The organism is Colwellia sp. KS18-150 (assembly GCF_057551365.1).
Genome location: NZ_BAAJMC010000004.1, coordinates 1 through 115343, shown reverse-complemented (window position 1 = coordinate 115343; position 115343 = coordinate 1). Strand labels below are relative to the sequence as shown.

Here is a 115343-nt window from a genome sequence, read left to right as displayed (position 1 = left end):
GAGAAACAAGGCCCGATTCACCATCCCCCATATTGGGTGCTACATAACCACTGCGGTGTAACTTAGGTAAATAGAGGTTAGTAAAAGCAGCAACGGAGCCACCTACTCGGTCAATAGCAAGTCCTGTTAACTGCGCCCTAAGTTGTGCAAACGCTAATAATTGCGTTTTCTCAAAAATTAACCATACCAATCGACAATCTTCTAGATTATAAGCAGCCAGTGCTTGTTTATTGTGATGAAAATTATCGGTGATTTCTTTCACTCTATTATCAACATCATCTACTTTTTTACCTAGACCGAGTAAAGTGTTGGCGACATTATCAAGAGAAAAACTGGGGAAACTGTACGTGGCGGTTTTCAGTAAATCGATACCATCTAGGACGACTCGCCCTGCTATTTCGATGAACTGCTGATCTTCATTATTACTATTTGTGCGCCAACGAGGGGCGCTACCATCACGGCCGATAGTAAATTTAACCTGATGTAAATCCATGCGCTTTTGCAGTAAACGAAAGTCAAAATTAATGACATTCCAGCCAATAAAAATATCAGCATCGATAAGTGATATTTGCTTTATCAACTCAATAAGTAATTGTTTTTCATCTCTAACCCAAATGATATATTCCGAAGCACCAATTTCAGGCTCACCTATCATGATCACATATCTAACTTCTGTGTCATTGTTAGCATAAAGACCAATTGAATAAAGCTCTCCTGACATTGAACATTCAATATCAAGTGATAACATAGTCAGATTGATGTGGTGATCTTTTGTTGATTTTTTACACTTCACCTGCCTTTGATTGATAAAATCAATATCAGCCGTAATAAAGCGCTCCATCAAATATCTATCGTCTGGGCGAATATCATCTTCATAACACTTTATCTGCTGTGCTTTAAGACAATCACGAGCACGATAAAATTGCGATAATGTAGCAAAATAAAAGCCATGTACACTTTGTTGACCGAAGGTTTTTAATGGCAAGGCTTGATGTTTAACGACTGAAATATTATTTTTATCAAGCAAACTACTGGCTTGTACAACCTGCTTTTCTTCAACAAAAAAAACCGCCAGTTCATTATTAATGATCAATTTATGGGCACGCTTAGCGTCTTTTAACCATAAAGTCACCTGTAAGCCGCTACCTTTATCTTTTACATGGCGACTTAACAAGAAACCGCTTTGTATTGTTTGTGGCAATGACTGTGGCATAATTTTTAAAAAGTATGGAAATTATAGAGAGAAAGGTTAAAAACCTGTTATTATATACAGCATCATATCGTATTCGCTTTACAATGGAAACCATCGCTAAATGTTAACTGATAAATTGAAACAAGTGATCCGCCAATCATATAAAGCTATTGGTGAGAACTTAAGCAATTTCAACCCTCGTAAACAGCAAACATTTCTTATTGCTGAAATTTCCAAAACCTTAGCGGGTGAATACAGTAAAGACAGAAAAATCATTACTATAGAAGCAGGAACCGGCACAGGTAAATCATTAGCTTATAGTTTAGGTGCTATTCCACTAGCCTTAGCTAAAGATAGAAAGGTTTGTATTTCCACTGCAACGGTTGCGCTACAAGAGCAGTTAGTTGATAAAGATTTACCTTTTTTAAAAAAACACGCTGGCTTGAAATTCGACTTTGCCTTAGTCAAAGGTCGCCAACGTTATGTTTGTCGTCAAAAACTAACACAAGCGGTGTCTACAGATTCACCTCAAGCCGGATTTACTTTTGCAGAAAAGCCTCAGGCCAGTGATATTCGTACCTTAAATGCCATGCATAAAGCCTTAAATGATGGCTCTTGGCATGGCGATATAGATTCTTGGAAAACCCCTATTCCACATCATATTTGGTCACAAGTACAAAGTGATAAACACAGTTGTTTGAAAACGTTAGCGGATCATCATCACTGTCCATTTCACAAAGCACGTGAAACCATGGAGCAAGCACATGTATTAGTGGTTAACCATAGTTTATTACTGGCCGATCTTGAGCTAGGTGGCGGCAGAATTTTATCTCCACCCGATGAAACCTTTTATATTATTGATGAAGCGCATCATTTGCCTAAAGTCACCCGAGATCACTCCAGTGCTAACATCACCCTGCGCGGCGCCATTGATTGGTTGTCAAAGCTCAGAGAAACCGGTGATAAAATGGCTAAGCTTATTAAGTCGCAACGGGCCATATCGCCAGCACTAAAGCTTAGTGATGATTGCCAAGACTTATTAATAGAAATGCAAAAGGTACTAACCTTTGTTGAAAATAATGCCAATGTCTATTTTTTAGAAAATAAGCAGGCTGACACGAATAACTTCAAAAAAAATGACGAAGAAATATACCGTTTTGAAAATGGCATCATTCCAAAAACACTGAAAAACTGGGCTGAGGATTGCAATGAGCTGAGTAAAAAGTCATTAAGCCATTTAAATAAACTTTACAGTGCCTTAATAGAGTCAGTAAAAGATGGTGAAACACAAATGTATCTTGCCGAGCCGGTATTAAGTGAAGCGGGATTTATGTTACAACGCTTAGAAAACTTAACTGCCCTTTGGTATATGTATGCTAAATCTGATAGTGAAAAAGCTGCACCTATGGCTAGATGGTTACAAAAGCAAGCTCCACATAAAGGCAATGCCCGCCAAGATTATTTATTGTGTGCTTCTCCCATTGAGGTTGGTTTCACTTTAGAGGATAAATTATGGAGTCAGTGTGAAGGTGCAGTATTGTGCTCTGCAACATTACTTGCGCTTAATTCATTTGATCATTTTCGTTTTCAAGCGGGTTTAAAAAATAATGATGGTAGCCAATACCAACAAGTAACATCTCCCTTTGATTATCAAAATAATGCTCAACTTGTCGTGGCAAAAATGAATTACGAGCCGAGTGCTGGGCAATTTACCGATGAATTAATTGAAAAGTTACCTAAATATTTAGATCAAGGTAGTGCTAGCCTAGTGCTATTTTCATCTTATTGGCAAATGGAAAAAGTCGCGCAGGCACTTAGAGATAAACACAAACTAGAGATAGCGGTACAAGGTGAGCATTCGCGTCAACATATTATTGAAGCGCATAAAAAACACTGCGACGATAACAAAACCAGTATTATTTTTGGTACCCAAAGCTTCTCTGAAGGTTTAGATTTAGTGGGTAATTATTTAAACAATTTAATTATTACCAAACTGCCTTTCTCAGTGCCAACCTCCCCTGTTGAGCAAGCTCAAGCTGAGTATGTTAGTGCAAAAGGTGGTAATCCCTTTATGACACTCTCTGTGCCTGATACGTCAAAAAAGTTGGTGCAAGCTTGTGGCAGGTTACTTCGTAATGAGCTGGACGAAGGTGTGATCACCTTAATGGATAAGCGTGTGGTGACTAAACGCTACGGCAAGCAATTACTAGACTCTCTGCCTCCTTTTGCTCGCGTTATTGAATAGCTTACCTGAGCTCGACTTAACCAGCCTGAGTGCTGGTTAGTTATTTATTTTTAAACACTAAATCAGTTTAGTCAGGAACATACTGTGGGGATCTGTTTCATAATCAGCAAACGGTGCGCACTCTTCAAAACCAAAACTAGTGTACAATTGATGTGCTGGCTTAAAGGCAGCCATAGTGCCGGTTTCTAAACTAACCCTCTCTAAAGAAAGGTCTTTGGCTGATGCCAAAATATGCGTTAATAATTTAGCGGCAACTCCTTGTCTTAGAAAGGCGCTTGAAGTTCGCATGGATTTTAACTCGCCATGTTTTTCGTTAAGCAACTTTAGAGCGCCGCAGCCAGCTAACTCACCGCTTATCCAAGCTGACCAAAAGGTAACATTGCTGTTTTTCAGAGCCGATAAATCTAAAGCATGTACACTTTCAGGCGGCGAATGTTGCAACATATCTTCATGATGCTCTTGTAGCAATCGCTCCACCGCTTTACCGTTAAGATCATCAACAATAATATTCATATTTTTCCTAATAATTGAAAAGTTACCGCTTACAAAGCCAAATTATTCAGAAGTAATTTGATAGTGACGTATAACATTACTACTTACCTCACCCCAAACGGAGTTTTTCACTCTTTTTTGATGAACGTCGAAGGCTTGCTGATTAGCAAATTCTTCATACACATAAAATTTATTTTCATTTACCTTGTCTTGGTTAACCTCAAAGATAAGACAACCTGCTTCATTACGTGTTAACTCAATATGAGCCGGCAGTGCTTGATTTACTTTTTCTAGCTCTGCGTCTAAAACAAGTATATGACCTTGTAAAATAATTTTTGACAAATCAATTCCTTAGCTAGCCTTTCAACTAAGACTTTTTACGATCGATACAACCTAAATCTTTCTCAGGCACTATGGCATCGCGTACGATTTGCTTTAATTGAGTGATTTCAGGAAAACCACCGTCTTCTTTGCGTGACCAAATGCGCTTACCATTGGCAATAATCTCAAAGATACCACCTGTACCTGGTTGTAAAGATAATTCACCTACTTCACCATCAAAGGTTGTCAGAATTTCTTGAGCCATCCAAGTTGAACGCATCAGCCAACGACATTGCGCACAATATTTTATTTCAATTTTATTCATTAGCTTTTCCATCTATTTAATCATCAATAGCATAACATATTGCTATCATAGCTTAAGCGAACAAAGGGTTTAATTATGAAAGGAAATATGTCTTTTTTATATTTTTATCCATAGTTTACATTTATTTTTATCGTTGTGGTTTACAATGGTTTATCACTAATTAAATAGATGACTCTTTATGCCCTCTTGTAAGTATCTCCTTTATCCCACAATAGCACTAACGTTATTGATCTCAGCATGCAGTAGCGTTAGTAAATCAGACATGCGAGACTTTTTCCGAACGGAAATTCGTGACGATGACTCAAAAATTTTTACTTTTACAGTCATTGTTTCCATGGATGATAACAAAGGAGCGAAGAAAGGAGGCCAAGAAAACCGTCAAGGTAAACAAGGAAGAGGCTCTGGCGGACGCGGCGGTCAAGGCGGTCAAGGCGGTCAAGGCGGTCAAGGCGGTCAAGGCGGTCAAGGCGGTCAAGGTCAGCAATCAGGAAAAAACACTAACAATGAAGACATGATTGAATTATTTGACGAGTTATTAGCCGAGCGCTTTTATAAAAACAAATATTGCCGTAAGGGTTATATTACGCTTGATAAAAGCTTTAGTGGAACCATGTATACGTTACGTGGCGAGTGCCATGAAAGTGCCACTAGCGAAGATAGAAAAAAGTTTTTATAGCCTTATCATTCTTTAAAGCAAACGATGGAGCTTCTAGCTTGCTTTAAAGAAAACGTTCAACTCAATTTACATTGTTATTCGCTTTATCAAACTGAAGCTCACAAAGCCGTTGATAAAGCGTTGAACTCTTCAACAATGACTGATGATTCCCAGTATCCACAATTCTCCCTTGCTCCATAACAACAATTAAATCCGCATGAATAACCGTCGCTAACCGATGCGCAATAATTAATGTTGTTCTGTTAGTCATTAATTCATCTAATGCAGCCTGTACATGGTATTCACTTTGCGCATCAAGAGCACTCGTTGCCTCATCAAGCAGCAGTATATCTGGATCTTTGAGAATAGCTCGAGCTAACGCAATGCGCTGCTTTTGTCCACCCGATAAACGCACACCTTGCTCACCTAAAAAACTACCATAACCTTCAGGTAACTGTTCAATAAACTCATGTGCGTGTGCTCGTTTTGCTGCATCAATAACTTCTTCATCACTCGCATCTGGCTTACCATAACGTATGTTGTGCCAAACATCTGAGCTAAACAATATAGGATGCTGTGGCACCATGCCCATCAATTGGCGTAAATCCGTTAATTTTAATTGTGTAATATCAACACCATTAAAGCTAATACTGCCATTTTGAGGATCATAAAATCTCTGTAACAACTCGAATAACGTTGTTTTTCCAGCTCCCGAGGGCCCAACTAAAGCAATCACTTTACCCGCAGGTATAGTTAAATTTATTCCCTTAAGCGCCGCACTATCAGGTCGTGATGGATAACAAAAATCAACCTCGTTAAAGGTAACCACAGTTTGAGCAGTATGGGCAACAACTTCTGGAGTAGTTAACTCGGTAATATCACTTTCAACATCAAGTAATTCTAACAGACGAGTTGCAGATCCTGCTGCTCGTTGTAATTCACCATAAACCTCAGCAATGGTTGCCACCGACATAGCCACCATGATGGCGTAAAATACGAAAGCACCTAATTCCCCACCACTCATTTCGCCATTTAAAACATCCATCCCCCCTACCCATAACATGCCACTGATAGCACCAAAGGTAAGAAATATAACAATAGCAATTAAATAAGAACGTTGTTTTACCCTACGTTTAGCAACAGTAAAAGCCTTTTCGACTTCATCAGCAAAGGCACTTTGCTCTTTAGCTTCATGGGTATAACTTTGTACCACTTTAATATTTTGAATAATTTCACCTGCATAAGTGCCAACATCCGCAATAGCATCTTGTGAGCTTGCCGCGAGTTTTCTCACTTTACGGCCGTAAATCATCATAGGAATTAAAATAATTGGCACAGATAAAACAACAAACATGGTTAGTTTTAAGTTCGTGACCAACAACATCACTATACCGCCGATCAACATTAATAAACTGCGTAGCGCCATCGAAAATGAAGAGCCAATAATAGATTGTAATAAAGCGGTATCAGTGGTTAAACGTGACATTAACTCACCACTGCGATTTTCTTCAAAATAACTGGGATGCAAAGTCACCACGCGATTAAATACCGCTTTACGGATATCGGCACTAACACGCTCACCCAACCAAGACATTAAGTAAAAACGGCTAAAAGTTCCAACTGCCAACAAACTAATTAAAGCAATCAAAACTAAAATAGCCGATTGTAATTGCTCTACAGACCCAGCAATAAAGCCGCTGTCGATAACAAACTTTACCCCTTGCCCTAAAGACAAGTTAACTGCAGCAGTTAGTAATAAAGCCAAGAGTGCTAGCGCCAACATAAATTTGTAGGGTTTTATAAAAGCGAATATTGGCAAAAGGCTAGTAAAAGCTTTACTGTTATTTTTTGAAGAGCTATCGACTTTAATAGGATGATTGATGATTTGGCTGTTGTCACTCACAATAGAGTCTCGGGAAAGAGTAATTAAATAAAGGTGGCTATGAAAAGAAATAATTCAAGTGTTTAGCTAAAATTTAAAAGTGAAATAAAGACTATAAATAGCCTACTTATGACTTCAAGGAGCGATAAACAACTGTTATTTTTTCTACTTGAATAAATTATTATATTTTACTTTTTACTACGAGCCATATGTACACGAGCTAAGGCATTACGAGCAATTAAAATATGAAACGGAAGAATAGCTGCAAGGTAAATTTTACCGCCGATATTGTTTGTATGCACCCAAGTAGATAGAAATATTCTCCCTTGGTGAGAAATCACAGACACCCGAAAATTTAAATGCTTATCATTAAAGCCAGCAATCAACTCTCGTTCATTCTCAAGTTCAACAGGGAACAGTCCTACTTTATCTACTGCAGCAGGGCCATCGCTTGAAATACCAAATGGGGACGTTAATAAGTTTCGAAGTCCTACAAGAAACCGTGCCCAACCAGGAAAATCCGTAATAATCTCAGCAGCATCACGTGGTGTCAGGTCAGACTTCACAGAAAAGCTATCTATAAAATCTCTAGGCTTAATTCGTTTGTTCAAAAGGCTATCCGACGGGAGCTCAGTAGAAACGACCTTGTTCATAATACCTATATCCTTATTTGCATTAAAAAAACTAACAGTTTTTAGTCCTGATTAATTAGTTTATAAGTTGCTGATTACACCAATAGTTGATATATAAATCAAGAAACTACCAAATATTAAAGAAACAAATCCTGCAAGCCTAAATGTACTTTTAAACTTATGAGCAGACCAAACTGCAAATTTTCGATGTTTAACTGAACCTGTGATTATAAGGCCAAAACCAACGGCAATAAGTAGATAACCAATGCTTAATATTAATTGAGGATATAAGGTGGTTTGGTTATACATTACGAATACAAGCCCTGCAATTAACCGACTAACGACCTCAAACCAATGAAAATATGCTTTTCTACTGAAGTCTACGATCCCATTTGACCAATAATTTGGGTTAACAATCATGATGATACTCAAACATATCATTAATAATCCAAACGCGGTAATGAAATACACCTAAATCTCCTAAGCAACTAACGCCCCATTCAAGGACTAATAATGGCTTGCTAAAATCGTGTAGCGAAGCAGAGTCGATAAAGCTGTTAGCAACCCCGTTACTGTTATGGCTTGTTATATGCTGCTTAGTCGGAGCTAGACTTCTTATTTGACAAGTTACAAATAACAACACTTAAAAATAGGCCTATCATCGGCGTAAAAACAATTCCAAGCCCAACCGCACCATATATATCTATCTGATATATGTCTAGAAATAGACCTAATGCTGTACCTATAATCAGGCCGAATGATATATAAATTGTATATTTATTTTTAATCATAATGACACCTATCTCTAAATAGGTTAATACCAACTAAGAGTGCTAATTGGAAAGCAACTCAGCTCAAATACAACTCCGTGGCTAGCTTTACTTGGCCACTGCAGTTGCAAGTGATTTTACATACATGTAAGACGCTAAGAAACTTACGATATACCCGCCGAGCATCAATCCAGAGAAAAACAAAATATTTAAGAAAATCGAAAATTTTAAAATATAATTAGTAGTAATGCATGTTGGGCTTACACCATGCTTTGAAATAACTATTACAGTAGCTAAAAGCGATAAAAAAGTACAAAGCCCAGCATAAATTGCTGCAATAACGATAAAAAATTGAAACCCTCCAAAGCAGCCAAATTTGCTATCGCAATTATTTAGTACATAAGTATTAATGGCAGAATAAATCACTGGTGGTATAAGAAGAGCTAAAAATGCAGTAAAGAGCATTAAGAGAATATGTTTCATATAAAGTAACGCATTAAATCCATTTTTAGTAAATATCACGATCCGCTTGGTAAACTGGAGTACCCATAAAAAGTAGACACTGTTTATGCGCCAATGCGCTCATATTCAGCTGGACTGACATAGCCCAACGCTGAATGCCTACGTAAACGGTTATAAAAAACCTCAATGTATTCAAATATACCTGATTTAGCTTCGTCAATCGAGCGGTATTGCTCTGCGTAAATTAGCTCTACTTTCAAGCGACTATAGAAAGATTCCATCACTGCATTATTCCAGTAATTACCGCGACGACCCATACTCACTATTCCAAATTTACTGCGGATTAAGTGTTCGTATTTAACTGCGCGATATTGTATGCCCCTATCAGAATGAATAATTAATCCTGACGCTATATCTCGACGGGCTTCTGCTCTTCGAACGCTGAAATCGTGTCAATCAGATTCAAGCTTCTGGAATTTATAGCATTATTTTGTTATACAACTTTTACGGCATTATTCGTTTAATTTCAGCAAGTGAAATTTGGTAATCGTGGTAATCCAAAGTAATACTCGTGCGTTGCGCTTCTTGTTCAAATACCAAAGATGGAAAGCCTTGATTAGTTAACTGCCTTGCTAAAGCGATTTCGTTATTTAACTGTATTTCCGTGTCATTTGAAGTTAGATCTGCCTTGAACTGTGCTATGTCAATATTTGAGACAGAGCTATCATCCTGCTCCCTTAACTCCTCAACTAACCGAACCAATACATCTGACTTTGAAGGATTTAAAGCACGCAAATAATAAGCTCGTTGAATCGCAGTAAGCATTTCAAATTGAAACCCTTGACGTTGTGCAGCGATAACTGCACGACAAGAAAGGTAAGTTGAGCGATATGGTGTATTAGCTGTCCAAAAATCGAAATTGAACTCTGTACCTAATTTTTGTTGAATATTTCGCCAGTGCCTTTGAATGGTTTTTTGCAGCTCAACCGGCATTGGTATATCCGTATCAGGAGCTAAACCACCGACAACATAACGCACGGCAACCGATGTTGGTAATGCCCGTTGCAAAGCATCCCATACCGGGCGATATCCCCAACACCAGCTACACATAGGATCATGAATGTAATATAAAACTGCAGTCATTGGTGATTTCCATATTAGATGACTTGATAAGGGTTATTTTAACGACTCTATTTCAGCTAACGCTTGAGTAAAATCAGCAAGCTCCATTTCAAGGTATTCTGCATTTTCTTGCCAATCAATACCTACAATCACATTATCCTGATTTAAGTCTTCTAACCAAAACTCAAACCAGTCGGATACTGATATTTGACAAGATTTGTAACTTGCCCATTCTTCAATACAATGTGCTTGAGCTAGTTCTTTCGTTGACCAAAGAGGCATAACTTCTGTACTTTCAAAAGCAACTGAGTCAAGAACTACCCAGTCTTCACTCTCTTTATCTTGTAGCGCCCATATAACCTGAGATGGTTTAACATTGGTTAAAAAGTCACTTAGTGTGTTGTTATCAGACATAATGTAAAAATTCTTTATTTAAATGAATAGTCAGATTATACCTATTAGCAAAGAAAAAAGGGATTATTTCACCTGAAATCTATGCCCATTAAGCATTATAATAGCCACAAGTGTTATTCATCCCCATTGATTTTGAACAAGAGTAAAGCATGCATTTAGAAAAACAACTTAGCAAAGATGACATTCGTAAAAACAAACCGACACGAGAAGAGTATCTAAAAAAACCAAAACTCCCACTTGTGCTGGTATTAGATAATGTGACTAACAGTTATAATATTGGCTCATTTATCCGTCTTGCCGATGCTTTCGCTATCGAAAAAATTATTGTTTGTGGTGAATTAACTATTTCAGATAAAAAAATGCGAAAAGCTTCTAGAAATGAAGCAAAGTGGGTTTGTATTGAATATAGCGACAGTACAACGCTAAGTTTACAAAAACTACTTGCAGACGATTACACTGTTTTTGGCGTCGAACTATGCCATGATTCAGTTGACTATAAAGACGTTATTTATCCCGAAAAATCAGCCTTAGTATTAGGTAATGAACGCAAAGGTGTTAGCGAAGCGGCATTAAAATTAAGTCAGCAACAAATACATATTTCTATGTTCGGCATGGGTAATTCATTAAATGTTTCAACAGCTGGCGCAATTGTTTTAGCGGAATGCGCTAGTCAAATTCGAACAACAAGTACTACAGTGACCTAAATAAGGTAACTGGATATAAATATTCTCATCAAATCAGCAAAGTACCCTAGGCTTCATTAAAGTTACTTTGCTTATCTACTCATATTCTGAATAAGCAACTCCCCACACTAACTAAACATTAATTCACTGTCGAAGAAATACTTTTCTTAGCTAAACACAAAACCCTTGATCTAAATCAATTAATAAATAATTAATATTTCATTAACAATGACAACTAATTATTCCTCTACTATACTGCTGTAACTTAATAAAAATAATGTGCCTGATTATGATTAAAGAAGTTTCTACAAACGAGAGCGCCCCTACCCCTGAACAGCAAAAGAAATATGAACGTAATACTTTTATTTTTCTAGCCGTTTTCTTAGCCCCAATAATATCTGTAGCCATTGTTGGCGCATTAGGATTTTCTATTTGGATCAGCCAAATAATTTTTGGCCCTCCTACTTTATGATATAGAGTTAAGCTAAATTTATGTCAAATGGTATTGATCTGCAAAAACGCAGTTTCCTCAGAGGAAGAATAAAACCAACAAGAGAGATAAGGTTACCTTGGGTGATCAGCGAACAAAGTTTTGTCCAAGGATGTAGCCAGTGCCAAGATTGTATCTCTGTTTGTGAAACAAACATCATTACCCGAGATGGTAATGGTTTTCCTACCGTCGACTTTTCAAAAGGTGAATGTACGTTTTGTCAAAAATGTGTAAATACATGCCAAGAGCCATTATTTATAGACTTAGATAACCATAGTGAAGCATTAGACAAGCCACTACCCTGGCCTATAACCTTAGACATCTCAGATAAATGTTTAGCAAAAAACAATATTTATTGCCAAAGTTGTCGCGATGAATGCGAGCCCGGCGCAATTAAGTTCTCTTACTTTGTTAACGGTGAAACAAGCAATATTCCTCAACCTGAAATTAACCATGCGGACTGTACTCAATGTGGTGCTTGCGTTTCTAGTTGTCCACAAAGTGCCATCAACAGTACTTTCATTAATCAATTTCCAAGTGCTACGGAAAATAAAATAGAGGCTTTAAATGTCGGCTAATCAAGCAGTTAATAACGAATTAGACAAAAAAAACGAATATCACGTTGCCAGCTTTGTTGCTCATGCGGTGGTAGAGAATATTCCTGAAGTAACCAGTGCTATTGAATCTATAGCAGGAGCTGAGGTACATGGCTCTAACCCTGAAGGAAAAATTATCTTTACCGTTGAAAGTAACAGCCATAAAGCAATCGGAATTAAAATAGATCAGCTAAAAGAGCATAAAGGTTTGATCAATATTTTACCTGTATATCATCAATACCAAGATGAATAGAAAATCATAATAAAACTAAAAAACTAATAACTATCACTAACAAAATAGAAAGGTGACAAAATGACCATCAATCGCCGAGAGTTTATCAAAGCAAGTGCTATTTCAGCAGCCGCATCGGTTGCTGGAATAAGTGTGCCTGTAAAGGCATCAAATTTAATTACCAGTAGTGAATTAACGAAACTAAAATGGGATAAAGCCCCATGCCGTTTCTGTGGTACTGGCTGTAGTGTTAATGTTGGCGTAATGGATGGCAAAATTGTTGCTACCCATGGCGATATTAAATCACCTGTGAATAAAGGCCTAAATTGTGTAAAAGGCTATTTCCTTTCAAAAATCATGTATGGCAAAGACAGGTTAACTACGCCATTACTAAGAATGAAAGATGGAAAATACGCTAAAGAAGGTGAGTTTACTCCAGTATCATGGGAACAAGCCTTTGATGTTATGGAAGAAAAAGCCAAAGCGACTTTAAAAGATAAAGGTCCAACAGGCGTTGGTATGTTTGGCTCTGGCCAATGGACAGTACAAGAAGGTTATGCTGCCGTAAAATTAATGAAGGCAGGTTTCCGCTCAAACAATATAGACCCTAATGCTAGACACTGTATGGCTTCAGCGGTTGTTGGCTTTATGCGTACTTTTGGTATTGATGAGCCTATGGGGTGTTATGACGATCTTGAAGCGGCAGACGCATTTGTATTATGGGGTTCGAACATGGCAGAAATGCACCCTATTTTATGGACTCGTTTAACTGACAGAAGATTAAGCGCACCGCATGTTAAAGTAGCGGTACTTTCAACGTTTGAGCACAGAAGCTTTGATTTAGCAGACAATGGCATGGTTTTCACACCACAAACTGATTTAGCTATTTTAAATTACATTGCCAATTACATTATTCAAACCGGACGTGTTAACAAAGACTTTGTAACCAAGCATACTAATTTTAAATTAGGTGAAACGGACATTGGTTATGGCCTACGTCCTGAACACCCGCTTGAGCAAAAAGCTAAGAACAACGGTAAAACAGCAGGCAGCGCAAAAGCGATTTCTTTTGAAGAGTATGCAAAATTTGTCAGCACTTACACTGTAGAGTCGGTTTCTAAGCTGTCTGGTGTGCCTGAGAGTAATCTTAAAGCATTAGCAGAGCTTTATGCCGATCCTAAAACCAAAGTCACTTCATTTTGGACCATGGGCTTTAACCAGCATACCCGTGGAGTTTGGGCAAATAACTTGGTTTATAATATTCATTTATTAACCGGAAAAATTTCAACGCCAGGTAATAGCCCGTTCTCATTAACAGGCCAACCTTCAGCTTGTGGAACAGCGCGTGAAGTAGGTACTTTTTCACATCGTTTACCTGCTGACATGGTTGTTGCTAACCCTAAACACAGAAAAATTGCTGAGAAATACTGGCAACTACCAGATGGAACTATCCCACCTAAACCGGGTTACCATGCTGTACTGCAAAACCGTAAATTAAAAGATGGCGAATTAAACTTTTATTGGGTGCAATGTAATAACAATATGCAAGCAGCTGCCAACATAATGGAAGAAGCTTACCCTGGTTATCGCAACCCGAAAAACTTTGTTGTGGTTTCAGACCCGTACCCAACAGTCACTGCTCAAGCCGCCGATTTAATTTTACCAACCGCAATGTGGGTAGAAAAAGAAGGAGTTTACGGTAACGCCGAGCGACGTACTCAAGCCTGGTATCAAATGGTTGAAGCACCTAAAGGAGCAAAATCAGATTTATGGCAGCTAGTTGAATTTTCAAAACGTTTCAAAGTTGAAGATACATGGCCTGAAGAATTGATTGCTAAGAGTCCACAATATCGTGGGAAAACCTTATTCGACATCCTTTATAAAGAGGGTGATGTTGGTAAATATTCTTTAGATGAGGTACCTGAAGAACGATTGAATCATGAGTCACGTGATTTTGGTTTCTATATTCAAAAAGGTTTATTTGAAGAATACGCCAAGTTTGGTCGTGGCAAAGCACATGATTTAGCTCCTTATGACAGATATCATCAAGAGCGTGGTTTACGTTGGCCTGTGGTTGATGGTAAAGAAACCTTATGGCGCTTTAAGGAGGGCTCTGATCCTTATTGTAAACCGGGTAGTGATTATGATTTTTATGGTAAGCCTGATGGTAAAGCCGTTATATTCGCGCTTCCTTATGAGCCTGCAGCAGAGTCGCCTGATGAAGAATACGACTTATGGCTATCAACCGGTCGTGTTTTAGAGCATTGGCATTCTGGCTCTATGACACAGCGTGTACCTGAGCTATATCAAGCCATGCCTGATGCGCTAGTTTATATGCACCCTGATGATGCTAAAGCGAGAGATCTTCGTCGAGGCGACCTAGTAAAACTCGTTTCAAGACGTGGAGAAGTACAAACTCGTGTTGAAACACGAGGAAGAAATAAACCACCAATTGGCTTGGTTTACATGCCATGGTTTGATGCCAGCCGTTTAGTTAATAAAGTCACTTTAGATGCAACAGATCCATTATCTAAAGAAACTGATTATAAAAAATGTGCGATCAAAATTGTTAAAGTATAGGAGAGCGACATGAAACATATCATCAAAAATATTGTAAGCCAGCGTATTATGATAGCTCTGCCTATTTTGGCAGCTGTTATTTCATTTCAGTCTAGTGCTGATGAAAGTAAAAACGAACTGGCAACTTTACGCGATCAAACAGCGATTGTTGATCAACAAACCCCTAACCGTATACCAAAGGTAATTAATAAAGATATTAAAAAATCTAGAAATTACCCAATGCAGCCGCCTGTAATACCTCACACTATACGTGGTTATGAAGTGAACAAGTACAATAATAAGTGCTTATCATGTCATTCAAGGCAGTTAACTGAAGAGTCACAAGCACCTATGATTAGTGTTACTCACTTCATGGATCGTGACGGCAATTTCTTAGCTGAGGTTTCACCACGTCGTTACTTTTGTGACCAATGTCATGTTACTCAAAAGGATGCTAAACCTTTAGTTGAAAATACTTTCACTGATATGCATGAGTTAATGCTGAAATCATCTAAAACACAAGAAGACTAGGAGGCCATATGAAAAAAACTATCATTACTGGCTGGAAAACCCTGAGAAAGCCCAGTGCTTTTTACAGCCTTGGATTCTTAGTACTCGGTGGCTTTATTGCGGGTATTATTTTCTGGGGTGGTTTTAACACCGCACTGGAAGTAACTAATACCGAAGAGTTTTGTATCTCTTGTCATGAAATGGAAAATAATGTTTATGAAGAATTGAAAACAACAATACATTTCACTAACCGCTCGGGTGTACGTGCAACCTGCCCTGATTGTCATGTTCCACATAAATGGACTGATAAAATAGCGAGAAAAATGCAAGCGTCTAAAGAGGTTTGGGCTAAAATTTTCGGTACTATCAATACCAGAGAAAAATTCCAAGCTCATCGTAGACAACTTGCTGAAAATGAATGGGTTCGCCTTAAAGCTAATGACTCTCTAGAATGTCGTAACTGTCATAACTTTGATTACATGGACTTCACAGAGCAAAGTGAACGTGCGGCAAATCAACACTCTGGCGCGTTAGCAAAAGGTGAAAAAACCTGTATTGATTGCCATAAAGGTATCGCCCACCAATTACCTGACATGAAAGGTGTTGAAGGTTGGTAACATCATAGGTGTTACTGATGATATAAAGCCTAACTACTAAATAGTTAGGCTTTTTTATTTGCCGCTAACAAATATTTTCGAATATCTATTGGCATTTTCTCAATAGCATATCTCAATGTACTACGCGGCATTATGCTGCCATGCTTTTCAATATATTGAACAACATTCGCTTCATGATGGATTGAAGTGACTTTTAACAACCATCCAACGCTCTTTTGCACAAATTCATCTTTATCGTTAAGTAATAATTCGCATTGTCTAAACACAATATCTTCACCTAGGTAGTAAGTCGATTTACCAATATTTCGTTTAATAAACTTAACCAAAACCACATTACTGGCTCTTCGGCACCAAGGGTTTGATGAACAAGCCCAATGCTGAACTTTAGTAATTAAATGTGGTCGGCCAAGAAAGAAACGATAAATAGTTTTAATACACAAGTCATCAACATGAGACCAATTACTGGCATAGTGCTCTAACCAAAACTCAAAACGATCTAATAAATCATCATCATAATGATTTTTAACATATTTGTTGATTAAACCAAACGCGATCAGTACCTCTTCACTATATTCAGCAGTTTTTAATAATTGCTCCGTGATATTAAGCGTGTCTCGTGGGCAAAGCTCGGTATTTTGTATTTGAAATTGCTTAATGATGTCGGCGATATCAGCGGCATTTGCGCCAATACAATGGATGCCGTTAGGAAAATAACGGCGACTTGCCTCGGCCTTTTCAGGCGAGCTGCTCTTAAGCAAGTTGCTTTTTAATGTTTGGCAATAGTTATCATATTTATTCATAGCAATATGATAACTATTATGTGCTACTTGATACTAGCTAAACCTTAGAAACCTTAATTCGGTAAAAAATACTATAGAGTACAGGCACTGCTATCATAGTTAACACAGTAGCAAACGCCAAGCCTCCCATAATGGTTACCGACATATCGGCAAAAAATGGATCGGTAATTAATGGCATAACCCCTAAAATAGTCGTAATTGCAGCAAGAGATACCGGTCTTAATCGACTTAAACTTGCCTCAACTATAGCTTTCGCTTTATCTTTTCCTTCCTCGATTCGTAAATCGATTTCTTCGAGTAAAACAATGGCATTTTTTATTAGCATACCAAACAAGCTTAAGAAGCCTAACAAAGACATAAAACCAAATGGCATGTCAGCCAAAAGTAAGCCAGACACAACCCCTACAATAGCCATAGGTACGACAAGCCAAATAATCAGCGGTTGCCTCACTCGACCAAACAATATTACACTGATTAAAAACATCACTAAAAAACCAAGTGGTAAACCTTGTCCTAAGGCCGCTTGCGCATCGCGTGCTGATTCATATTCTCCGCCCCACTCTAAAAAATAACCATCAGGCAAAGAAATTGCTTCAAGTTTTGTTTTAACTCGGCTAAATGCTGCTCCTGCGGTTTCATCATAACCAGGCTCTGCTTTAACGGTAATGGTTCTGACACGATCTCGGCGATTAATTAGCATCTCTTCACTTTCAAAACTAAGTCCTGCGCTAACTTGTTTAAAAGGTATGTAAGTTCGCTGACTGCTACTCCACACTAGGCTATTTTCTAGAGAAGCTAATTTATGATCACCATGAGTCATGTTTTTAGCAACAATGGGGTACAAATAATCGCCATCTTGTAACTGACCTATTTGTAAACCACTAGTATAAAATTGAATAGCCTGATTAAAGTCGCTACGAGATACGCCAGCTACACCGGCAGCATTGTCATCATATTCAGGCGTTAACGTCATGCCTTTTTCACGCCAATTATCTCTAACATCTCGTATTAAGCCGTCATTTAAGTAAACCGCTTTGGCTTGTAATGATAAATCTCTTAATACTTCAGGATCAGGCCCAGAAAACCTTACCTGTAACTTAGCTCCGGCTCCAGGGCCAAATTGCATAAGCTCTGCATAGTATTGTGTATTCGGGTTAATGTCTTTGAGCTTTTCGCTAATTTCTTTAGAGATTTTAGCTAAATCATCAACATCTTCTACACGTACTAAATACATGCCATAACTTTCATTCGGAAGCTCGGGAGCTAATACCAGAGTAAATCGCTCTGCCCCTTGACCGATAAAAGTAGTGAGTGACTCAACCCCTTCTGTTTCTAGAATTAATTTTTCCCCCGCTTTCATATACTTCTCTGTGGCGCGAATATCAGTATCCTGAGGGCTCCAGTAGTGCATAAAAAATAATGGGGCATTCGAAGGAGGAAAAAATCCTTGTTTAATGAGGCCGAAGCTTGCATATGCACCTACAGTGATCGCGAGTAAAAATACTATCGTTACGCCTCTAAAATGCAGCGCATTTTTTAACAGCACTAAATAGCCTTTGTGAAATAGTGACAGCTTTTCTTCTTGCTGCGTGTTTTTGGTCACTTGGTAGAAGTACTTTCCAAGTAATGGCGTTAATGAAACCGCCAGAATCCAACTCAGCATTAAAGAAATCAATACCACAGCAAAGAGTGAAAAAAGAAACTCTCCTGTGGCATCATCAGATAAACCAATACCAGAGAATGCTGCAATTCCGATAACTGTCGCGCCAAGCAAAGGCCACTGAGTACGTTTTACAATAAAGCTTGCCGATTCTAATGCTGATTTACCTTTTTCCATTCTGAGCATCATACCTTCAGCAACAACAATGGCATTATCAACGAGCATCCCCATGGCAATAATCATTGCTCCTAAGGAGATTCGTTGTAACTGAAGACCATAAAGCCACATAATTAAAATGGTGCCAAGCACAGTAACCAGCAATGTGCCCCCAACAACCACACCAGAGCGCCAGCCCATAAAGATACAAAGCGCGATGGTGACTACCGCAATAGACATTTCAAGGTTTAAAATAAAACCACTTACTGCTTCATCTACCATTTGGGATTGATTGTAAATAGAAGCGACTTCAATACCTGCAGGCATTTTCGCGAGAACTTGATGTAATTTTTTTTCTATGGATTTGCCAACAGTAACTATATTAATATCATTTTGTGCCGAAATACCGATAGTGACTGCACTGGTGCCATTATAACGCTTTAAGTCACTTGGAATGTCTACTGGTTTTAAGCTGAGTTTGGCGATATCTTTAATTTTTATCGAGGCGTTATTACCAGGAATGACTATGGATAAATTTTCGATTTCTTCAATTTTATTGGTAGCACTATCAACAGGAATTCGAATCTGCTTGTCACCAACGAAAATGCGCCCTCCGGCAAACGGTTTTAAATTACTCGCAAGCACTTGTTGAATATCAGGAAATGAAACCCCTAACCCGGTTATTTGGTAACTATCAATCTCAACAACAATTTGCTCTTCTAAAATACCGTCGACCGTCACTTTTGCAACGCCATCAACGGTCAGTAATTCACGACGGATGATGCGGGCAAATTCGCGCATTTGGTAAGCAGAAAAATCAGGGGCAGTCAGGCCATAATACAACCCATAAACATCACCAAAATCATCAACAACGATGGGAGCGCTCGCACCTAAAGGCAATGAACCTTGTATATCACTCAATCGTTTACGTAATTCATCCCAAATTTGTGGTAATAGAGGTCCGTCGATATGTGGTTTAACTTCCATAATAACTTGCGAGTAGCCGGGCTTACTTACCGATTCTAATTTATTAAGCTGCCACATTTGTTGCAAAGCTATTTCCACTTGCTCGGTGACTTCTTTTTCAACTTTTTCTGCGCTAGCGCCTGGGTAATAAGTCAAGATTACCGCTTGTTTGATGGTAAATGCAGGATCTTCTAAACGTCCTATATTACTCATGGCTATACTACCGCCAATAATAAAACACAGCGCTACGAGCCAAACATTAACCTGCTTTGTCAAAGAATAACGTGCGATATCCATACTAAAAATCAGCCTTATATTCTTTCACTTTCAAGCCAGCTCGCATTTGACTCACCGCAGCTGAAACAACTTTATCTTGCTCTGACAAACCATCGGCTATCACGACATAATCAGCGGTTATCTTAGCTATTTTAATACCAACTTTTTCTACTTCTGACGTTTCAGAGTTAAAACGCCATACAGAAAAGCCAGCGTTTTTATCACCGACAATAGCGTTTAGAGGGATAATTAAAGCTGACGTCACTTGTTTGTTAACTTGTATGTTAACCATAGCTCTTGAGCCAGGATAAAAAGCATTAGTAATTTCACCGTCTAGCGCAAAGGTAACATTATAAGTTTGTGTGATGGGATCAGGTGTTGTTTCATGTTCAACATAATGAATGGTAAAAATATTCTCTTCTTGTCCTAAAATATAGGCCGTAGCTGTCACTTCTCTATTATGTGCATTAGCGGTCATAACACGCTCTGAAACATCAAAAGAAAAATACAACTGGGACCTGTCTTGTAAGTTGGCGAGTGTATCACCGGCATTGATATAGCTATCATTTTCAATATATCGCTCACCTATAACTGCATCAAAGGGTGCTCTTATGGTGGTATAACTAAGATCTTGCTTAGCATTAGCTAAAGCTATTTCAGCAATGGAATAGGCAGACTCGGCATCATCTAAGTCACTTTGTGAAGCAACATTACGAGCAAAGATTTCTTTAATACGTTTTAAGTCCCTACCTGCCACTTGGTGTCGAATTTTACTTTCATCAACTTTACGTTGAAACGGTGCTGCATCAATTTTAGCTAATACTTGACCTTTTTTTACCATGCTGCCTGCAATAAGATCGGTAAAAACTAAACGACCTGACACTTCAAATTTCACATCAACATTTTTAACGGCTGATACCGTAGCGGGAAACTGATAAACGTGGTTACCACCTGCTAATTGCACCTGAGATAATTGCACCACTAAAGGTTCAACGGCTGATTTTTGCTCTACATGCTCTGAGCATGAGGCTAAAAATAAGGTAATGCCAATAAATAAAATACGAATCACGATAACTCCAACACAAAAATATGACTAATTAACTATAGTTTATAAACGAACAAGATATTAACACAGGTTAACAAGTTTACACAATTAGTAAACCTGTTAACTTTTATTGCACCTAAGTTTTTATCACGATATGATGTGCGACCTAATAACCACACTGGAACGCTATTTTGTTGAAGTCGACTGAAAAAATCCTAACTACTGCTACTGAGTGCTTCTTTCACCAAGGTTACAATGGAACGAACATCACAGTAATCAGCCGCCTTTCTGGAGTTTCAAGAGTCACCATTCACAAGCAATTCAGTTCAAAAAAAGAATTATTTCGTGGCGTAGTCATCAATCACTTCGATAAAACCAAGCAAAATGTACTTGATTATGCACAAGCTACAGATGATTTTTGGCAAGCGACCGAAGCATTGCTGTTAAAAAGGTGTGAAGGTATTTTTGATGAAGTATCTAGTGCATTGATTCGTTCAGAATTAATTCATTGTGGCCAAGCGTATTGCAAAGACATTATTGAAGCAGCTGAAGTTGAAGAAATTAGGTTAATTGAAAAACGTTTAATGATCGAGCTCGAACAAGATCGGATGTCACTGAGTCACTTAAAAATGACAGCTCATGATTTAGCAAGAATTATAGAAGCTATTCCTAAGGGTATTGCGATATCTAGTTTTGAAGAAGAGAGCCAAAAATTCATTTCTCATACATTAAGGCTTTTCAAAGCATCTACCCTGCGATCTTAAGTTTTATTTAACTCTATTTTAAAATATAAAGTGTCTATACGCATAAAACAGAGCCTAGGTGAAGTTTATGCAGTTAAACGACCTAGGCTTTGAATAACATCATTATCATTTCAAACTAAATTTATAATTAATATCTAATAGGCACCTCCTTATTAGCAAATTAATAAAGTTGGGGGCTACTAATTTTGCTAATTATTATTGGCAACTTGGTTATTTTCAATTTGCAAAGGCTTGTGTAATTTCAAAACGACACGGCGATCATAAAAGCTCACTTTACGTTCATTATTGGCAACTACGGGTGAGCCATCTCCAAATGCAAAAGTCGCTATTTGTTCCTCACCTACCCCTTGTGCCATCAATAATGTTTTAACTGACTCTACTCTTGCTTGCGATAAGGTTTGGTTTAAGGATTGCTCTCCAGTTAAGTCGGTATAACCTGACAAGTCTATTTTCATTGCTGTATTACTGTTTAATATTTGCGCCAACGCAGAGACTTGCTCTTGATAATGTGGAGCAATATCACTTGAGCCCGTTGAAAACTGCAAACTCATTAATAAATTATCAGCCTGTAGTTGTCCCGTTTGCTGCTGTTGATTTTCTATGGCCACAAGCTGCTGCTGATAACTTTCTTCAATATGCTCAAGCTTAGTTTGATAAGCATGTTGCGCCTCTTCTTCTCGTAGTTGTAAAACTTGCTGACTCTTAGTTAGTGAAGCATTTAAGGCTTCATTTTCATCGTTTACATTAATGTACTTAGCGATAAAAACACCGCCTAACCCGGCCACGATAGCTCCTAAAGGTCCAGCTGCAATTCCGCCAATGATTGCCCCTGTACCAAAACCAATATTTTCACTTTTAGTTTGTGCCTGATGCTTTTCTGCAGGTGTAAGTACTTCATAGCTATCATTTTCATAGGCTGATACCGATGTACTTGCAATAGCCGACATCACTAATGTAGGGATAAGTAATTTCTTAGGTGCTTTGTATTCTGCGATTATTTTAGTTGTTTTCATAATATTTCCTCTTTTATAAATTCATAAATAAATGTTTGTTTGAAACCGTTCTCGTTGACAAGAGCTATTAAACCGCAATAAAAAGGCTTCAATCTGTACGAATTAAGGCAAGTTGATGAGCAATAGTGGCAACAAAATGGCAATTTCAAATAGTAGGCGCGTTTTCTAAGAAATTTAGATATAGTCAAGACTCGATGTGAACTCAGATTCAAAATGCAGATTAAAGAAGAACATAATTAGATGACTAAACGAATTGCTATTGTAGAAGATGAAGCTGCTATCCGAGAAAACTATGCAGATGTATTGCGTAGCCAAGGCTATCAGGTACAGACATACGCTAATAAAGACACAGCCACGCAAGCTTTTAATTTACGCTTACCTAATTTAGTGATTTTAGATATTGGATTAAATGAAGAGTACGATGGTGGCTTTGTGTTATGCCAGCAATTACGAGCAAAATCAGTCAGTTTGCCTATCATCTTTTTAACCGCACGAGATAATGATTTTGATACTGTCTCAGGCTTACGAATTGGTGCGGATGATTATCTGACTAAAGATATTAGTTTACCTCATTTAACCGCACGTATATCAGCACTGTTTCGCCGACAAGAAGCTTTTAAACAACCCGTTAATGAAGAGCATATTACCCAAACAGGACCACTTACCGTTGATAGCCAACGTATGACCATCACATGGCATCATAATGCTATTGATTTAACCATCACTGAATTTTGGTTAGTACACGCATTGGCAAAACATCCCGGTCATGTAAAAAATAGAACACAGTTAATGACTGACTCAAAAATTTTTGTCGATGACAGTACCATTACTTCTCATATAAAACGTATTCGTAAAAAGTTCATCAAAAGTGATAATACCTTCGATTGTATAGAGACTGTTTATGGCATGGGATATCGGTGGTTAAGTAGCATGGATGATTCAGATAAGCATGAGTAAAAAGAGCGCAAGCAAAGGGTTTAAATGGCGCTTTGGTCTACGAGCAAAACTGTTGTTACTCTCTAGTTTCCTTTTTGTTATACCTTGGTTTGGTTATCAATATGTTTGGGAGATGGAGAAATACCTACGATTTGGACAAGAGCAAACCTTGGTTGGTACGGCGCGCGCATTAGCCACAGCTTTGCATGAACGAGAAAAATTATTTAATAATCAAGCGAGTTTTTTACCCAGCGTAGAGCAAGGTAAGGACTTATATGGCTATCAACTAACGGAGGCAATCCAACTCGATGGCTTGCATCATGATTGGCCTAACTTTTCCAGTAGAGCTCACTTTTATGATCACCAACAACAGTTATTTTCACACCAACCTTTAACATTAAACTTTAAGGCTAGCGTTGGTAAATATGACAAATACTTATATTTATTTTTCCAAGTAGTCGATAATCAATTGATTTTTCGCGGTGAAAATAGCCGGAGCATTATTAACAATGATTATTTAGCCTTATCTTTTAGTGATCAGAATAATCAGTTGAACCGTTTTATTATCAGTAATAAACAACCAGGCTGGATCTCTGCTTTTAGCCTAACTGATGATATTGATGAAACACCCAAACCTGCACCTCACATTCAAGGGAGCTGGTTGCTCACGCCTCAAGGCTATAACGTCGAGCTACGTGTACCTTTAAAAAACTTAGGAGATAAAATTGCCTTTGCTTTTTATGATATTGATAAGCCCGATGGAAATGTTATTTCGGCTCTAGGCTCTGCTGATCCTAGTAAATTAGAAAGTTTAGGTACTATTTTAGTTCCATCTCCAGAGATTGAACGTATTGTAAAAGGCATGCGATATACCAACTCGAGTATCTGGGTAGTCGACCAACATCATAGAGTTTTAGCCAGCGCTGGCTCATTAAAGTCAGCAAGCGGTGTCTGGAAAAAACAAGAGCAAGCCATTACAGAGCAAGAAAAAAGCAGTTTATGGTATCAATTTAAGCAAAATGTTTTACTACCTATTTACTATAAAATACTCACCAAACCCCCTACTGATTTTATTGATGCTATTTATGATGCTCGACACTTAAACGGTGAGCATATTGTGAGCGCACTAAACGGTGATGCCATGTCTCAATGGCGATTAACCACAGACAAGCAGGCTTTAGTACTATCAGCAGCTTACCCAGTTTTTATTAATAACAAGGTTCAAGGTGCTGTTATTGTTGAAGAAACAACCAATGGCATCAGAACGTTAAGAAATCAGGCCTTAGAAAAACTATTTACGGTTATATTGACTATCATGTTGATAGGCGCACTCACATTCATAATTTTTGCTACTCGAATTTCGTCTCGTATAAGAAATTTATCCACACAAGCAGAAGGGGCAATTGATAAACAAGGTCGAATTATCGGTCAAATGTCAGCTTCTACAAGTAATGATGAAATTGGTGACTTATCACGGAGCTTTACCACTGCCGTAAATCGTTTGAGTGAATACAATCACTATCTTGAAAGCATGTCATCACGCTTATCCCATGAGCTTAGAACACCAATAGCAGTAGTAAAAACATCATTAGAAAACCTTGCCTTACAAGAGCAGAACAAATTAAGCTCCAATCATTCATTTACTCATGAAAAAGCTGAGAGTAATGCTTACATTGAGCGAGCACAAACAGGTATTAATACTTTAAACTTAATTCTGACTAATATGAGTGAAGCGACTCGGTTAGAGCAGATGCTTACAACGACAGATAAAGTTGATTTTGACCTTACGACTGTCATTTCAGGTTGTATTGCAGGCTACCAACAAGTTTATCCTGAATACGAGTTTGCTTTCTTAACAAACATCAAGCAGTTTGCCTTTAACGGCTCACCAGAGCATATAGTACAGCTACTTGATAAAGTGGTTAATAATGCGGTTGAATTTAGTCAAGATAAAATAATCTCGCTTAAATTAAAGCAACAGAATAATAATGCTGAGATTTATGTGCGCAACAATGGTTCATTATTACCAGAGCAATTAACAGAAAGCTTATTTGATTCTATGGTGTCATTTCGCAGTACTTATAGCAAAAAAGACCAGAAGCAAGAGCAACCTCATCTAGGGCTAGGCTTATACATCGCAAGATTAATTTGCCAATTTCACCATGGGCAGATCATCGCTTATAACAATGACTCTCCTAAAGGAGTTACTGTAAAGATTACCCTTCCCTATAAAATATAAGAACAAAATCACCGACTTTGATAGACTCAACCAAATTTTTGAAAACATAATAATTATGAATGTAACTAATAAGCTATTTTCTCTACTTGGCTTTGCTGAGCCGAAAACGTTGAAACGTTTTAACGATACTCAGTCCTTAAGCAAAAACATATTACTGCTAAGTATTAATACTTCCGTCAATGAAGTCATTAAACAAGCCGTTACTCCGTTAACCAACAATATAGCGACCAGTTCTGATAAGAGTAATGGGGTCAGATTTGAAGTCCTTGTTGTTGATGCTACTCAATATAGCGATGAAACGAGTTATCAAAATTTATTTACAAAGGTTCAAAACACCTTAAAACACTTAGCCAGTAACGCCAGAATTGTCTTCATAAGTAATACAACGAGCCCATCACAAAGTGTTGCTAAAAATACGTTCACTCAAGCCATAATAGGGTTTGCAAAAAGTTTAGCTAAGGAAGTTGGTAGAAAAGGAAGTACAGCAAATGTCTTGTTAATCGCTAGTGATGATAGTGAAAATCCTGATATAAATGCCGCTTTACTTGCCAATCCTCTACAGTTTTTTACTTCTGCTCCCTCTGCCTTTGTTAGTGGTCAAGTAATCACATTAAACAAACAACCTACCTTGGCAATATCAGCAACTCAAAAACAACGTGTCGCTGTAATTACCGGTGCAGCACAAGGTATAGGTGCCGCTATTGCTAAAACACTAGCTGAAAAAGGCTACTTCATTGTTGGTGTTGATATCGAGCCAATGAGAACTCAACTTATGAGTACTATGAAGAAATATAAAGGTGAGCCTGTAATACTTGATGTGTCAGCAAAAACAGCAGGTGAAGAATTAGTTGCTATAGCCAGTAGATATAATGGCATTGATTTAATGGTTCATAACGCAGGAATTACTCGCGATAAAACTCTAGCCAAAATGCCTGAGCACTTTTGGCAACAAACTATAGCGATCAATTTACTGTCGGTCATGGCAATCAATAACGCTTTAATTGCTAATAACGCGATTAATAAAGGTGCCCGAATCGTGTGTTTATCTTCTATGAATGGTATTGCAGGGCAAGGAGGTCAAACTAATTACGCTTGTTCTAAGGCAGGTATTATAGGCTATGTAGAGAGTATGTCAGATAAATTAGTAGAACATAACATTAATATAAATGCAGTAGCTCCGGGATTTATTGAAACCAACATGACTGACAGCATTCCTTTTTTCACACGAGAAATGGGGAGAAGAATGAATGCTTTAGGACAAGGAGGATTGCCTGAAGACGTAGCGGAGGCTATTGCATTCTTAGGTAGTGAGGAAAATATATCGGTAACAGGGCAAACCATTCGCGTGTGTGGCCTAAACATTATTGGCGCTTAATTAATAGCACTGTATTCATTGAGAACTAGGCAATATTTCATATAAAACAATAGTGTAAATTATTCTTAAATAATTCTAGACATAGGCGCGATTTTCAATACAATCACGCCCTTATCAATTTTTAAAGTAATTTTGATAGATTTACCTTAAATATAATCGTCCTGGAGAAGTAGAAATGAATGTTGATCAACATATTAAAGTAGCACAATGGCACTTAGAGCAAGCTCGTTTACACAATGTAAGTGATCATACTTGTGGTTGTCCTGCTAACAAGCATGACCAACGTGCAATCGACGCTGTTGAAGCTGGTTTAATCGTTGAAGAAAAAGCTTGTACTTTAGATGCTAAAGAAGCACGCGCTTAAGGTTAACGCCTAATCCATTCATTGTAGTCAATGAATATCATTTTAGAGAGAGTGATAACACCTTGTTGTTATCACTCTTTTTTTATCCTTATAAAAAACCACCTAACCTCCCTATAACACCTAAAAAATCTACGTTTGAATAAGTATTTGCTCTTATTTGTATGCTTACGTTAAGAATTGTAACCTCCGGTTTTTTATGCTCTTAGCATGCGTTAATATCACGCCCGCTCAATGAGCCAACCTTTTTAATCAATATAAAAAAGCTATCGAAAATTTATTAAATCAACAAAACGTTGAGGGATTTTTGCGACCAAAATTTCTCTTTTTCATGGCGTGACTCTGTTATAGGAACTTAAATGTACAAACATAATCAACAAGAACAAAGTAAAAGATCAATACCAGCATTACTGTTATTGCTAATCATTCCATTCGCACTTTTTGGATGTGGAAGCAGTGATGATAACGGAACAGGTTACATTCAATTATATAACTTATCGGCAAATGCACCTGGTATACATCTAACTGTTGATAAATATGATGATGATGATTTTGATGAAAAAATTCACTCTGCAATTGAATACACAGAAGTCAGCTCTCGATTAACGTACGAAACAGATACGTATGATATTGAGCTCGCTTGGCAAAATGAATATAACAACCAATATGATTTAGAAGTTGTTTATGCGGGACAATCAAAAGTTGATAAAGATGTAGTTGAGTTCATGGTTATTACAGAAGATATTAAAGCTCCTGTGGTATTAAGTTATCAAATTCCCGTCAGAGATGAAGAAGAGCTTGATGATGATAACGATGATGAAGTTTTTAATATTAGAGTGTTAAATATGCATAACGTCTCTGGAGGTGTTGATATCTACTATTCAGAGGCACATGAAACTTTTAACGAGGCTAAGTTACTTAATACAACAAGCTACACACAAATGGCTGATAATCAAAAACTAGCTCAAGACGATTATATTTTTTATCTCAATTTAGCAGGTAGCGATGAAGTATTGTATCAATCTAATGATATCGCTTTTCCATACTCTTCTGAATATATCATGGTAATTCGTGAGAACCACGGTGTTGGCGTATCACCATTTATTCTCGATAAGATTTCAACGTCTTCCGTTACTGAATACCCTGCAGCAAACTCAGAGGCACGATATCAAATTTACAATGGTATTATTGAACACGAATTACTTCCTGAGTATGAGCATAGTTTTGATTTCCATATAAATGGCATTGATGATACCCCTGAAATTAGCCAGTTAGGGTTTAGAAACTTTAGTCAGTCCATTATTACTAACTCAGGTGATTTTAGTATGAGCTTAGTAACACCAATAGATCAAAGCCCCATACTAAGTAACCATTTATTAGCCTTACACGACAATACCGATAAAACTGTATTTTTCTATTTACTAGAGGAAGCTGTGGATGAGGATGGCGATGGCGATATAGATGAAGATGGTGATGGATATATTGATGAAATAGAAATAACTGTTAATTCGCTTATCGTAGAAAACAATCAAAGCGAAAGCATTTATAACCATCAAATTAACGTGATTAATTTAATTGACCAAGATGAAATCATTGATGATTTTTCAAGTATTAAAGTTTATTTTGTACGCAGTGATGAAACTGTAGATACAGCAGAGCAACAACTAACTGTTGCATTTGCATCACCAAGCTCTGTAGATTTACTTAACAATACTTACACTGTTTTTGTTATTGGAAGACTAGACAGTAGTGACATTATTCTTTCTGCCACTGAGTTAGTGCTCGATGAAGACAGTAAAGATCAATTTATTATTTTAGAAAAAGACATGTATTCTGATACAGGCTACATTGCTACATTTGCTTCGCAATCACCGAAAAGTTAATATGATATATCGTGCTCTATTTCCTCAACATTGAGAAATAGAGCACTATTCACTGATCAAAATAACTAGTTAATTATCGAGCTTGCTTAGGGTGTAAACTAACTTTGTTACGCCCAGTCTCTTTTGAGCGATAAAGTGCTGCATCAGCACATTCAATCCAAGCTTCATAATTTTTGATACAAGGTTCAACTTCTGCAATACCAAGACTTATCGTATAGTTCAGTTCGATATCATTATACTTAACGACCGACTGTTCTACTTTTTTACGCAAACGCTCGGCAAATACATAAGCACTTTTTAAAGAAGTATCAGCTAGTAATACAGCAAATTCTTCTCCGCCATAACGACCTGATACATCTGTCTCACGAACATGCTCTCGTATCAATGCTGAAATATGACGGATCACTTCATCACCCACCATATGCCCGTAGGTATCATTCACATTTTTAAAGTGATCAATATCTAACATAACTAATGAGCTTGAATGTTGACTACGCGTCCAACGTTTATACTCAGCCTGTAAACAACTTTCCCAATGAATACGATTAAATAATTTAGTTAAACCATCCGTTTGACTAAGTATCGCAAGCTCTTCATTAGCTTTTTCCAAACTCAGTTTATGCACTGCATTATCGGTTACATCATAAACCAATAAGCATAAGTGTGTTACTTCCCCTGTTGAGGAGAGTAATGGGATAAACGTAGTATTTTGATACATAAAGTCTGCACTACCCGTTACAGGTCGATAGCTATCAAACTTAAACAAATAAGGCCGTTGTTCCCAAATGGTAAATGCTTTATTTTTTAGTAAAAAAACTGATTCAGCTTTACGCTCAAACCAATCTTGCGGAACTTCATGAAATAAATCAAAAATTGAATTATCTTTTACTTCTCTTGGTAATAGGCCGCTATGATTTTCCATAAAGCCATTGAATATTTGTACTTTATACTCTTTATCAAGCACCACTAAGCCAACATCAATGTTATGTAACATTTCCATTAACCAGTGTAATTCATTTAATTGTGAGGTTTCTAACGACATGGACAATCCCGTATGTTAACTCATTGCGTAGCGCGTTACCGCTAATCCAGCATGTAAGATAGTTTATTATTTAGTGTTTTCATTGACTGCTCAGTATAAAGTAATAACAAATCACACTTAATTGGATAATTTTCAATACTATAGCTTATCTCTATTGCCAATGTTTTTTTCCACTTGTTAGCATTATTCGATATTAATTCAGAGATTTTCCTGTGTTGTCCAAGAACAACTGGATGGCCCTGACTGAAATCAATATCTAGCTGCTCTGAAATACCTTTTAAGCAGGCGCCGATGAGGACATTAGCTAAATCCATTAACAACTCTAATTCAGTGCCTTTATCTTCTTGATATTGATAATTCATCAAAGAAGCGACATCTTTAAAACTTGAGTCATTTAAAATTAACAATGCTTCCCCTGAAATACCAGAGCTGATAAAGCCTTGACATATTCCTGAGGTACTTTCATTCGCTTCAACGTCTTTTAAAGCCATTCTTAATTCACTGACTTCAATAAAGTTTACATTAGGAATAGGCAGCTCAACAAAGACGTCCAATAAACGCGCCAATAAATCACCAGCGCGGCCCATAGCCACATTAGCAATCTCTTGATAGCAATCGCGTAAATCAGGAGAAAGTTCAATTTGACTTTCTTCTGTTGGTGCAGAAGTACTTACCGGTGTTATCTTTAAAGGTGTTTTCTCTACTTTTTTGGGTGTTTTCTCAATTTCAGGAGCAGAGGTTGAAGCTTGTTCAACTTTACTATTCCCTGCTATGTCATCCTGACTAAAAACACCATAAGAGCGGAGAACTTCGGTTAGCTTCTCTTTATTTACAGGCTTTTGAATAAAGTCTAAAGCACCTAAACCCGTTACCCTTTTATGAGCTTCAGGCTGAATATCACCAGAAACAACAATTGTTAACGTAGGTAAATCTTGCTGCAAAATAGCTTCCAAAACCTGATAACCATCCATTTCTGGCATATTTAAATCGAGTAATAGCACATCTCCTTTGCCTGCCTTTATAGCTTCAATCCCTTCAATACCATTAGCCGCAAAGCTAACGTCTACATCCCAACCATCAGGTAATGAGCGTGCTAGCTGCTTACGAGCCATATTGGAATCATCACAAATGAGTAATTTAGTTGACATAAAAAGCATGTCCCTTGGATAAATGACGGAGAATTGATCTTATTACTATTAACAATAGAATATTCAGCATTATCTTTACAGAAAATAATGAAGAAAATTAATAAGAAAAACGGTAAACTGAATCTTTATAATCTAATTATTCCAATTAATGATGAAATTATCTACCTTTAGTAAACTTTTATTTCTATTATCTTTTATCTGTTTAACATCTGCTTTTAACCTTAAAGCAAATAACTACCCACAAAAACAGCTCACTGAAACACAAAACCTAGTAAAAGCGGGTGAAAAATACGTTACCTTGTTAGGTACTCAAATAAACATTGGTGAGCAAGCTCCTAGCTTTAAAGTAGTAGATAAAAACTTCTCACCAGTACAGTTAAGCGACTTTAGCGGTCAAACATTGTTAATTTCAGTAGTACCTAGTTTAGACACAGGCGTTTGTGCATTACAAACTAAACGTTTTAATGAAGAAAGTGCCAAACTTCCTAAAAACATCACTGTGCTCACTATTAGTAATGACCTCCCCTTTGCTCAAAAACGTTTTTGCGAAGTTGAGGATGTTGAGCAAATTAAAGTACTTTCCGATTCGGTTTGGCGTGAGTTTGGTGCCAAGTATGGTTTAATCATTAAAGATATGGGCTTATTAACACGCGCCATTTTTATTATTGATGATCAAGGTAAAGTTAAGTACAAAGAATTAGTCGCTAATATTTCCCAACACCCAGACTACGCAAAAGCGCTAACGGCTGTAAAAGATTTAGCCCCAGTATTAGTTATTCAAAATGATATTGTTGAAAGCACTCCTACAGAAACACCTAATACCGAAAAAAAATAACAAATAAATTCAAACAATTATAATTTATTTGCTTTTTTTTGTTGAAAACTAATTCCTTATCCCCATCTTTAATTATGTAGTCGCCGTAAGGGGCTACATAATACTTAATTATTTACACAATGCTAAATAACCAAAGTATTAATTAACCGCCTGTTCACAACGCTTACTTACTAAGCAAAGAAAGGCACACAAATTATTGCTATTGATTAGGATATTTATTATGCGTACATCTACAGATTTCAGCCCTCTATATCGTTCATTCATCGGTTTTGACCACTTAGCTGGTTTAATAGACAAAGCCTCTCGTGCCGATAAACAATCTTCTTATCCCCCTTATAATGTTGAGCTTCTAGCAGAAGATCAATATCGCATTACTATGGCTATTGCTGGCTTTAGTGAAGAAGACATAGATATAGAGTCAAAAGAAAACAGTTTAATTATTGTCGGCACTAAAAAGGCTAGTGACGATAAAACTTCAAATAGTCGAAAGTTTTTACATCAAGGTATTGCCGAGAGAAACTTTGAGAGAAAATTTCAATTAGGGGATCATGTTAAGGTAATCGGTGCCTTCATGGAAAATGGTTTACTCCATGTGGATTTACAACGAGAAATCCCTGAAGCATTAAAGCCTCGAAAAATCGCAATAAACGGTAAGAGCTTGTTAAATCAAAGCTAAGCGTTAAATTTATGTTTCCCTAGTTTGTTATTTTTGCCCAGTCATTAGACTGGGCTTTTTTCATTATGTTGTTCACGATAACTTGCTTCTTTAAAGAACAACATTAACAATGCCGCCACTAAAGAAATAGCACTTGCAGCAATGAACGTGGTAGTTGCACCACTGCCATCAAGCCATAACAGTCCAGCTAAATAAGCACCAATAGCACCACCTAACCCATAAACTCCACCAAGATAAACTGCCTGCCCTCTTGATTGCTGACATTGGCTAAAATGATGACTAATAAAGATCATACTGGCACTATGATAAAGCGCAAAACTAGCCGCATGAAGTAGTTGAGTTAAAGATAATATAATCACAGAGTCCGCAAATACTGCCACTAAATACCAACGTAATGCCGTTATCGCTAAACTAAATATTAATAAATGCTTTAACCTAAATGCTTTAAAAAATACACCGGCATAGATAAACACCATAATTTCGGCAACTACGCCTAAGGATATTAATAATCCGATGGTGAATCCTGAATAGCTTAAATCTCGAAGAAATAAAGCAAAGAAACCGTAATAAGGACCAAAACTTATTTGCAGTAAAGTGCCAGATACAAAGAAAATAATAAAGCCTGACTCAAGCAATTTTGATCGAATAGCAATGGGTGCTTTTTTCTCTTTGCTAGATTTATAAAGAGGCTTGATGGTTAACGTCGATACCAATAGTAATAAAAGAATCAAACTTCCCATCAAGGTAAAAGAGAACGTGAAGCTTTCCATAGGGAAATACTCCATTACTTGCCCTGCAATTAGAGCTAAGGCAATGAAACCTAAGCTTCCCCATAAACGCACTCGAGCATATATTTTGCTACTGCGTCTAACTGAATTTAAAGTGTACACTTCAAGTTGCGGTAATATGGCTGTCCAAAAAAGACTAAATAAGGCTAAAGAGAAGCTAATTGGCCAATAGTTATCTAACCAAAATAAGAATACAAAGCTAACCAGAGCAAAAACTGCACCTAGCCTAATAATCAATAACTGTTGACCAGTTTTATCCGCTAAAACAGCCCAAAGGCTAGGCGCAACTATTTTTGTCGCGGTAATTATTGCAAATATTTCCCCTAACTCTATAGAGCTAAAGCCTTTTGCATCAAGAAATACTGATAAATATGGGGAAACAAGACCAAGGATGGCAAAATAAAAAAAGTAGTTCGAAGATAGCCGGGTAAATAATGTCAAACCAAATTCCTTATTTACCTAGCTATAGTGCAGAGCATAGACAAGAGTCTATTATTTCGTGATCACAGGAGTTGCACAATCTACATCAGCGTTTTGTGCTCTATGTCTTAAATAGTGGTCCATTAATGTTAAAGCTAACATAGCCTCTGCAATAGGTACTGCTCGTATTCCAACACATGGATCATGTCTTCCTCGTGTGATGATATCAGTAGCTTCACCAGAGACATCAACTGTTTTTCCGCTTACGCCAATACTTGAGGTAGGCTTTAATGCCAAATGAGCAATAATTTGTTGGCCGGTAGAAATACCACCTAAAATGCCACCAGCATGATTACTCGAAAAACCATCAGGGGTTAACTCATCTCTATGCTCTGAGCCTTTTTGATTAACAACTTCAAAGCCATCGCCAATTTCTACCCCTTTAACCGCATTAATACTCATTAATCCGTGAGCAATTTCTGCATCAATACGATCAAAGATTGGCTCTCCTAAACCGACAGGAACATTAGTCGCTACAACACTTAATTTAGCCCCAATAGAATCTTTAGCACGCATTACGCCACGTAAGTGCTCATCCAATTGTTCTAATTTAGTGCTATCAGGGAAGAAAAACGGGTTACTTTCTACACCAACCCAATCAATATTTTGCCAATCAAGTGGAGTATTGTTTTCACCTTGAGCGATTATATCGCCAATTTGTGTCACACAAGCTTGTACTTTCATGCCAAACTTTTGTGCTAGATATTTTTTTGCAATGGCTCCTGCTGCAACGCGCATAGCGGTTTCTCGAGCAGATGAACGTCCACCACCTCGGTAATCACGTAAGCCATATTTTTGCGTATAAGTATAATCAGCATGCCCAGGGCGAAAAGATTGAGCGATATTGCCGTAGTCTTTTGAACGTTGGTCGGTATTTTCTATAATTAGACCAATAGGAGTGCCGGTGGTTTTACCTTCGAAAACACCCGACATGATTTTAACTTGATCCGCTTCATTTCGCGCAGTCGTAAAACGAGACGTGCCTGGACGTCTTCTATCAAGATCTATTTGTAAATCTGCTTCACATAATTCTAGACCTGGAGGACAACCGTCAATGATAGCGCCTAAGCCTAAACCATGGCTCTCACCAAATGAAGTAACCGTAAATAATTTTCCAAATGTATTGCCTGACATTTTTACTCCAACGCCTATATTTCTATTAGTATTATTTCAAAGCAGCAGTAAAGACTGCTGCAAATTCAGTTAATTGTGCCTTAGTTAACATAAATACGCCATGTCCTCCTCGCTCAAAAGTAAGCCAAGTAAAAGGTACTGTGGGATATATTGACTTAACATGCACCTCAGAGTTACCCACTTCACAAAACAGCAAACCTCCATCATTAAGATGAGAAGCACTTTCTGCCAGTATTTTGCGTACTATATCTAAACCATCAGTACCACAACCTAAGCCCATTTCTGGCTCATGAAGATACTCTGCCGGTAAAGAGTCAATATCTTGTTGATCAACATACGGCGGATTAGTGACAATTAAATCATAAATTTGCCCTTTAACCCCAGAAAAAACATCAGATTGAATTGGAATAACTTGTTCACTAACGCCATGATTTTCTATATTGATTTGAGCCACGTTAAGCGCATCAACCGATAAATCGACAGCATCTACCTCAGAATCACTAAAGTAACTTGCACAGGCGATAGCGATGCATGCACTCCCTGTACATAAATCTAATATCCTTTTAGGCGCTTTATTAGCTGCAATATAGGGAAAGAATTGATGTTCTATTAACTCACCAAACGGTGATCGCGGAATGAGAACTCTTTCATCGACGTAAAAAGGCAATTGAGCAAAATAAGCGATATTAGTTATATAAGCTACTGGGATTTGCTCTTCTACACGACGATGAAATAACGCGATAACATTTTCTTTTTCAGTTTCAATTAATCGACAAGACATTAAGCTAGTATTGACTTCAGAAGGTAAAGATAGCGCGTACATGATTAATGTATAAGCATCACTAAAAGCATTATCACTGCCGTGGCCGTAAAATAATTCAGCTTGATTAAATAAGGTGGCGCCATATCGACAATAGTCACCAACGGTGTGTAGTTGACTAGTAACTGAAGTTAACTTATTCACAGGGAGTATTCCTAAATATTTTGTATATGCTTGTATTTCGCTAGATAATCTACTTGTAATGACTAACAGATATTTTTACACTGCCGCCATGAAAAAGAAAAATACACCTAATAGACTACTTAGTGTAGACGATAAAAAGCTATTTAAAGAGACTATTGGCAAGGTCAAGCCGATAATGGCTGACACCATACACTTTGAAAAAACAACCATCAAGCCTAAAAGGCATCATAGTGATAAAAAAAACACTAAAGCCTTAGCCCAGTTTCATTTTTCAGATGAATTCGAACCAGATTTATCATCACAAGGGCCAATGAAATATGTCCGAAATGGTGTTGACAGTTTTGAAGCGAAGAATTTACGTCGAGGCTATTATCAGCCGGATCTTATCTTAGATTTACACGGATTAGATCAACATCAAGCTAAAAAAGAAATAGCGGCTTTATTATATGCCTGTCAAAAAGAGCACGCCCGATGTATTTGCATTATTCATGGTCTTGGCTCAAGAGTACTAAAGAATAAAGTACCTCATTGGCTAGTACAACACCCCGATGTAATGGCCTTTCATCAAGCACCATTAGAATGGGGCGGCAATGGTGCACTATTAGCACTCATCGAATTAAAAGATAAATTTGATAATAATATCTAATACCAATCCATCTAAAGAAGTGACCACTTAGAACGACATGGGCGATATGAGAACAAACAAAATAGGTTTAGATATAGTTATTCTACATCAAACAAATTTTGTGCCTTTATCATGATGCCCATACGTTCCCGAAGGGCGAGTACCTAATAAAAAGTTAAAGGTTTATATGCTGCGTTATTGATTTTAACAAAAACGCTACATGGACGTAGCTTATTAGAGAATGCAGGAGCTTATTCTCCTGAATAACTATTATTTGCAATCAATGCCTTGCCTCTAAACCTTTAAATTCTCGCTAAGCGATCACTTTCTTAGATGGAATGGTATAAGACAATTTATATATGGACATGTGCCGGACAATACATTTTGAGAAGTTGTCCTTGCATTAACTGAACATCATAATTGATATGTGCGATAGCTCCTGTAGCAAACAAGGGTGTATCTTGGCTTTGAGTTAATTGCGCAACCAAATAACTGACAAAGGGCATATGAGAAATGATTAACATACTTCGATTGCCATTACCTTTGTGCGCAATGATACCATCAATATAATCATGAGTTTGTTGTGCGTTTCCTGAAGGAGTAATAAAGTCGAGTGTTTTAGGAATTACGGCCAAAGAGCCAGTCCCTTTTGCTATGGTATTTACGACAATATTACATGTTTGCTGAGCTCGTACGTATGGACTGACAAAAATATCTACTTCCGCATCTAGCTGACTTGTTAACCATTGCCCCATTTTATTTACTTCAGCTTCCCCTAACTCAGTTAAAGGTCTTGCCGCGTCATTAGTATTCGACCCTATAAATTGGTTACTTGCTTCACCATGACGCATAATATATATCTGCATTAACTACTCATTTTTCTTTATAAAAGGTGCAAAAAACTCAACACTACAATAGTAGATTGTTATTGATAATAATTCACATAGGTCGTTATTAACGGCTATAGTAATAGAATCTATCTATCTTTCAAATTAACTATTAATAATAAAGAAAGTCTAGTTATTCCATATAGTAATTAGATAAGTTAATCTATTGTAAAAAACATTCTCTATTTGACTTTTCATTGCCAAACTTAGGAGCCATGCGTTGAAGCAAAGCCCAAATGATTCAAAACAATACCGTACAATCACCCTAGTCAATGGTTTACGTGTATTACTTGTTCATAATGAAGAGTCAGATAAATCTGCAGCAGCATTAGCCGTTAACGCTGGTCACTTTAATGACCCCAAAGATAGACAAGGCTTAGCACATTTTCTAGAGCATATGTTGTTTTTAGGTACGCATAAGTATCCTGATGGTAGCGAATATCAAAAATACATCAGCCAACATGGTGGTAGTAATAATGCTTGGACGTCAACCGAACATACTTGCTTTTATTTTGACGTCCACCATCAACACTTTGCTAATGCTCTTGATAGATTTAGTCAATTCTTTATCGCTCCCCTACTTAGTGAAGACTTCATCGTCAAAGAAAGAAAAAACATTGATGCAGAGTTTAAATTAAAACTCAAAGATGATATTCGTCGCCTTTATGATGTTCATAAAGAAACCATCAACCAAGCACATCCATTTTCACAATTCTCCGTTGGTAATATTGATACATTAGCTGATCGAAACGGAGAAAGTATTGTCAGTGAAGTACAAAATTTCTTTGATAGCTATTATCAAGCAAATTACATGACCTTAGCAATTGAAGGCCCACAGTCATTGGTTGAGCTATCAAAACTTGCAGAAGAGTTATTTAGTGCCATTAAAACAACAACTACCCCCCTGCCAGAAATAACAGCTTCTTTATATCACCCTGAGCATCAGGGTATTAAAATTAATATTTGTCCGGTGAAGAATGACCGACAGTTAATCATTAGTTTTGCGATGGAAAGTATAGATAAATATTACCAAGATAAACCCGAATCAATACTTGCTTACCTACTTGGTCACGAAGGGCCTGGCAGTATCTTAGCTCAATTAAAACATAAACAATGGGGAATGGGTTTAACAGCAGGCTCTGGTATAAACGGTTCAAATTTTAAAGACTTTAATGTTCGTATCAGTCTGACCGAAAAAGGGGAAGATCATATAGATGACGTTATAGCCATCGTATTTTCTTATATTGGCTTATTGAAGTCTTCCCCACTCTCAGAGCATTATTATATAGAAAAACAAGCAATTGCTGAATTATCTTATATTTACCATGAAAAATCTAAAGCTCTGGATAATGTCAGTCAATTAGTCATTAACATGCAGCACTACCCTGAATGTGACTATATCTTTGGTGATTACATCATGTCAGGAATGAATCATGATAATGTTTCACACTTATTAAGTTACCTAAATGCTGACAATATGCGTATTACTCATGTTAGTCAAAATAATGAGTTTTCGAAAACCAGTAAATGGTATCAAGTTCCTTATCACGTAGAGAAATTAAAAAAGAGTAAAATTAAAAGCTGGCAAAAAATTGTAAAGGAAACTCGCCAGCCTACTAATAACAGTGGTTTGTTTTTACCTGATAAAAATCCATACATTATTGGTAATCCTCACATTTATAATAACCAATCTTCTAAAGACACACCAGTAATTATTGAGAAAGCCAGTGGTCTATCGATATGGTATAAGCAAGACACAACATTTAAAGTACCAAAAGGTTATATCTATTTAGGTATAGATTCTCCCTATTCGATTATGAGCGTAGAAAATATCGCCATGACGCGATTGTTTGTGGATTTATATACCAATACGGTTGTTGAGGAAAACTATGACGCTGAGCTCGCTTGCATTCATTACCATCTGTACGCACATCAAGGCGGGATTACCCTACAAATATCAGGGATTAGCGAGAACCAACCGACCTTATTAGACAAGCTATTATTTCGTTTACAAGAACATGATGTTAACGAGCAAGATTTTGAGTTATTTAAACAACAACTAATTGATCATTGGAATAACACTGATAAGAGTAAGTCAATTTCTCAGCTTTTCTCAACACTTAGTTCTATTTCCCAACCAAACAACCCTAATGCAGAAACACTGGCCAAAGCCCTAAGTAGTATTAGTTTTCTACAATACCAAACATTTTGCCAGCAGCTATTTAAAGAAGTGACTCTGGAGGCACTTATTCACGGAAACTGGTTAATTGAGCATGCCCATAATATTGCAAGTCATATAAAAAGAGCATTTAGTAAAAATTATCATGACCAATTTTCGGTAAAATGTCCTGTTATTGATTTTAGCGGTCAAAAGACACTATTACTGCCAATGTCTATCCCTGAACATGACCATGCAACTGTCGTCTATACCCCATCGCCCACAAGAGATAATCACATCGTGGCATTAACTATGGTAACTAGCCATTTATTATCCCCCTTCTTTTTTCAAGAAATGAGAACAGATAAACAGTATGGTTATATCGTTGGTGTTGGTTATGTGCCAATAAATCGCTACCCTGGCATCGCTTTTTATATTCAATCACCTAATACAGATGCATGCGCATTAACCGCGGCAATCGATAGTTTTATAAATAATAGTTTGACTATGCTTGAAGATTTAACAGAAGAGAACTGGCATCACTTAATACAAGGATTAGCAGGTCAACTAGAAGAAAAGGACAGTAATTTAAGAATAAAAAGTCAGCGTTTTTGGGCTGCTATTTGCAATAATGACCTTTCATTTACGCACAAAGAACAACTGCTCACGGCTATATTAGCTCTAGACTTTAGTCAGGTTAAAAACTTTATTAAAAAGCAATTAATGGTAGAGAGTAACCCCGACAGATTAATTTTAACTTCAGGACCTGATAAAGCAGCAATACAACAATCTTCAAGCTTATCAAATATAAATACTAGAATAATAAGTAACATTGATGATTTTATTGAAAAAAGTAGCAGAAAGTACTAATGCAACGGATAACTTTGCCGATAAAAACAGTAAGCTAAGTTGACTTAAGGCTATACATGATTTTAAATGAGCTTGCGCTTACAAATAAAAACAATAAATTCACCTTTATTCAGGCTCAACTGTGCTTTTAAATTTTTCCAAGCTATTTTCTTTTTTATCGGTATCATCAAAAGCAATAATTGCTAACCGAAATATAGTCGTAAAGCTAAAATACCTTATTATTGTAGCTATTTGTTCTGTTACCCTCCCTATTAGCAGTCTATATGCTCAACAGCACACACAAGAAACTTCCGTCTCACAAAGTGAGCAATTAAAATTCAGTCAATTAACAGCGCTTGATGGCCTTTCTAGCTCTAATGTATTTAGTATTACTCAAGATCACCAAGGTTTTTTGTGGTTTGGCACTGAAGATGGCCTAAACCGCTATGATGGTAATAACATTGTAATTTATCGGCACAATACTAATGATAATCACTCGATTGCAGATAATGTTATTAGAAAAATATTCATTGATAGTCAAAATACCTTGTGGGTTGGCACCGAAAATGGTTTAAGCAGATACAATGAAACTTTAAACAACTTTGATACTTTTAAAAATATTATTAACGATAGAAGTTCCCTTAGAGATAACGTTATTTGGGATATATATCAAGAGCAAGGAAAGTTAATTGATAATATTAAACAAAATGGATTATTGTGGATTTCAACAGCTAGTGGCTTGCACACATTATCTCTCGAAAACAAGCCGATTAAAGCAAAATTCACTCGTATTGACGTTCGAGGTCATAACAATAAATTTAAAGAAATAAAAACCATTTTCCAAGATAAGGAACAAAACTACTGGTTAGGTAGCTACGATAATGGCATCCACCTTATTAGTAAAAATTATAATTATATCGGTTCATTACAAGAAGATAATAAATTTGATTTAACCATTGATGCTCAAGCCTTATTTGACATTAAAACTATTGATAATCGCTACTGGTTAGCCACTAATAATGGGCTTTTTATAGTTGATGATGATTATCAACTTCTTTCTCATTTAACTGCAGATACAGATAGTAGTAAGTATATCCAACCACTGCTTTCAAACAGCATTCGTACAATCACTCAATATAATGATACTCATGTATGGCTAGCAACTCATAATGGTTTAAATACTATTAATCTGCTTGATGATAGTATTCAGGCATACCAAAATAATAACAGTGTTAACTCGCTCAGCGAGAGTTGGATAATGGATGTTTACAAAGACAATAATGGTAATATGTGGCTAGCTACATATGGTGGCGGTTTAAACAAGTATACTCCGTTATCATCATTATTTTACCATGGCCTAGCGGATTATGGAGAGCAAAGCTATAGAGTAGAGTCACTCACTAGAACTTCTGATAGCAAAATATGGTTATCCACTGGGTATCAAGGAATATTTCTAATTTCAAATAATGGAAATATTGAAAAGTCCCTTTTTCCATTAGATGAAAACTTATCTCAAATAATTTCAGGTCAGAATAACGATGTATGGCTTAGAACCGATAATAACAAACTATTTTTCTACGATACTCAAGAAAAAAAACTAATTGAACATCAAGAATGGAAAGATAAGTCAGGTTACTCAAGCAATAGAAATACTTATCAAGTTAACAATAATTTATGGTTTATAAATGACAATGGACAACTCACTGAATTCAATACCAATTCTAAAACATTTAAGAGCTATGACACTGAATTAGATGACATACTTACAAGTATCAAAACAAATAACACGAATATTATTTGGGTTACATCTTCAACTAACAACATTTATTCTTTCAATACTAAAAAAAATGAATTCAAACTTCTTTTCGACAATCAAAACAATAAACTAATAAATATCAAAGCAAATAATATTGCTGTTAGTTCTAACTGGCTTTGGTTAGGCTCTGATAACCAAGGGTTAGTCTTAATAAACAAGAAAACAAGTGAAACTTTCAAGTTTAATGAAAAATCGGGGATGAAAAATAACTATATTACTTCAATTTTAATAGATGACAGGGAAAATGCATGGGTAGGTACAAATGCAGGAATTGCTACAATATCCCCAAAAACGAAACAAGTAATTAATTTTGATAAAGATTTTTCAATACTTAACCCTCAGTTTATTGATTATTCTGCGATTGAAAATGAAGGGGTCATGTATTTTGGTAGCCCTCATGGGTTTTATAAATTTAGTCCAAGTGAAGTTTTACAACAATTTCAGCAAAACATTGAAAAGCCAATATTTACTTACCTATCCGTTGCCAATAAAAAAGTGGCTGTAAGCTCTTCTCCTAACTCTCAAAAAATCAAGGGTAAATTTACAATATCAGCGCAGCTAAATACAATAGAGCAACTTGAATTAGAATATAAACAATCTCCTGTTAGCTTTGAGTTTGTCTCCCCTAACCCTAAACTACCAACACAAGTAAGATATCGCTATCGATTAGTCGGCTTAGAGGATGAATGGATAGATGCTGCTACAGATACAGGAAGTAACAATAACAGAGCCACTTATACCAACCTCAGTGGCGGTGACTATGTCTTTGAAGTTCAAGCCTATGATATTAATAACGTCAGTAATTCAAAAACAGGCCAGCTCAATGTCCGTATATTAAAGCCTTGGTGGCTATCTACTAGTGCAATTATCATCTATTCACTGCTTTCAATGCTGTTTTTTGTGTATGTAATACAGCAGTATCGAAATAAACAACTATACAACTCTCAAATAAAAGAAAGTGAAGAGCGCCTTAAACTATCTCTGTGGGGGAGCGGAGATGAAATGTGGGATTGGAACATAATAACCGACAAAGTTTATCATACTAACACTTGGAGTAATTTAGCCTTTCCACAAGACAGTACTCGTAACGCTAACGCAGAAACTAATATTCATCAACAAGACTTGCCTAGAGTCAAACAAGCATTAGCAGAGCATTTAGCAGATAAAAATGAACACTTTGAAGCAACTTATCGAGTTAAAGATAAAAACGAACGTTGGATTTGGATATTAGATCGCGGCAAAATAGTTGAACGTGATGATGAAAACAAACCAACACGGATGACAGGTACCTTAAAAGATATCAGTCATATCAAAAAAGCTGAAGAGCGATTAAAACTGTTTGCTCGTTGTATTCAAAATATCTCAGACGCTGTGGTTATTTATGATCGTCAATTTATTGCCGTTGATGTTAATAAAGCATTTCAACGGATAACAGGCAAAAGTAAAAATCAAATGGTCGGCCGTTCAATGACCTTCAATCAATACCCTAATAGTTTTAGCCAAAACATAAAAAAGCACTTGTTAACTAAAGGTGGCTGGCATGGTGAAATAGAAAGTGTCAGAGCAAATGGTAAAAAATACCTTACCGACCTCAACATTGACATAATTCATGATGAAAATGGTAATATTTCACACTTTGTTGGGGTTTTTTCTGATATAACCAAACGAAAAGAGACTGAAGCAGAACTACGAAAACTTGCGAGCTCGGATACGTTAACAGGTTTACCAAATCGTTCTTTCTTCCAAGCTAATCAAGCTAGACTAGTTAAAAATAACATTAACCATGCCCTACTGGTCTTTGATCTAGATAACTTCAAAAAGATCAATGATTCAATGGGACATCAAGTAGGCGATAGCATTTTATGTCAAGTTGCCCAAAGAATGCTGGCATTAGGTAGAAAGCAAGACACTGTTTACCGTTTAGGTGGCGATGAATTTAGTATTATCATTGAAGGCACTAATGATATTCATACCATCACAACATTAGCTAAAGATATTTTACGTGCCATTGCACAGCCGTTTAAGCTAAAGAGTCAAGAAATAGTCTTATACAGCAGTATAGGGATTGTTTTGTTTCCTGAAGATGGTAATTCCGGTCATGAGCTATTAAAAAATGCCGATACGGCTATGTATCATGCTAAAGGCAGCGGTGGTAACAAATACCAGTTTTTCAGTGACTCAATGAATAAACAAGCAGTAAAACGCTTACAAATTGAAAACTTGATTAGACACGGTTTAAAAGAAGATTCTTTTTCCGTTTTTTATCAACCTAAAATTGAAATCTCAACGGGTAAGGTCGCAGGTATGGAAGCCCTTGTCAGGTTTGAAACACCAAATAAAGGTGTTGTAAGCCCTGTCGTCTTTATTCCTGTCTCTGAAGAAACTGGCCAAATAATCGATATCGGTGAAATAGTTCTTAGAAAAGCTTGTTTCGCTACTAAAAAGTGGGTTGATGCGGGGTTATTTGATGGTCGAGTTGCCGTTAACTTATCCGCAGTACAATTTACTCAAGCTAATTTAGTAGGACAAATCACAGATATTCTAAAAGAAAGTCAGTTACCTGCAAAACATTTAGAACTTGAGATTACTGAAGGCACGGTAATGGACTCACCACAAGCAGCTATAGATACCATGTTACAAATACGAGCCATGGGAATCCATTTATCACTAGATGACTTTGGCACCGGGTATTCTTCTTTAGCCTATTTAAAGAAATTCCCACTCAACACCTTAAAAATAGACAAAGCATTTGTTGATGATATTGAGCTATCTGAGCAAGGTCGAAACATGGTTGCCACCATTGTCACTATTGCTCACAACTTAGGTATGGATGTGGTTGCTGAAGGTGTAGAAACTAATCATCAACTAAGCTTCTTATCTGGACTTCGTTGTGAATTGTTGCAAGGTTATTTATACAGCAAACCATTAGCGACTGAGCAATTTCAAAAGTACTTACTTGCCCATCAAATCACCCATAAATCGACTAGTTTTAATCAGAAGCAGAAGTAAAAAACAGTTTTATATCAATGTCAAAAAACTGACTGAGCTTAAAATCATTTAATATATTTCATAGATATAACAATAACATCTTCTTTTCCCTTCTCTCACTCCCTTTTAAATCAAGGCTTTTGTATTCTTGTACAAATAACGAAGCTAACTTGGCACAATTTAAGCATTACCTTAATCAAACCGAAAAACTAATTTCAATAATTAAGGAAATAAATATGTTAAGTTCAATTATTTTATCAATGGCAATGTCCTCTTCACCAGCACCTATAGCTGATATGCAACATTTGAATATTCAGGAAGTAGGCTCTAACCGTGGTGCTCGTCGTATAAGCTCTGATAATAATTTAGACATCCAGGAAGTAGGCTCTAACCGTGGTGCTCGTCGTATAAGTAATGATAATAGCTTAACTATTGAAGAAGTAGGCTCTAACCGTGGCGCTCGTCGTATAAGCTCTGATAATAGCTTAACTATTGAAGAAGTTGGCTCTAATCGTGGCGCTCGTCGTATAAGCTCTGATAATAGCTTAACTATTAAAGAAGTTGGCTCTAACCGTGGCGCTCGTCGAATTTAAGTTACTAATTTAAATTATCTATATCGGAGATTGACAATGATTAAATTATTTAAAGCTTTGTTTACTACTAAAACTACTAAAAAATCAAACCCTATTGCTGCTCGTATTGAGTTTAAAGAAACCTCAGCTAACACTTGGTGGTCATAAGGTTTAATATATTCTAAGACACTAACATGGATGTTAGCGACTTTATTCTTATATTTACTTAGCTCGTCCTCAATGTAAATATCTAATATCAAGACAAGCTCAACTCACAGAATAATACTCTCTATCTTCCCTGTACAATCAAGCCCTAAAGATTAATTGATTTAAACCAAACAGGTGATTAAGCTTCATTCGTTTTTTCATCATGAACATCGGTAATACCAGTGGTCCAAAGATTAATCCTGCTACAGTCCAACGTTTGCGACCTAAGCCCGTTAACATTGCTTGAATATTAAAAAACACACCACTAATCGCACTTATACAAGCACCTACAAAGATCAAAATCAACAAAACAATACCTTTCTAAAACAGCTGAGAAAAACGCCGCTAATATAGATAAAATTTAACCATTATTCAATAGCTGAACACGGAAATATCTTATAATAATGAGTGGCAGTAATTTTCCGTATTGGCGGATCGATTCTGCCATCAATAGGATCTTTATTGCAGTCAAATAAATGACACAACATCATTACTATGCATAATAAGGAGTTATAGAAACTAACTTAATTACCTATTATGGTGTTATTAATTATTTAAAGATGAATATATTTTTTAGGTGATTTGAATAACTATTTTGAAGAACTCAATCGGATAGTATTAAGGAGTTTTAACTACAAATAAAAGAAGAGTGACTGATAGGACATAAAAAAACTATACCTTAAATCAAAGCGTACTTTGCTTAAGCGTATAGTTTTTTTTAAATGGTTATAAATTAACTAAGGTATTTACAAGTTACTTATCGAATTCTTCCACCAATAGTAATACTGCCACGCATTCTAGGTCCTGAATTATAACCTCGGCCATATGAGCCATAATAAGAGCTATAACCACTAGAAACACCAATACTGCCATAAACGCTAGTATTGCTAGCATCGCAACTCGTAAGACCTAATGAAGAAGTTAAAATAACTACAGTCAAACATAATATTTTTTTTACTTGTCTCATTATTTATCTCCTTTTAACTGTTCATTATCTGATGATTTCACCCGCTTTTCAGGCCATGTCTGCAAAGCTATTCCTGCACCTGAAGGACCAGCAATCAAAGCAACACGCCCCCCAATTGCTCTATCCTGTGGGGCGAGTAAAATCTCTCCCTTCAAACTCTCAACTTTTGCAACCATGGCATCTAGTGTCTCTGCATCTTTTACTCGAATATAGCTAACCCATAGTGGCGTTAAATTTTCCACAGGATTCGTCATAATACCGACTCTAGCTTTACCCTGATTCTTTAGAACACGATAATTCTTATCTTGGCTTTTCTTTGCCTCTATATTTCGGTCTTTAACCTGGTAATGAGCGATACGTTGATAAAACTCTGTAGCTTTACTTACATCATTAGTCCAAAGCTCAGTCCATAAGAAATCCCCGAACTCAACAGCATCTTTATCAATCGGATCACCTTGTTTAGTCTCCAACAAGCCTAATAAAGCTCCTTGTGGATCGGCAACAATAGCAATTTTTCCTCGCTCACCTAAATCAGTAACCGGAGAGAAAACCGTGCCTCCTGAGCTGTTAACTTCTTCAACGGCTTTCTCGATATCTTTAACAGACATAAGAACCACCCATTGTGAGATATCTTTTTGTACTTGTAATTTAGTTTGATCCACCATGCCACCAATGAGCTTGCCATTGTGACGTATCAAAGTGTAATTTACTTTGCCGAACAGTCCTCCAGCTAAAGAAAGCTCTTCAAATTCCCAACCAAATAACGATTGATAAAACTCTTGAGTCAATTGTGGTGTATCAGTAATAAGATCATGCCAAATAATTTTCCCTTCGAGCTGAGTATTACTTGTTTGTTCAGTTATCGCTGGCAAATTTAAACTAGAGCAGCCTGAAATGAATGTTAAACAGAATGAAATTAAAAGCGTAATGCTTATCGAGGTGTTTTTAAACAAAATATTTCCTTATGAATGAAAAGTGTTACTTGTGAATCTTAACACTTGAATCTAAACATAGTTACCTGTTTTAGTACATTTTATTTTTGAATAGCCCATAAATCAAAACGCCAACTCAAAAGAGTTGGCGTTAAAAAATCACTTAATCAATCAAGCAAAAAACTAATAGTAGCTTGTACCAGATTCGGCCATAGCAACTAACGCTTCACAAGGAGTGTAGCGCTCTCCATGTTGCTCTGCCCATTGTGATAACTGAGCCACTAATGACTTTGCACCTATTTTATCAATATATCGCAGAGGACCACCTAAAAATGGCGGGAAACCAATACCAAATATAGCTCCAATATCACCATCACGAGCGTTTCGCACTATACCTTCATCAACACAACGCGCAGCTTCATTTAGCATCATATAAGTACAACGTTTCGCAATTTCCTCTGCAGACAAGCTACCTGATGGTTTAATATTTAATAAACTATAAATACTCTCATCTATTTGCTTTTTACCTTTCTTAGCCGCTTTTCCGTATAAATAGAAACCTTTCTCAGATTTTTTACCTAAACGGCCATCGTCTAATAATTTAGAAAATGCCGACGGTGCAGCAAATCTATCACCTAAATCAGCCTGTAAAATTGGTCCTATCTTAGCACCAACATCGATACCCACCTCATCAAGTAGTTGCATCGGCCCTACAGGGAAACCAAAGTTTACTAGGGCTTTATCAAGTTTATCAATAGGCTCTCCGCTAAGTAGCAACAGAGCGGCTTCGTTCATGTATGGCGCAAGAATACGGTTTACATAAAATCCTGCCTTATCTTTAACTACAATCGGTGTTTTACCCTGCCTTTTAGCAAAGGCAACTGTGGTAGATACTGTTTTATCAGATGTTCCCTCATGAGGAATAATTTCTACCAATGGCATTTTATCTACCGGTGAGAAATAATGTAAACCAATCACATTTTCAGGTCTTGTTGCTTTGGCGGCAATATTTCCGATTGGTAAACTCGAAGTATTGCTAGCAAAAATAGTAGACTCTTTTGCTTGCTGTTCAACCTCAACCACCATGTTCTGCTTTAATTCTAAATTTTCAAAAACCGCTTCAACAACGATATCGACATCTTTAAAGCCAGAATAATCAACACAGCCAGTAATCATGGCCATCTGCTTCTGCATTTCACTTTTTCGCATAAAGCGACGTTTAACTTTCTTATTCAGTAAATCAAAACTGTACTTAAGCGCATGGCTAATACCTTGATGACCTATATCTTTTATTCTAGCTGGCACATTCGCCTTAGTTGCAGTAACAAAAGCAATGCCTCCACCCATTAAACCGCCACCAAGTACGCCAGCTTTCTTGATAGGCTCAGGAAGAACTCCCTCAACACCCTGCTCTTTTTTCATTTCTGTCGTAGCAAAGAATAAATTACGTAACTGAGCCGACTCTGCGCTCATCACTAAGTCTGCAAAATTCTCTGCTTCTATTTGGTAACCTTTCGCAGGAGATTGCTCAATACCGGTTTTAATACACTGAATAATTTTAACTGGCGCTGGATAATTACCTTTGGTTTTAGATAACACTGATTTTTTAGCTTGCTTATAAACGATACCGCGGCCAATTGAAGTTCCTTCAAGGAATTTATTAACAAACGATGATTTAAATTTAACCGTATGCTTTATATTACCCGCCAAGGCTATCTTCTCTGCTGTTTCAATTAAAATACTATTAGGAACAACATCATTGACCAAACCTGCTTTTAACGCTTGCTTAGCTCTTAATTGTTTACCCGTTAACATCATGTCTAATGCTTTTTGTACGCCAACGAGTTTAGGTAAACGCTGTGTGCCACCACCGCCTGGTAATAAACCAAGCTGCACTTCTGGTAAACCTAGCGCGGTTTTAGGGTTATCACTACAAACTCGGGCGTGACATGCCATGGCAAGCTCTAAGCCACCACCTAAACATGCGCCGTTAATCGCAGCTACCACTGGCACTTTTAATTGCTCTAACTGTGAAAAAATCATCTGTCCTTGACGTGTCAAAGCAATAACTTCTTCAGTAGTTTTACAATCGTTGATCATATTGATATCGGCACCGGCAACAAAAGAGTCTTCTTTACCACTACATAAAACGACACCCGTAATAGCTGAGTCTGACTTTATTTCAGCAAGTACATCTGCCACTTGTTCAGCAAATTCAGCTTTTAGAGTGTTCATGGTATCGCCAACGACATCCATGATTAAATGCACTATGCCATTATCTTGGCGAACTAACGTAAAAGCACTCACACTATTTTCCTCTTTATTGATATCAGTCATTAATCTGTCTCCACAACCATAGCCGCGCCTAAACCACCAGCTGCACAAGCGGTAGTTAACCCTACACCACCACCACGTCGGTTAAGCTCATTCAAGGTTTGAGTAATTAAACGTGCTCCCGTTGCCGCGAAAGGATGACCATAAGCAATTGAGCCACCCATCACATTAAACTTAGTCATATCAATATCACCAATAGCTTTATCACGCCCTAAATGCTCACGTGCAAACTTATCACTGGCGAACATTTTCATATTCGCTAATGCTTGTGCTGCAAATGCTTCATGCATTTCAACTAAATCTAAATCAGCTAATTCCAAACCCGCACGTTTTAAAGCAATAGGCGTTGCATGGCTTGGTCCCATTAACATATCTTGCCATACATCAATGGCAGCGAAACCGTAGCTTCGAATATAGCCAAGTGGCTTATAGCCTAATTCTTTTGCTCGCCCTTCACGCATTAACAAAATTGCGGCACCACCATCGGTTAGTGGCGTACTCGTAGCTGCCGTAACAGTACCGTGTTTACGATCAAAGCAAGGACGTAATTTTGCGTAACTCTCCAACTCAGAATTTTCACGAATACAATTATCTTTATCAATAAATCCATTATAAGGCTCACTATGAGCACTCATTACTTCGCCAGCAAGATTTCCCTCAGCCCAGTTTTTAGTGGCCAGTGTATGAGAGCGATGTGCTAAAGCATCTTGATCAGCACGAGATATATTGTAAGTTTTAGCCATTTGCTCTGCGGTTTCTCCCATAGAGATACCTGTTGAGTATTCTGCAACTGCGGGCGCTACTGGTAAAATATCTTTTAATCCTAACTTACGTATCAATGCAATTTTTTGACCTAGCGTTTTAGTCTTACTCAAGTCTAATAAAGTACGAGCAAACTTTTTCGACACGCCAATTGGCGCAACCGATGAGGAATCAGCTCCACCAGCTATACCGACATCGACAAAACCGCCCATGATAGACTCAGCCACATTTACAGTTGATTGAAAGCTGGTTGCACATGCACGTGAAACACTATAAGCATCGGTGTGTACGTTCATACCTGTGCCTAAAACAATTTCACGAGCAATATTAGGGGCTTCAGGCATTTGGACTACTTGCCCAAAAACACATTGATCTATAATAGCGGGATCTACATCATGTTTTTGCAGTAGCTCATTCACTACTAACTTACCTAAATCAACGGCAGGTACACCATGAAAAGCTGTTGCTTGTTTAGCGAAAGGAGTTCTCAGCCCAGCTACTACGGCAATACGCTCACCTTTTGATGTGGTCATTTTTATCGTCATATACTTTATTCTCCAGTTACGGCGCCTACCTATTATTGAAATAGATAACACAAAAAGAGGTCTGACCTCTTAAATATTGTCCTTGATTTTAACTAACTATCAAAAAATATCAATCACTGATTTAAAAGTTATTTCATTCTGTATAAGGAAGTAACCACTTTCTAATACAGAATGAAATATAGTTTAATTTTCATAGCATAGCTTATTACTAGCGCTTATGAATAAATAAAAATTATTACAACTATCTAACATTAACCTTGTTTTCTTTAAGAAAAACCTTATATAAAATGCTAGAGTGCATTTCAACAATTACTCATCCTTATAAATACTTTACTTAAAAAGATAAATGAATATGGCAATTGAACATTTCTCAACACTAAAAGAACATTTAGCTACGCAGATTATCGGCCAACCGGCTTTTGTAGAAAATTTACTTATTGCTCTTCTTGCTAATGGGCATTTAATTGTTGAGGGCCCACCAGGACTGGCTAAAACCCGTGCAGTAAATGCTTTAGCTGATGGATTAGAAGCTGATTTTCATCGTATACAGTTTACCCCTGACTTATTACCTGCCGATTTAACCGGTACTGATATTTATCGTCCTGAAGATGGTAGTTTTGTTTTTCAATCCGGACCGCTTTTTCAAAACTTAGTGCTAGCTGATGAAATAAACCGTGCCCCCGCTAAAGTACAATCTGCTTTATTAGAAGCCATGGCTGAAGGTCAAGTAACGGTAGGTAGAAAAACCTATCAATTACCTGAATTATTCCTTGTTATGGCAACACAAAACCCAATTGAGCAAGAAGGTACCTACCCGCTGCCAGAAGCGCAATTAGATCGCTTTTTAATGCATTTAGAAATTGATTATCCCGATGCAGCAAGTGAACTAGATATATTAAAGCTCAATCGAGGTGAGGCGCTGGCTAATGCGGATGACGAAAAAGCACCACTTAGGGTATTAAGCCAAGCGGAAATATTTAGTGCTCGTAAGGATGTACTTAATATACATATGGCACCAGCTCTTGAGACTTACATGGTTGATTTAATAATGGCTACCCGTCAACCAGAGAAGTATGATGACAAATTAAAATCCTGGCTTGCTTTTGGTGCGAGTCCTCGTGCCACAATTGCACTAGATAGATGTGCAAGAGCTCGAGCATGGTTACATAATAGAGATTTTGTCAGCCCTGAAGATATTCAAGCAGTCTTTCACAACGTCTTACGCCATCGAATATTATTAAGTTACCAAGCTGAAGCTGAAGGTATCACTTCAAATCAATTGCTTGACCATTTATTAAGCTTAGTTGCTGTTGCTTAACGAATAGCCTTAGTTATGTGGTTTAAACAAAAGAAAATACAAAATACAAACGATAGCCAAAGTGACTATCAAGCTCAGCTTGCGAAGATTTACAGCAATGGGGTTGAGTTAGCAATGGCTGAGCTGTTGAACTATCAAAATAAAACAGCGCTAATTGATTTAACAGCACGTAAAAACATTCATGGGCAAATGTCAGGAAATTACTTATCACGAAGTAAAGGTCGCGGTATGGAGTTTGATGAAGTTAGACATTATCAAACCGGTGATGATATTCGTGCTATAGATTGGCGAGTAACAGCGCGTACAGGTAAAACCCATACTAAGCTATTTCGTGAAGAATTAGAACGCCCTGTACTTATTGCAACTGACTTAAGTGCGAGCATGCACTTTGGTAGTCAGTTATTATTTAAATCAGTACAAGCGGCACATATTGCATCACTAGTGGCTTGGCATGCAAAAAATAGAGGCGACCGCTTAGGTGGAATTGTCTTTAACCAAAGTGAACACCTAGAGCTGAAACCAAGAAGCCGGAAAGAAGGCGTTTTACATTATTTACACGCGTTAACTACGCTACATGCAAACCAACACGTTCAGCAATATCAATCTTCAAGCCAGAGTAATAACCCGCAGAGCAATAGTGGTAATAATTATTTCAGCGAAAATTGCGCACGAATCAGACAAATAGCGAAACCAGGCTCGCTTGTTTACTTAATTACAGATGCCCTGCAGCTGAAGACTAATGATAGCCCACAGCAACAAGATGCACTTCGACATTTAAGCCAAATCAGTCAACATTGTGAGTTGGTAGTGTGTTTAATTATGGACTCCTTAGAGCAAGAGTTACCAGAAAGCCATGTAAAGCTAAACGTGAGTTTAACCGATGGCAGTAATAGACAAGATTTTACCCTTGGTGATAAAGACACGGCAATGTCATATAAACAACAAGCAAGTTTATCCAATTCACTATGTAAACAATTACTAACGAAAGCAGGTGCTCGAGTCATTCATTTAAGCGCAGGACAAACGTTAGAGCAACAATTGAAAAACGGAGAGCAGTTTTGCAACAAATAAATTCATCTCCTGTAACAGCTCCCATGCAAACAAATACTCCTGCTGTTAATCCTTTAGATTTACATGATATTCATGTGCCAGAGCAAATTTCAAATTTCCCTGTGGCATATGGCTGGTGGGTTTTAGCAGCGCTTGTGCTCTTATTTATGGTAATACTACTAATAAAATGGCGACAAAGAGCAAAATTAAAACGCCATCAAAAACAAGCAATAAAACAATTACAAACAAACCCTAGCATGAACAATAGCGAGGTTATTGCGCTACTTAAATGGACTGCTATGCAATACTTTCCAAGGCATCAGTTAGCTAAAATATATGGTGAACAATTTCAATCATTTTTAAACAGTAAGCTCATAGAAAAGCATCAACCACAGTTTCATAAGCTTGCTGGCAATTGCTTTATTGAGCAGTACAAAATTAGTGAACACAATAACCATGACAATAGTGAAAATCTGCATCAAGCTGCTCTGCTATGGCTTAAACAAGCATTACCACCGATAAAAGGCAATGCTAAAAATACAGCTGAACTACACACTGCAGAGGTAAAAGTATGATAAATTTTGCTTGGCCTTGGCTACTCGCACTAATGCCGTTACCTTTATTAATTTATTGGCTACCGAAAAAATCTCAAAGCCGTTCGAGTGCGGCTCTTATTGTTCCTGCGTTATTATCAAATTCCGGCACAGATGTTCAACATCAAAACAACAAGAAATCTCCGTTAATTATTTTAACAATATGTTGGCTTTTAATCGTCCTAGCATTGAGTCAACCACAATGGCTTGGTGATGCAGTAGATATTCCTACAGAAGGGCGTGAAATGATGATAGCGGTCGATCTTTCTGGCAGTATGCAAATTGAAGATATGAGTTTGCGTGGTAGAGCCGTTAACCGTCTTGATATGCTTAAAGTGGTACTAGGTGACTTTATCGAGCGACGTGTCGGTGACAGATTAGGCCTAATTCTATTTGCCGATGATGCCTATATGCAAACGCCAATGACCTTTGATAGAAAAAACGTTAAACAAATGCTCGATGAAAGTGTCTTAGGCTTAGTGGGCAGAAAAACAGCCATAGGCGATGCTATTGCCCTAGCCGTAAAGAGATTTGACGCCAAACAAAAATCTAATAAAGTGTTGTTGTTATTAACCGATGGCCAAAATACGGCAGGAAAAATATCACCTGAACAAGCGCTTGAATTAGCCATAGCGAAAGATATTACCATCTACTCCATTGGTATAGGTGCTGATGTCATGTTGCAGCAGTCTTTGTTTGGCACTAGAAAAATTAACCCTTCTAGCGAGTTAGATGAGAAATCACTCACGGAGTTAGCTCAAAAAACCGGTGGTAAATATTTTCGTGCTCGAGATAGCCAAGGAATGAGCGAAATATATCAATTACTTGATGAACTTGAACCCGTAGAACAAGAGCAACAACAAATGCGTCCATTAACAGCTTTATTCTATTGGCCGCTAGCATTAGCATTACTGTTAAGTTTTACCTATTTGCTAGTCATTAATCTTCCAAATTTTAGTCAAAGAAAAACTTAGGTTTTGTAATAGTAATGAGCTCTCTTAATTTATTTTTAAATAATTTTCATTTTATTAGACCATGGTGGTTATTAGCCATAGTAGGCTTGTTTTTTGCACTTTGGCTGTTGAGAAAACATCGCTTCTACCGTTCCCCATGGAATAAATTTTTACCCCCTCATTTAAGCCATGTGTTAGTGGAAGCAAGTGATAATAATAAAAAGGCGCGAAATATCTTCTTTTCATTACAAGAAAAGATGATAAAACCTTTTATCATCGGTTTGTTAGTGATCATCGCCCTTGCCGGACCGGCATGGCAAAAATTACCACAACCTGTTTATCAAACTGAAAGAGGCTCAGTGCTCATTATGGACATGTCATACTCCATGTATGCCACTGATATTAAGTCTAACCGTTTAACCAGAGCGAGATATAAAGCCGTTGATTTACTCAAAAAGATTAATGAAGGTGATATCGGCTTGATTGCGTATGCAGGTGATGCTTTTGTTATTAGCCCATTGACGCAAGATATTAAGAATATTGAATTATTATTGCCTTCTTTAAGTCCTGAGATCATGCCAGAGCTAGGAGCTAACCCGTATGCTGCTTTATCGCTTGCCCACGATATGTTAAATAATACAGGGCATATAAATGGTGATATTTATTGGTTTACAGATGATGTAGACAATGAAGAAATCAGTGACATCTATGACTGGTCTGCAAAGCATGGTCATCAATTAAATATTTTAGGTGTTGGCACTGCAGACGGAGCACCAATCACCCTACCCTCAGGTGAATTACTCAAGGATAACTATGGCGCGATTGTTGTCCCTAAACTGCCTATACAAAAATTACACTCTCTCGCGGCACGTGGTAAAGGTCAATATCAAACGATTAGCCACAATGATAATGATATTGAGCAATTGATTAATAATAATCAGCTGCAAGCTAAAGAACATCAAGAGCAAAAAAATAGTCAACAACAAGGTGACCAATGGGAAGAACAAGGTCCGTGGCTATTAGTTATAGTACTTCCATTATTATTAACCTATTTTAGACGAGGTGCTAGCCTACTTATGCTTAGCTTCGTTTCTTTACCAATGATAACCTTGATGTCATTTACTTTAATAAGCCCTGTAAGCTTTGCTGATGAGCAAGTAAAACAAGGTGCCACGCAAGTAGCGAATAATCCCCCCACAACGTTGCAACAAACTTGGCAAAATTTATGGCAAACACAAGATCAACAAGGACAAAAACGATATAACCAGCAAGATTATCAAGGTGCAGCTAAACAATTTGATAATGAACAATGGCAAGGTAGCGCTCATTATAAAGCAGGAAATTATCAACAAGCACTTGAATCCTTTAAACAAGGTGAACAAGCTAATAGTGCCAATGCCTTATACAATCAAGGGAATGCTTTAGCACAAATGCAACAATTTGATAAAGCGATTGAGCATTATGAGCAAGCCTTAGCTAAAGACCCTGAATTACAAGATGCCAAAGACAACATAGAAAAAATTAAACAACATCAACAAGAACAGGAACAAAAGCAAGATCAACAACAAGGTGATCAACCTCAAGATTCTCAAGAGCAGAATGACCAACAAGAGCAACAAGAGTCGAAAGAACAACAATCAGAAGATCAACAAGATAACGAACAATCTGACGGTGGACAGCAACAAGATAGCGAAAACAGTGAATCGCAACAAGATAACAGTCAAGAGCAAAAATCACCTGAAGATACAAAGCCTGAAGAGCAACAAGAACAAAATAAACAAAAAGAGCAAAGTGCTCAGCAAAGCGAAAAAGATGGTGAGCAAGAACAAGAAAAAACGGCTGCTCAGCTAGCTGAAGAGCAGCAAGCGAAAGAAACAGAGCAAAAACATCAACAATTACTCAATAAAGTTACCGATGATCCCTACTTGTTACTACGTAACAAGATGCAATTAGAATATCAAAAACGTAAACAAAACGGTGCTAGCCAAGGAGAAAAGAAAAAGTGGTAAAAATTATCTTTAAACTAGTAACAGTTTTAGCCTTTACTATGGTAACACTTGTCAGTGAACAAGCTTTTGCTTTATCTAAGCTCACAGCAACCATTGATGCCAACCCAGTAATGAGCAATGAGTCTATTGTACTTACCGTTATAGCAGACGATAGCGTCAATCGTGATGCATTAAATACAAAAGCGTTAGAAACTGACTTTATTGTTGCTCGAACAGAAGTAAGCTCACAAACTAACATGGTTAATTTTAAGACCAGCAGGACGACACGCTGGCAAATAGCTCTGATCCCTAGAAGAAGCGGAAAACTAGTGATTCCGGCTTTAGAAGTTGATAACCATTTTTCACAAGCAATCGCTGTTGTAGTGGTTGAACAAAGTAGCGATAAGTCATCAAAACAGCAAGATATCTTTATTAGCGCAGAATTATCAGCAAATGATGTTTATGTTCAACAGTTAGTTACGCTAACAGTAAAGCTTCACATCAGTGTACAACTGCAACGTGGTAGCTTAACTGAGCCGACTTTATCTGGGGCAAGTATTGTTCAGGTAGGTAAAGATCAAGAAAGCGATAATATTATTAACGGCAAACGATATCGTATTATTGAGCGAACTTATGCCATCACCCCTGAACAAAGCGGCGAATTAACACTAGTTTCTCCAATGTTTGCTGGAGAAATTATGGTGCAATCAAAACGTCGCTCAGGTTTTCTAAGCTTTGGAGAAACTAAGCCTGTTAATATTTTAGGTGAGCAGCTGTCGTTAAATGTTCGCCCTATTCCAGAGAGTTATACTAGTGGCGCTAGCTGGTTACCAAGTGAACTACTAACCTTACATCAAGAATGGCAACCTAATACTAATGAGTTTAAAGTTGGCGAGCCAATCACTCGTACTATCACGTTAACGGCTGCAGGTTTAGCGAAAGCACAATTACCAAAAATTGTTATGGATGCACCTGCAGGCTTAAAGATTTACCCTGATCAAGCTGAACTGCACTCAAATTTGACTAAAGACCGTTTAGTTAGTCAGAAGAAACAAAATTTTGCTTTAGTCGCTAGCCAAGTCGGCGAATATACGCTTCCTAAAATTACTATCTCTTGGTGGAATACCGTCACAAATAAATATCAACAAGCAGTATTACCAGAGCAGGTTATTACCATATTGCCAAATCCTGATATGGCTAAGCAAACTCCATTAAGTCATAAAATGGGCGAGCAGAATAATACCGCCCCAACAACAGTACAGTTGCCTCAACAGCCAATCATTATTGAACAATCCTCAAAATTACAATGGCTATTTTTAACCTTATGGTTACTGACTATATTAGCGTGGTTAAGTCATGTAATTTATCTCAAACGCAATAGCAACAAAACGCCCAAAAAGGTGAATGTAACGGTTAATAATCATTACCTTTTACTTATGGCCTCATGCAAACAAAATAATGCAGAGCAAACTCTCTCTTTAATCGTTCCTTGGGCGAATAGTTTATATTCAGTAGGAAAACCTGAAATATCAACCCTATCGGAAGCACTAGCACTTATCGACGATAATATGCTAACAAACGCAATTGAGAATTTACAAAAGCATTTATATGGTAAAAACGATAATAGCGCTTCCTGGTCTGGGAAAGAGTTATTATCAGCAATTCAACAAGTTAATAGTTTGAAAAAAGCAAAAAGTGACGTTAACTCCTTTAATATTAATCCTCGTTAATTAAATATTTAATGTTTTTTAAAAATAATCGAAATAAATCTTCCAGTGCTCAGGTCTCTACTAATATGGCGACAAAACAAGTTAGATATGAAGCACTCGTAAAGGCTTTGCATGGCGATTTATACCGATACGCATATTGGTTAACTCACGATAAGCAAGTGTCCGAAGACTTAGTGCAAGAAACATTTTTACGCGCATGGCGTGCCCTCGACTCATTAAAAGATGAGAAAGCGGCTAAGTCATGGTTGATCACAATTTTAAGACGAGAAAATGCGAGGCGCTTTGAACGTAAACGTTTTGATATGAGCGAATACGAAGAAGAAACTGTGATAGATACTAAATCTACTAGCACAGAGCAAGAAATTGAAAACCACTGGTTACGTGAGAAAATATCACAATTACCACCTGAATACTCAGAGCCACTTGTATTACAGATTCTAGGTGGCTATAGCGGCGAAGATATCGCAAGCATGCTTGACCTTAACAAAAATACCGTAATGACACGTTTGTTTAGAGCACGAAATCAGTTAAAAGAAGCATTAGAGAAAGAACCCCAAGTTCGAGGCCAATACAATGGATGATTTGCAATTTAGACGTAGTATATACGCAGATCCTAGCTGCCAAGATGAAGATGTGCTTAATGCACAACAAATTGATCCAGCCAAAAAAGAGTTTACTCAAGAGTTACAACAGCTTGATGAAAAATTAAAGCAAGCGATGCAGGTACCAATTCCTGACGGTTTGTGTGAGAAACTCATTCTGCGTCAAACTTTAGCCAGCCATCAACAGAAAAAACGAAAATCTCGTGTACATCTAGCGTTAGCAGCATCGGTAGCTATAGTGGCAGGGTTAGTCGTTAATTATATACAGTTTTCTAGTAGTTATACTGACCTAGGTGACTATGCCCTAGCCCATGTTTATCATGAGCAAGATTACTTTTCTAATAACGATGCAAACCAGATCAGTTTAACTTCGTTAAACAAAAAAATGATTGCATTTAATGGTAGCTTCAATAACTCACTTGGACAGTTAATTTCTGCAGATTATTGCCGATTCGATGGGATGAAAAGCTTACATTTAGTTTTTAAAGGGCTAACAGATACTGTAACTGTTTTCGTTGTACCTAAGAATGAGCAATTAAGCTTTAGTCAACATTTCAGTGATAGCAAATTACACGGTGAGTCTATCAGTTTTGATAAGGCTAATGTCATTGTTGTCGCCGATAAAAATGAATCGTTAAGCCAATGGCAACAAGCCATTAATGACAATATTACTTGGTCTATCTAGACTGTCAACTTTACATATACAAACATTTATAGCACTTCATTTAAGCCAATATAGGTTATAAATGAAGTGCTTTTTAATATGCTTTTCTTAAGTACCACAAAATGTTTGATAGTAACGGTCATCATCTAGCGGTGTATCTTGAAAGTCTTTTGTACCTTCAATTTCTTGATATGGAGAGCTTAGAACCGTTAAAAATTCACTAACCAATGTATTGATTTTCGAAGCTGCCTGAGGATCATTAGCTATTAACTCTTCACTACGTGTTAGTAAAGCTTCAACGTGATGATTTCTTGGAATAACTACCGGGTTATGTTGTCGCATTAACTCTTGAGCTAAATTATCGTTAACATTACTGTCGGCATTGCTTTCAAGCGTCGATAACCAAGTACTATACCAATGCCCCAAATCTGCTTTTAGCACGGTAGCAATTTTTTTATCCGTTAAAGATTGCGTTAAGTCATAAAAAGTTTCAGTGTAATCTAACGCTTTAACTTGCATAATTTCTAACAAGTCATCAACGACGCTTCTATGCTCTGTCATTAGATTATTTATTCCAAGTTTTTTAGCATACATAGCGTAATATGCGTCATCAAATCTTTGTTTATATTGGTGAATTACCTCTTCAACTTGAGTTATTGCGCGCTGCTCTTTTTCTTTTTGACTTATATCCTCATCGTCTTCATCTATTAACAAAGACAATAAACAATCGGCTAATCTAGCTGTATTCCACTGCGCTATACTTCCTTGCTCACCAAAAGCGTAACGGCCATACTCATCGATAGAGCTAAACACAGCATCTTTACTATATTGTCCCATCATGGCACAAGGGCCATAGTCTATGGTTTCACCACAAATAGCAGTGTTATCAGTATTCATAACACCATGAATAAAACCAACACGTAACCACTCAATCACTAAAGTGATTTGTTTCGCCATTACATTGTCTAACAAGGCAAGAATACGCTGCTCGCTTGATAAAGGCTCATTGTTAATTTCAGGAAAATGACGTTCAATCGTATAGTTAGTCAAAGATCTTAATGACGATAGATCCCTTCTTGCTGCAAAATATTGAAAAGTACCCACACGAATATGACTACTCGCGACACGGGTAACTACTGCGCCAGGTTTAGCTAGACCTCGATTGATGGTTTCCCCCGTTGAAACGACAGCCAAACAACGAGTTGTAGGCACGCCCAAAGCAAACATGGCTTCGCTCATGATATATTCACGAAGCGCTGGTGCTAATGCACACTTACCATCTCCACGTCTGGAAAATAAGGTTTTGCCTGAGCCTTTAAGTTGAATATCAAAGCGGTGACTATTTTTATCAACTACCTCACCCAACAAGTGCGCACGACCGTCGCCTAATTGTGGGTTAAAGTGTCCAAATTGATGCCCTGAGTAAGCTAAAGCGACAGGTTGAGCACCAGAGAGTACTTCATTACCACTAAAATACTTTGCTAACAAGTTATTCGCGTTTACCGTTAAGCTTAAGCTGACATTCAGTTGTTCAGACAAACGGGTATTCCACAATAATAATTGCGGTGAGATAACCTTTTCTGGCATTACTTGCTGATAAAATTGCTCACCTAAATCAACATAGGTATTTGAAAATTTAAACAACGGCAATACTCACTTTTTTCATCTGATTCATGTCTATCCAGTTACGAATGCTGTGCAAGCATCTCATCATGCTTAGCTAAAATTTCATTATCTGCTTGTGGTGATATAACACTTACCAGATAAATAACCAGTGAACATAAGATAAAACCAGGTACGATCTCATACATAACAGCACTTAATGATTGACCATTAATAGTAATTGGTGCGTAAATCCAAAATAATACTGTTGCTGCCCCTGTAATCATTCCTGCGAGAGCACCATTGCGTGTCATTTTTTTCCAATACAAACAACCGATAACAACAGGTCCAAATGCGGCACCAAAGCCTGCCCACGCATTACTGACTAAGGTTAAAATTGTTGAGTTGCGATCGTAAGCTAAATAAATGGCTAACAAAGCTACTAAAAATACTGAAATTCGGCCAACCGTCACTTGTTGCTGCTCACTGGCTTCACGATGTAAGAAGGTTTTATAGAAATCTTCAGTTAATGAACTTGAAGTAACAAGTAATTGCGAAGAAATGGTACTCATAATTGCGGCTAAAATGGCTGCCAGTAAAAACCCAGCAATCAAAGGGCTAAATAATATTTGTGATAAGACGATAAAAATCGTTTCTGCATCATCTAGTTGTAAACCTGTCTTAGCAACATAAGCGATACCAGCAAAGCCAGTAGCCATGGCACCAATAATGGCAACTATCATCCAGCTCATACCAATTCGACGTGCGGTTGGCATATCTTTAACACTTCGAACAGCCATAAAACGTACGATAATATGAGGCTGACCAAAATACCCTAAACCCCATGCCATAGCCGAGATAATACTAATAAGGCTAACACCACTAAAGATATTTAATAACTCAGGATTGATTTCGCTAATACTGGATTGCATTTCTCCGATACCACCAACTTCATTTATGGTGACAATAGGTACTAATACTAAAGCTATAAACATAATACAGCCTTGTACAAAATCCGTTAAGCTCACCGCAAGAAATCCGCCAAATAAAGTGTAAGCAACAACAACACCAGCGGTAACATACAAGCCTATTTCATAATTTAAACCAAATGAGCTTTCAAATAATTTACCACCGGCAACAATTCCACTTGAAGTATATAAGGTGAAAAAGACCACAATAACGACCGAAGACACTATTCTGAGCATTCGTGAATTATCTTTAAATCGGTTTTCAAAAAAATCAGGTAGTGTAATAGAGTCATTCGCTAGCTCTGTGTAGGTTCTTAGACGAGGAGCAACGATTAGGTAATTTAAAAAAGCACCAATAACTAAGCCTACAGCTATCCATAAGCTACTCATGCCACTAATATACATAGCACCAGGTAACCCCATTAACATCCAACCGCTCATATCTGAGGCTCCCGCAGATAAAGCAGCAACACTTGGACTAAGACTTCGCCCTCCAAGCATGTATCCAGAGACATCACTGGTTGATTTTTTAAAGGCGTATAAGCCTATCGCTAACATAACAATAAAATATAACGCTAATGAAACTAACGTGCCAAATGCCAAGTGATTCCCCTAGATTGGATATCATCAAAAATTGACACTACGCTATCAAGAACGACATTAAAAATAAAGCCCAGTCTCTGATACAAGTAAAAAAGCACTAACTAGTTGCTGCAAAAACAGGCACCTGGGTATAAAAACCAATGTAAAGTCCAATAAAATTAAAATAAATAATGAAAAAAACACTGCTATACCATATATTTATTAGTAATTGTTTTTTAATAAAAAAGATATTGCTCAAACTATGTACTTTTATGCTGCTCGACAACCTATTTTAGATGCAAACAAAAATCTATTTGCTTATGAGTTACTGTTTCGAGACAGTATAGATAATGTATTTCCTGAAGTTGATGGTGATGAAGCAACCAGTAAAATGATTGAAGCAAGTAAATTCAACATGGGTATCAGCGAATTTACTAGTAATAAACCAGCTTTTATCAATTTCACTTTAGAGACATTAAGTCAGGGTTACCCTGAAATGTTGACTAATGAAGAAGTGGTTATAGAAATACTTGAGACGGTTAAACCTGGAAAAAAACTCCTTTCTCTTTGTAAAGATTTACATAGTAAAGGTTACACTATTGCCCTTGATGATTACGAGCATCAAAGTGTGTGGGCTCACTTTTATCCATTTATAAAAATAATCAAAATAGATATTCAGCAAACTGGCCTAGATGAAATTAAAGAAGTTATTGCCGCCATTAAAGACTACCCTCACGTAGAGTTATTAGCAGAAAAAGTGGAAACCTATCAAGAATATGATCAAGCCTTGCAGCTTGGATTTAAATATTTTCAAGGGTTCTTTTTTGCTAAACCTGAAATGGTAAAAACAAAAAATTTATCTCCTTCACAACTTGCAATGGCCGAGCTACTTTACGAAACCTCCAAACCCGAGCTAGATCTTAATAGCATTACCGGTGTGTTTGAACGTGACGTATCTTTATCTTACAAACTGCTACGTTATGCAAACTCTGCCATTTTCAGACGTAGAAGTGAAATTGCCACCATCAAGCAAGCACTAGTTATTCTTGGCTCTAGTGAGCTTAAACGCTTTTTAGGGTTAATGTTTGCCGTAACGGCCAACCCTGACAAACCTACAGAGCTTATTAAGTTAGCAATGACCAGGGCAAAGTTTTGTGAATTAGTAGCTAAGGACATGGCTACCAATGTTGATGATTCAATCGCTTTTTTAACGGGGTTGCTCTCAATGATAGATGCGATACTAGATGAAAAGTTAGAAGTCGTTTTAGCTAAGTTACCCTTGTCTGCCGAGATTAAAGAGCCATTATTAACCCGTAAAGGCGTGATGGCTGCGGTAATAAAGCTGGTTGAATTTATAGAACATGCTCAATGGGATAAAACAAATCTAGTGATGGAAAAATTAAAGCTTGATAAAGAGCAAGCCGTACAACATTACAATGAAGCATTGGCTTGGGCTGATGAACAAAGCATGTTAGCGGGATAAACCGTCAGCCCTTCTAATTACTAGACACTTTAAACGCTAACCTTATATGCACAATGAATCTTTCCATTGTGCATATAAAAGCTCTCAACATTTATAGCAGTAAATTTAAAACCCTTGTGGGTTTTCAGATTGCCAACGCCAAGTATCAACAATCATGGTATGCATGTCTCTAGTCGCTTGCCAATTAAGTAATTCTTTTGCCAAACTTGCATCAGCATAAACAGTAGCTAGATCCCCTGCTCTTCTTGGCACTATTTTATAAGGAATATCTTTTGCACTGATCTCTTTAAATTTATCGACAATTTCTAATACTGATGTGCCATTCCCTGTACCTAGGTTAATAGCCTTGCAGCCTGATATTTTATCTAAATTCTGTAATGCTTTGACATGTCCTTGAGCTAAGTCCACCACGTGAATGTAGTCACGTACACCTGTACCATCAACGGTATCATAATCATCACCGAAGACTTGCAGCTCAGCTAACCGTCCTACTGCAACCTGTGCCACATAAGGTAACAAATTGTTTGGAATGCCATTAGGGTTTTCACCAATTAGGCCAGAGCTGTGCGCCCCGATAGGATTGAAATAGCGTAAACAAGCAATCGACCATTCTTTATCACTTAATGCTAAATCAAATAATATATGCTCGATCATCAATTTCGTTTGACCGTAAGGGTTGGTCGCTGAGGTTGACATTGTTTCATTTAACGGAGAAGGGTTATCGCCATAAACAGTCGCAGAAGAGCTGAAAACAAGGTTTTTGACTTTGTTCTCTGCCATCACCTTAAGTAAGTTTACTGTACCAGAGACATTATTATGATAATAAGTCAGTGGCTTTTCACTCGACTCACCCACCGCTTTATAACCGGCAAAATGAATGACTGCTTCAATATCATGTTGCTCAAACACTGAGTTCATCGCTTGATAATCGCAGATATCTGCTTCAATAAAAGTAACCGTTTTTCCGGTGATTTGTGTGAGCCTGTCGAGGACTTTTGTTGATGAATTAGATAAATCATCAACAATGAGAATATCTTGTTCATCCGCTAAGGCCTGTAGCTCAACCACTGTGTGGCTACCAATATAACCTGTGCCACCTGTAATTAATAAACTCATACTTTCCCTTTTAAATCGTAATTTGAACTCATGTAAACTTATGCATAATATTCTGACACGCGTTTAATAAAATCGCCAAGCATTTCTTCTGGCAAAGCATTAATGCCAGCTGCTGCTGCTCTGCCTCCTCCCGTTGGAAATAGAGAGCATAATTCACCAGCGCCCTGTTTATTATTAAGTGGCGCTCTAAGGCTAATGGTATACGTTTTATCTGCGTTCAAGGTAACAACAGCATGTGCTTTATTGGGAGACTGATTAGCCAAGTCATTACCAAATACACCGCTAACTCGTCTTGCCCAAGCCTCATCGGCTAATTGAATAACCTTTAAACTATCATTATCGACAAGAGAAGCCGACGACTTTGCTTTATTCATATCGCCTAGATAGGCTGTTTTTAACGTGGTAAAGACTGACTCCGACTCTGCAATTAAGTCAAGGGGGTTTGGGTATGCTAAAAGCTGTTGATATAAATCCCCAGGGTGGAAATGTAAATCAGCTAAACTTGCGCCATAGCCATTGTAATTAACGTATATACCTAACTCTTTGAGCAATGATTGTTGCTCTTCGTTTAGCCCACATTCATTCGCTAAAGACTTAGCTGAAGCAAACATGTTATCACCAAATGCGGCAGCGACAGCCCAAGCAGAAAACTCCCCATTTAGATAGTTATTTACCAATAAACTCGTACAAACATTGGCATCTAAGTCTAATAAACTCGTTAATTTAGCGGATTCTGGTACTTCACCCGTTCTGTGATGGTCTACATAAAACACGTCAATATCATGGTTAAGCAATGTCGTTAATGCGCTAATATTTTTTTCTAATGATATATCAAGTACTGTCACTGAGGTGGCGTTGTCCACATCAACTTGTTTAAGTAAGTTAATATCACGCTTAACACCTGTGATTAACACAGGCTCTTTAGGCTGAGGATTTTTTTTTGATAAACGTAGCTGTAATAGCGCGATAATGCCATCAGCATCACCATTAAATACATCGTAATGCATCTATTTATCCTAATATCGAGGTTGAAATAAAACCTTGTGAAGCTAAATGGTCAACAATTTGTTGCGCACAAGCGGCAATATCTTTTTCAGCTGTTTTTACATGAATTTCTGGCGAGTTTGGTACATCATAATCTGAATCAATACCAGTAAAGTCTTTTATTTCACCTGCACGCGCTTTTTTATATAAGCCTTTAGGATCACGTTGTTCACAAACATCAATTGGTGTATCGATATATACTTCAATAAACTCATTTGCTTCTAATTTTTCGCGAGCGCTAGCTCTGTCTTGTGCAAAGGGTGAAATAAACGCTGTTGAAACAATTAATCCTGCATCGAGAAATAACTTTGACACTTCACTTATACGGCGAATATTTTCAATACGTGCTTCATCACTAAAACCTAAATCTCCGTTTAAACCGTGACGAACATTATCGCCATCAAGTAAATAGCTGTGATAACCTAATTTGAATAACAAAGCATCTACGGCATTGGCTACTGTTGATTTTCCTGAGCCACTTAAGCCGGTATACCAAAGTAAGCAAGGCTTTTGTTGTTTCAACTGTGCACGTTGTGTTTTAGTTATATGCTGCTCATGCCATACAGTGTTTTCAGTTTTCATAAAAATAGACTCTAGTTCTTAGCTAAAAAGGAAAAATTAGTGGGATCATCAATATCACGGTAACACTATAAACAAACGATACCGGCAATCCAAACTTTACAAAATCAGACAATTGATAATTACCTGCGTTATATACCATCACATTCGTTTGGTAACCATAAGGGCTAATGAAACTGCCACTTGCCGCAAATGCCACAGCCATCACAAAAGGAATAGGATTAACGCCTAACCCTAAAGCAACGTTATAAGCAATCGGAAACACTAACGCTGCTGCAGCATTATTAGTGATCAATTCCGTCATTAATAAAGTCACTATAAAAATAATAATAAAAGCTAAATAAACGCTATGCCCATCTAAGAGTGCTTTTATTTGCTCTGATATTATTATTGCCAAACCCGTGTTTTCGATAGCACTCGCTAATGTTAAAGCGCCAAGTACTATCATCCATATTTCTAATGGAAAACGGCGTTTAATTTCATTGACTGTTAATGCGCCACTAAAAATTAGTCCGGCGACATAAATAAATAAACAACTTAATAAGGATATAGGCGTAATAACTGAAATCAGTATGGCGGCAATAAAGCCCCAGACAGCGCCATAATCTCGCCAACCACTTAACATGTTTACTGCTTGGTGACCGGAAAGAATAAAAAAGTTTTTTGATAAGTTGGTGCGGCTGGAAAAATCTTGACCAACGGCGAGCACTAAAAAATCTCCTGACTGTAAAACAATATCACCAAGCTTGCCTGATAATGCACAACCTTCACGTCTTACCGCCACAACAGCAGCATCAAAACGGGCACGAAAACCAGCTTTTTTAAGGGTGATACCACTAATAGCAGAATCAGGTTTTATTAATACTTCTGTCAGGTTGTCTTTGAGTAAATCATCTTGTTCAGCAAAAAGAGTTAAACCATCAAATTGTTGCAACGTGAGTACTTTAGATATATCACCGCTAAAAATAAGTTTATCTTTTGCCTGTAGTGTTTCTTCCGGTGTAACGGGGGATATCAATTTTCCTTGGCGAACAATTTCTACCAAAAATAAGGCATCTAAATTTCTCAAACCATTGTCTTCAATGCTTTGGCCAATAAGTTTAGAATCAATTGATACTTTGGCTTCAAGTAAATAATCTCGTGTTTGTATATTTCCCTGATCCATATCAGGTAAGCTTCTAGCTCGGATAATAACAATAAATAAACATGAAGTTAAAGCGACAAGGCCAACGGTAGTAAAGTCAAAAAAGCTAAATCCTTCAACACCTTGCTTTATCATCATACTGTTAACAATAAGATTTGTTGATGTGCCTACTAGCGTTAGCGTCCCCCCTAAAATGGCAACATAAGACAGAGGTAATAATAGCTTACCCGCATTAATCAATTGATTGTTTTTAACACTATTAATTAACGTGGCAACAACAGCGGTATTGCTCATTAATGCCGAAGCGAAAGCAGTGCCAATAAATAGACGTAGCATGGATTTAATTTTAGAGCCATTAAATACAGTACTGCTAAGGCGGCGTAAGATACTGGTACGTTCAAACGAAAAGGAACATAACACTAAAAGTATCAAGGTGACTAAGCCAGGGTTTACGGCATTAGCGAGAATATCGTCGACACTGACGAAAGATAATGACAAACAAGCCAAAATAGTGACCGAAAACACTCTTTCTGGCATTTGGCTATATTTAACTAAGCCAAGAAAGGTGACAACAAAGACGGCTATAATTAAGTACTGCTCTATTGTCATTTTTATCCTTAAATATAAAAGCTATAAGGTAAATATCCCTTATAGCTTTATCATTTTCTTAAAAGGTAGTTTACTTAGTAATATCTCGAGCACCCCAATGCGGGAAGTGCTTACGTACTAAGGTGTTAAACTCTAGCTCAAATGCTGAGTATTCATGAGTTTGTTCATCAATGGCATGATTTATCATGCCTGCGCCTACGGTTACATTACTTAAGCGGTCAATAATAATGAATGCACCTGTACCACGATTCTTTTGATAATCATCAAAATGCAACGTCTCGCTAACAACAAAATCAACCGTACCAATATCATTTACCGCTAATTGCGATGAAGATAACTTATCCATGGTATTTACATCATACTTACTGACGATTTTATCCGCATGGCCAGTCGTCATTTTACTGCCGTGCTTAATATAATACTCACGGCCCGGCTCTAATTCATTTTCATGCATCCAAACAACGGTAGCATTAAACTCTTTAGCTGAGGTAGGAATGCTGCCTTTTTTGACAATCATTTCACCGCGGCTAATATCAATCTCATCTTCTAAGGTTAATGTAACCGCCATGCCTTTATCAGCACGCTCTAGATTACCATCAAAAGTAACAATGTCTTTAACAACACTTTCTTTACCTGACGGTAAAGCAACGATAGTATCACCTACTAAAATGTGACCTGAAGCTATCGTACCGGCAAAGCCACGGAAATCTAAATTAGGACGGTTAACATATTGAACTTGGAAGCGGAACTGAGTGAACTCTTCTTTATCTTCAACGTCCATGGTATTTAATAACTTCATCAACGTCGCGCCTGGGTACCAAGGCATGTTGTCACTTTCTTCAACAACATTGTCACCATTTAATGCTGACATTGGCACAAAACGCACGTCTGAGAAGTTTAGGTTTTCAGTGAACTCGCGGTATTCTTTTTTAATGGCTTGATATCGCTCTTGCGAATAATCCACTAAATCCATCTTATTAACCGCAACCACTATGTGTTTAATGCCTAATAAAGAACAAATAAACGAATGACGACGGGTTTGTGTTTGTACACCGTAACGCGCATCAATAAGAATAATGGCGATATCACATGTAGAGGCGCCCGTAGCCATATTACGTGTATATTGCTCATGGCCAGGGGTATCTGCAATAATAAACTTACGTTTATCTGTCGAGAAATATCGGTAAGCAACATCAATAGTAATGCCCTGCTCACGTTCAGACTGCAAACCATCAACTAATAGGGCTAAATCTATTGCTTCGCCTGTTGTGCCTGATTTCTTAGAGTCTTTCTCAATCGCGGCTAATTGATCTTCAAAAATCATTTTTGAATCATGCAGTAAACGACCTATTAAGGTACTTTTACCATCATCTACGCTGCCACATGTTAAAAAACGCACTAACTCTTTGTTTTCGTGTTGCTTTAAATAAGCTTGAATGTCATCTTCGATTAAGTCTGATTGGTGACTCATAATGTTTTCCTTCGAAATTCTTATCAGATAATAAATGTTATGGTGAAAATGGGCTTAGAAATAGCCTTCCATTTTTTTCTTTTCCATTGAGCCAGCACTATCGTGATCGATAACACGACCTTGGCGCTCAGAGGTTTTGGTTAATAACATTTCTTGAATTATTTCAGGTAAGGTATTTGCTGTAGACTCAACCGCCCCTGTTAATGGATAACAGCCTAACGTTCTAAAGCGAACGCTCTTCATTTGAATTTCTTCATCATCACTAATAGGCATTCTGTCATCATCTACCATGATCAAAGTACCATCACGTTCGACTACAGGACGCTTTTCGGCTAAATAAAGTGGCACAATAGGAATACTTTCTAAATAAATGTACTGCCAAATATCAAGCTCAGTCCAGTTCGATAGTGGGAAAACACGAATACTTTCGCCTTTATTTACTTTACCGTTATAGACATTCCATAGCTCAGGACGTTGACTTTTTGGATCCCAACGGTGATTTTCATCACGAAAAGAATACACACGCTCTTTCGCACGAGATTTTTCTTCATCGCGGCGGGCACCACCAAAAGCTGCATCAAAACCATACTTATTCAATGCTTGTTTCAAGCCTTGGGTCTTCATCACATCGGTGTGCTTTGCACTACCGTGAGTAAATGGTCCCATCCCCATTGCTATCCCATCAGGGTTTTTATGCACTAATAAATCAAAACCATAATCTTTCGCCATTTGGTCACGAAAGGCTATCATTTCTTTAAACTTCCAATTGGTATCAACATGCAATAAAGGAAAAGGAATTTTTCCCGGTGCAAAGGCTTTACGTGCTAGGTGCAAAAGCACCGCAGAATCTTTACCAACCGAATACAACATTACCGGGTTATCGAATTCTGCAGCAACCTCACGAAATATGTGAATAGATTCTGCTTCTAACTTCTTTAAATGGGTTAAGTTCATGTGCAATATAAAAATAGCGAAAAAATAGTGGTCTAAGAATGCCATATTAAGAGCTCCATTTCCATATAACAAACAGCTTTATTATATTAAAAAGGAATAAAAAGGTCAGTAATTAGATGTTTGAAGAAAGTGGATAAAAAGCCAGTATGAGACTGGCTTTGATTAACTCAACGAAAAGACAATGTAGCTTAGATGACTAAACGTGATTTATTATCCACAAGCACCTTTTCACCTATGCCTTTAACCTTAATCAATTCATCTATTGAAGTAAAATCCCCAACCTGCTCTCGATAGGTAACAATGGCTTGCGCTTTTTTCGTGCCAATTCCCTTTAAAGTAATTAACTGCTCTACTGTCGAATGATTTAAATGAATAACTTGCTGCTCAGCAGTTGCCTGATAAGGTACTTTGGCTTCTGCAAATACAAAACTAGAAGTAAAAGCGAAACAAGTGGCAAATAATAGGCGAGTTAATGCTTTGATTGAAATAATTTTCATAATAAGTCCTTGTAAATATATCCATTAATTGAAAGTAGACTTGTTTAACGTCTGCTTAAAGCGTTAAACAGTCTTTATTATGTTTAGAAGTTAAATAATTTTTTGTCAAATGCGTTTCAAATCACTTAGAATATGCCGCTATAGACTCAATTTAATAAATTATTTCATTTCATGAGCAAACTTAGCTGTTTATTGACCCCTACTCTCGCGAAAAACAAAGTCAAATCCGTAGATAAAAAATCTTGGCATAATTTGTATGGCAGTAGTTCTAGTATCGCCTTATACCACGGGGCTTTAGCCGCTGACTCCCCTTTACTTATTATTACCCAAGATACACCGACAGCATTGCGTTTAGAGCAAGAGTTACATAGTCTTGCTCAGTCTAATTCGCCATTAGCAATATGTTTATTTCCTGACTGGGAAACCTTGCCTTACGATACCTTTTCTCCGCATCAAGATATTATTTCCCAACGTTTAGCAACACTTTACCAATTATCAAGAATGCCTAAAGGCATAGTTATTGTGCCAGTAACTACCTTGGCGCAAAAATTAGCGCCAAAACAATATCTAGAAGCTAATTCATTAGTGATTAAGAAAGGTGATAGAAAAGATTTACACCAATTGCGTCAAGAATTAGAAGGAAATGGCTATCGCTGTGTGGAACAGGTGATGGAACATGGTGAATTTTCAGCGCGCGGGGCTATTTTAGATTTATTTCCTATGGGCAGTAAAACACCATTTCGTCTAGATTTCTTTGATGATGAAATTGATGAGATCAGATTGTTCGACCCTGAAAATCAGCGCTCTAGTGACAAAATAGATGATATCAACTTGCTTCCTGCACATGAATTCCCAACTGACAAAGAAGCAATTAACTTATTCCGCAGCCAATATCGACAGCTTTTTAAAAGCTCAATTGATAAAGAGTCCATTTATCATCAGGTAAGCAATGGTATTTTACCTGCTGGTATCGAATATTATTTACCGTTATTTTTTAATCATCAAAGTAATGAAAACACTGAAAGTGATCAAATAGGCACCAGTACATTATGTGATTATTTATCACCTCAAACATTAGTCGCTATATATGGAGATCTTGATAAGTCTCTACAGCAATATTGGCAAGATATTGAATATCGATATGAAAACAGACGTTATGATCCCACTAGACCTTTATTGCCGCCTGAGCAATTATTTTTAACGACTGAATCCTTGTATGCGGCATTAAAACCTTTTGCCCGTATCACAATTGAACCAGTTAACGTTAAAGAAGATACTCTTGAAACTGAATCCCTAGAAAAGGCTAAAGCCGGTGCTATTTATTTTGATGTTAAACCTTTACCCGATTTAACGATAGATCATAAGTTAAAACAGCCTTTTGAATTAATAAATCAGTTTATTGAAGATAAAGATACCGCTAATAAAATCCTCTTTGCCGCTGAAAGCGAAGGACGAAGAGAAAGCGTGCTAGAGCTTTTACACCGAGATAATATTAAACCCGTAGTCTTTAACACCCTTGAAGATTTCATCAACTCTGATGAACGTTTAGGCGTCTGTGTTAATGCCTTAAACCAAGGTTTTTCTTTTCAAGCAAAAGGACAAGCTAAAAAGAATGTCATCGCACTGATAACAGAAACTGAATTACTTGGCTCTCATGTTAGACAGTCTAGACGACGTAATAAATCTCAAGACATTGAAACTGATGCTATTTTTAAAAATTTAGCAGAATTATCTATAGGCCAAGCGGTCGTGCATATAGAGCATGGCATAGGACGTTATTTAGGTTTACAAACCTTAGAAACTGGCGGCATCATCACCGAGTTTTTAATATTAAGTTATGCAAATGACGCCAAATTGTATGTTCCTGTGGCTTCACTTCATTTAATCAGCCGTTATTCAGGAACTGATAGTGAGCACGCCCCTTTACATAAATTAGGCAATGACACGTGGAGTAAAGCGAAACAAAAAGCAGCAGAGAAAGTTCGGGATGTTGCTGCAGAGCTGTTAGATATTTATGCTAATCGAGCCAGTAATACAGGTTATCAATTTAAACGTGATAAAGAAGATTATTTAGCTTTTAGTGACAGCTTTGGTTTCGAAGAAACGTTTGATCAGAGCCAAGCGATTAATGCCGTCGTTAGTGATATGCTTTCTGATAAGTCCATGGACAGGTTGGTCTGTGGTGATGTGGGCTTTGGTAAAACCGAAGTAGCGATGCGCGCAGCCTTTGTTGCGGTAAATGATAATAAGCAAGTTGCTATCTTAGTACCTACAACGCTACTAGCCCAGCAACATTATGAGAATTTTCGCGATCGATTTGCTAATTGGCCAGTAAGCATTGAAGTTTTATCGAGATTTAAAACAACCAAACAGCAAAATGAAGTGGTAGCCAAAGTTGAATCAGGGCAAATTGATATCCTCATCGGTACCCATAAACTTTTACAAAACAGCATAAAATATAAAGACCTAGGCTTATTGGTTGTAGATGAAGAGCACAGGTTTGGTGTCAAACAAAAAGAGAAAATAAAACAACTTCGCAGCAATGTAGATATTCTTACTTTAACTGCAACCCCTATTCCTCGTACTTTAAATATGGCGATGGGTGGAATGCGAGATTTGTCAATTATTGCAACGCCACCGGCTAAACGCTTAGCTGTTAAAACTTTTGTAAGGCAACGTGATGATGCCTTAATTCGTGAAGCAATCCTGCGGGAAACATTACGTGGTGGTCAGGTTTATTTTTTACATAATCACGTTGATACCATAGAAAAAACCGCCGCGGATATTCAAGCACTAATACCGGAAGCTCGTGTTATTACTGCCCACGGGCAAATGAGAGAGCGAGAGCTTGAACGTATTATGAGTGATTTTTATCACCAGCGTTTCAACGTAATCGTCTGTACCACCATCATAGAAACCGGCATTGATGTGCCAAGTGCTAATACCATCATAATGGACCGAGCAGATCATTTGGGCTTAGCGCAGTTACATCAATTGCGCGGCCGAGTTGGTCGCTCTCATCACCAAGCGTATGCCTATTTACTTACACCTCATGAAAAACGTATGACAAAAGATGCTAAAAAGCGCCTAGATGCTATCGCCTCTCTTGAAGATTTAGGTGCTGGTTTCACTTTAGCCACTCACGATCTAGAAATACGTGGTGCGGGTGAATTATTAGGTGAAGATCAATCGGGTTCAATGAGTCAAGTGGGTTTTAGCCTGTATATGGAAATGCTAGATCACGCCGTTGAAGCATTAAAAGAAGGTAAGCAACTATCACTTAATCAAGTAACAGCAAAACAAACAGAAATAGACTTACGTATTCCATCGCTACTTCCAGAGGATTATATTTTTGATGTTAGTTTACGTTTAAGCTTATATAAGCGTATCGCTAGTTGTAAAACTAAAAATCAACTAGATGAAATACAGGTTGAGTTAATTGATCGTTTCGGTTTATTACCTCAAGCAACTAAAAACCTCATTCAAATTGCTAAAATACGACTTAAAGCACAGGTAATAGGTATTAACCGCATCGAAGCAAGTAACGCAGGTGGTTCAATTGAATTTAGTGACGATACCAAAGTCGATCATATGCTGATAATATCCTTGGTGCAAAAGCAGCCAACAATGTATAAGATGGTGCCACCAAACAAGCTTAAATTTACCCGAGCTAATGAAGGTGAACAAGCGAGATTTAGTTTAATTACTACCTTACTAAATGAGCTTACGCTGAGCCCTAAAAACAAGAAGTAAATGGACATTTAATGAAATTTAATCGACAGTTTTTTTCTTTTTTCGCATCTACACGCACCATTAATACTTGTTTGTTGAGCTTAAGCTGTATTGCTATCGTGTTACCTCAGCAAGTAAACGCTGAGCGCTGGTTTGAAGTTGAAGTTATCTTATTCAAGCAACTGGCTGATAAAAATAGCCTAAAAGAGCAATTTTCTACTCAAACAAACAGTTCAAACTTACCACAATATCGACGAGATTTTGATTTACTCACTTCATACTTGCAACCTGATTTAACGGCTATTAAGCAGTTAATGCCTTTATGCAGTGATCCACAGGGTGAAAGTCAGCTTTCATTAGCTCATAATAAGCCCATGCTTGCTCTTCCTGAGCAGACACGCTTCATTGAACAAGCAAATAACATAAGTTATACACCACAAGAGGTTTCATCCTCGTTAACAGCACAAACGACTGATAGCACGATTGATAACACATCTGAAGGCTTAACAACACAAACTAAACAATCATCATTAAGTGATTCTCAAGCCGTTAGCGAAGATAAGAAAGCTGAAGATATTCAAGAAGATATGCATCAAGCTACTGAGCTTGTTTTTCATTGGCAAACAGAAGCACTTAATAGTGCACTTTATTCACCAAAAGTACTTTGTGTTTATCGTCAAACTGATTTTGAGCAATTATTAGATAAAGACAGTCTAGCCAAGTTTAATCTAGATGCATTTAAAGTCACGGCGCTACCAAAGCGATTAAATGCACCTGGCGCTCATCAAAGTAACAGCCCTTACCTCATTGCCGATGATTCTTTGTTATTAAAAGACATCAATACCAGACTACGTTGGAGCAAAGAATTTAAACCCTTACTTCATTTTGGTTGGCGCCAGGTAGGTATTACTCGTAAAAAGGCCATTCCTTTAAAGCTATTTGCCGGGCAGCATTTAGCAAACGATTATCAGCAGGCAGTTGCAGATTATGAAATCCAACTAGAAGAAGCTCGCCAACAAGAGCAAGCAAGATTTGAGCTACAGCAAAGCACTTTAGAAAGTCAGAAAAGCGACAAGCAAGACAATGTTACAAATCAGCAGGCAATGGAAGCTTATTATGCAAAACTGAAACAACAGTCTTTAACGCAATTATTTACTGAGATTTCAAACATTAAAACAAGTGATTCAGAAAGTGACGTCATTGATGAAACAATTCAGCAATTAACGCAACAAGACCTTGATAGCCTTTTATCATCAGTTGAAATCGAAACAGATGTTACAGAGCAACCTTTAGATATTGCTAACCCACCAACAGAGCCTTTACAGCCATGGTTTTTAGATGGTTTTTTTAAAATACACCTAGATCACTACCTTTACATCAATGCCGATTTTAACCTGCTTAGTGAGCAAATTTTAGAAAGCTCTGTAGGTAGCTTAGATGAAAATGCGATGAATCTTATCAATTTCAGTCAAAACAGACGAGTTATTACTGGTGAGATACACTACTTTGATCACCCTTATATTGGCATGATAGTGCAAATCAGACGATTTGATCCAAGCAAACCAGCCGATGAAGCGGTAAGCCAAGCAATAAAGTAACAGTAATACCATGTAATTGGTATAAAACTAATTTTACCTCGATAGGACAAACCATGGATAAAGAAATAGAAGTTCAAGCCGCCGTTTTTCGCCGCTTACTCGCTCATTTAGATAATCGTAAAGATGTACAAAATATTGAATTAATGAATCTGGCTGGGTTTTGCCGTAATTGTTTTAGCAAATGGACGGTAGCTGAAGCTGAGAAGCTAGGCGTTGAAGTTGATCTGCCTACCGCACAACAACAAGTGTACGGTATGTCGTATCAAGAATGGAAAGAAAATCATCAATTGCCAGCTACCGAAGAGCAGCTAGCAAAATTTAATGAATTAAATAAAAAGTAAAATAGCTCTTTCGCCAGTGCTGATTTACTGAAGGTACTGGCTTTTATTTTTGCGGCACTGGAGATAATAATCTAGCATGTACCGTTATTTCTTCACGGTCATAGTATAGGTGCTTGGCATACAGTTCATATTTGACTTTATGCTCACTAAAAGCATCTTTAATACTTTGTAAGTCTTCCGTCACTTGTTGATATCGCCCTTTCATTGGCAGCTTCAAATTGAACATTGCTTCTTTACAGTAGCCATTTAACAACCATTGCGACATCAAATTAGCCACACGTTGTGGCTTTTCAATCATGTCACAAACAAGCCAATGGACATTTTGCTTCATAGGAACATATTTAAAACCATCCATCATCTTATGCTTAACCTGCCCTGTTTCCATAAGTGACTCAGCCATAGGTCCATTATCAATCGCTGTTACCATCATACCTCGGCGTACTAATTGATAAGTCCAACCGCCAGGAGCTGAGCCTAAATCCACAGCATTCATACCTGAAGTTAAGCGTTCACTCCATTCTTCTTTTGGAATAAAATGCAAAAAGGCTTCATCTAGTTTTAACGTTGAACGACTTGGTGCTTGGCTTGGAAATTTCAGGCGAGGAATGCCCATGACATGCTTTGAGCTATTATGCGCGAGTGAAAACCCTAAAATAACTTCCTGTCCAGATAAAAACAAAGCATGTAAAATAGCGCCTTCTTGTTGCGTGTCCTTACTTACTTTTTTATCAGTTAACACCTTAACTTTACGTAAGCCTTGGCGTAGCGGTACCGAAAGCTTTCGGCAAAACTTGCTCAAAGCTTTACCATCATTGGTATCAGCCGTTTCCATGCGCAACTCATCGTATTGCCACTCAGAGCCTAAGACCTCAACAATAGCTTCTACCCGATTATAATCAGGTAACTCTATTTTATCCGTTAACGTAACAAACCATTGCCTTGCAAAAATAAGTCGCTTTAACGGTAACTTTTTCATTAACGTTTCGCCATGCTCAGCTTCATGTAAGTGAAAAAAAACCAAACCTTGATTTTTTTTAAGCTCTAAATAGCCATACATTTCGTTCCAAGCTGCTTTTTCTTGGATTTCAGCACCACATTCTTTTTCAAAGCCAGGGCGACAAAATAATACAATAGAAGTCATAATCTCTTTATACCTTCAATAGACACAAATAACCAAGCAATTGCTAGCATTATACCGCCTACGGGAGTGAGTTTGCCAACAAGGGCAATACTGAAAAATATTTTGATGTATATCGCTACGCTAAAGCACAATATACCAATAAAAAAGCCTATACAGGCAGCAAGTAATATTTTACTTTCCGCCGACCTTATAGCCCAAACTAATGAAGCAAACAGCGCCAACGTATGTAATAGTTGATATTGCTGTGCTGTTTGTAAGCTTAAAAAGTCGCTAGGCGCTAATGTCTGCCCAGCATGGGCAAGCCAAGCGCCGAATAGTACAGAAAAGCATCCACTGATGCCATCAAAAACCATCAAAAATTTAATTGTTTTTCTTTTTGCTATCTCATCAGTCATATTAATTACTCGACTCAATCATTTTTTTAATAAATTTACTGATGCTTTTTGCTGCTGATTGTCTATGTTGTTGCTCAGTAAACCCTGATTTGACTCTGGGCTTCAAACTATGATCGCCATCAGGTAAAAAGTCATATTGGCACAACGCTGAAACTTGATAATCCGCAATCTCTTCAGCTGAGCCTAAAGTATCCCGCTCTCCTTGTATGATGAGGATTGGTTTATTTGTATTTTGAAGTGGCTCTAAACGCAATTTTTCTGGTTTCTTCGCTGGATGAAACGGATAACCTAAACAAAAAACACCTTTTATAGATTCGCTTATTGCTATGTCTCCCGTTAACGTTGCTGCTACTCGAGAGCCCATTGATTTACCACCGATAAATAAAGGCAACTGAATTTGAGATGATTCATCCCTTATCACATTAAAAATTACATCCGTATAACAATTAATGAGTTTTGGCATTCTATCAGGTGGGTAACGTTTACCGTCTTCAGCACGTTTATCCATATACGGAAAATTGAACCGTAATACGTTAATATTTTCTTGATTTAACAATAAAGTTAAATCTTCCATAAACTCATGATGCATATCAGCACCCGCGCCATGAGCAAAAATAACTTGTGCTATTGGGTTTTCTACATTATTTATAAGTTTACTCATCATTAAAGAGCCATTTCTTCCAAAATTAACATTATGCTATCTGTCCATCAGTTATTTGCTCTTGCTCAGCTTCAACCATGTCTAATAACCAATTTCTAAATACTTCAATTTTAGCATTGTCTTTTTGTGTTTCTCTGCAAACAACAAAGTAGGCATTTTTACTCACTAAGACATCATTAAAAGGACAAACTAAACGCCCTGAGTCAATATCAGGTTGAGCTAAAACACTATAAGCTAAGGCAACGCCTTGTCCGTATAGTGCCGCTTGTAACACCATGGCAGAATGACTAAAAATAGGACCATGATTAACATTCGCCCCTTTTACCCCTACTTGTTTAAACCAGCGTTTCCAATCTTTACGTGAAGTATCGTGTAATAACGTATGATGTTGTAAATCATCAAGAGATACTAAAGGTGGTTTATCAAGAGCAGCATTGTCCTGTATTAATATAGGTGAGCATACTGGAATTAAATACTCGGTATGTAGTTTATCAGCATGAATGTTTGGCCATCGACCTCGTCCATAATATATAGCAACATCGACATCCTCTGTTAACGAGTTTTCAGCTTGATCTACAGCCTTGATTCGAACATCAATGTCAGGGTGTAAAGCATTAAAAGCACTAAGCCTAGGCACTAACCATTGAATAGCAAAGCTTGCTTGTGAGCTAACCGTTATTGCCCCTTTCGCTCCGCGAGCTAATAATTTCTCAGTCGCATCTAAAATGGAGTTAAAAATATCTTTAATATCGAGATAATAAGATTGACCTTCTTCCGTTAATAATAATGCACGATTTTTTCGCATAAACAATTTTATGCCTAAATGCTCTTCCAGCGCTTTAATTTGATGACTAACGGCTGCTTGAGTTACAAACAACTCTTCTGCCGCGCGGGTAAAGCTCAGCTGTCTTGCTGAAGCTTCAAATGCCCTCAAAGCGTTCAAAGGTGGGAGTCTACTAGCCAAGCCTTTTATTCCTTCTCTGAAAAGTTACAATATGGGTTACACAATATCTCAATTTTCAATACTAACACCTTCGCATTAGTTTTTCTAATGAATAACATTAATATTAGTCATTTTTATTTCGTTAATATTTTACGTATTATAGCGTCCGTAGATGAAGGACATCATCTCAACGTTCTACGGAATATAAGCTGTGACCCCAACCCACAGCTTATATTTTCATAACGAACATGCAAGAGAGTAAGTCCTAATAAATCTATCCACTCTAAATAAGTAGAGTAAACAAAACATTTATTATTAGGTCAAATAGGAAATAACAACATGAAAAAAACAAATTCATACAAATTAGCAATAGCTGCAACCTCAATGGTTATGGTTTACTTTGTTTCTGGTCTAGCTGCAATTGCTCAAGCAAGTGAACTGATAAAAGCTGAGCCAGTACAAGAGATTAACTTAATGCAGCAAGCTCAAGATAATTTAGCATTATCATTCTCTACTTTAACTATTGAAAATGATTTCACTAACAGTAAATTAGATAACTCAATGGCTGAACAAAAAAATATTGCTAAAGAAAATAAATCGGTAACGTTAACTAAAGTAACACGTATCAGTGAGTAACTTTATCGTAAACATCATCAAAAAATGCTCGCACATTTTACTTGAAGGTAAAAACTAAAAAAGCTGTCAACTGACAGCTTTTTTTATGTCTTAAATACTTAGCTTGCTATCAATCTGTGATTAATGGCTCGAAACCTTTAACTAAGTCATCAATGGCTTTCATTTGTGCTAAATAAGGCTCAAGTTTATCTAGAGGTAAAGCACAAGGTCCATCACACTTTGCAACACTTGGATCAGGATGCGCTTCAATAAACAACCCCGCAATACCAATAGCCATACCACTTCGGGTTAACTGGGCGGCTTGTGCGCGTCTGCCATCAGCACTGTCACTTCTACCACCTGGCTTTTGTAATGCGTGTGTAGCATCAAAAATCACCGGGGCATAATTGCGCATTTCATCCATCGCAAGCATATCTACAACTAGATTATTATAGCCATAACAACTACCACGCTCACACAATATAATATTTTCATTACCTGCTTCGCCAAACTTATTAATGATATGTTTCATTTCATGGGCAGCTAAAAACTGGGGCTTTTTAACATTAATGGTTGCCCCTGTTTTGGCCATAGCAACCACTAAATCAGTTTGTCTAGCTAAAAAGGCAGGTAACTGAATGACATCAACAACATCAGCAACAGGCTGTGCTTGGTATGGTTCGTGTACGTCAGTGATAATAGGTACATTAAAAGTTGACTTAATCTCTTCAAAAATTTTTAAGCCTTCATCAAGTCCTGGACCTCGATATGAATGAACCGACGAACGATTAGCTTTATCAAATGATGCCTTAAACACATAAGGTATATTTAATTTTTGCGTAACCTCAACGTAATGCTCAGCAATTTTCATCGCTAAATCACGTGATTCGAGCACATTCATACCACCAAATAAAACGAATGGTTTATCATTTGCTACTTCGATTGACTGTACATTTACAGACTTTATCATATCCTTTAATTTCCTTTATTTACGTAGCTATATGTTCAATTATTTAGCGCTACATTAATTTAATCTTTGTTTTACGGCGATACAGATTGCATCAGTAGCGCACAAATATAAGCCATGTAAGTTCCAACACCATAACCTAGTACCGCTAATAATACCCCAACAGGTGCTAATGATGGGTGAAATGCTGATGCAACAACAGGCGCCGAAGCAGCCCCGCCAACATTCGCTTGTGAGCCAACCGCCATATAAAATAATGGTGCTTTTATCGCTTTAGCTACCACTAACATTAAACATGCATGGATTAACATCCAAATTGCCCCAAGTACAAAATACATCGGTGTTTCAGCAATGGCTGTTACATTCATGTGCAAACCAATAGATGCCACTAAAATATACAAAAAGCTAGAAGCAACTTTTGAGGCCCCGTACGCTTCAATATGTCTCACGCGAGTAAAAGATAAACTAATACCAATCGTTGTTGAAATAACAATTAGCCAAAAGAATTTACTATTTAGACTATATTCCGATGCCCAAGCAAAGTTATTACCAAAATAAGGCCCTAAGAAATCAGCAGCAAAATGTGCGAAACCAGTAATACCAAAGGCAATAGCAATAATGGTCATATAGTCATTTAATGTTGGCATTCTGGCATGCTCAGCATGATACGTTTCAACTTTTACTTTTAATTCTTCTATCGCTGAAGTATCGGCACCTGTTTTGGCATCAATAGCCTTATGATTCGCTGCCATAAATAATAAGACTGCCATCCAGATATTTGCCACAATGACATCAACAGTAACCATAGCGGAGAATATATTCCCCCCAACATCGAACATTTCTTTCATCGAAGCTTGATTCGCACCACCGCCAATCCAACTTCCTGCAACCGTAGCCATACCACGCCATACTGCTTCAGTGCCAACACCGCCAACAGCTTCAGGGTAAACAGCACTCATAATTAATATAGCGATAGGACCGCCAATAACAATACCTAAGGTACCGGTTAAAAATAATATTAGTGCTTTAGGTCCTAAATTGATAATACCTTTTAAATCAATACTTATGGTTAATAATATTAAACATGCCGGTAGTAAATAACGAGAAGCGACATAATAAATTTTTGATCCCTCACCATCGACTATATTGAAGGTGTTTAACAATGAAGGTAAAAAATAACAGAGTAATAACGCTGGAATGTACTTATAAAACTTTTTCCAAAATGGGTTTTGACTATTTGAGGTAGTAAAGATAAAGCCTAAAATTATAGCTAACAAACCTAACACGGTTGCGTCATTGGTTATCAAAGGTGCAGACATCTAATTTCCTATATTTTCTCTAAGCTGTATAAATTATTGAGCCTATTAGTGAAAAGTTGGGTCACTTAAGGTGATATTATCAAGTTGTATCTTGAGTAATTGCGCCGCAGGATCACTTGGGCACTGTTCAACAAAGTAACGGTAATCATCGACAGCCACTTTAAAGCAATCTAACTGATGAAGCAAAAAGCCACGATCACGCCTTTGATGCGGATCGTCAGGATTTAGTGACAGTAGAACATCTACGCACAACAATGCCTTATCGAATGCCTGCTCACGAATTAAGGCATTTTTAAGTGCACTTAAATATTCCACCAATATTGAAGAGCGATTCATACTAGCAAGTTCATGCTGACTAGGGTCCCCTTCTGCATCATCTAGACATAAATCCAATTCATGCCAATCAAGAGACTCACCTGAAATTGCATCAAAAATAATCGCATAATCATTGTCGCAACATAGGCGCAGCATCACTTTAGATGGCACAAAAACTAAATCACATTGAAAGCCACAAGCGTTAATAATTTCACTGACGACAGCAGCTTTAACAATAGGTGACATTAATCGTTGATTTAAGCTCGCTGATACCATGAAAGCTTCCACCGGCCACTCACTTTTATATTTATCAATAAATAAATGCTGATAAAATAGTTCGTTTAATAGTACTTCAGCTTGATCTAATGGTGATTCAATATCGCTAATTACAGCTTGGCACTGCTCAATAATCCTTTCTAACGTATCAAGAGACTGCCCAGTAGCTAAACTCTCCTCATCAACAACTTTAGCAACACTTAATCCTTGAAAAATATACTCTTCAAGTAACACGAGAGTTTGTAACAAATCTTTTTTCTCAGAGGTTAACTCTGACAATAATAATTCTGGTAATAACGAAGTATTCATAACAACTTAATAATTAAATAACGTTTATATATTTACAGTAGAAACAATGGCTCTCGAGTCATTGCAAGACGAACAATTAACATGACCCAACCAATAGCACCTAAATAGCCAATAATTTGCATGCTTTTATTTCGGGCTAACTTTAAGGTGTAATAACCCGTAAAAATATACGCAACTACCGCAAATAACTTCTCTAAAAGCCATAACTGCTCTAATGGGTTAATAGCATATTGTACGACCATGACAACACCGACAGTCAATAATAAAGTATCAACTATGTGAGGAGTGATCTTTACCCATTTAGCTTGTAATTTAGTTGAATTAACTAAAGTCCAAAAGAAACGTAAAGTAAAAAGGCTGACACTGATTACTGCTAATGTCATATGTATATGTTTAAACATTGTTTTCCCCTAATTTTTTATTATGTTAGTTAATGCTTTTATTTGCTAAAACAGCCCAGGTAATACGTTCTTGGCTATTTAAGTCTTGTTTAGTTTGTGCATTTTTATAGCCAAAGCCGCTTAATATCTCTCTGACATCTTCTCCTTGCGTTGAGCCGTGTTCAATAAACAAAGCCCCCTGAGAAGTTAAGAAATCACGTGCGGTATCAGCAATATGTTTGATATCAGCTAAACCTAGCTCTTTAGCAATAAGTGCTGATGCTGGCTCAAAACGTACATCTCCTTGCGATAAATTTTTATCTTCACTATCAATATAAGGAGGATTCGAAACGATAATCTCAAATTTTTTAGCCAATTCAATTTGTTCAAACCAATCACTTTGAAAAATATTAATGTGGGATAACTTTAAGTTTTCGGCATTAAGCTGCGCTAGTTTTACCGCATCTTCGTTAAAATCGACAGCATCAATATTCCATGTTGGCTTTTCGCTAGCCAGTGCTAATGCTATAGCACCTGTACCTGTGCCTAAATCTAAACAATTAATATCGTGATGGTCACCAAAACAATCAAGTACTAATTCAACTAGAGTTTCAGTATCAGGGCGAGGAATAAGTGTGGCAGGAGAAACTTTAAGTGGTAGGGACCAAAACTCTTTCTCACCAACGATATAAGCAATAGGCTCACCTAAATACCTACGAGAAAGTAAATTAATAAAACGTTCAACTTGTTGCTCTGTTAACTTTTTCTCTGGCCAAGTAAATAAGTAGCTGCGAGGTTTATCAATCACAAAAGCAATTAATATTTGAGTATCAAGTAAAGCACTATCAGAGCCAGCAGTTAAAACATGCTGGCCTTGTTCAAGCAAGTTGGCAATAGAGTTATCGCCAACCAAACGCATACGCATATCAGTGGTCATTAAATTAATTTTGTGCCGCAAGCTCAGCTAATAAATCGGCTTGGTTTTCTTGCATAATTGGCTCCATGACCAATTGCAAGTTACCTTCCATCACTTCGTTTAAGCGGTATAAAGTTAAGTTGATACGGTGATCACTCATGCGGCCTTGAGGAAAGTTATAAGTACGAATGCGCTCAGAGCGATCGCCACTTGCCACTAAATTTCGACGAGAAGACTCTTCCTCACTACGACGCTTTTCATCTTCTGCTTGTTGTAGTCTAGCTTGAAGAACAGACATAGCTTGTGCACGGTTTTTATGCTGTGAACGTTGATCTTGACACTCAACAACAACTCCCGTCGGGATATGGGTAATTCGTATTGCTGAATCTGTTTTGTTAACATGCTGACCACCAGCGCCTGAGGCACGGAAGGTATCAATTCTTAAGTCAGCCTTATTAATTTCAATTGCTTGAGATTCAGGTATTTCAGGCATAACAACCACAGTACACGCCGATGTATGAACTCGCCCTTGTGACTCAGTTTCAGGGACACGCTGAACGCGATGGCCACCTGATTCAAATTTCATATGACCATAAACGCCTTCACCGTTTATTTTCATGATCATTTCTTTATAACCGCCCTGCTCACTTTCATTGGCATTCATTACTTCAATTTTCCAACCTTGCTTTTCAGCATATCGGCTGTACATTCTGAATAAATCGCCTGTAAAAATAGCAGCTTCATCACCACCTGCACCGGCACGAATTTCAACAAAACAGTTATTGTCGTCGTTTGGATCACGTGGTAATAATAAAATTTGTAGCTCATCGGCTAAATCAGCTACTGCTTTTTTAGCTTCTTTATATTCTTCTTGCGCCATTTCACGCATATCAGGATCATCGTCCTTTAACATTAACTCAGCAGTGGAAAAGTCATCTTCTGCTTCTTTATAGTTATTAAATACGGAAGTAACTTGCTCTAATTGCTTAAACTCTTGGGACAATGCGCGAAACTTTTCTTGATTTGCAATAGTTTCAGGATCTGATAATAAGGCTTGAACTTCTTCAAAGCGTTCAACTAAGCCTTCAAGCTTTTGATATACTGACGATTTCATTAAAATTATCTTTTCTTTTTTGCTTATTAATAAGGGAGTTTTAATCGAGAGAAAAACTAAACGACTGCTATTCTAGCACAATAGCAATTTTTACATAGATAAAGGTTTGTGTATATTACGTAAGTGAAAATAGCAAAGTATCAGGGGATATTATTTACCGCTATCAATATCAAAAATATCGCGCAAATAAATAAGCTTATCTAATTCACCACCTTGGGCGGCAGACTGCAAAGCGCTCGTTGGTGCATGCATTAGTTTATTGGTTAATTTAGTTGCCAGCTCATTCATAACCCCTTCAGCATTTTTACCACTATTTAATTGTGATATTGCCTTTTCAAGGAGTAAATCTCGCTCAGACAAACACTGTTTTCGATAGCTAACCACAGTATCTTGAGTATTCAAACCGCGTAACCAAGACATAAAGCTATTCGACTGGCTATTGACTATGCTTTCTGCTTCAACCGCGGCTTTTCTTCTATTCTCTAGGTTTTGAGCAATAATGCTTTGTAAATCATCTACGGTGTAAAGAAATACGTCATCCAAATCACCAACCTGCTCTTCTATATCACGAGGGACGGCTAAATCAACCATAAAGATAGGCTGATGCCTACGCTGGGTTAGCGCTTGCTCTACCATACCTTTACCAATTAAAGGTAGTGTCGAACCTGTGGAGCTAATAACAATATCTGCTTCGCACATAAGTTGAGGTATTTGCGCTAAAGTTATGACATCAGCGCCAATCTTTTTCGCCATGCCTTCAGCTTTTTCAATAGTGCGATTGGCAACGGTAATTTTACCGACATTATTTTCGTATAAATGTTTAGCCACTAACTCAATTGTTTCACCCGCGCCAACAAGTAAAACACGTACTTTCTCAAGACTGGCAAAAATATGTTTAGCTAAATTAACGCTAGCAAAAGCAACGGATACCGCACTAGTACCAATATCTGTTTCCGTACGTACTTGTTTAGCAACACCAAAAGTACGTTGAAATAACCTATCCATAACTAAAGCCATAGAGCCTGCGGCTTTTGCTTGCGAATAAGCTTGCTTCATTTGTCCTAATATTTGCGGCTCGCCCAGCACTAACGAGTCTAAACCACAAGCGACGCGCATCATATGGTTTACCGCTTGCTGATCTTGATGCCAATAGATGCTAGGTAAGATAGTGGAGGCAGGTACATTGTGGTAACTTTCTAACCACTTAACTAATCGTTCTTGTGTAAGGGTATAGTCACCGTCTTGAACAAGGTAGAGTTCGGTTCGATTACAGGTAGATAAAATAGCAACTTCACGACATTGCACTGCAGACAACATTTCTTGTAAGGCAACAGAGAGTTTATCCGGGTTAAAGGATATTTTTTCTCTGACTGCAACGGGAGCAGTTTTGTGATTAATTCCAACAGCAACTATGGACAATGTAATAAACCTATTGATATTTTACTTACTAACAAGGCTAGTATAACGCATGGTAAGCTTTTAAAATATGATCTAGGATAAAAATCACAAAAAAGTATCAACATTTTTCAATTTGTAACTTCTTGCAAAGTCTTAAGTTGAATTGCTGAATTGGCTATGTTCCAATACCATTTCATCTACGTACCTATATGTAATTCATGCGCACAACAAACTTCTCCTTAATTTATATATTTTTAATCGTTAGCATTCTTACTGGTTGCGCTACTAAACCAACGCTTGTGCAAGGCATTACCCCCATGACTGTTGAGCAAAGAACAGCAAAGCTACTCGACAAGAAACAATGGCAACTGCGAGGCAAAATTGCTTTTATAGAAAAAACCGTTACAGGTAAAAGTAAACGAGAAAGTGCTTCTATTTATTGGCAAGTTAATGATGAACAACAAACACAAGAATTAAACCTAAACAGTTATCTAGGTATTAATGTTTTGCACCTAGAATCTAATTATGACCAGCATTTATTAAAAGTTGACGGTAAAGAATATCAAACTCAAAACCTATCTAATTTACTGCAATCCCTTACCGGTATTACACTGCCAATAGAGGCATTATCATTTTGGCTAAAAGGTTTACCATTTTCAGAATCCGACACTATAAAATGGCATTCTGAAACACAATTACCTATTAGCCTATCGAGTAATTACAATAATTCGCTATGGCAAGTTGAATACGACAAATACCAGTACGTGAAAGGCTTGCCCATGGCGACAAAATTCACCATCGAAAAAGATAACCTACTAATTAAAGTATCAATTCAAACATGGTCTTTAGATGAATAAATTTACCAACAATAGTTACCAATTCCCCAGCCCCGCAAAACTTAACTTATTTTTACATGTCGTTGGCCAGCGAAACGATGGCTATCATGAACTAGAAACCTTATTTCAATTTGTTGATTACTGCGACACATTAGAAATCACCGTAACAGATAATAGCTCGATTACCCTGCTAACCCCCATTGATGGCGTAGAAGATAAAGATAACCTTATTGTTAAAGCGGCACTCTTATTACAAGAGAAAGCGTTAACTCAACAATCAACAAGCAGGGTAAATACACAAATAAGACCTTTAGGTGCCACTATTAGTATTGATAAAGTACTTCCTATGGGGGGTGGTTTAGGTGGAGGCTCTTCAAATGCAGCTACGGTACTTGTCGCATTAAACACCCTTTGGCAATTAAATTTTAGCCATGATGAGTTAGCTGAAATAGGATTAACTTTAGGTGCAGACGTACCTATTTTTGTCCATGGATTCTCTGCCTTTGCCCAAGGTGTAGGTGAACATTTAACACCAGTTGAGCCTGAAGAATCTTGGTACTTAATCACTAAACCTGATGTCAGCATATCAACAGCAAGTGTCTTTACCTCAACAGATTTACCTAGAAATAGACCAAAAATTATCAGTAATGACTTTAATAAAGATTACCAAGATGCTGATTTATTTGCTGACAGCACAGTAAAAGCAGCAAAGTACCATAATGATTGTCAAACCATGGTAATAAAACATTACTTTGAAGTTGCCAACCTACTGGCTTGGTTGGTAGAATATGCGCCGTCTAGAATGACTGGAACGGGAGCGTGTGTTTTTTCACGTTTTTCTAGTCAACAAGAGGCGTGCGACTTACAAGCGAAACTTCCTAAGGGAGTGAGTTCATTCGTTGCTCAAGGATTAAATAAATCGCCTTTATGCTCAGTGATTGAGCAATTGAAAAGTTCAACCTAATTTGCTGATTCTAACCTATTCAACTAGGGTTAATTTCAGCTACTAATATTAATGTCAAAAGTTTCTGAGGAACTGACTGTGCCTGACATGAAGATTTTTGCGGGTAATGCCACCCCTGAACTGGCCAAACAAATTGCAAATCGCCTATATATCACTTTAGGTGAAGCCAAAATTGGCAGTTTTAGCGATGGTGAAATTAGCTTTGAAATTAATGAAAATGTTCGTGGAAGCGATGTTTTTATTGTTCAATCAACCTGTGCGCCAACGAACAACAACCTAATGGAATTAATTGTGATGATTGACGCATTCCGTCGCGCATCAGCAGGTAGAATCACTGCCGTTATTCCTTACTTTGGCTATGCACGCCAAGACAGACGTGTACGTAGTGCTCGTGTGCCAATTACTGCGAAAGTAGTAGCTGACTTCTTATCAAGTGTTGGTGTTGACCGCGTTTTAACCGTGGATTTACATGCAGAGCAAATCCAAGGTTTCTTCGACGTTCCTGTCGATAATGCTTTTGGTACACCTATTCTTTTAGAAGATATGAAAAACCGTGAGTTAGATAACCCTGTTGTCGTCTCTCCTGATATTGGTGGTGTTGTACGCGCACGTGCAGTGGCCAAACTATTAGATGACGCCGATTTAGCCATTATTGACAAACGTCGTCCAAAAGCCAATGTTGCACAAGTAATGCATATTATTGGTGATGTGAAAGACCGTGATTGTATTATTGTCGATGATATGATTGATACTGGCGGTACACTAGCTAAAGCGGCTGAAGCATTAAAAGATCACGGTGCTAAACGTGTTATCGCTTACGCTACTCACCCTGTTTTATCAGGTAATGCTGCTGAAAATATTAAAAATTCAGTGATTGATGAAGTGGTTGTAACCGATTCAATTCCTTTATCAAAAGAAATTCAAAAATTGAAAATGGTTCGTCAATTAACATTAAGTGGCATGCTTAGTGAAGCAATTCGCCGTGTATGTAATGAAGAGTCAATTTCAGCGATGTTTGATCATTAATCTTTAATTGATGAGCACAAGCTAAATTTGAGCTTTTAAAAGCAGATATTTATTAATATCTGCTTTTTTTATGCGCTTTAAATAGCTTTACGTTATCGCTAGTGTTATTATGCCGCGCCTTTTTTATCTAGAGATCATTCTTAACTAAGAATAATCTTAAAAGAAAAGAGCGAATACCCTTGTTTTTGGTCGCAAAAAACAAGATTTAATTAATTTATACAATATAAGAGTATATATCATGACTGATTTATTTACTTTGGATGCAGAAGTACGTACTGATACAGGGAAAGGTGCGAGCCGCCGCCTACGTCACGCGAATAAAATTCCTGCAATCATTTACGGTGAAGGCCAAGAGCCAGTATCTTTAACTTTAGAGCACAAAACTGTTTTACGTGCTCAACAAGAAGAAGCTTTCTACTCAAGCGTATTAACATTAATCATTGGCAAGAAAAAAGTTCAATGTTTAATTAAAGATATGCAACGTCACCCTTTCAAAAACATCATAATGCACATGGATTTCATGCGTATTGATGCAAAACATGCTATCCATACTAATGTTCCAATTCACTTCATCAATGAAGAGACTGTAGCTAAGACTGGTGCAAACATTGCTCATCACATCACTGAAATTGCTATTTCTTGTTTACCAAAAGACTTACCTGAGTTTATTGAAGTAGACTTAGCAGACTTAGAAGTTGGTCAAACAGTTCATTTATCAGACGTTACTTTCCCTAAAGGCGTAACATCAGATGAGTTAGCTAAAGGCGAAAGCCATGACCAAGCTGTTGTAACTGCTAATGCTCCTAAAGCAAGCAAAGATGACGATGGCGAAGAAGCTGCTGAAGAAGAAACAGCTTCTGAAGAATAACAGTTTAATAATTATTACTTTACATGAGTATTAAACTGATTGCGGGGCTGGGTAATCCTGGCCCCGAATATACAAGAACACGTCACAATGCCGGTGTTTGGTTTGTAGAAGAACTAGCACAGCGCCATAACATCTCTCTTCGCCCTGAAAAAAAATACTCTGGCCTTTACGGTAAGGGTTTAATAGGCGGCGAACTCGTTCACCTTTTAATTCCGACAACCTTTATGAATCGCAGTGGTCAAGCAGTTGCTCCTCTGGCTAATTTCTTTCGTATCGAGGTTGAAAACATTCTTATTGCTCACGATGAGTTAGACATGTTACCCGGCGCAGTTAAAATTAAAAAAGGTGGCGGTCATGGTGGTCATAATGGTTTAAAAGACATTATTGCGCGCATGGCAAATAATAAAGAATTTTATCGCTTACGAATTGGTATCGGTCATCCCGGTCACCGAGATAGAGTTACTGGTCATGTACTAGGTAAAGCTCCCCAAAGCGAACAAGTATTAATTGAACAAGCTATAGATGAAGCCACTCGCTGTTTTGAGATCTGGCAGCAAGATGATTTAAAAAAAGCACAACAACGTCTGCACGCATTTAAAGCAATTTAATAACACTGCCCTCTTATCATAAGTGAGCAGTTAAAACGCTACACATACACACGATGGAATTATTCCAAAGTAACATCAACAAATTTAATAGGTATCAATCATGGGATTTAAATGTGGTATCGTTGGCCTACCCAACGTCGGTAAATCAACCCTTTTCAATGCACTTACCAAAGCAGGCATTGAAGCAGCTAACTTTCCTTTTTGTACTATTGAGCCAAATACTGGTGTTGTACCTGTACCAGACCCTCGCCTTGATCAGCTAACAGAGATAGTAAAACCTGAACGTGTCATTGCTACAACAATGGAATTTGTTGATATTGCGGGCTTAGTAGCTGGTGCATCTAAAGGTGAAGGCTTAGGTAATAAGTTTTTAGCTAACATTCGTGAAACAGATGCTATTGGTCATGTAGTTCGTTGTTTTGAAAATGACAACATTATTCATGTTGCTAATAAAATTGACCCTGCTGAAGATATTGATGTTATCAATACCGAATTAGCATTAGCCGATATGGATACCGCTGAACGAGCAATTCAACGTCAAGCGAAAAGAGCGAAAGGCGGCGACAAAGATGCAAAATTTGAAGTGCCTGTTTTGGAAAAGATATTAAAGCACGTTGAAGATGGCAATATGGTTCGCTCTTTAGAGTTAACTAAAGAAGAAGTAGCTGCAGTTTCTTACTTAAACTTTTTAACTATCAAGCCTACCATGTACATAGCGAACGTTAATGATGATGGTTTTGAAAATAATCCTTATTTAGATGTTGTTCAAGCTATCGCTGATAAAGAAGGCGCGGTTGTAGTTGCAGTATGTGCAGAGATTGAAGGCGAACTATCTGAGATGGACGAAGAAGATAGAGACGAATTCATGGCTGAAATGGGTTTAGAAGAGCCTGGACTTAACCGTGTTATCAACTCTGGTTATGGTTTATTAAGTTTACAAACCTACTTTACGGCAGGTGTTAAAGAAGTTAGAGCATGGACAGTAAAACAAAATGCGACAGCACCACAAGCTGCAGGCGTTATACATACGGACTTTGAAAAAGGATTTATTCGCGCTGAAGTTGTTGCTTTTGCTGATTTTATCGAGTTTAACGGTGAATCAGGCGCAAAAGAAGCAGGAAAATGGCGCTTAGAAGGTAAAGAATATCCTGTTAAAGATGGAGATGTAGTTCATTTTCGCTTTAACGTTTAATTATAATTACTTAACGTATTTCAAAATTCGAAAAGTACACTACACTTACACAAGTAAAACGACTCATATTAGTCAAAACAATAACGAAAAGGTTTATTATGAAAAAAACAATAACCGTAGCAGGAATGTTATTCGCAACTTCTATGTTAGCTCCTACAGCACAAGCTAACAATCTCTCATTACGAATTTGTGAATATGTGCAAGCGAATGATAAAAACCGCTTAAGATCATTTCTAAAGCAAAATAAAATAAAGATTCGTAATATATATGGTGACCTTGCATGTAACGGTGACAATTTACTTATTTTTGCAGCGAAGGCTAAAGCGTTAGAAGTGGGTGAATTTATCATTGGTAAGCTTCCTTCAAAAACAGTGAAAGCTGAAATAGATAACCTAAGTAAATATTCTGCACATCTAGCAGAAGAAGCTAGAGATAGATAAGTAATAGTTTCTTAAGTGTCTTTATAAAAGCATTCGATAACTTTACTCGTTACGAATGCTTTTTTTGTGTAGATTACAGGCAAATTGCACAGGCAATAGCCAAACAAATAAAAAGTCATGTTTTTTCAAAAAAAACGGTTGACGTAAGGCAATCAGATTTGCATAATACGCGCCACTTGCTGAGAGGCAAGAAGGAAAGGCTACATAGCTCAGCTGGTTAGAGCACATCACTCATAATGATGGGGTCCCAGGTTCAAATCCCGGTGTAGCCACCATTCTTTTCTTAACAAGTAGAGTTCAGGACTCTTTAAAAACTTGATATATATAAATGCGGAAGTGGTGGAATTGGTAGACACGCTGGATTTAGGTTCCAGTGCCTCGCGGCGTGAGAGTTCAAGTCTCTCCTTCCGTACCATTTATATAGGCGGTGAAATAGGTAGACACGCTGCTTATGTTAGGAATGTACGGTTCCAGAGTTTGCTCTTCGAAGTAAGAGTTCAAGTCTCTCCTTCCGTACCATTTATATATGAGTAAATACATTGCAGGGATATAGCCAAGCGGTAAGGCAGCGGGTTTTGATCCCGTCATTCAGAGGTTCAAATCCTCTTATCCCTGCCATTTTTACTTATTATCCCAATAAGAAAAAATCTGCAATGTTATTTACAAATCTGTAGGGATATAGCCAAGCGGTAAGGCAGCGGGTTTTGATCCCGTCATTCAGAGGTTCAAATCCTCTTATCCCTGCCATTTTATTTGTATAAATTTATTTTCTTACTAGAAAAATATCAAAATACATAAATGGTGCATTGATTAACATGCTTTCTGCATTGTAGAAACAGCAAGTTTCAATGCCTCATGAAATAAGAGCTCAAGTCTCTTCAAAACTTGAAATATATAAATGCGGAAGTGGTGGAATTGGTAGACACGCTGGATTTAGGTTCCAGTGCCTCGCGGCGTGAGAGTTCAAGTCTCTCCTTCCGTACCATTTATATATATCCTGATATTTACCCATTCAAGATTAATAATAGACACGCTACCCATATTAGATAATAGGTTTCAGTGCCTCGCGGCGTGAGAGTTCAAGTCTCTCCTTCCGTATCATTTATATATCCTGATATTTACCCATTCAAGCTGAATAATAGACACGCTACCCATATTAGATAATAGGTTCCAGTGCCTCGCGGCGTGAGAGTTCAAGTCTCTCCTTCCGTACCATTTATATATATCCTGATATTTACCCATTCAAGATTAATAATAGACACGCTCCCCATATTAGATAATAGATTCCAGTCCTTCATGGTGTGTGAATTCAAAATTATCCTTCAATACTATTTATATATATCCTGATTAATTATATAAGATAATAGCTTCATGCTCTTTATGGGCATAAATCTCTAGTATCTCATTTTTGTATCATTTATATATCTTCTAAAAACTCAGTAAACAATCTAATAACATAAGCATGCCATTCTGTTTATATAATGAAACGGAACGGCCTCAAGAAGTAAAAAATCATAGTCAATCAACAAATATTAATGCCACGTGGTCAGTGTACCTATATCTGAACACTTTCACCTTGTCAGCTCAGCTATAATTACAATAGCCCAACTAGTTAACATAAATATGAAGTGATAAGGTTCGCACAAATAATGAAGAACAATACCAATCGGATTAATTCATTGTGAACTTAACAATAATGATCTGTTTTTTGGTTTAAGTCGTATTTAATGAGGAAATAACGCATGGCACTTTTTGATTTAGTTGATTTTGATGATCATGAACAGGTGGTATTTTGTAGTGATAAAGCATCAGGATTAAAAGCTATTATCGCCGTCCATAATACTAAACTAGGCGCTGCTGTTGGTGGGTGTAGATTGTGGGACTATGCCAGTGATGAAGAAGCACTTGTTGATGCATTGCGTTTATCTAAAGGCATGACCTATAAAAATGCGATGGCCGGGTTAAAAATGGGTGGTGGTAAATCAGTTATTATTGGCGATGCTACAAAAATTAAATCTGAGGCGCTTTTTAAAGCATTCGGAGAAGCGCTTAACGGGTTGAATGGACGATACTTAAGTGCAGAAGATGTCAATATTACTACGGGTGATATCGCTATTGCCAATACAGTAACCCCGTTCGTCACTGGTACCGAAGGTAAAAGTGGTAATCCTGGGCCGTTTACCGCTCTAGGTACATTTTTAGGCATTAAAGCCTGCGTTAAGCACAAGCTTAACCGTGATGACTTAACTGGCCTCAAAGTGGCTGTACAAGGCTTAGGAAGTGTGGGTTATGGTTTATGCGAACATTTGCATCAAGCTGGAGTAACTTTAATCGTTACTGACATCAATAAAAGTGCACTTGATAAAGCTGCGACTGAGCTTAATGCCACCGTTGTGGGCTTAGATGAGATCTATGACCAAGATGTTGATATTTATGCCCCTTGTGCTCTTGGCGCAAGTATTAATGATGATACGATTAACCGTTTAAAAGCAAAAATTATCGCCGGTTGTGCTAACAACCAACTTGCCGAGACTCGTCACGATCAAGCTTTAGTCGAAAAGGGAATCTTATATGCTCCAGACTATGTGATAAATGCAGGCGGTATTATTAATATTTCTTTTGAAGATGATTACTGTGCTGATAAAGCGACTAAAAAGGTAGAAGAGATATATAACACGCTACTTAACGTTTTTGCTAAAGCTGAAAACACTAATAAACCTACCGGTTTTATTGCCGATGAAATGGCACGTGAAATAATTAAAAATGGTAGGAAATAATAGCTATTTAACCTTGTAACACACAAGTAATGTTCAGCATATATCCTAGAGTATATTAATCACTTATTATGAAGCTAATGCAGTTTGGGTAATAAGATGTGAGCGAGATCAAAATCATTTCTTAACTATCTAGCTGATTGGCTTTCTGTTTGTAAAAATTGTCGAAAATGACAATAAATATGATTAGCAAACAAGTAACAAATATAAACAAATCTTGTTACTTAGGCTATTGTATTTATGGTGATAATTGCTAATCTTGATATTAGTTTTTTTCGGTATTGCTTTACATTACAAGCTTAAGATAAGGAAGAACAGCATGTTAAAGTTTAATAATATACTCTATGTTTATAGTGACTCAGTTGACAATAAATTATCACTAGATAAAGCCGTACAAGTAGCAAAATACAACCAAGCAACTCTAACGGTTTTGTATACCTTAACAAATGCGACAATCCCCGACACTCTTGGTTTTAGCCAAGATGATATTGAAACCTTTATTGAAAATAAAGAGTTAGAGCGAGATAAGATCATTCAAGATTACGCTGACGGATTAGTTATTGAAAAAGACACTTTACTCAACAACTCTTATATCGATGTGATTGAAAAAGTTCAAGATAATGGTTTTGATTTACTTATTAAACCCTCTGAAAATGAAGGCTTCTTAAGTAAATTGTTTGGTAGTAACGACATGGGCTTTTTACGCCAATGCCCTTGCCCTGTTTTACTGATCAACCCTGAAGAGAAACAAGACTCTCAAACCATTGTTGCTGCGGTTGATGTTGACTCTAACTACCCCGATAAAGAAAGGTGTATTCGCGAGCAATTGAATTTAGATATCGTTGTTGCTGCAGCTTCTGTTGCTGCTAATAGGGGCTGTAAACTTAAAATAGTCTCAGCTTGGTATACTCAATATGATAATTCAGTAAACTATGCTCAATACCTTAAAAAGGATGAAGGTGAAGTAGATCTGTATCTCAAGAATGCTGAAGAGCAACACCACCTAAACTTTGAAGTATTTATGAAAACCGTTCAAGGTACTATTAGCCAAGAAACACTGGACTATGTATCTGTTGAGTCAGTATCAATAAAGGGGAATCCTAGAGAAAGTCTTCCTAACTTTGCTAAATCGGTTGATGCCGAGTTAGTTGTGATGGGCACAGTTGCTAGGGTTGGTATTAAAGGCTTATTTATTGGCAACACGGCTGAAAATATTTTATATCGTCTCAACCAGTCTGTGTTAGCGTTAAAACCTGAAGGGTTTGATTCTTCTATAGGTAGTTAGGTTTAACACTACGTTTGCCCCTATTATTTTACGTTATAGGGGCAACATCATTTATCAATCAATTATACTTATTATTTGAAGAGGTATAATTACAGAGTTTAATGACTAACATTAAACTCTGTTAATTCGGTTGTTGTAGTACTATTAGGTAAGTTTAATGACTTATCGGTATATGATGTTTTTATTTCATATTTCACCATAAACTTCACCTCAGAGCTATACCATGTGGTCATATCCATTATAAAGCTACCACCATCTGTACGATTGAGAACTTTAAAACAGTAAAATTCCCCTGCAGGCACTTTTATCAGTTCAGTTGCAACAACTTCACTGTAGGTTGTCATGTTGCTACTCATAGTTTCCCATTTATTTCCAACTTCCATTGGCCACTTTTTACCTTTAATAATTCGACCATCCAAATCCATTTCAGTTGAATTACTAGAGAGGTAAGCTGTATTTATTTTTAATGCTTCAAGCGTACGTTTATCAAGTAACATTTTAGTACGAGACGAATAGGTATTATTTTCAGAGTTTATAGTTGAACTTTTTGCTAATGCTTCTTTCCCATTCGCATTACGTAGAGATTCGGGTATAGGTAGAACTGATTCTCCTTCAAGAACATAAGCAGTTTTGCTTTTATAACTATCTTCTCCTACTACACGACTCACAACTGTACCTGCAGTTGCTCCCCCCATATTGTATTTCCAGTAATCTCCCTTCAACAAGACGGGTAGTTCCATGGCACTTTCACTATATTCTTTTAATTGATAATTTAACTCATGATTACTTTTAGTTATCTCAACAAGATGTTTTTGGCTTTGATGCCCCTCTTTTTTGACCGTTATTTGATAACTACCCGGTAGTATCCGAGATTTATTTTTATAAAAAGTACCATTTCTTTCAATAATAACATTGGCATCGCTAGGACTCACAGATACATTAATATTCACCTTACTTGCTTCAATCGCCGCTAGCCTGTCTCGTTCTTGTTTTTGCTTTAAAGCAACTTCCGCAGCTAATTTATCTGCCGCTTTTTGTTCTGCTATTGCCTTTTCTTTCGCTGCCTTTTCTTTCGCCGCTTGCTTCTCTCGAGCACGTTTATCCTTTAATAATTTAGCATCAACTGCATCCTTCAATGCTTTTAGCAAAATATCATCCGCAGCGCCCGTCACTAACATACCTTGCTGTTTTTCAAAAGCTTCTATCGCCTTTTCTGTGCGTATATCAACTTCTCCGTGAGTTGGCGATTGAAAACCTAACTCCTGAAGCCCCTGCTGAATGGTTAATACTTTATTTCTTTGCTTAGATAAACGTTGCTGTTCGACTTCTTGCTTGGCAATTTTCTCTTTTTCAAGTCTATCTTTTTGCTCTTGCTCTTGTTTTTGCAATGTTAATGCGGCTTGCTTCTGCTGAGCCGCTTTATCCATTGCTTGTTTTTGCTCCGCCTGTATTCGTGCTTGTTGCTCCTGATATTGTTCGAAGCCAAAATAACCCGCAACTGATAATATAACCACAACCAAAATAGGCACTACCTTGTTAGTTGAGCTTTTACTTTTTTCTACTTCGCGATTAAGTGCTTGCGATGTCTGTGGCGGTAGTTGAGTTGGTTTTTCTTGGCTTGAAACTTTACGTGTTGCATCTTCATCTGTAGCTAAGTTTTCAGCCAAAACAACTTGCTCGCCTGCCAATATTTTTTGTAAATGCTCAACGTTTTGACAGCGTTTTTTTACCACCAGCACCATAGCTTGATTTATAGCTTGCTTAAATTCTTGACTGAATTGCTCACTTTCTATGGGTAACAGCGGATCTGTCTCCCCTTCCATAATGTCATGCTGCCTGTCAGTACTCTCAACCGGCTTGTTGCCTGTTGCTAAGTAATACATCACAGCGCCAATAGCATAAATGTCTGTATAGGGGCCTTGTTTACCACGAGAAGTGTATTGCTCTGGTGGCGCGTAACCTTGGCTGATAATGGCGCTGATAGATTTAGATTTCTCGCCTACGCTCTGACGAGCAGCACCAAAGTCAATAAGCATAGGGTTATTATTGTGCTCATTATTATCACTCGAACTTTGTAGATAGATATTACCTGGCTTGATGTCACGGTGTAGTAATCCTGCCTTGTGAACCACAGCAAGCCCTTTTAACAGTGGCTCAATTATTTCACGAATGCGGCTTTCTGCCATATTGCCATTGAAATGAATTTTCTTAAGGTGCTCATCTAACGCTTCACCTTCCACATATTCCATCACTAAATAGGCAGTACCATTGGCTTGCACTAAGGTATAAGCCTTAACAATATTAGGATGGTTAAATTTGGCTAATGTACGCGCTTCATTTAGAAATTTATCTAGACCATAACTATAATCATCAGAACAATTGGTTTTAGGGATAACAGTTGATGCATCTTGACTACGCCCTGCCAACTCTTGCGGTAAGAATTCTTTTAACGCCACCATTCGGCGCATAACAGTGTCTTCAGCTTTATAAGTAATACCAAAGCCGCCTGCCCCTAATATATCGATGATGCGATAATCGCCAACCTGACTGCCTATGGCTAATGATGAATCCAGTTCTTGCACGTTATTTCCTTGTCTTTATTCTTGTTATTATTAATTTGCTCATTAAAGATACTAATCTTTAGTTAAATACACTTCAACACGACGATTGAGCTGATGAGCTTGCTCACTTTGTTTAATTATTTTAGGTTGAGTTTCGCCTTTACCAAAATAATTGATCTCACCGGTAAATCTTGGTTGATGGAAAATAACTTCACGGTAAACAGATTCTGCACGTTTTTGAGATAACACCATATTGTAACTAGCCATACCGCGTAGGTCTGTATGACCAACAAAGTTAACTTTATAAGATTTTAACTTAAGACTTTGTAATGATTTTGCTAATTGCTGAACTTGTGATTTACCTTTTACAGTAAGGTCGGCACTGTTACTTTCAAACGCTATCGCCATATTAATGCTATGGGTGCGTTTTAATCCTCGAGAGCTAGCAAGTGAGCGGCTTGCCGATAACATACAGCTTAGTGATTTACTGTTAATAGGGTGTGCTTGCTGATAATCATTTAACGCCAGCTCTATTTCAGGCATTGTTTCATTATTGGCTTTTCCTGAGTTGAGTAGTTGATGAACTTGGCATACTTTGTCTTGTGCTAAATAATACTGTGTAGTGAGTAAGCGTACCTGAGATTTTTCCTCAGGTTTAACGATATAATCTTGTGCTATCGCTAGGTATAATTTAGCTTGTTTATACTGTCCTTGTTGAACTAATTCAGTAATTAACGGTGCTAACGTCGTTAAGCTTTCGCAGTCATCGACTGCATCTTGAAGTTGATATAGTCGCTGGGTTGGCTCACTGACTAACATACTTTCATTAAACTCGCCGCATGCCGCCATTGACGAACCGCTGATTAGTAAGTTAAAAAGGCCAAAACTTAATAACAATAATTTCATTTTCTTCTCTTTTAAAAGTAAAGTATTTCATTATAGAAAACCAATAATACTCGTTCAGTAACTATCTAATCATGAGATACAAACTTGCATTACCACGCTTTATGTTTAATGCCATAACGCCTTTTTTTGTAATCATATACTCTTTAAGTTCAACTAACGTTCTCACTTTAGTACGGTTGACACCAATCACAATATCACCAGCTTTCAAACCAATAAGTTCCGCAGGAGAACTTTTAATAACGTCATTAACACTAACCCCACTGTCTGATGAATCATGACCTAATGTCGCGCCTTCTAACATTTTATGAAGGCTTTTTCCTGCCATTATGTTTACTTGATTGTTAGCTTGAGAATCTCCTCTTTTATCCCCAAAGAAATACTTGAATGTATCAGGAACTCTTGATTCATTTGGTAGATCTTCTCCTAAATTAATTTTAGGGCCAGGCTTTAATATTCCAACATATTCCTTTTCAACATTATTACTAATAACTGCAAGCTTTATTTGATTACCTGCACCAATTGATTCTACATAGGCAGCTAATTCACTAAACGAACTTATCGAAATCCCGTTAACTTTGGTAATAACATCTCCAGAAACTATACCTATACTTTGACTTAAAGAGCCGTCAGAAACTATTTCAACAAAAGCTCCTTCCGCGATTTTAAGATCCAATGCCTGTGCAATTTCACTATTAACACTTCGTCCAGTAACACCTAGCTGAGGGTGACGAAATTCATCGAAAACAATAAGCTGATTAACAAAGTTTTTTCGAAGTTCTGATTTATTTTCCTGAGTAAATTCATATATCGACTTATGCCGCTCAACTAGCTCCTCTATTTTTTTAGAGACTAGTTCCTCTCTTTTCTTTGACTCAGTCAACTGTCTATCAGCCTCTGCCTTTTCAGCGGCTATCTTATCTGCTTTAATTTTAGCAGCCTTTTTTGCTTTTTCGGATGCGAGTTTTTCAGCCAACTCTTTAGCATCTGCTTGTTGCTTTTTCTCTTGTTCTTGATGTTCCTTAATGGCTTGCAATAAATCTGAGAGTAATAAATCATCGATTTCCCCCGTAACAGTCATACCTCGTTTGATTTCATATGCCTCAATAGCTTTTTGCGTCCGTTTATCAAGCTTTCCATGTTCAGGCGTTTGAAAACCCAGTAAATTTAATTGTTGCTGAGCATTTTTGATTTGTGCGGTTCGTTTGGCTATTTTTTTTAATTTCTCTTGACGTTGTTTCTCTTGCTTCTTTTCCAAAGCCTCTTTTTCATTTTGCTCTTTAATGAGTTGTATACGCTTATCTTCAACTAATTTTTTATCCGCAAGCTCTTTATCTTGTTGTTGTTTTAACGCTATTGCTTGTAGTTTTTCATTTTGCTCTGCTATTTCAGCGGCTTGTTTAATTTGGTATTGCTCAAAGGCAAAGTAACCACCAAAGGCAATTATTGCTAATACACTAAATATTAATATCGGTTTACTATTCTTAGGTGAAGGCTCTGATTGAGTATATGTTTTTTTACCTTCATCAGTTACCTGTGGCTTAGTAACTACTTTACGAGTAGCATCAATATTTTCACTATCTTCTAAAGAAGGCTCGTTTCCTAGCAAGAGAGTTTGTAGATCGGCAACATATTGAGGCCTACTCATAGCACGTAACATCATAGCTTTAGTTATAGCGTTAACAAGCGACTCACTGTAGCCTCTACTTTGCTCTATAGGTGTTAACGGGTCGGGTTGTTCATCAATAATATCATGCTGCCTGTCAGTACTCTCAACTGGTTTCTCGCCAGTAACCAAGTAATACATAACCGCACCAATAGCATAAATATCGGTATAGGGGCCTTGCTTACCTCGAGTTGTGTATTGCTCTGGTGGTGCGTAACCTTGACTGATAATAGCGCTGATAGATTTAGATTTCTCACCCACACTTTGCCTTGCGGCGCCAAAATCGATGAGCATGGGGTTATTACCATATTCATCATCACTAGCATCGACTGAATTTTGTAGGTAAATATTGCCCGGTTTAATATCTCTGTGCAGTAAACCTGCTTTGTGTACTTGTGCTAAGCCCTTAAGCAAGGGCTCAATAATTTCTCTGATACGGCTTTCCGCCATATTGCCGTTGAAATGAATTTTTTTAAGATGCTCATCTAATGCTTCACCTTCAACATATTCCATCACTAAATAAGCAGTGCCATTTTCCTCGATAAAGGTCAGTACTTTGACAATATTTGGATGGTTAAATTTAGCTAACGTTTTTGCTTCTTCTAGAAATTTCTTTAACCCGTATTGATAGTCTTCACTAACATTAGTGCGAGGCATTACCGTTTTACTGTCACTGCCACGGGCGGCAAGTTCAACAGGGAGAAACTCTTTTATGGCAACTAATCTATCTAAGCGAGTGTCTTGAGCTTTATACGTAATCCCAAATCCACCCACACCTAAAATGTCGAGAATACGAAACTCGGCGATTAAGGTACCGCTTTGCAATGAATAGTCTAACTCTTGCATACATTAACCTTTATTAAATGAGCTTTCGAAACCATTAGTTTATTAGTCATGATTAATGCCCAAAAGCTAATCTAAAACCGTCATTTTTTCCACGGCGTGTGCGTGTATACCAATCTCTATTAGATGAGCGTAATTCTTTTGAAAAACTAGTCCATGAGCCACCACGATGAATGGCTGCAGTGCAATCACCTGTCATACGCGCATCACCATTATTCGGCGCTAATTTGTGATTAGGGTTCCAGCAGTCTTGCACCCATTCCCAAACATTACCCTGCATGTCGTACAAACCAAAGGCATTCGCTTGATAGCTTTTTACCGGTTTTGTAGCTTGAGCTATTGATGGGCAAATTTGAGAGGTGACTCCGTAATAAGCATTAGAACATTGTATTTTGTCACCCCAAGGGTATTGAGTTGTAGAGCCTGCTCTTGCGGCATATTCCCATTCAGCTTCAGAAGGTAACCTATACTCACCACCTAGCGATTTATTTAGCCAAGGAATAAATTGTTGAGTTACATCATTATAACTAACATTTATCACAGGGCGGTTATCACGTCCCCAACCTTCATCATCAGGTTTGTGCGTACAGGCTTTTGCCATTACACAAAGATCCCACATAGCAAAAGTTACTTCTGTAGCCATCAATTTAAATGCTTTGATATTCACTTCTTTAACGGGTTTTTCTTTACTTTTACAAACACTACTTCCCTCACAGCCAAATAAAAATGTTCCGGATGGAATGTCCACTAGAGTATTAGTAAAGTCAGCCATTGCTTTGGGCATATTTGAGACTAACTTTACATTAAATGTATGATTTTCTTTTGATAAATCTATATTTATTGTTTTAGAGTCATGGGCAAAGTTTGAGACTTCAACTTGATAAGTTTTTGGTAATAACCGTACCCCTTTTACGTACTTTTCTTTAGCGTTAACTATTTTGATATCGGCATTTTTGGGGGTCACATTGATAGTTAACGACACTTTTCTATTTTCTAATACTATCGCTGCAATATTTTCTTGAGCTTTTAATAAATACCCCCCCTGCTGCTGGTTATCGATGTAGTTTTGATAAGAATTTATCGTATTGTTCTTACGCGCTAATGCCCAATTAGTATTATCCATGTTTTGCTTAGCCTTGATAACGTAATCACCGTTAGGTTGCATTGATAGATAACTTTGATAACTTGCTGACGTATTAATCCTCATAGAATCAGCCCATCGTATTTTGTCGATACTATTCACCGCTTGATTTACATAAGCGCCACTTGAGTGTCTTGTTAAATAGTTAGTATAGCTTTTGACTGTGTGGGTTCTTTTGGCATAGCTCCAATCGGCATCATCTTTTTGTTTAATTAATTTTTGTCTTTCTTTTTCAACAACATCATTTAATGTTGACACTAACATGCTATCGACAGAGCCAGTGACCAACATGTTTTGTTTATTCTCAAAAGCTTCAATTGCTTTTTGAGTTCGTCTATCTAACTTGCCATGAGTTGGTGTTTTAAATCCTAGCTCTTGTAACTGTTGTTGTACTTTGGTTATTGTTTGCTGACGCTCTAGTTTGGCACGTTCTTCTGAGTTCAATTTTGCCAACTCAGCTTGGGCTTTTAAATCCTCTAGTTTTTGTTGAGCTTTTTGTGCGTACTGGCCCTGAGGCCAATTATCCAGATATAGCTGATAACTTTGTTCTGTGCGTAAATTATCTGCTTGTTTCCACGCTTTGTTATCACTTTGTTTCGCAATTAAAGCTTGTTTTTCTAACGCTTGTTGTTGCTGATATTGTGTAAAACCGAAATAGCCTGCTACTGACAAAGTGACGGCTAGAGCTAATACAACAATCTTTTTGCCTCCTCCTGAGCTAGATTTTGATTTAGCCGATGGCTCTGCTTTTAATATGTTTTTATTGCTTGCTCTCTGTGAACTTTCTAAAGCATCAATTTTCACTGTTGCATCGTCATTGATTGCAGGCTCAGCTTTAATAGCTTGAGGTGACTCTCCCGATAATATTTTTTGCAAAACATCTACATTTTGAGCCCTAGTACTGGCGCGTAAAACCATGGCTTTAGTGATAGCATCAAGTAAAGCATTACTATAATCTTCGCCATAATAGATAGGGGTTAACGGATCAGGTAACTCTTCATTGAGATCATGTTGTCTGTCAGTACTTTCAATTGGCTTTTCACCCGTAACCAAGTAGTACATAACCGCACCAACGGCATAAATATCAGTAAAAGGGCCTTGCTTACCGCGGGTAGTGTATTGCTCTGGCGGGGCGTATCCTTGACTTATGATAGCACTGATGGATTTTGATTTTTCACCGACACTTTGGCGAGCAGCACCAAAGTCTATCAACATGGGGTTGTTGCCATGATCTATTGAGCTGTCTTTAGAGCTTTGTAGGTATATATTGCCCGGTTTAATATCTCTATGTAACAAACCGGCTTTATGGACTTGGGCTAAGCCTTTTAAGATCGGCTCAATTATTTCTCGAATGCGACTTTCACTCATGTTGCCGTTAAAGTGAATGTTCTTTAGATGATCATCTAATGCTTCACCTTCAACATATTCCATGACTAAATAAGCCGTGCCGTTTTCTTCAATATAAGTGTGCACGCGAACAATATTTGGGTGATTAAATTTGGCAAGGGTTTTAGCTTCATCAAGAAATTTAGTTAAACCATACTGATAATCATCGCTGACATTGGTACGTGCCATCACTGTTTTACTATCGTTACTGCGTGCAGCTAGTTCAACAGGAAGAAACTCTTTTATCGCGACAAACCTGTCTAATCGTGTGTCTTGTGCTTTGTACGTAATGCCAAAGCCGCCAACACCGAGAATTTCTATGATGCGAAATTCAGCGATTAAGGTACCTGTTGGTAATGAGTTATCTAATTCTTGCATGTATCCTTGCCTTTTTATCGAGACCTGAACTTCTGTCAGGTTTTATAAATGCTGCTAAAGCTTATTACGTTTTAATTACTTTTATGCTTGATGATGGTTAACGCCCAGCCTTTATCATTAGGGTCGGCAAGATAAAAGATTTCCCCCGGCTCAAGGAAATGACGTTCGCCGGCAACCAGTTTGCCAATATGCTCTGCTTCACCCTCGCCCTTCTCAGCCACTGCGCCTGAATAAGTACCATTTGCTGACGGTCTATCTGCAGGCTCTTGTAACCAAAACTGCTCTGTGTCGCTATCCCAACCTAGATCACAATGAAAGCGACTGACGTACTTACCTTCATCAGGCAAATGTATATTGCAACTTGGGTCTCGCCCCATGGTGAGTGGCTTTTCATACATTAAACAGATAATTTTTTTACGCTTGAGATCTTTTACATAGCCAGTAATATTTTTTTGTAAACGTGAACGGCTTACCATTTCTTCAACTTCAGGTTTATCTTGCATAATATGCGCAGTTAAATCGATACCAGTTACCCAAGCAACCTTTTGTTTATTATGATAAAAAACAAACCAAACGCTCCCTCCCACAACAAACACAGCAATTAAGATCAGTTGCCATAAGTAGGTAATACGTTTACCGGGAATAAAATGAAAATCATTCGTTGCGCGGCTAGATTCTTGTGGGATTTGCGCGCCATGACTTGATGTTATTACGTCTTTACGTACCTTTTGGAATAACTGAGATAAGTTTAAACCTTTTGTTTCTATATGTTCTAAGATTGCTGCAGTGTACAAGCCATTACCATCTTCACTAACTTCACCATCAAGTGCTTTAGCACCAGGGCCAGTACCGAAGGCAACAAAAAAATCTTTTTCAACCACGTCTGCCCAACCACCAGTGCGCCCAGCTAATTCAGCAATAGGTAAATCACGACAAGCATCTAGGATGACAATATTAGTCAAGCTTTCCAGTGTAGATAAGCGATTAGTAATTTGTTTTAACGAGATAAAGTCATTACGAATATCGTGACCTGTGATTGTTTTTTGTAGCTGCATTAACTTAGTTTCAACAGGAACAAGATAGTTTATGGTGTCATATTGAATACCATGCCCAGCATAGAAAAATAATGTCACTACTTTTTTATCTTGTCGCTTGGCTTTACGGACTTTTTTGACAAACTCTTTAAAGCGCGCATTGAAATGACGTTTAAAGGAGTCACGTAGAATGATGGTATCAAAGCCTAAAAGCTGCAACTTTTCATTCATGGCATCGGCATCATTTACAGGGTTACTTAAATCTAAATTATCATCATGATAATTTTGATTTCCCATAATAAAAGCAAATTTGGCAATATCAGGATTAGGAAATTCGCTTTCAGCTTCATTAGTGTCATCAAAAGCATAAACAGGTATTAAATTTGTAGTAACAAACACTAAAATAAGTATTAACAACAGCGTGATTTTTTTTATAATATGATTCATGGACTGCTTATTTAATCCTCTTTCCCTTTTAAATACATAACCGCGGTAATATTATCACTTTTACCTCTCGCTCGTTTTTGGCTAACTAAGCAGTACTTTTCCAGCCTTTGTTGCGATAAATTAGCAGTAAGCTTACATAGCTCGTGTTGACTAAGGTGTTCCCAAAAACCATCACTGCACACCAGTACGCCTTCTCCTGACTCTAATGGCGGATATTGTTTAATACTCGGTTTATCAAGTTTTTCCCCTAAGACACTAATGCTTTTAAACAGCTTATTTTGATCTGGATGTGTGCCCATTTCTTCTTCGGTAATGTCACCTTCATTTAATAACATTTGTACCACAGAGTGATCACGAGTCCGCCATAGCACTTCTTTGCTATTTAGTTGATAAACGCGTGAATCTCCCACATGCAACGTGAGTACTTTACTGTCATCAAACCATACACATGACAAGGTTGTGTGACCATCAACCTCCCCATGCTCTGTTTTAACCGTTTCCTGCATTTGTGTCACAGCCGTTTCATAAACTACTTTAAAGCGTTCTGCTGTTAATGGCGCTTTCAATTCAGCTATTTGACCTATGAAGCAGTCAACGAGTGCTTGTGAAGTGATATCACCCGCGACATGGCCTCCCATGCCGTCACAGACAATAAGAAAGTTACTCGTGTTATTAGCAAACTTAACCTGTGTTTGCCCGTGCGCATCTTCATTGCATTTTCTATCACCAATAGTAGTGTGTTGGCAAAGTAGAGATTGCTCAGGAATTGAATGTAATGAAAATAATGATAAAAGTTTATTTAGCATTTATAACTCCTACACTAATCGGAAAGTTTACTTCTTGCATAGTTTCCCTATTACATATTGTTTTTATTCTTACTATTAGTAATTACAATGCCATTTTAAAGTCTAACTGAACTGTCAGCCCAGTTTGTTTTACAGGCCGATCATCGACAATATGCGGCCTATATTTCCATTTAGTTAAAGCACGAATAGCTTCTTTATTAAAAATCAATTCTGGTTGAGCATTTAAGACGATAACATCTTCAACCCCGCCAATTTCATTAACCGTGAACGACATTTGTACCCATCCTTCAATACCATCTCTAGCAGCCTGTATTGGATACTTTGGGTTTATTCGAACAATGGGCACAGCGCCTTCCTTTTGCTTTAACGCTAACTCTTCCTCTTTACGTTTTATCTCTAGCGCTTCATCTTGCTTTCGTTTTAACGCTAAGGCTAATTCTTGTCTGCGAATATTTTCTAGCTCTTGCTCTTTTTTGCGTTTTGCCGCTAGATCTTGTGCTTTTTTGCGCTCTAGTGCATCAGCAGCGTCTTTATCGCGCTGAGCCTTAAGTGCCGCTTCTTGCTTTTGATTTGCTATAGCATCTTGTAGGGAAGTTAATAATATATCATCCACCTGCCCAATAACTACCATGCCTTGTGCTCGTTCAAAAGACTCGATTGCTGTTACCGTTCGGGTATCTAATTCACCGTGGTTTGAGACTTTATAGTCAAGTTGTTGTAATAATTTTTGTGCATTTTGAATAAGAGAAACTTTATCTTGCTCAGCTTTAACACGCTGGGCTTGCTCTTTTTCTGCTAACTTGTCTTCAAGTGCTTGATTTGCTAGCTTTACATAGTTGCCTGTTGGGCGTTTTGCTAAATAAGCTTGATAGCTTTGCTCAGTATCTTCTGATTTAGCTAGGTCCCATGCTTTTTTATCTTGTTGCATCAAAAACCGTTGTTGCTGCGCATTTTTTTCTTCTGCTAGCAGTTTCTGCTGGTATTGTTGATAGCCATAAAAACTAGCAGCACCAGCTGATAAAAATATAAGGAAAAGCACTAACCATTTTTTATTGCTAGGCTGGCTATTATTGACTTCAGCATTTTTGGGCACAGGGATACTGGTTTCAACTGCTTTTTGCTCTGGCGTATAGCTGGCTGTAATTTTACGTGTGGCATCATGATCAGTCGCAGATTGGGAAGATTTATTAATTATTGCTGAATTTTCGTTAGTGCCAGAAAGTATACTTTGTAATTCACTTACATCTTGTACACGGTTACTAACACGTAAAATCATCGCTTTGGTTATCGCTTCAATAAGCTCTTCACTATAACCACGATCTTTTTCAATTGGTGTTAACGGATCCGGTTGCTCATCCATTAATTCATGTTGCCTGTCGGTACTTTCTACTGGTTTCACTCCTGTTACAAGGTAGTACATCACTGCGCCGATAGCATAAATATCAGTATAAGGTCCTTGTTTACCCCGGGAAGTATACTGCTCAGGAGGTGCGTAACCTTGGCTGATAATAGCGCTAATAGATTTTGATTTTTCCCCGACACTTTGGCGAGCTGCGCCAAAATCAATGAGCATTGGATTATTGCCATGTTCAACAGAGGCATCATTTGAATTTTGCAGATAAATATTACCCGGTTTAATATCTCGGTGTAGTAAACCCGCTTTATGCACTTGAACTAAACCTTTAAGCACCGGTTCAATAATTTCACGAATACGGCTTTCTACCATATTGCCATTGAAATGAATTTTTTTAAGGTGTTCATCGAGTGCTTCACCTTCGACGTACTCCATCACCAAATACGCGGTACTATTTTCTTCGATAAAGGTATAAGCACGGACAATGTTGGGGTGATTAAATCTTGCTAAGGTGCGGGCTTCATCAAGGAATTTTTTCAAGCCGTATTGGTAATCATCAGCACAATTAGTTTTAGGAATAACCGAGCTAGCATCACTACTTCGACCAGCTAATTCTTGAGGGAGAAATTCTTTTAACGCAACTAATCGCTCCATACGAATATCTTGGGCTTTGTAAGTAATTCCGAAACCACCTACTCCCAAAATATCGATGATACTATAATCACCAATAACACTACCAACAGATAGTGAGTAATCAAGTTCTTGCATTTATTATCCTTATTATTGCTTAAGCTTGAATTTTAAAGCTTTATTATTATTTTTCTAATAAACTAGTCTATATTTTTCTTTACATGATTTCTATAGGGCTATTCATGAAAAACCTTTCAATTATATTAGCTTGTATAGTCTTTAATAGCTTTGCTGCAACAACAATTACAACGGTTGGTAAGCAAAAGCCGGATGATGCTAGTCATGATTACTTTATTGGCTTACTTCGCCTTGCCTTACTTGAAACAAATACTGAATATGGTGATGCCCTCATTCAAACTGTTCCCCATCCAGGACAAGAAAGGGTTATAAAGCTATTATCTTCAGGTAAATTTTTCGATGTGGCTTGGACGGGGAGCTCTAAAAATAGAGAGCATGAACTACTTAAAATTAATTTCCCATTATTCAAAGGCGGTTTAGGTTGGCGTGGCATGGTCGTTAAACGACAAGATGTAGCACAATTTTCTACTATGACAAACTTGGATGATTTAACTAAATATATAGCTTGTCAAGGCTCCCATTGGCCAGATGCTGATATTTTAGAAAAAGCAGGTTTGACTATTTACCGTGTTGGTCATTTCGATGCTATGCTGCAAATGGTCGCGTTAGGGCGCTGTGATTATTTACCCTTGAGTATTTTTGAAGGTCAAGCAGAGCTTGATTTAGTGAAAGATAGTTATCCTGAGCTGCTGTTTTATCAGCAGTTAGTAATTCAATACCCTTTGACGATGAACTTTTTTGTTAATAATGATAATCCCCAATTAGCTGAGCGATTAACTTTAGGATTGAAAAGGTTAGATGCCAGTGGTGTATTAGACAATTATATGAAAACGCACTCATTAACTAAAAATGCTTTTCCATTAGCGCAATTGAAAAACGCCGTTATTATTAAAGTTAGTAACCCTAATAATAATGGCGATATCTTGACAGAATATGGCCTTAAGTGGCCGAGTAATTAATCAATTAGCTGATATTGTTCACGTAAAATATCAATAATTTCGGCTTTAGGGTTATCGCTTAATGCGATTTTTTGACCGGTAATTTTCTCTGCTATTTCAACGTAGGTTTTTGAAACATCCATAAGTACTGATAAAGGCAACTTGTTGTCACGGGCTAACGCTTCACGTTCATCCATACGATCTTTATTTAATAAGATATCCGCATCTGGGAAATGGTTAAGTAATAATTGACGGAAGCCTTCTTTAGAGTTTTCAACAATGTTACCCGCAATGTACTGCTCTTCATCCCATATACGTGAAGAATCAGGCGTACCCACTTCATCCATATAGATAAGCTTATCATTGCCTTCAACATCTTTTACATAACCAAACTCAAACTTTGTATCGACAAAGATTTGACCAAGCTCAGCTAACGCATTTGATATAACGTTAAAACCCTGTGTTAAAAGCTTTTCATAACGCGAGATATCATCAAGAGATTTAAAGTTAAACGCTGCAAAATTTTCTTCGATATTTTTCCGAGTAATATTGACATCATCGACTGCAGGAACACCTGGTATACCTTGCAAAATACCTTTAGTTGAAGGCGTTTGTAATAGCTCTTCAAGTTTAGAGTCTTTTTCTAAACCTTCAGGTAACTCTATACCGCAAAACTCACGCTCACCTTTAACGTAACTACGCCACATTGAGCCGGTAATATATTGGCGACAAATAGCTTCAATCATCACAGGTTTTGCTTTTTGTACAATCCATAAAAAAGGATGTGGAATATCAAGAATATGACTATCGGCTAAACCTTGCTCTTTGAAAAGTTTAAACCAATGGTTTGAAATCGCATTAAGCGCTGCACCTTTACCCGGTACGCCCTTCATACCACCTTCGCCTTGCCAAATACAATCGAAGGCAGAAATACGGTCACTAATCACCATAATAGCTAACGGTGTATCGCTAGGCACGTTATAGCCTTTTTCTTTGATAAGGCGTTTACTATCGCTTTCAGTTAACCAATATACAGAGCGAACTTTGCCACTGTGTACTGGCGCACCGGTACGAATAGGAAGATCATTATTAACGGCGAGTACTTTATCTGCTAAATTCATGAGAGAACCTTTATATAGATCGGAAGAGCACACGTCTGAACTCCAGTCACACCTACAGATCTCGTATGCCGTCTTCTGCTTGAAAAAAAAAAAAAAAAAAGGTAATATGGAGCGAAGATGTACACAGAGATTATAGCGAATACCAACAACTTAAACGACGACAAAACTTACGCCAGTGCAAAAAACTCGTCGCGTAAACATAGAAAGCATTAATTAAAACAAACCGTAACGAGTTATTACTTGAGGATGATGCTT

97 protein-coding genes, 5 tRNA genes and 2 pseudogenes (1 of these 104 running past the window's edge) are annotated in these 115343 nt (G+C 37.5%); 49 read left to right on the top strand and 55 right to left on the bottom strand.

All coding sequences use genetic code 11. The annotated features are described in order from the left end of the window. Positions 1–1213, bottom strand: partial view of a DNA polymerase II gene (locus AC27IF_RS07955; protein WP_487053479.1) — the 5' portion only. The gene continues 1166 nt to the left of window position 1, outside the view; 1213 of the gene's 2379 nt are visible here — the first part of the coding sequence; it begins with the start codon at positions 1211–1213; its stop codon lies beyond the left edge, outside the window. A gap of 100 nt (positions 1214–1313) precedes the next feature. Between AC27IF_RS07955 and dinG the strand changes: the two genes are divergently transcribed. Next, a complete protein-coding gene (gene dinG, locus AC27IF_RS07950) occupies positions 1314–3437 on the top strand; it encodes an ATP-dependent DNA helicase DinG (RefSeq protein WP_487053477.1) in 2124 nt (707 codons plus the stop codon). A 57-nt stretch (positions 3438–3494) separates the two neighbouring features. Here dinG and AC27IF_RS07945 read toward each other — a convergent pair whose 3' ends face one another. From AC27IF_RS07945 to AC27IF_RS07935, 3 genes are read right to left on the bottom strand one after another with little or no spacing between them, the layout of a single operon-like run. Then, the gene (locus tag AC27IF_RS07945) at positions 3495–3950 is read right to left on the bottom strand and encodes a GNAT family N-acetyltransferase (RefSeq protein ID WP_487053475.1); all 456 of its coding nucleotides are present in this window, start codon (positions 3948–3950) and stop codon (positions 3495–3497) included. Positions 3951–3992: 42 nt separating this feature from the next. Further along, the gene (locus tag AC27IF_RS07940) at positions 3993–4271 is read right to left on the bottom strand and encodes a putative quinol monooxygenase (protein ID WP_487053473.1); all 279 of its coding nucleotides are present in this window, start codon (positions 4269–4271) and stop codon (positions 3993–3995) included. A 25-nt stretch (positions 4272–4296) separates the two neighbouring features. Further along, entirely contained in the window at positions 4297–4575 is a 279-nt protein-coding gene (locus AC27IF_RS07935) for an Rdx family protein (protein ID WP_487053471.1), read from the bottom strand. Between the two features lie 262 nt (positions 4576–4837). Here AC27IF_RS07935 and AC27IF_RS07930 point away from each other — a divergent pair, with 262 nt between their 5' ends. Further along, positions 4838–5251 carry a hypothetical protein gene (locus AC27IF_RS07930; RefSeq protein WP_487053469.1) on the top strand — a complete coding sequence of 138 codons (414 nt, stop codon included), beginning with the start codon at positions 4838–4840 and terminating at the stop codon, positions 5249–5251. 61 nt (positions 5252–5312) lie between these two features. On the opposite strand, the gene AC27IF_RS07925 is transcribed toward AC27IF_RS07930, so the two are convergent. From AC27IF_RS07925 to AC27IF_RS07895, 7 genes are all read right to left on the bottom strand, one after another. Continuing rightward, a complete protein-coding gene (locus tag AC27IF_RS07925) occupies positions 5313–7100 on the bottom strand; it encodes an ABC transporter transmembrane domain-containing protein (protein WP_487053694.1) in 1788 nt (595 codons plus the stop codon). A 200-nt stretch (positions 7101–7300) separates the two neighbouring features. Next, the gene (locus tag AC27IF_RS07920) at positions 7301–7765 is read right to left on the bottom strand and encodes a DUF2867 domain-containing protein (RefSeq protein ID WP_487053467.1); all 465 of its coding nucleotides are present in this window, start codon (positions 7763–7765) and stop codon (positions 7301–7303) included. Positions 7766–7825: 60 nt separating this feature from the next. Further along, positions 7826–8164 (bottom strand): hypothetical protein, encoded by a 339-nt coding sequence (locus tag AC27IF_RS07915; protein WP_487053466.1) that lies wholly within the window; start codon positions 8162–8164, stop codon positions 7826–7828. Between the two features lie 458 nt (positions 8165–8622). Further along, positions 8623–8997 carry a hypothetical protein gene (locus tag AC27IF_RS07910; protein WP_487053465.1) on the bottom strand — a complete coding sequence of 125 codons (375 nt, stop codon included), beginning with the start codon at positions 8995–8997 and terminating at the stop codon, positions 8623–8625. An 83-nt stretch (positions 8998–9080) separates the two neighbouring features. Further along, entirely contained in the window at positions 9081–9299 is a 219-nt protein-coding gene (locus tag AC27IF_RS07905) for an IS3 family transposase (protein WP_487053464.1), read from the bottom strand. Positions 9300–9480: 181 nt separating this feature from the next. Further along, complete coding sequence (locus AC27IF_RS07900; protein WP_487053463.1) at positions 9481–10119, bottom strand: DsbA family protein; 639 nt, start codon at positions 10117–10119, stop codon at positions 9481–9483. A 33-nt stretch (positions 10120–10152) separates the two neighbouring features. Continuing rightward, positions 10153–10512 carry a DUF2750 domain-containing protein gene (locus tag AC27IF_RS07895; protein ID WP_487053462.1) on the bottom strand — a complete coding sequence of 120 codons (360 nt, stop codon included), beginning with the start codon at positions 10510–10512 and terminating at the stop codon, positions 10153–10155. A 149-nt stretch (positions 10513–10661) separates the two neighbouring features. Between AC27IF_RS07895 and AC27IF_RS07890 the strand changes: the two genes are divergently transcribed. From AC27IF_RS07890 to AC27IF_RS07860, 7 genes are all read left to right on the top strand, one after another. Beyond that, a complete protein-coding gene (locus tag AC27IF_RS07890; protein WP_487053460.1) occupies positions 10662–11216 on the top strand; it encodes a TrmH family RNA methyltransferase in 555 nt (184 codons plus the stop codon). A 268-nt stretch (positions 11217–11484) separates the two neighbouring features. Beyond that, entirely contained in the window at positions 11485–11667 is a 183-nt protein-coding gene (napE, locus tag AC27IF_RS07885; RefSeq protein WP_487053458.1) for a periplasmic nitrate reductase, NapE protein, read from the top strand. A 20-nt stretch (positions 11668–11687) separates the two neighbouring features. Then, positions 11688–12263 carry a ferredoxin-type protein NapF gene (gene napF, locus AC27IF_RS07880; RefSeq protein WP_487053456.1) on the top strand — a complete coding sequence of 192 codons (576 nt, stop codon included), beginning with the start codon at positions 11688–11690 and terminating at the stop codon, positions 12261–12263. Beyond that, positions 12253–12534, top strand: coding sequence for a chaperone NapD (locus tag AC27IF_RS07875; RefSeq protein WP_487053454.1), 282 nt, complete (start codon positions 12253–12255; stop codon positions 12532–12534). The genes napF and AC27IF_RS07875 overlap by 11 nt, the downstream gene beginning before the upstream one ends. A gap of 60 nt (positions 12535–12594) precedes the next feature. After that, positions 12595–15093 (top strand): nitrate reductase catalytic subunit NapA, encoded by a 2499-nt coding sequence (gene napA / locus AC27IF_RS07870; protein WP_487053453.1) that lies wholly within the window; start codon positions 12595–12597, stop codon positions 15091–15093. 9 nt (positions 15094–15102) lie between these two features. Next, positions 15103–15603, top strand: a complete 501-nt coding sequence (locus AC27IF_RS07865) for a nitrate reductase cytochrome c-type subunit (RefSeq protein WP_487053452.1) — start codon at positions 15103–15105, stop codon at positions 15601–15603. Positions 15604–15611: 8 nt separating this feature from the next. Further along, positions 15612–16199: a cytochrome c3 family protein gene (locus tag AC27IF_RS07860; protein ID WP_487053451.1), complete on the top strand. Its 588-nt coding sequence runs from the start codon at positions 15612–15614 to the stop codon at positions 16197–16199. A 44-nt stretch (positions 16200–16243) separates the two neighbouring features. Here the strand turns inward: AC27IF_RS07860 and AC27IF_RS07855 are convergent, their stop codons facing one another. Genes AC27IF_RS07855 through AC27IF_RS07845 form a run of 3 tightly spaced genes read right to left on the bottom strand, consistent with a single transcriptional unit; the run spans position 16244 to position 21126 of the window. After that, complete coding sequence (locus AC27IF_RS07855; RefSeq protein ID WP_487053450.1) at positions 16244–16999, bottom strand: DNA alkylation repair protein; 756 nt, start codon at positions 16997–16999, stop codon at positions 16244–16246. 37 nt (positions 17000–17036) lie between these two features. Further along, entirely contained in the window at positions 17037–20078 is a 3042-nt protein-coding gene (locus tag AC27IF_RS07850) for an efflux RND transporter permease subunit (RefSeq protein ID WP_487053449.1), read from the bottom strand. 1 nt (position 20079) lies between these two features. Then, positions 20080–21126 (bottom strand): efflux RND transporter periplasmic adaptor subunit, encoded by a 1047-nt coding sequence (locus AC27IF_RS07845; protein WP_487053447.1) that lies wholly within the window; start codon positions 21124–21126, stop codon positions 20080–20082. A 167-nt stretch (positions 21127–21293) separates the two neighbouring features. Here AC27IF_RS07845 and AC27IF_RS07840 point away from each other — a divergent pair, with 167 nt between their 5' ends. After that, the gene (locus tag AC27IF_RS07840; RefSeq protein WP_487053446.1) at positions 21294–21866 is read left to right on the top strand and encodes a TetR/AcrR family transcriptional regulator; all 573 of its coding nucleotides are present in this window, start codon (positions 21294–21296) and stop codon (positions 21864–21866) included. 188 nt (positions 21867–22054) lie between these two features. Here the strand turns inward: AC27IF_RS07840 and pdsO are convergent, their stop codons facing one another. Continuing rightward, positions 22055–22879, bottom strand: a complete 825-nt coding sequence (pdsO, locus tag AC27IF_RS07835) for a sortase-associated OmpA-like protein PdsO (RefSeq protein ID WP_487053444.1) — start codon at positions 22877–22879, stop codon at positions 22055–22057. A 240-nt stretch (positions 22880–23119) separates the two neighbouring features. On the opposite strand from pdsO, the gene pdsR reads away from it, so the two are divergent. The 5 genes from pdsR (at position 23120) to AC27IF_RS07810 (ending at position 29673) form a co-directional block, all read left to right on the top strand. Continuing rightward, a complete protein-coding gene (gene pdsR, locus AC27IF_RS07830; RefSeq protein ID WP_487053443.1) occupies positions 23120–23836 on the top strand; it encodes a proteobacterial dedicated sortase system response regulator in 717 nt (238 codons plus the stop codon). Beyond that, positions 23829–26054 (top strand): proteobacterial dedicated sortase system histidine kinase, encoded by a 2226-nt coding sequence (gene pdsS, locus AC27IF_RS07825; protein ID WP_487053441.1) that lies wholly within the window; start codon positions 23829–23831, stop codon positions 26052–26054. Before pdsR ends, pdsS begins: the two co-directional genes overlap by 8 nt. Next, positions 26044–27429, top strand: coding sequence for a 3-oxoacyl-ACP reductase (locus AC27IF_RS07820; protein ID WP_487053693.1), 1386 nt, complete (start codon positions 26044–26046; stop codon positions 27427–27429). Before pdsS ends, AC27IF_RS07820 begins: the two co-directional genes overlap by 11 nt. A gap of 175 nt (positions 27430–27604) precedes the next feature. After that, entirely contained in the window at positions 27605–27793 is a 189-nt protein-coding gene (locus tag AC27IF_RS07815) for a hypothetical protein (RefSeq protein WP_487053440.1), read from the top strand. 356 nt (positions 27794–28149) lie between these two features. After that, positions 28150–29673 (top strand): hypothetical protein, encoded by a 1524-nt coding sequence (locus tag AC27IF_RS07810; protein WP_487053439.1) that lies wholly within the window; start codon positions 28150–28152, stop codon positions 29671–29673. Between the two features lie 73 nt (positions 29674–29746). On the opposite strand, the gene AC27IF_RS07805 is transcribed toward AC27IF_RS07810, so the two are convergent. Then, positions 29747–30715, bottom strand: a complete 969-nt coding sequence (locus AC27IF_RS07805) for a sensor domain-containing diguanylate cyclase (RefSeq protein ID WP_487053438.1) — start codon at positions 30713–30715, stop codon at positions 29747–29749. A 41-nt stretch (positions 30716–30756) separates the two neighbouring features. Continuing rightward, positions 30757–31863: a response regulator gene (locus tag AC27IF_RS07800; RefSeq protein WP_487053436.1), complete on the bottom strand. Its 1107-nt coding sequence runs from the start codon at positions 31861–31863 to the stop codon at positions 30757–30759. Positions 31864–32014: 151 nt separating this feature from the next. Here AC27IF_RS07800 and tpx point away from each other — a divergent pair, with 151 nt between their 5' ends. Beyond that, positions 32015–32698, top strand: coding sequence for a thiol peroxidase (gene tpx / locus AC27IF_RS07795; protein WP_487053691.1), 684 nt, complete (start codon positions 32015–32017; stop codon positions 32696–32698). 220 nt (positions 32699–32918) lie between these two features. Beyond that, complete coding sequence (locus AC27IF_RS07790; RefSeq protein ID WP_487053434.1) at positions 32919–33374, top strand: Hsp20 family protein; 456 nt, start codon at positions 32919–32921, stop codon at positions 33372–33374. 44 nt (positions 33375–33418) lie between these two features. Here the strand turns inward: AC27IF_RS07790 and AC27IF_RS07785 are convergent, their stop codons facing one another. The 3 genes from AC27IF_RS07785 to prmB are packed head-to-tail and all read right to left on the bottom strand — an operon-like array spanning position 33419 to position 36740. Then, the gene (locus AC27IF_RS07785; RefSeq protein WP_487053432.1) at positions 33419–34603 is read right to left on the bottom strand and encodes an MFS transporter; all 1185 of its coding nucleotides are present in this window, start codon (positions 34601–34603) and stop codon (positions 33419–33421) included. A 51-nt stretch (positions 34604–34654) separates the two neighbouring features. Then, positions 34655–35776 (bottom strand): chorismate synthase, encoded by a 1122-nt coding sequence (gene aroC / locus AC27IF_RS07780; protein WP_487053431.1) that lies wholly within the window; start codon positions 35774–35776, stop codon positions 34655–34657. A 31-nt stretch (positions 35777–35807) separates the two neighbouring features. Then, complete coding sequence (prmB, locus tag AC27IF_RS07775; RefSeq protein ID WP_487053429.1) at positions 35808–36740, bottom strand: 50S ribosomal protein L3 N(5)-glutamine methyltransferase; 933 nt, start codon at positions 36738–36740, stop codon at positions 35808–35810. Between the two features lie 58 nt (positions 36741–36798). Here prmB and smrB point away from each other — a divergent pair, with 58 nt between their 5' ends. After that, positions 36799–37386 (top strand): endonuclease SmrB, encoded by a 588-nt coding sequence (gene smrB, locus AC27IF_RS07770; RefSeq protein WP_487053427.1) that lies wholly within the window; start codon positions 36799–36801, stop codon positions 37384–37386. 332 nt (positions 37387–37718) lie between these two features. Here smrB and sixA read toward each other — a convergent pair whose 3' ends face one another. After that, a complete protein-coding gene (gene sixA / locus AC27IF_RS07765; protein ID WP_487053425.1) occupies positions 37719–38231 on the bottom strand; it encodes a phosphohistidine phosphatase SixA in 513 nt (170 codons plus the stop codon). Between the two features lie 241 nt (positions 38232–38472). Between sixA and AC27IF_RS07760 the strand changes: the two genes are divergently transcribed. The 3 genes from AC27IF_RS07760 (at position 38473) to AC27IF_RS07750 (ending at position 46656) form a co-directional block, all read left to right on the top strand. Beyond that, entirely contained in the window at positions 38473–41280 is a 2808-nt protein-coding gene (locus tag AC27IF_RS07760; RefSeq protein ID WP_487053424.1) for an insulinase family protein, read from the top strand. A 121-nt stretch (positions 41281–41401) separates the two neighbouring features. Beyond that, positions 41402–46084: an EAL domain-containing protein gene (locus AC27IF_RS07755; RefSeq protein WP_487053423.1), complete on the top strand. Its 4683-nt coding sequence runs from the start codon at positions 41402–41404 to the stop codon at positions 46082–46084. A 215-nt stretch (positions 46085–46299) separates the two neighbouring features. Further along, positions 46300–46656: a hypothetical protein gene (locus tag AC27IF_RS07750; protein WP_487053421.1), complete on the top strand. Its 357-nt coding sequence runs from the start codon at positions 46300–46302 to the stop codon at positions 46654–46656. Positions 46657–46941: 285 nt separating this feature from the next. Here AC27IF_RS07750 and AC27IF_RS07745 read toward each other — a convergent pair whose 3' ends face one another. The 5 genes from AC27IF_RS07745 to fadI form a co-directional block, all read right to left on the bottom strand. Next, on the bottom strand, positions 46942–47151 hold the full coding sequence (locus tag AC27IF_RS07745; RefSeq protein WP_487053419.1) for a hypothetical protein: 210 nt from the start codon (positions 47149–47151) through the stop codon (positions 46942–46944). 448 nt (positions 47152–47599) lie between these two features. Beyond that, positions 47600–47809, bottom strand: a complete 210-nt coding sequence (locus tag AC27IF_RS07740; protein WP_487053418.1) for a hypothetical protein — start codon at positions 47807–47809, stop codon at positions 47600–47602. Continuing rightward, positions 47809–48762 carry a VOC family protein gene (locus AC27IF_RS07735; RefSeq protein WP_487053416.1) on the bottom strand — a complete coding sequence of 318 codons (954 nt, stop codon included), beginning with the start codon at positions 48760–48762 and terminating at the stop codon, positions 47809–47811. The genes AC27IF_RS07740 and AC27IF_RS07735 overlap by 1 nt, the downstream gene beginning before the upstream one ends. Before the next feature lie 162 nt (positions 48763–48924). Further along, the gene (fadJ, locus tag AC27IF_RS07730) at positions 48925–51078 is read right to left on the bottom strand and encodes a fatty acid oxidation complex subunit alpha FadJ (protein ID WP_487053415.1); all 2154 of its coding nucleotides are present in this window, start codon (positions 51076–51078) and stop codon (positions 48925–48927) included. Next, positions 51078–52382, bottom strand: a complete 1305-nt coding sequence (fadI, locus tag AC27IF_RS07725) for an acetyl-CoA C-acyltransferase FadI (RefSeq protein ID WP_487053413.1) — start codon at positions 52380–52382, stop codon at positions 51078–51080. Before fadI ends, fadJ begins: the two co-directional genes overlap by 1 nt. A 352-nt stretch (positions 52383–52734) precedes the next feature. Between fadI and AC27IF_RS07720 the strand changes: the two genes are divergently transcribed. The 8 genes from AC27IF_RS07720 to AC27IF_RS07685 all read left to right on the top strand — a co-directional run bounded on the left by AC27IF_RS07720 (position 52735) and on the right by AC27IF_RS07685 (position 61301). Continuing rightward, positions 52735–53700 (top strand): AAA family ATPase, encoded by a 966-nt coding sequence (locus tag AC27IF_RS07720; protein WP_487053411.1) that lies wholly within the window; start codon positions 52735–52737, stop codon positions 53698–53700. A 15-nt stretch (positions 53701–53715) separates the two neighbouring features. Next, complete coding sequence (locus tag AC27IF_RS07715; RefSeq protein ID WP_487053410.1) at positions 53716–54771, top strand: DUF58 domain-containing protein; 1056 nt, start codon at positions 53716–53718, stop codon at positions 54769–54771. A 23-nt stretch (positions 54772–54794) separates the two neighbouring features. Then, positions 54795–55325: a DUF4381 domain-containing protein gene (locus AC27IF_RS07710; RefSeq protein ID WP_487053408.1), complete on the top strand. Its 531-nt coding sequence runs from the start codon at positions 54795–54797 to the stop codon at positions 55323–55325. Further along, entirely contained in the window at positions 55322–56317 is a 996-nt protein-coding gene (locus tag AC27IF_RS07705; protein ID WP_487053406.1) for a vWA domain-containing protein, read from the top strand. The genes AC27IF_RS07710 and AC27IF_RS07705 overlap by 4 nt, the downstream gene beginning before the upstream one ends. Before the next feature lie 14 nt (positions 56318–56331). Further along, positions 56332–58305 (top strand): vWA domain-containing protein, encoded by a 1974-nt coding sequence (locus tag AC27IF_RS07700; protein ID WP_487053404.1) that lies wholly within the window; start codon positions 56332–56334, stop codon positions 58303–58305. After that, positions 58299–60014 (top strand): BatD family protein, encoded by a 1716-nt coding sequence (locus AC27IF_RS07695; protein ID WP_487053403.1) that lies wholly within the window; start codon positions 58299–58301, stop codon positions 60012–60014. Before AC27IF_RS07700 ends, AC27IF_RS07695 begins: the two co-directional genes overlap by 7 nt. A gap of 65 nt (positions 60015–60079) precedes the next feature. Continuing rightward, entirely contained in the window at positions 60080–60595 is a 516-nt protein-coding gene (locus AC27IF_RS07690) for a sigma-70 family RNA polymerase sigma factor (RefSeq protein ID WP_487053401.1), read from the top strand. Then, on the top strand, positions 60588–61301 hold the full coding sequence (locus AC27IF_RS07685; protein WP_487053400.1) for a DUF3379 family protein: 714 nt from the start codon (positions 60588–60590) through the stop codon (positions 61299–61301). The genes AC27IF_RS07690 and AC27IF_RS07685 overlap by 8 nt, the downstream gene beginning before the upstream one ends. 87 nt (positions 61302–61388) lie before the next feature. On the opposite strand, the gene AC27IF_RS07680 is transcribed toward AC27IF_RS07685, so the two are convergent. Together AC27IF_RS07680 and putP are read right to left on the bottom strand one after the other, a co-directional pair. After that, positions 61389–62924, bottom strand: coding sequence for a protein adenylyltransferase SelO (locus AC27IF_RS07680; protein WP_487053398.1), 1536 nt, complete (start codon positions 62922–62924; stop codon positions 61389–61391). Between the two features lie 41 nt (positions 62925–62965). Then, positions 62966–64453, bottom strand: a complete 1488-nt coding sequence (gene putP / locus AC27IF_RS07675; RefSeq protein ID WP_487053397.1) for a sodium/proline symporter PutP — start codon at positions 64451–64453, stop codon at positions 62966–62968. A 241-nt stretch (positions 64454–64694) separates the two neighbouring features. Here putP and AC27IF_RS07670 point away from each other — a divergent pair, with 241 nt between their 5' ends. Beyond that, positions 64695–65915 (top strand): EAL and HDOD domain-containing protein, encoded by a 1221-nt coding sequence (locus AC27IF_RS07670; protein ID WP_487053690.1) that lies wholly within the window; start codon positions 64695–64697, stop codon positions 65913–65915. Positions 65916–66020: 105 nt separating this feature from the next. On the opposite strand, the gene galE is transcribed toward AC27IF_RS07670, so the two are convergent. From galE to AC27IF_RS07635, 7 genes are all read right to left on the bottom strand, one after another. Beyond that, positions 66021–67031, bottom strand: coding sequence for a UDP-glucose 4-epimerase GalE (gene galE, locus AC27IF_RS07665; protein ID WP_487053396.1), 1011 nt, complete (start codon positions 67029–67031; stop codon positions 66021–66023). 38 nt (positions 67032–67069) lie between these two features. Further along, positions 67070–68038 (bottom strand): DHH family phosphoesterase, encoded by a 969-nt coding sequence (locus AC27IF_RS07660; protein WP_487053394.1) that lies wholly within the window; start codon positions 68036–68038, stop codon positions 67070–67072. Positions 68039–68042: 4 nt separating this feature from the next. Then, positions 68043–68657, bottom strand: a complete 615-nt coding sequence (gene cysC / locus AC27IF_RS07655; RefSeq protein WP_487053393.1) for an adenylyl-sulfate kinase — start codon at positions 68655–68657, stop codon at positions 68043–68045. A 22-nt stretch (positions 68658–68679) separates the two neighbouring features. Then, positions 68680–70407, bottom strand: coding sequence for an SLC13 family permease (locus tag AC27IF_RS07650; RefSeq protein ID WP_487053391.1), 1728 nt, complete (start codon positions 70405–70407; stop codon positions 68680–68682). 70 nt (positions 70408–70477) lie between these two features. After that, positions 70478–71878, bottom strand: a complete 1401-nt coding sequence (gene cysN, locus AC27IF_RS07645) for a sulfate adenylyltransferase subunit CysN (RefSeq protein WP_487053390.1) — start codon at positions 71876–71878, stop codon at positions 70478–70480. A 54-nt stretch (positions 71879–71932) separates the two neighbouring features. Further along, a complete protein-coding gene (cysD, locus tag AC27IF_RS07640; protein WP_487053688.1) occupies positions 71933–72832 on the bottom strand; it encodes a sulfate adenylyltransferase subunit CysD in 900 nt (299 codons plus the stop codon). Between the two features lie 188 nt (positions 72833–73020). Further along, positions 73021–73329 carry a ComEA family DNA-binding protein gene (locus tag AC27IF_RS07635; RefSeq protein ID WP_487053389.1) on the bottom strand — a complete coding sequence of 103 codons (309 nt, stop codon included), beginning with the start codon at positions 73327–73329 and terminating at the stop codon, positions 73021–73023. Positions 73330–73500: 171 nt separating this feature from the next. Between AC27IF_RS07635 and mfd the strand changes: the two genes are divergently transcribed. The 3 genes from mfd to AC27IF_RS07620 are packed head-to-tail and all read left to right on the top strand — an operon-like array spanning position 73501 to position 79000. Continuing rightward, the gene (gene mfd / locus AC27IF_RS07630; RefSeq protein WP_487053388.1) at positions 73501–77082 is read left to right on the top strand and encodes a transcription-repair coupling factor; all 3582 of its coding nucleotides are present in this window, start codon (positions 73501–73503) and stop codon (positions 77080–77082) included. Positions 77083–77093: 11 nt separating this feature from the next. Then, complete coding sequence (locus AC27IF_RS07625) at positions 77094–78659, top strand: CsiV family protein (protein WP_487053386.1); 1566 nt, start codon at positions 77094–77096, stop codon at positions 78657–78659. Positions 78660–78712: 53 nt separating this feature from the next. Beyond that, positions 78713–79000, top strand: a complete 288-nt coding sequence (locus AC27IF_RS07620; RefSeq protein ID WP_487053385.1) for a DUF1244 domain-containing protein — start codon at positions 78713–78715, stop codon at positions 78998–79000. A gap of 43 nt (positions 79001–79043) precedes the next feature. On the opposite strand, the gene rlmM is transcribed toward AC27IF_RS07620, so the two are convergent. From rlmM to AC27IF_RS07600, 4 genes are read right to left on the bottom strand one after another with little or no spacing between them, the layout of a single operon-like run. After that, positions 79044–80141, bottom strand: coding sequence for a 23S rRNA (cytidine(2498)-2'-O)-methyltransferase RlmM (rlmM, locus tag AC27IF_RS07615; RefSeq protein ID WP_487053384.1), 1098 nt, complete (start codon positions 80139–80141; stop codon positions 79044–79046). Then, positions 80138–80536 (bottom strand): DUF423 domain-containing protein, encoded by a 399-nt coding sequence (locus tag AC27IF_RS07610; RefSeq protein WP_487053383.1) that lies wholly within the window; start codon positions 80534–80536, stop codon positions 80138–80140. Before AC27IF_RS07610 ends, rlmM begins: the two co-directional genes overlap by 4 nt. A gap of 1 nt (position 80537) precedes the next feature. Further along, positions 80538–81200, bottom strand: a complete 663-nt coding sequence (locus AC27IF_RS07605) for an alpha/beta family hydrolase (protein ID WP_487053382.1) — start codon at positions 81198–81200, stop codon at positions 80538–80540. Between the two features lie 28 nt (positions 81201–81228). Further along, on the bottom strand, positions 81229–82161 hold the full coding sequence (locus tag AC27IF_RS07600; RefSeq protein WP_487053380.1) for a transcriptional regulator GcvA: 933 nt from the start codon (positions 82159–82161) through the stop codon (positions 81229–81231). Positions 82162–82479: 318 nt separating this feature from the next. On the opposite strand from AC27IF_RS07600, the gene AC27IF_RS07595 reads away from it, so the two are divergent. Further along, positions 82480–82776, top strand: coding sequence for a hypothetical protein (locus tag AC27IF_RS07595; protein WP_487053378.1), 297 nt, complete (start codon positions 82480–82482; stop codon positions 82774–82776). A 109-nt stretch (positions 82777–82885) separates the two neighbouring features. Here the strand turns inward: AC27IF_RS07595 and kdsA are convergent, their stop codons facing one another. From kdsA to hemA, 7 genes are all read right to left on the bottom strand, one after another. Then, positions 82886–83725, bottom strand: a complete 840-nt coding sequence (gene kdsA, locus AC27IF_RS07590) for a 3-deoxy-8-phosphooctulonate synthase (RefSeq protein ID WP_487053377.1) — start codon at positions 83723–83725, stop codon at positions 82886–82888. Between the two features lie 71 nt (positions 83726–83796). Further along, positions 83797–85041, bottom strand: a complete 1245-nt coding sequence (locus AC27IF_RS07585; RefSeq protein ID WP_487053376.1) for a DUF819 family protein — start codon at positions 85039–85041, stop codon at positions 83797–83799. 45 nt (positions 85042–85086) lie between these two features. Beyond that, complete coding sequence (locus tag AC27IF_RS07580; protein WP_487053374.1) at positions 85087–85941, bottom strand: SirB1 family protein; 855 nt, start codon at positions 85939–85941, stop codon at positions 85087–85089. 32 nt (positions 85942–85973) lie between these two features. Further along, the gene (locus tag AC27IF_RS07575) at positions 85974–86342 is read right to left on the bottom strand and encodes a SirB2 family protein (protein WP_487053372.1); all 369 of its coding nucleotides are present in this window, start codon (positions 86340–86342) and stop codon (positions 85974–85976) included. 25 nt (positions 86343–86367) lie between these two features. Further along, complete coding sequence (gene prmC, locus AC27IF_RS07570; protein WP_487053371.1) at positions 86368–87258, bottom strand: peptide chain release factor N(5)-glutamine methyltransferase; 891 nt, start codon at positions 87256–87258, stop codon at positions 86368–86370. A 4-nt stretch (positions 87259–87262) separates the two neighbouring features. Next, entirely contained in the window at positions 87263–88351 is a 1089-nt protein-coding gene (prfA, locus tag AC27IF_RS07565) for a peptide chain release factor 1 (RefSeq protein ID WP_487053369.1), read from the bottom strand. A gap of 150 nt (positions 88352–88501) precedes the next feature. Beyond that, positions 88502–89770 (bottom strand): glutamyl-tRNA reductase, encoded by a 1269-nt coding sequence (gene hemA, locus AC27IF_RS07560; RefSeq protein ID WP_487053368.1) that lies wholly within the window; start codon positions 89768–89770, stop codon positions 88502–88504. Positions 89771–89967: 197 nt separating this feature from the next. Here hemA and lolB point away from each other — a divergent pair, with 197 nt between their 5' ends. The 14 genes from lolB (at position 89968) to AC27IF_RS07490 (ending at position 99742) form a co-directional block, all read left to right on the top strand. After that, positions 89968–90606 (top strand): lipoprotein insertase outer membrane protein LolB, encoded by a 639-nt coding sequence (gene lolB, locus AC27IF_RS07555; protein WP_487053367.1) that lies wholly within the window; start codon positions 89968–89970, stop codon positions 90604–90606. Beyond that, the gene (gene ispE, locus AC27IF_RS07550) at positions 90599–91549 is read left to right on the top strand and encodes a 4-(cytidine 5'-diphospho)-2-C-methyl-D-erythritol kinase (protein WP_487053365.1); all 951 of its coding nucleotides are present in this window, start codon (positions 90599–90601) and stop codon (positions 91547–91549) included. The genes lolB and ispE overlap by 8 nt, the downstream gene beginning before the upstream one ends. Before the next feature lie 78 nt (positions 91550–91627). Further along, positions 91628–92575 carry a ribose-phosphate pyrophosphokinase gene (locus tag AC27IF_RS07545; protein ID WP_487053364.1) on the top strand — a complete coding sequence of 316 codons (948 nt, stop codon included), beginning with the start codon at positions 91628–91630 and terminating at the stop codon, positions 92573–92575. A 238-nt stretch (positions 92576–92813) separates the two neighbouring features. Next, on the top strand, positions 92814–93443 hold the full coding sequence (locus tag AC27IF_RS07540; RefSeq protein ID WP_487053362.1) for a 50S ribosomal protein L25/general stress protein Ctc: 630 nt from the start codon (positions 92814–92816) through the stop codon (positions 93441–93443). 23 nt (positions 93444–93466) lie between these two features. Continuing rightward, complete coding sequence (gene pth, locus AC27IF_RS07535; RefSeq protein WP_487053360.1) at positions 93467–94051, top strand: aminoacyl-tRNA hydrolase; 585 nt, start codon at positions 93467–93469, stop codon at positions 94049–94051. Between the two features lie 100 nt (positions 94052–94151). Then, positions 94152–95243: a redox-regulated ATPase YchF gene (ychF, locus tag AC27IF_RS07530; RefSeq protein WP_487053358.1), complete on the top strand. Its 1092-nt coding sequence runs from the start codon at positions 94152–94154 to the stop codon at positions 95241–95243. Between the two features lie 98 nt (positions 95244–95341). After that, on the top strand, positions 95342–95683 hold the full coding sequence (locus AC27IF_RS07525; protein ID WP_487053356.1) for a DUF3718 domain-containing protein: 342 nt from the start codon (positions 95342–95344) through the stop codon (positions 95681–95683). Between the two features lie 198 nt (positions 95684–95881). Beyond that, positions 95882–95958 (top strand) — tRNA-Met (locus AC27IF_RS07520). 55 nt (positions 95959–96013) lie between these two features. Beyond that, a tRNA-Leu gene (locus tag AC27IF_RS07515) sits at positions 96014–96098 on the top strand. A 128-nt stretch (positions 96099–96226) separates the two neighbouring features. Further along, positions 96227–96301, top strand: a tRNA-Gln gene (locus tag AC27IF_RS07510). 54 nt (positions 96302–96355) lie between these two features. After that, a tRNA-Gln gene (locus tag AC27IF_RS07505) sits at positions 96356–96430 on the top strand. Positions 96431–96583: 153 nt separating this feature from the next. Next, positions 96584–96668, top strand: a tRNA-Leu gene (locus tag AC27IF_RS07500). A 757-nt stretch (positions 96669–97425) separates the two neighbouring features. Further along, entirely contained in the window at positions 97426–98460 is a 1035-nt protein-coding gene (locus AC27IF_RS07495; protein ID WP_487053355.1) for a Leu/Phe/Val dehydrogenase, read from the top strand. Positions 98461–98776: 316 nt separating this feature from the next. Next, positions 98777–99742: a universal stress protein gene (locus tag AC27IF_RS07490; RefSeq protein ID WP_487053353.1), complete on the top strand. Its 966-nt coding sequence runs from the start codon at positions 98777–98779 to the stop codon at positions 99740–99742. A gap of 98 nt (positions 99743–99840) precedes the next feature. Here AC27IF_RS07490 and AC27IF_RS07485 read toward each other — a convergent pair whose 3' ends face one another. The 8 genes and pseudogenes from AC27IF_RS07485 to AC27IF_RS07450 all read right to left on the bottom strand — a co-directional run. Beyond that, complete coding sequence (locus AC27IF_RS07485; protein WP_487053351.1) at positions 99841–102324, bottom strand: protein kinase domain-containing protein; 2484 nt, start codon at positions 102322–102324, stop codon at positions 99841–99843. A 51-nt stretch (positions 102325–102375) separates the two neighbouring features. Further along, positions 102376–103209 carry an OmpA family protein gene (locus tag AC27IF_RS07480; protein WP_487053350.1) on the bottom strand — a complete coding sequence of 278 codons (834 nt, stop codon included), beginning with the start codon at positions 103207–103209 and terminating at the stop codon, positions 102376–102378. Between the two features lie 61 nt (positions 103210–103270). Continuing rightward, positions 103271–105718, bottom strand: a complete 2448-nt coding sequence (locus tag AC27IF_RS07475) for a protein kinase domain-containing protein (RefSeq protein ID WP_487053348.1) — start codon at positions 105716–105718, stop codon at positions 103271–103273. A gap of 52 nt (positions 105719–105770) precedes the next feature. Then, positions 105771–108620, bottom strand: coding sequence for an SUMF1/EgtB/PvdO family nonheme iron enzyme (locus tag AC27IF_RS07470; RefSeq protein WP_487053346.1), 2850 nt, complete (start codon positions 108618–108620; stop codon positions 105771–105773). A 71-nt stretch (positions 108621–108691) separates the two neighbouring features. Next, positions 108692–110101 carry a caspase family protein gene (locus AC27IF_RS07465; RefSeq protein ID WP_487053345.1) on the bottom strand — a complete coding sequence of 470 codons (1410 nt, stop codon included), beginning with the start codon at positions 110099–110101 and terminating at the stop codon, positions 108692–108694. Between the two features lie 11 nt (positions 110102–110112). After that, positions 110113–110907, bottom strand: a complete 795-nt coding sequence (locus tag AC27IF_RS07460; RefSeq protein ID WP_487053344.1) for a PP2C family protein-serine/threonine phosphatase — start codon at positions 110905–110907, stop codon at positions 110113–110115. Between the two features lie 82 nt (positions 110908–110989). Then, a pseudogene (locus tag AC27IF_RS07455) lies at positions 110990–111256 on the bottom strand (energy transducer TonB); the annotation flags it as partial. A 912-nt stretch (positions 111257–112168) separates the two neighbouring features. Next, positions 112169–113029, bottom strand: a pseudogene (locus tag AC27IF_RS07450) (serine/threonine protein kinase); the annotation flags it as partial. 104 nt (positions 113030–113133) lie between these two features. On the opposite strand from AC27IF_RS07450, the gene AC27IF_RS07445 reads away from it, so the two are divergent. Next, entirely contained in the window at positions 113134–113988 is an 855-nt protein-coding gene (locus tag AC27IF_RS07445) for a type 2 periplasmic-binding domain-containing protein (protein WP_487053342.1), read from the top strand. Here AC27IF_RS07445 and AC27IF_RS07440 read toward each other — a convergent pair. After that, positions 113985–115088: a phosphoribosylaminoimidazolesuccinocarboxamide synthase gene (locus AC27IF_RS07440; RefSeq protein ID WP_487053340.1), complete on the bottom strand. Its 1104-nt coding sequence runs from the start codon at positions 115086–115088 to the stop codon at positions 113985–113987. The genes AC27IF_RS07445 and AC27IF_RS07440 overlap by 4 nt on opposite strands. Positions 115089–115343: the final 255 nt, after the last annotated feature.

Bases quoted from the DNA above. Each gene is read 5' to 3' on its own strand.
- dinG (WP_487053477.1), top strand. From the start codon at position 1,314: ATGTTAACTGATAAATTGAAACAAGTGATCCGCCAATCATATAAAGCT.
- AC27IF_RS07945 (WP_487053475.1), bottom strand. From the start codon at position 3,950: ATGAATATTATTGTTGATGATCTTAACGGTAAAGCGGTGGAGCGATTG.
- AC27IF_RS07935 (WP_487053471.1), bottom strand. From the start codon at position 4,575: ATGAATAAAATTGAAATAAAATATTGTGCGCAATGTCGTTGGCTGATG.
- AC27IF_RS07930 (WP_487053469.1), top strand. From the start codon at position 4,838: ATGCGAGACTTTTTCCGAACGGAAATTCGTGACGATGACTCAAAAATT.
- AC27IF_RS07920 (WP_487053467.1), bottom strand. From the start codon at position 7,765: ATGAACAAGGTCGTTTCTACTGAGCTCCCGTCGGATAGCCTTTTGAAC.
- AC27IF_RS07915 (WP_487053466.1), bottom strand. From the start codon at position 8,164: ATGATTGTTAACCCAAATTATTGGTCAAATGGGATCGTAGACTTCAGT.
- AC27IF_RS07910 (WP_487053465.1), bottom strand. From the start codon at position 8,997: ATGAAACATATTCTCTTAATGCTCTTTACTGCATTTTTAGCTCTTCTT.
- AC27IF_RS07900 (WP_487053463.1), bottom strand. From the start codon at position 10,119: ATGACTGCAGTTTTATATTACATTCATGATCCTATGTGTAGCTGGTGT.
- AC27IF_RS07895 (WP_487053462.1), bottom strand. From the start codon at position 10,512: ATGTCTGATAACAACACACTAAGTGACTTTTTAACCAATGTTAAACCA.
- AC27IF_RS07890 (WP_487053460.1), top strand. From the start codon at position 10,662: ATGCATTTAGAAAAACAACTTAGCAAAGATGACATTCGTAAAAACAAA.
- napE (WP_487053458.1), top strand. From the start codon at position 11,485: ATGATTAAAGAAGTTTCTACAAACGAGAGCGCCCCTACCCCTGAACAG.
- napF (WP_487053456.1), top strand. From the start codon at position 11,688: ATGTCAAATGGTATTGATCTGCAAAAACGCAGTTTCCTCAGAGGAAGA.
- AC27IF_RS07875 (WP_487053454.1), top strand. From the start codon at position 12,253: ATGTCGGCTAATCAAGCAGTTAATAACGAATTAGACAAAAAAAACGAA.
- napA (WP_487053453.1), top strand. From the start codon at position 12,595: ATGACCATCAATCGCCGAGAGTTTATCAAAGCAAGTGCTATTTCAGCA.
- AC27IF_RS07865 (WP_487053452.1), top strand. From the start codon at position 15,103: ATGAAACATATCATCAAAAATATTGTAAGCCAGCGTATTATGATAGCT.
- AC27IF_RS07860 (WP_487053451.1), top strand. From the start codon at position 15,612: ATGAAAAAAACTATCATTACTGGCTGGAAAACCCTGAGAAAGCCCAGT.
- AC27IF_RS07855 (WP_487053450.1), bottom strand. From the start codon at position 16,999: ATGAATAAATATGATAACTATTGCCAAACATTAAAAAGCAACTTGCTT.
- AC27IF_RS07850 (WP_487053449.1), bottom strand. From the start codon at position 20,078: ATGGATATCGCACGTTATTCTTTGACAAAGCAGGTTAATGTTTGGCTC.
- pdsO (WP_487053444.1), bottom strand. From the start codon at position 22,879: ATGAAAACAACTAAAATAATCGCAGAATACAAAGCACCTAAGAAATTA.
- pdsR (WP_487053443.1), top strand. From the start codon at position 23,120: ATGACTAAACGAATTGCTATTGTAGAAGATGAAGCTGCTATCCGAGAA.
- pdsS (WP_487053441.1), top strand. From the start codon at position 23,829: ATGAGTAAAAAGAGCGCAAGCAAAGGGTTTAAATGGCGCTTTGGTCTA.
- AC27IF_RS07815 (WP_487053440.1), top strand. From the start codon at position 27,605: ATGAATGTTGATCAACATATTAAAGTAGCACAATGGCACTTAGAGCAA.
- AC27IF_RS07810 (WP_487053439.1), top strand. From the start codon at position 28,150: ATGTACAAACATAATCAACAAGAACAAAGTAAAAGATCAATACCAGCA.
- AC27IF_RS07805 (WP_487053438.1), bottom strand. From the start codon at position 30,715: ATGTCGTTAGAAACCTCACAATTAAATGAATTACACTGGTTAATGGAA.
- AC27IF_RS07800 (WP_487053436.1), bottom strand. From the start codon at position 31,863: ATGTCAACTAAATTACTCATTTGTGATGATTCCAATATGGCTCGTAAG.
- tpx (WP_487053691.1), top strand. From the start codon at position 32,015: ATGAAATTATCTACCTTTAGTAAACTTTTATTTCTATTATCTTTTATC.
- AC27IF_RS07790 (WP_487053434.1), top strand. From the start codon at position 32,919: ATGCGTACATCTACAGATTTCAGCCCTCTATATCGTTCATTCATCGGT.
- aroC (WP_487053431.1), bottom strand. From the start codon at position 35,776: ATGTCAGGCAATACATTTGGAAAATTATTTACGGTTACTTCATTTGGT.
- smrB (WP_487053427.1), top strand. From the start codon at position 36,799: ATGACTAACAGATATTTTTACACTGCCGCCATGAAAAAGAAAAATACA.
- sixA (WP_487053425.1), bottom strand. From the start codon at position 38,231: ATGCAGATATATATTATGCGTCATGGTGAAGCAAGTAACCAATTTATA.
- AC27IF_RS07750 (WP_487053421.1), top strand. From the start codon at position 46,300: ATGTTAAGTTCAATTATTTTATCAATGGCAATGTCCTCTTCACCAGCA.
- AC27IF_RS07740 (WP_487053418.1), bottom strand. From the start codon at position 47,809: ATGAGACAAGTAAAAAAAATATTATGTTTGACTGTAGTTATTTTAACT.
- fadJ (WP_487053415.1), bottom strand. From the start codon at position 51,078: ATGACTGATATCAATAAAGAGGAAAATAGTGTGAGTGCTTTTACGTTA.
- fadI (WP_487053413.1), bottom strand. From the start codon at position 52,382: ATGACGATAAAAATGACCACATCAAAAGGTGAGCGTATTGCCGTAGTA.
- AC27IF_RS07720 (WP_487053411.1), top strand. From the start codon at position 52,735: ATGGCAATTGAACATTTCTCAACACTAAAAGAACATTTAGCTACGCAG.
- AC27IF_RS07715 (WP_487053410.1), top strand. From the start codon at position 53,716: ATGTGGTTTAAACAAAAGAAAATACAAAATACAAACGATAGCCAAAGT.
- AC27IF_RS07710 (WP_487053408.1), top strand. From the start codon at position 54,795: ATGCAAACAAATACTCCTGCTGTTAATCCTTTAGATTTACATGATATT.
- AC27IF_RS07705 (WP_487053406.1), top strand. From the start codon at position 55,322: ATGATAAATTTTGCTTGGCCTTGGCTACTCGCACTAATGCCGTTACCT.
- AC27IF_RS07700 (WP_487053404.1), top strand. From the start codon at position 56,332: ATGAGCTCTCTTAATTTATTTTTAAATAATTTTCATTTTATTAGACCA.
- AC27IF_RS07690 (WP_487053401.1), top strand. From the start codon at position 60,080: ATGGCGACAAAACAAGTTAGATATGAAGCACTCGTAAAGGCTTTGCAT.
- AC27IF_RS07685 (WP_487053400.1), top strand. From the start codon at position 60,588: ATGGATGATTTGCAATTTAGACGTAGTATATACGCAGATCCTAGCTGC.
- AC27IF_RS07670 (WP_487053690.1), top strand. From the start codon at position 64,695: ATGTACTTTTATGCTGCTCGACAACCTATTTTAGATGCAAACAAAAAT.
- galE (WP_487053396.1), bottom strand. From the start codon at position 67,031: ATGAGTTTATTAATTACAGGTGGCACAGGTTATATTGGTAGCCACACA.
- AC27IF_RS07660 (WP_487053394.1), bottom strand. From the start codon at position 68,038: ATGCATTACGATGTATTTAATGGTGATGCTGATGGCATTATCGCGCTA.
- cysC (WP_487053393.1), bottom strand. From the start codon at position 68,657: ATGAAAACTGAAAACACTGTATGGCATGAGCAGCATATAACTAAAACA.
- AC27IF_RS07650 (WP_487053391.1), bottom strand. From the start codon at position 70,407: ATGACAATAGAGCAGTACTTAATTATAGCCGTCTTTGTTGTCACCTTT.
- cysN (WP_487053390.1), bottom strand. From the start codon at position 71,878: ATGAGTCACCAATCAGACTTAATCGAAGATGACATTCAAGCTTATTTA.
- cysD (WP_487053688.1), bottom strand. From the start codon at position 72,832: ATGAACTTAACCCATTTAAAGAAGTTAGAAGCAGAATCTATTCACATA.
- AC27IF_RS07635 (WP_487053389.1), bottom strand. From the start codon at position 73,329: ATGAAAATTATTTCAATCAAAGCATTAACTCGCCTATTATTTGCCACT.
- mfd (WP_487053388.1), top strand. From the start codon at position 73,501: ATGAGCAAACTTAGCTGTTTATTGACCCCTACTCTCGCGAAAAACAAA.
- AC27IF_RS07625 (WP_487053386.1), top strand. From the start codon at position 77,094: ATGAAATTTAATCGACAGTTTTTTTCTTTTTTCGCATCTACACGCACC.
- AC27IF_RS07620 (WP_487053385.1), top strand. From the start codon at position 78,713: ATGGATAAAGAAATAGAAGTTCAAGCCGCCGTTTTTCGCCGCTTACTC.
- rlmM (WP_487053384.1), bottom strand. From the start codon at position 80,141: ATGACTTCTATTGTATTATTTTGTCGCCCTGGCTTTGAAAAAGAATGT.
- AC27IF_RS07610 (WP_487053383.1), bottom strand. From the start codon at position 80,536: ATGACTGATGAGATAGCAAAAAGAAAAACAATTAAATTTTTGATGGTT.
- AC27IF_RS07605 (WP_487053382.1), bottom strand. From the start codon at position 81,200: ATGATGAGTAAACTTATAAATAATGTAGAAAACCCAATAGCACAAGTT.
- AC27IF_RS07595 (WP_487053378.1), top strand. From the start codon at position 82,480: ATGAAAAAAACAAATTCATACAAATTAGCAATAGCTGCAACCTCAATG.
- kdsA (WP_487053377.1), bottom strand. From the start codon at position 83,725: ATGATAAAGTCTGTAAATGTACAGTCAATCGAAGTAGCAAATGATAAA.
- AC27IF_RS07585 (WP_487053376.1), bottom strand. From the start codon at position 85,041: ATGTCTGCACCTTTGATAACCAATGACGCAACCGTGTTAGGTTTGTTA.
- AC27IF_RS07580 (WP_487053374.1), bottom strand. From the start codon at position 85,941: ATGAATACTTCGTTATTACCAGAATTATTATTGTCAGAGTTAACCTCT.
- AC27IF_RS07575 (WP_487053372.1), bottom strand. From the start codon at position 86,342: ATGTTTAAACATATACATATGACATTAGCAGTAATCAGTGTCAGCCTT.
- prmC (WP_487053371.1), bottom strand. From the start codon at position 87,258: ATGACCACTGATATGCGTATGCGTTTGGTTGGCGATAACTCTATTGCC.
- prfA (WP_487053369.1), bottom strand. From the start codon at position 88,351: ATGAAATCGTCAGTATATCAAAAGCTTGAAGGCTTAGTTGAACGCTTT.
- lolB (WP_487053367.1), top strand. From the start codon at position 89,968: ATGCGCACAACAAACTTCTCCTTAATTTATATATTTTTAATCGTTAGC.
- ispE (WP_487053365.1), top strand. From the start codon at position 90,599: ATGAATAAATTTACCAACAATAGTTACCAATTCCCCAGCCCCGCAAAA.
- AC27IF_RS07540 (WP_487053362.1), top strand. From the start codon at position 92,814: ATGACTGATTTATTTACTTTGGATGCAGAAGTACGTACTGATACAGGG.
- pth (WP_487053360.1), top strand. From the start codon at position 93,467: ATGAGTATTAAACTGATTGCGGGGCTGGGTAATCCTGGCCCCGAATAT.
- ychF (WP_487053358.1), top strand. From the start codon at position 94,152: ATGGGATTTAAATGTGGTATCGTTGGCCTACCCAACGTCGGTAAATCA.
- AC27IF_RS07525 (WP_487053356.1), top strand. From the start codon at position 95,342: ATGAAAAAAACAATAACCGTAGCAGGAATGTTATTCGCAACTTCTATG.
- AC27IF_RS07495 (WP_487053355.1), top strand. From the start codon at position 97,426: ATGGCACTTTTTGATTTAGTTGATTTTGATGATCATGAACAGGTGGTA.
- AC27IF_RS07490 (WP_487053353.1), top strand. From the start codon at position 98,777: ATGTTAAAGTTTAATAATATACTCTATGTTTATAGTGACTCAGTTGAC.
- AC27IF_RS07480 (WP_487053350.1), bottom strand. From the start codon at position 103,209: ATGAAATTATTGTTATTAAGTTTTGGCCTTTTTAACTTACTAATCAGC.
- AC27IF_RS07475 (WP_487053348.1), bottom strand. From the start codon at position 105,718: ATGCAAGAGTTAGACTATTCATTGCAAAGCGGTACCTTAATCGCCGAG.
- AC27IF_RS07470 (WP_487053346.1), bottom strand. From the start codon at position 108,620: ATGCAAGAATTAGATAACTCATTACCAACAGGTACCTTAATCGCTGAA.
- AC27IF_RS07465 (WP_487053345.1), bottom strand. From the start codon at position 110,101: ATGAATCATATTATAAAAAAAATCACGCTGTTGTTAATACTTATTTTA.
- AC27IF_RS07460 (WP_487053344.1), bottom strand. From the start codon at position 110,907: ATGCTAAATAAACTTTTATCATTATTTTCATTACATTCAATTCCTGAG.
- AC27IF_RS07445 (WP_487053342.1), top strand. From the start codon at position 113,134: ATGAAAAACCTTTCAATTATATTAGCTTGTATAGTCTTTAATAGCTTT.
- AC27IF_RS07440 (WP_487053340.1), bottom strand. From the start codon at position 115,088: ATGAATTTAGCAGATAAAGTACTCGCCGTTAATAATGATCTTCCTATT.